We start from the raw sequence: 112,547 nt of genomic DNA on the forward strand, positions 1-112,547 counted from the left end.
GAGGTTTTTGGTATTTCTGCGGCTGATATTCAGGGTATTCCCGGCGTATCCCAAAGTGCAGAGGCTGTCGGAGATTTAAACCGGTTCGAAGAGGGGCTGGCGATTGGGTCCGGGGTTGCGCGTGAACTTGGCGTTCGTGTTGGGGATCGGATCAAGCTGATCTCTCCCAATGGGGTTAAAACACCTTTTGGCACCAGCCCGCGTGTCAATGCCTATGAGGTGGTCTATATTTTCACGGCAGGCCGCTATGATATCGACCGCACCCGTATCTATATGCCCTTTGTCGAGGCGCAGAGCTATTTCAATCGAGAAGGCGTGGCAGACCAGATTGAAATCATGGTGGAAGACCCGGAAAATGTAGACACAGTCGCGCTTGATCTGTTGCGCGCAGGCACTGGCAATACAGGTGTTTGGACATGGCGGGATGCCTCGGGGGGATTTCTGCGTGCGCTTGAGGTGGAAGACAATGTGATGTTCATCATCCTGTCTATCCTTGTTTTGATTGCTGCTATGAACATTGTTTCGGGCTTGATCATGCTGGTCAAAAACAAGGGGCGCGATATTGGGATCTTGCGTACAATCGGGCTGAGTGAAGGCTCTGTGATGCGGGTGTTTTTTATCTGCGGTGCCTTTACCGGTATTATCGGCACGGGCATGGGCGTGATTTTGGGATGCCTGTTTGCGCTTTATATTGATCCGATCTTTTCCTTTGTGAATTTTGCCATGGGGGGTGGTGTCTGGGATCCGTCTATTCGCGGGATCTACGCGTTGCCTGCTGAATTGCACTTGGCGGATGTCTTGAAAGCTGTAGGGCTGTCGCTTGGTCTTTCTTTTGTTGTGACCTTATTTCCGGCACGACGTGCCGCGCGTATGAACCCTGTGGAGGCGCTGCGCTATGAATGATATCGTGTTGTCTCTTGGGGATATTTGCAAATCCTACAACCGGGGAAAGCCCAACGCGGTTGAGGTTCTGCGCGGCGTTGATTTATCCGTGCAGGCGGGGGAGCTGGTGGCGCTGGTTGCGCCATCGGGGGCGGGAAAATCGACGCTGCTGCATATTGCGGGACTGTTGGATACGGCCGACACGGGAACTGTGACCCTTGCGGGCGAGGATATTGCCAAACAGAGTGAGCGCAGGCGGACAGCGCTGCGGCGGCGGGACGTTGGGTTTATTTATCAGTTCCACCATCTGCTGCCAGAGTTTTCGGCAGCGGAAAATATTGTCTTGCCACAACTTGCAAATGGAGTGCCTGATCAGGGCGCAGGCACGCGCGCTGCTCATCTGTTGGATCTTGTGGGCCTGTCACATCGCAGCGCGCATCGTCCGGCAGAGCTTTCTGGCGGGGAGCAGCAGCGTGTTGCGTTTTGTCGGGCCTTGGCCAATGATCCTAAGATCTTATTGGCGGATGAACCAACGGGCAATCTGGATCCCAGCACCTCGGATCAGGTGTTTGATGCATTGATGACTTTGGTCCGCGATGGCAGGCTCGCCGGGGTGATCGCCACCCATAACCTTGAACTGGCGGCGCGTATGGATCGGATTGTGCGGCTGGAAGAGGGGCGATTGATTGAGGTCACTGCGCCATAGGTCTTAGCTCGCACATGCAGCCTCAAGACGAAAATTGCGTGAGACCAACCCCAGCTGTCATCAAGGCGATACCTGCGCCGCGTGTCATTGTGAGAGGCGAGACGGGCGCGCCAAACAGGCCAAAATGATCAATAGCGGTTGCCGAAATCAACTGCCCCAGCAAGACGAAGAACACCGCATTTCCGATGCCAAATCGTGGCCCCACGTAGGTGATCGATAAAACATAGAATGCGATTAGCACACCTGCGAGCATGAGATAGCGCGGGGCGGTGGAAACGGTCTGCAGGGAGAGGGCCTCTCTTTGGGTGAGGAGTACGATCAAGCTTGTGAGAAATGCGACCGTAAATAAGATAACGGATGCCAGCACCGGCGAGGCGATAACCCGCCCAAGTGCGCCATTGAGTGCAGCAAGCACGGGAATGCCGATCCCGGCGGCCAACATAAGCATTGCGTAGTGTATCATAGCGCCTCTGCATGGAATTTGCCTTTTCAAGGCCTCTATCGCGTGATCCTGACGGGCGAGGCCTGCATTGGCAAGATTGCCCGTCAGGCGCAAACACTGCTGAGTTCCGCACCGCGCCATGGCAGCAACACGTCATATTCGCGTGCCTTTGGCAGGGCAGACACGGGCATCACCGCAGACAGAAGATCCTGCAATCGTTTTGTGCGCGCGGCCTGCGGAGCCAGAGCACGACAGCAGACATATTCTTCGACAATGGTACCTTGTTGTTCAAACCCATAGTCGAGAAACTGAGCGGTGTTCTTGAGATCAAAGAGATAAGGATCGTCAGATCGCGTGTGTTCGGCTGCGGCGCGCAGAGGGTGATAGCCTGTGATGTCACGGTTTTGCCATTGCCATACATGCGTGGCCTCATGGGCCAGTAGCATTGCGTTTACCAGATCAATTTGTCCAGGAAAGAGCGGGGTATAATCTTCACTGTACCAGTCTTTGGCAAAGAAGATGTGATTGAACAGGGCAACAGCGGCAGGTGAGGCGGTGACGATTTTCTCTGTGATCGGGGGCAGGATGCGTTCGCGGCAGGTGACACGTGGGCGCGCTTTGCGTTTGAAGGTAACAGCTGCAACGGGTGCGCCATTGATCAGCCTGACGCGATTGGTGTTGAGCGCGTCACCGTGGATCTGATGGAGAAAGGCGCGTTCGGATTCTGTCAGGCTCCGCCCACAGCCTGCGCATAAAATCAGAGTGAGACATAAGAGGGCACAACGCATCATCAAACGCTCAGCGCCAGAACGCGGCTGATCTCAGAAAGTGAACGCCCGGATTGCGTGCTCCAAGTATTGAAGGCCTCTTGAACATTGCGCAATGCAGATTTGGAGGTCGCGGGTTTGTCGATAACCCCTTCAGCAATCAGGCGTGCGGTGACGTCTTGGGTGAGGATAAATGCATCGCGTCCAGCAAAGCGCATTGCATATTGTGCGCTTGCGCCACCCAACCTGCTGCCCCGTTTCTTTAACATCTCAAGCAGTCCGATATAATCAGATGCTGGCCAACCTCCGAGGATTTCGCCAACGCCGCCTTCGGCGCGAAGTTCCAGAAGGAAGGCAGCATTGTCCCGCACTGTCAGGATTTTGGCAGCGTTGCGAACGATACGCGTGTCGCGTAGGAGCGCGTCAAAGGTTTCATCATCCATGAACGCATTGCGGCCCAGATCAAACCCGTGAAAAGCGTCTTCGAAACCATCCCATTTCTGTTCAATCACACGCCAGCTGAACCCCGCCTGAAAGATACATTTCGTGAGAGTTGCGAGCCAAAAGGAATCTGGTTGAGATGAGACATTTGGATCTGGTTTTGTCAGCTGGTGTTCGACCGCCGATATGCCTCCGTGACGCTCTGCTGCGATTGCAAAAATCTCATCAAAATGTCTCATTTGGCGCTAAACTTTCCGGGGCGCAATTCAACGATGGATTTGCCAAGCCTGAAAGGGGCTGCGAAGCTGACAAGGCATATTGCGATAATTTGAAACAGGAGGATGTGCGCATTGTCCTGTAAGACATCCCATTCACGTTTGAGTTGCTGCACTTGCGCGATCAGATCATCATAGGCGCGTGCAATGATCAGGTAGTCAGCGGCAATTGTGGGGACTTTGCGCTGCATATTCTGGACAGCCGCGCGTGTGCTGTCATCTAATGTGGTGAAAATCAAAAATGGCGCAGGGTCAAATTCGTCTGCTTTGGAGCGCTTGTCGTGCATGGCTTGCATGTCATCGGGCATGTCCTCGGCCTTTGCGCGCCCCCAGAAACTGAGACTTTGTAACGGGGCAACATCACGTGTGACTGCAAGAAACAGGGGCAGATCTGCGTTCCCCGCAGTGGAGGCTGACAGGAATTCGACCTTTTCGCATAAGGTCGCAATGTCGCGATCATAGGCAGGATCACAGAACCGAAGACGGAATCGTGCGGCATCGCGATCAAACGCGGTGGTGGCTGCAAAGGCGATATCAATCTGGCGATCAATGCGGGAACTGTCTGCGCTATAGATCCCTGCAATCATGGCTGTGATGGCGCCAAATCCCCCCAATAAGACCCAAGTCAAATCGGCAACTTTCCAGGCTGTATGCCCTGCGGGTTTGCGAAACAGAAATGCGGTTGCACCGCAGCCTGTCAGAAAAAATGCGATGAGCAGCAGGAGCTGATTGTCAGCTATGAAGATCATGAGAGCAGAGATCCTTGTCTGAACCTATGAGCGTAAGCCTTTTATCAGGACTGATCAAAGGCTTGCTACACCAAGGCATATGGTGTCGAAGTTGCTTAACACTAGGGGCAGCATTGGGGGCGGATCAACCGTCGTTTGCAGCGCTCACATCGCTTTGAGGTTTATTTGTCTTGATGTGTGTATGATGCGCAAGATCACAGCGCGCGAAACAGGATTTGTAATGCGATTGTGGCCACAAGCAGTCCGGCAAACACCTCTAGGCTGGCCGCAAGGCGTTGAGCCAGAGTGCTTTCCAGATGTTGCAATGTGGTCTTGCGCAATGTTGTCGCTGCCAGAGCAACGGCCAGCGTTACGGTTGCGGTTCCAAGGCCCATAGCAATGACACCCGCGATACCTGCAGCCACAAGATCCATCCGCCATGTCAACAAAAGCAGGAAAATCGCGCCGGTACAGGGGCGGATTGCAACGGATGCCACAATTGCAAGCCCATCCCGCAGCGAGGTCGCATTTGCAGCTTCCTCCAAGGTTGGCCCGTGTTTGTGGCCACAGCTTGGGCAGGCGCCATGTGCATGGTCATGTCCGTGATGATGATAATGGTCGTGGGAGTGCGCGGTCTGGCTGCTGGAGCGGTGGAGAAACTTGCGCCCGCCTCTGATTATAAGCCAGACCCCAAGCGCGGCGATCAACCCATAAGACAGAGGCGCAAGCACATCTTCTGCCAGATCCGTCAGCTGGGTGCGTCCCCAATTGAGCACTGAAAGCCCGCCTAAGACCAAGACAATGGCCGTGCCGGATTGTGCCAGTGATGATGACACCGCTAAAAGAGACAACCGCCGCAAAGGCACCCGCTGTGACAATCCATATCCGCCAAGGATAACCTTACCATGACCAGGGCCTGCGGCGTGGAAAAACCCGTAGGCAAAACACAGAGACAAGAGTGCCATAAAGGCACCTGCATCGCCCTGTTTCAGAGCGCGCAACCCTTGGGCAAGTGCGTTTTGCACATATTGTTGCTCTTGTGCAGCCCAACGCGCCAGTTGCGTGTCGCCTCCCAAGCCCCACAGCCAAATTGCTGTGCCGCCAAGGGTTAGAAATACAATTGCCGTGAGCGCCAAAGCGACATGTCGGCTCTCAAAATGGGTTCGGATCATGTTGCGGGGCATGTGATTTTAATCGTGTCTGCAAAGGATTGACCAACCTCGGGGTAGGCCTCTTCCGCTTGATCTGTTGGAAGGGAATACAAAAGCTCTTCGACGAGGGTGTAGGCCTGATCCAGATTGGGCGGCGTTACAGAGGCCGCACAACTGCCGCCTACGAATTTCACGCCAAGGCTGGTGGTGTAAGCTGTATAGTACGTCGGATCATAAGCCTGAAGTTTAGCGTTAGCAGCAGGCATTGGCGCAGACAGAGCCCGGTAGTGGCGCGTTGCGATCCGGCCATCCTTGACCACCGTTGCGCGATGTTCTGGCCTGCCCAGAGCGATAGGTGTTTCCTGATCTGACAGGTAGACGTCTCCAAGGAAATCCTCATCCCAATTCAGATCAAACCCTTGCAGCTGGTTCAACTCTGCATCTGTGAGCGCGCCATCAAAATCACTATCCAGCAGCATGTCTTCAAAGATGAGCAGGGAATAGAAATCATCATAGGCCCAAGTCACCTCGATCCCGGTGATCTGGTTTGCCTCATCCAGATGAAGAATGAACCCGGTGTCTACAAAGACATGCGGATGAGCCTGCGCCAGCCCCGTGATACAGGCAAAGGGCAGGGCGGTGAATAAGGCTGAAAAAGCGCGTTTCATAATCTGAGTCTAGTGCCGCCTTGTCCCTTGCTCAAGAGGGGTGTGTCTCGCTGCAGATTGCATTTATGTGATCAGCAGACTTTTGCCCATCAGGGGCACAGGTCTGCAACCGCATCAAGTGCGGCACGGATATCGCTGGCTTGGGTGCGGTGATTGACGATGGCTGCGCGCAGCATGACGATCCCATCCACGCGTGTGGTTGAAAAAACGGCGGTGCCGTTTTGCTGCAAGGTCAGCGCAATCTCGGCGTTCAGCTCGGATTGTTGCGCAGGAGGCAGTGTGTCATTTGCGGTAAAGGTACAGACGTTTGACACAACAGCATGTCCCAATCGCATCCGGGGGCGTTTTTCGACGTCCTCAGCCATCAGGGCTGCCATGCGGCAATTGTCCGTGATGGCGTCTGCAAAAGCCTGTTCGCCAAACATTTCCAGTGCGCACCAGACTTTGATGGCGCGGTTGCCGCGACTAAGATCTATGCCATAATCGCAAAACCAGGGTTCGTTGCCGGCAATACCCTGCGCGGTGCCTTCAAGGTAAGCCGGACGGGCGGCAAAGGCTGCGCGATGTTCGTCTTCATCCCGAATAAGGACCATGCCGCAATCATAGCCCACATACATCCATTTGTGGAAATCTAGCGCGATACTATCGGCGCGTTCTATCCCGTCCGTAAGGCCGTGCCACGGCGCATCCGCAAGCCGTGTCCATGCTCCAAAAGCGCCATCCACATGAAGCCAGAGCTCGTGTTCATCCGCCAGATCAGCCAGTTGGTTCAGATCATCAAAAAGGCCAAGGTCCACAGAACCAGCATTGCCCACCAACAGGAAGGGCAGAGCACCGTCAGCGCGATCAGCCGCTAAAGTTTCCCGCAGAATCTCTGCGTTCAGTTTCCCATCCTGAAGCGGGATCTGGCGGAGATTGTCACTGCCAATTCCCAAAAGTTGCAGTGCTTTGACGGTGGCATTGTGAACACCAACAGGCGCATAAGCTGTCAGGCGTATGTCGCCTTGTCCTGTTGCGCGCAGATTTTTCAGCACACGCAGGCGGGCGGCCTGAAAGGCGATGACTGTTGCTTGTGATGTGCCAGTGACGCAGATGCCGCTGGCACTTTCTGGAAACCCCATCTTTTTTCGGGTCCAGTCGATGACGGCGCGTTCCATGTAAATGCCGCCATGATCACGTCCGCCCATGTTTTCATTTGTCGCGGCCGCAGCCATCGCTGCGATGAGGTCCGAGGCAAGGCCAGTGCCCTGCACCCAACCCCAAAATCGTGGATGGATATTGCCACCGTGGTAAGGCAGAACATCTGTTTGAATGCGATCCAGTAGATCTGTGCTGGCAGGTCGTGCACCAATTTTATAGCGATCTTGCAGGTCAGTTGGTGCGGGTTGCCAAGGGCGATCCGCTGCGTTTTCCATCTGATCGATGGCGGCATCCAGCATCTTGTGAGCTTGGCCGCGAAAGGTGTTCCAATCAAGAGGGTCGAGCCCGGTTTTATGGTTCATGGCTGGTCACTCCCTTTCCTGCACGGATTTGGCCTCTTGTGCCAGAGAATGCGCCAAAGGGGAATGCATTATCCACACTCCCTTGGGGCCCCCCTTTTCGTCGGCCACAACACCTGCCATAATGGTGCGAACCTAACACAACCTATCATGAGCAGATCATATCCATGGCAGACGACCTTCTCTCTACGTCCCAGGACGAGACCTATGACGCATCCTCAATCGAGGTTCTGGAAGGTCTGGAACCGGTGCGCCAGCGCCCGGGCATGTATATCGGGGGCACAGATGAGCGTGCGCTGCATCATATGGTGGCAGAGATCCTTGATAACTCGATGGATGAGGCGGTCGCCGGCCATGCCAACCGGATCGAGGTTGAACTGCATGCGGATTACACCGTTACCATTCGTGACAATGGGCGCGGCATTCCAATTGATCCCCATCCCAAGTTTCCCGAAAAGTCCGCGCTTGAAGTGATCCTGTGTACGCTGCACGCGGGGGGGAAATTCTCGGGCAAGGCCTATCAGACCTCGGGTGGTTTGCACGGTGTGGGCTCATCCGTGGTGAACGCGCTGTCAGATCTGATGGTGGTACAAGTTGCCAAAAACAAAGAGCTGTTTGAACAGCGCTTTTCGCGTGGTCTGCCACAAGGCCCGGTGGAAAAAATCGGCGCGGCCCCAAATCGGCGCGGCACGATGGTCACCTTTCATGCGGATGAACAAATCTTTGGCTCGCACCGGTTCAAGCCGAAACGCCTGTTCACGCTTGTGCGCTCCAAGGCCTATCTGTTTTCAGGTGTGGAAATCCGCTGGAAATCTGAAATTGATGATGGGGAAACCCCGACCGAGGCGACGTTCCATTTCCCCGGCGGCTTGCGCGATTATCTGAGCGAAGTTCTCGGCAAATCAACCACCTATGCGGATGCGCCTTTTGGCGGCAAGGTGGAGTTTCGCGAGAAATTTGATGCCCCCGGCTATGTGGAATGGGCGATCAATTGGACACCGTCGCGCGATGGCTTCACGCAGTCCTACTGTAACACGGTTCCCACGCCTGAAGGCGGCACCCATGTCACCGGGTTCTGGGCTGCGATTCTAAAAGGGATCAAGGCTTATGGCGAGCTGGTTGGCAACAAAAAGGCGGGGCAAATCACTCGGGATGATCTGATGGCGGGGGGCTGCGCGCTGGTCAGCTGTTTCATCGCCGACCCTGCCTTTGTGGGCCAGACCAAGGACCGTTTGTCGACCGAGGCCGCCAGTAAAATGGTGGAAAACTCGGTGCGCGACCATTTTGACAACTGGTTGGCCGCGGATACCAAATCCGCCGGTGCCATCCTTGATTTCCTGATCCTGCGCGCCGAAGAACGGCTGCGGCGCAAACAGGAAAAGGAAACCGCACGCAAATCAGCAACCAAGAAATTGCGCCTGCCGGGCAAACTGACGGATTGTACTGCGAAAAACCGCTCTGGCACCGAATTGTTTATCGTTGAGGGGGATTCAGCTGGCGGATCAGGCAAAGGGGCGCGCAACCGTGAAAATCAGGCGCTGTTGCCCTTGAAGGGTAAAATCCTGAACGTTCTGGGCGCGGCCTCCAACAAGCTGGGATCAAACGCCGAAATCCGCGACCTGTGCGAGGCGCTGGGCGTGGGTCTTGGCACCAAATTCAATCTGGATGATCTGCGCTATGACAAGATCATCATCATGACCGATGCGGATGTGGACGGCGCGCATATTGCGTCTTTGTTGATGACCTTCTTCTTTACCCAGATGCGCCCGCTGATTGATGGCGGCCACCTCTATCTGGCCTGCCCGCCGCTGTTCCGCCTGACCCAAGGGGCCAAGCGCGTTTACTGTCTGGACGAGGCCGAGCGGGATACGTGGATGGAGAAAGGACTGGGCGGCAAAGGAAAAATCGACGTCAGCCGCTTTAAGGGTCTGGGTGAAATGGACGCCAAAGACCTGAAAGAGACCACAATGGACCCAAAGACCCGGAAATTGATCCGGGTGACAATTGACGAGGACGAACCGGGCGAAACCGGCGATCTTGTCGAACGTCTGATGGGCAAAAAGCCCGAGCTGCGGTTCCAGTATATTCAGGAGAACGCGAAGTTCGTGGAGGAGCTGGATGTTTGAGGGCTATGACTAGTGTAGAAGGTGCCCAAAACCATCGTTCTTACCGTATGGTTTTAATTCACCTAATATTGCTCTCAGTCCATTCTCATCGATGGGCTGAGCAATCTCCATTCCTTCAAACTTCAGAACTCTAAGTACTTTGGTTTCCTTAACTCGGCCATCGAGAAATCGACTCGCCACTTGCACCACAAGTTCAGTGTTTTCTGAGAAGCTGATTTCCTTGCGATGGAGCATGTTCCAAAACTCTTTGTCCTCAACCGTAAAGAGTCTGATCTTGTCAGCGGAGTTTTTTCCTTTCCACTTCCGAATATGCTGATCGAGTTCTTCCAAGTTAGGTGAGGTAACGAGAAAGGTGTCGAGGGAAACTACCCATTCATCTTCATCCTCTTTTTCTTCGGTTGGCCGCCTTGGGCGTAAAGCTCTTTGTGGGAATTCATTTCGTGGAATTGGTGGAAGATCCTTTTCTTCGAAATCTATTGATGCGATTGAAGTGTCGTCGATGCACTTTTCGAACAGCTCCGCTTGAGCGTCTGTGAATGCAAACTTGGCACTTTCTGAAATCTCGAGTTGCTCTAGTTTTTCGCGTGGAGCTGCAAGAATAGATGAAGAGGCTTCAGACAGTACTGTAGCAACATGTTGGCAGGCGATTTCAACAGCTTTTTTTTCCAGTTCCTGCTGTTCCGCAGCTCCATTTGCGTGCTCTGATCTTTCTTTATATTCTCTAGCAAATTCGACAGCAATTTGAGCTGGGGCTTTGCCCGTGAGTTCCTTTATAACATCCTTTGCGATATCCGTTTCGAGTAGTTCAACAGCGGACCAAAAGGTGCCGTAAATACCAATTGCACTTACGCCAATAAATTTCGCACCTTTCACCACGACTCGTAGGACTTGACGTACACTGCCACTTTCTGGTGCGCAGACCACCAGTTCCAGATCTAGCTGCCCGTCAAAGAGCTCAGCGTTGAGTGCATCAAGAGTCCTTTGAGTTGACTGTGCTGATGCAATAAAAGCGTTTACGTTCATGTAGTGGTTCGGGACATCGAACCGAATGCGGATATGACTCAAAAAACTCTTCCTCTAGCTTAACTGCAACCTTTCCAAGAAAGTTCACGCAGTCAATCCTCAAAGAGGGTATTGTTCCGCTTCTTTGTGCGATTGCTAACGCCAAGGTCAGGCGCGGGCCGTGCCACTGCGTGCCACGGCCCAATTTGGCATACCCGCAAACATCGCATATTAGGCAAGCAGATCAGTGCGGGACGACGCTCGTCCACGCCACAAGCCTCCTCCATTGGCCATCGTGGCTTTCGTTGCATCCCCAGCGCACGCCCCTCTTGCCTTGCCTTAACGCTCATCCCTTATACTCTCACCGTCGCGACAAGATGATCAGGAGAGACCGGACACCCCAAACCACCCCCAGCGCTGAGGCGCAGAGGCAGGGTGCAGGATGGGTCCGTCAGGAGACGTTTCACCGGACGCGGGTGTTTTTCCCCGCCCAACCCTCCGCCCTTTATCGGCGGCCGCTGATTTTTACCGGACCAACACAGCCGCGCGTGCCGACGCGCTGATATGGATGACACCGGGAGCTCTCCCGAAACGCGACCCTGACCGAACCGGGGCTCGCGCCCGTTTGCACGTCTGACGGGAAATATCTCTCACCCAAAACACGCTCTTGTTTGCCCGCGTCTAAGGGCCTAAGCAATTGTCATGACACAGACGCTCTTCCAGCCTCCACAGATGACAGCCGCCGGACATGTCCGGGCCATTGCTATTTTGGGCCTGCCGCTGATCGGTGGGCATTTGGCGCAATTTGCGATTGGTCTGACGGATACCATCATGCTGGGCTGGTACGGAGTTGAAGCACTGGCGGCGGTGACGCTGGCCTCCAGCTATTTTATGGCGGTGTTTCTGTTTGGCAGCGGGTTTGCCAATGCGGTGATGCCGATTGTAGCGGCGGCAGTCGGGTCTGGAGACACGCGGCAGGTGCGGCGCGCCACCCGGATGGGGCTTTGGCTGTCGCTGGTGTTTTGCGCGCTGGCGATGCCGTTGTTTATCTGGGCCGAGCCGATTTTCCTGCTGATCGGTCAAAAGCCTGAGGTTGCAGCCCTTGCGGATGATTACCTTGCGATTGCGGGCTGGGGGTTGTTCCCCGCGTTGATGGTGGTGGTGTTAAAAGCGTATCTGGCGGCGCTTGAACGCACACAGGTGGTCTTGTGGATCACACTGCTGGCGGCTGCGGTGAATGCGCTGGCCAATTACATGTTGATCTTTGGTCATTGGGGCGCGCCGGAGTTGGGGCTGGCGGGGGCTGCACTTGCCTCTGTTGCGACCCAGATGGCAAGCCTTGTTGCGGTTTTTCTGTATTGTCGGCGCGCGTTGGTAGAGCATGCGTTGTTTGATAACTTGCACAGGGGCGACCCTGAAATGTTGCTGCAGGTGCTGCGTATTGGCCTGCCGATTGGATTGACAACCCTGTTTGAAGCCAGCCTGTTTACAGCATCTGCCGTGATGATGGGCTGGCTGGGCGCTGTGCCTCTGGCGGCCCATGGCATCGCGGTGAGCCTTGCCGGTGTGACCTTCATGGTTCACGTGGGATTGAGCAATGCAGCAACAATTCGCGCTGGAAATGCATTTGGACGCCGGGATCGCCCGCATCTGGAGCGGGGGGCTTTTGTTGTAACGTGCCTGTCGTTGATGGTTTCAGCGGTGGCCGTGAGTTTGTTTGTTTTTATTCCAGAGACGCTGATCTCGATCTTTCTCGATCAGAATGAACCCAGCCGGGTTGAAATTTTACAGGTTGGGATAGGTCTGCTGCTGGTGGCGGCGTTTTTCCAGCTGACGGATGGCTTTCAGGTCATTGCGCTCGGCCTGTTGCGTGGATTGCAAGACACAGGCTCCCCAATGATGATTGCCGTGTTTAGCTATTGGGGGGTTGGTTTGCCCGCCTCATATATCATGGGGTTTGTGTTTGACTGGGGCGGTATCGGGATTTGGATCGGGTTGGTTGCAGGGCTGACAACCGCAGGCATTTTGCTGACATGGCGCTTTTGGCGCTACAGCATCCGTCAGGTCTAGTCGTGCTCCGGGTTGGCTAGACGTTCCGATTTTTTACGGACCAGAACGGTTCGCAAATCATGCATGGCCATTAAAAGATCATCGGTCACAGCCTCTAGCTGCGTGTCAGACGCCCGCGATTGCGCCCAATGGGCGGCAAGGTTTAGGTGCTCTATCGTGCGATAGATATCATCCATGTCGCGTTTCTGGAGGAGCGTATTGCGCTCCTCCATCCAGGTGTTGATGGCCTGCAGATCATCTGGCGTCAGATCACGATCGCCGTGGGGTTTTATGTCGCCATTGCGAATATTGACCACGGCGATCTGGTCCATTTCGATCCGGCGATGACGGTTGGCGGCATCAATGCGAAACACAAAGGCTCCGTTTTCGCGGGTTCGGAAAAAATACTCTGATTTATCAACCGCCATAGTCACCTTACCTGTGTTATGTAAGCGCTGCGCAGAAGCGCTGAATACGCGTGCAGGCCTCATGCAGTGCTTCGTCTGATGTCGCATAGCTTACCCGGAAATTTGGGGAGAGACCAAAGGCTGCACCAAAAACAACGGCAACCTTTTCATCTTCTAACAATGCGGCGGCAAAGGTTTCATCGTCCTTGATGACTGTGCCGTTTGGCGTTGTTTTTCCGATCAGGCCAGCAATTGATGGGTAAACATAGAATGCGCCTTCTGGCGTAGGGCAAACGATGCCGTCGATTTCGCTGAGCATCGAGATGACCAGATTGCGGCGACGCACAAAGGTTTCGTTGTTGTGAGCAAGGTAATCCTGAGGACCATTTAAGGCTTCGACGGCAGCCCATTGGCTGACTGTGCACGGATTGGATGTGGATTGGGATTGCACTTTGCGCATAGCGGCGATCAGAGGTTGTGGACCTGCTGCGTAACCAATGCGCCAACCCGTCATTGCGTAGGCTTTGGAGACACCATTGCAGGTGAGCGTGCGGTCATAAAGGCCGGGTTCAACCTGTGCAGGGGTACAGAATTTAAAATCATCATAGGCCAGATGTTCATACATATCATCGGTCATCACCCAGACATGAGGGTGCCGTAGCAGAACATCGGTCAATGCTTTTAGCTCATCCCATGTGTAACCTGCACCTGTCGGGTTTGACGGGGAGTTGAAGATAAACCACTTGGTTTTAGGGGTAATGGCGGCCTCAAGCTGCGCAGCGGTGAGCTTGAAATTGGCTTCCAGTGTGGTTTCAACGGTGACCGGTGTGCCTCCGGCAAGCAGAACCATATCGGGATAGCTGACCCAGAAGGGTGCAGGGATGATGACCTCATCTCCGGGGTTTATTGTTGCCATCAAGGCATTGTAAAGCGTGTGTTTCCCACCGCTGTTCACCGACACTTGTGCTGGCGTGTAGCTCAGATCATTGTCGCGCTTGAACTTGGCACAGATCGCAGCCTTCAGTTCGGGGATACCATCGACGGCGGTATATTTGGTCTTGCCAGCATTGATCGCCTCAATTGCTGCGGCTTTGATGTTGTCAGGTGTTGTGAAATCGGGCTCCCCTGCGCCAAGACCGATCACATCTTCTCCGGCTGCTTTTAGGTCTGCTGCTTTCGCCGTCACTGCCATCGTTGGGGACGGTTTTACGCGGGACAGGGTTTCAGACAGGAAGGATTGGGGCAGGTCGGACATCGGGCGCCTCGATTTGTAAGTTGAATACATCTGTCTTAGGGTGCCACTAGCATGCGATCAAGGCGGCAGTCTGGATACGTACAATGCGCCCAAAAGCAAGTACAATGCGGCCGAAGGAGCAGCAGAATGAGCGAGACTGAGATTGATTGGTATGGGCCTGACACTGCTACGTTAGGGGATCGTATTTTAGCAGCGCGTGAAGCGGCTGGTATGACGCAAGCACAGCTGGCGCGTCGGATTGGGATAAAGAAAACCACGCTTGTGGGCTGGGAGGCAGATCTGTCTGAACCTCGGGCCAATCGTATGTCGATGATGGCGGGCGTTTTGAATGTTTCGATTATGTGGTTGATGACCGGCGAAGGAGACGGCATGGATGCGCCTCAGGCGAATACAGCGCCTGAGAACCTGAGTGAAGTCCTGCGGGAATTGCGTTTGTTGCGTGGTGAAATCCGTGCAAGTTCTGATCGTGCGGCCCGTCTGGAAAAACGTTTGGTAGCCCTAATGAACGAGCCCGTTACATGACGACCGAAGTACAAGAGCCCCATGAGATCCGTTTGAAGCGCCTTTATATGCGGTCAATCCGGCGTGGGATCAAAGAAATGGATATCCTTCTGCAAGGCTATGCTGATGCCAACCTTTCGCGTCTGAGTGCTGCGGATCTGGACCTTTATGAAGCTTTGCTGAATGAAAATGATCAAGACCTTTATCAATGGGTTACGGGCCAGGCAGAAGGGCCAGAACACCTGCAGACCCTGCTCAAAGAGATCTCGCAAACTTATGGAAAATAAAAGCAAACGGTCTTAACGTATTTTTCGGGAATTTTCTGCATTCTCAGTCTCAGCAAATTCGAGTCGGAGATGCGAATGAGTATGGAAATGCCAATTGGCCAGAAGGACACTAAGGGGTTCATGACTGGCTACCTTGAAGCACTAGCATTGGTGGAGCGTCTGCACCGCCTCTTGTTGGATGTGATCAAGGATGAATTTGAACGCGTCGGCGTTCTTGAAATCAACGCAGTTCAGGCTCTCTTGTTGTTCAACATTGGAGACAATGAGGTGACAGCGGGTGAATTGAAGACCCGTGGCTACTATCAAGGTAGCAATGTCAGCTATAACCTGAAGAAGCTTGTGGAAATGGGCTATATGCACCATCAGCGATGCGAAATTGATCGTCGCTCTGTGCGTGTGCGCCTGACAGCTAAAGGCCGTGAAATCCGTGATGTCGTGAACGAGTTGTTCTTGCGTCACGCCGAAGGTCTGGAAGCACGTGATGTCATCGGAAGCGAAGGCATTGCAGATATTACAGCGTCGCTAAAGCGCGTTGAGCGGTACTGGACAGATCAGATCCGCTATATCTACTAAATGTAGACGAATTGGGGAATTCCCTCTTCACTTGGGAGCGGCCAGAAAGGCCCGGACGACCCATTTGAAGAATGTTGCAGAAAGCAGCTGAGCGTAAAGATTACCGAAGGGCGATCTCCCGAAGTGGAGATCGCTCTTTTGTTTTATCGCGTATTGCACGCAATGCTGCGCGATATTGGCCGCGGAACACATGTATCTAGTCCCGGCTGTGACCGCCTTACCAATGACCGGTGTTTTCCATACTGGCCCAGGGTTCGGCGGCAGCAAGTGATTCCCCGTTTTGTAGCAATTCAATCGAAACGTTATCCGGTGAACGTACAAAGGCCATATGCCCGTCGCGGGGGGGGCGATTGATCGTGTACCCATTATCCTGAAGACGTTGGCAGGTTTCATAAATATTATCGACGCCGTAAGCGAGATGGCCGAAATGGCGGCTATCAGAGGGAAGACCTTCATCGCCGTCCCAGTTGTAGGTCAGCTCGACAGGGGCCTCCTCTTGGCCGGGGGGCGCAAGAAAGACAAGGGTGAAGCGCCCTGTTTCGCTCTCTTTACGTTTTGTCTCTTTCAATCCTAGCAATTCATAAAATGCGATAGATTTCTGCAAGTCTTTCACACGTACCATTGTGTGGAGATAGGTTAGGGGCATCTTATTCTCCTTTAGGTCTTGGGGTCATGATACGATCAGACCGCGACATCTGCTTTGATCGCGGGGTGTGGGTCGTATCCTTCGATCGCAAAATCTTCGATCTTGTAATCGTCAATGCTTGTGGCACGCTGTGCCAGAGCCATTTTCGGCAATGGGCGGGGCGTACGTGCCAGTTGCGCGCGTGCTTGATCAATGTGGTTGAGGTAAAGATGTGTATCTCCACCAAACCAGACGAATTCACCGGGGGTGAGGCCAGCCTGCTGCGCCAACATCAATTGCAGCGCTGTCGCACCAACAAAGTTAAAGGGCGCGCCCAGCAACAGATCAACAGAACGCTGGTACATGAGCGAATTTAGTCGGCCATCTGATGTCACATGATATTGATACACCATATGGCAGGGTGGCAGCGCCATCTGTCCCAACTCGGGCACATTCCAGCCGTGAAATAGCATACGGCGACTGCTTGGGTTTTCGCGCAAGGTTTTCACCAGAGTGCTGATCTGGTCATGCTCTTGCCCGTCTGCGCCCATCCATCGCCGCCACTGTTTCCCATAGACCGGGCCAAGCTCACCCCATTTGGCAGCAAAAGAATCGTCTTCAAGAATGCGCTGTTCAAAAGCCTCTTGCGAGATATCCTCGCCCGTTTTTCTGCGGTAACTGTCCAGCGGCCAGTCGCTCCAGATGCGGACATTTTCCTGTAACAGTGGCTGGATATTGGTGCCACCGGTCAAAAACCACAGCATCTCTTTTACCGCAGTTTTCCAATAGACCTTTTTGGTGGTCAAGATGGGAACGGTGCCATCTGACAGGTCGAAGCGCAGCATGGATCCAAAAATAGACCGGGTGCCCACGCCCGTACGATCAACGCGCTCGTCCCCGTGTGTTAAAACCCGCTCCATCAGGTCAAGGTATTGCGTTTCCGGATGTTGCATGCGCCTGTCTCCCGCTGCACGGATGAAATTCTTGCTCGGCGCCACCCTATGAGATGCAATCTCAGCCATCCAGTGGGATTGAGGGGAAAACGCGTAAACTGTTGAGATAAGGGCTGCGTTACATATAAAGTATCGCCCTCTTTGAATGTAAAATTAGGCGGTGGTAAGGGCTGCTTGGTTTGCTTTGTCCCAGCCAAGATACAATGTGTCGTCTATGACGATAAGGGGGCGTTTCATAAGTGTTGGATGTTCCATCAGTAGGTCCAGCCCAGGGCGTGCCCGCTGTTCTTCGCTCAGCTCGCGCCATGTGGTTGACCTGTTATTGACCAGTTTGCTGCCGAATTGATCATAGGCTTTTTCCAAAAGGTCGCGCGGCACGCCATCCACTCTTACGTCCAGAAACTCTGCCTCAGTTAGCGTTTTCAAGGCTTTACGGCAGGTGTCGCAGTTTTTTAAGCCAAATAGTTTCATTTTCGTTTCCTCTAAATTGCCGCGCCTGAGTACAATTTATGGTAGTGGCGCACTGTTTTTCTTGATTTTTACATTGACCGTGCAAAACTCGATTGTGGCGCACGATATAAGTCGGTGAAGGTGCTGTAATTTCTGCGGTCGCCTCGTTTCGCCGGTGTGTGTCGAACCTGTCGTGTTTTACGGCAGCAAGGAGCAAGGTAGAAGGAGACACGGGAAATGCCAACTGGCACCGTGAAATGGTTTAACACCACCAAAGGCTATGGCTTTATTGAACCTGAGGGCGGCGGCAAGGATGTGTTTGTGCACATTTCAGCGGTTGAGCGCTCGGGCCTGACTGGGCTATCCGATAATATGAAGATTGATTATGAGCTGACCGAAGGTCGCGATGGCCGCCAGATGGCGGGTGATCTAAAGCCGCTGTGATAGCATAGTCGATTGTTGCGATAGTCGCTGCGCCTTTGTGGGGGCGCAGCGAATTTATGTTTTCTGATCGAAGTCTACTGGACGATGCGTTTGTATTCGATCAGTTCGCATTGCGGTGCATCTTTCCGCAGTGTCAGGGTGTTTGTAATGCTCCAGTTGTCTGCTGAGAAGTCGGGGAAAAAGGTATCGGGGTGTTCGACTTCGATTTTGACTTCTGTGACCATGAGGCGGTCTGCGATGGGGAGACATGCGCGATAGATACCTGCGCCGCCGATTGCGTAGATACGAAAATATCCCTGACTGCGCGCTGCTTCTAATGCGTCTTCCAGAGTTGCACACACGAGATCTGCGCAAGTCGGGTCAGATGATACCACGATATTTAAACGGTTTTTCAGCGGTTTGATCGGCAGACTTTCCCAGGTGTTGCGGCCCATAATAATAGCGCCGCCCAAGGTTTCGCGTTGAAAGGCCTTTAGGTCTTCTGGCGCGTGCCACGGGATCGTGTTGTCTTTGCCAATTGCGCCATTCTTGTCTCGTGCAGCAATCAATGTCAGCATATATGCGCTTTCCCAATTTATTCTGTTGGTGATCTCTTTTTATCCCAACATCTGCTGTATGAATTTTACTGGGTGAAGTCAAAGTCAGGGATGGCATGTTGGTTGAGTTCGGATCTGAACTTTTCTTTACTTTGTGCATAAAAAACGCCTGCCTGAGAATCCCCAAGCAGGCGTTGATAGATCAATAAGGCTGATTTGTTAGGCGGTTACATCGCCTGCAACGCGTTTGCGCAACACTGTGTCAAGTGACACTGCACCACCGCCTTTGATTACAAGATACACAAGCACAAAGACCCAGAAGAGACGTTGGTCAAGAATAACTGCATCGGGCAAACGGTCAAACATAACGCCAAGAGTTTTGGCATCCGTTGCATGGTGGCCGTAGACATCCGTTAGAGATTGTACAACCACGAAACCGATCATACCTAGGGCGGAAATCCGTGTGGCCAGGCCTAGAACAAGCAGCAGAGGCAGAATAAATTCTGCATAGGTGCCAGCCATTACGACGGCCCAGTGGAACATGCCAAACTGGGACACGTCATAGCCTACGGCTTCCAGTTGCTTTGGGAAGATCTGGCTGTATGCGCCGATCGAGGGAGAGAAGAGCCCAAGAATACCATCTCCAAGTTTGGTGAGGCCTGAGTTCCAGTAATACAGCAGTAGCGTTGAGGCAAAAACAAAGCGTGCCAAAAGAGGCATAACCCAATCGCCAGCTTTTTCAATCAGCCGAAATACTGCATCGTGAAGGGAGACAAGTGCGTTCATGGTCTCATCCTTTCCTGTCAAATTCAATAAATGCACCGCCTTGGAGGAGCATCGTGAGTGGAGTTGTGAGGTCGAAAGAAGGGGTGCTTTGTAGGGCTACCTCGAAGGCCGTGCCAAAGCTAGCGCCATTTTGCAGCGCGATAATCCAATCAGCAGCGCCTTGAGGGAGCAATTGCACAACAGGATCAAATTCCGGGCGCGTGATGAGCACATCTTGCGCGCCTGACGCAGGCTTGGGTGCGTCGTCTTCAGTGTTAAACCGCCAGATATCATAAATGGGCCAAGAGGATTTTATGACTGTGACGGCAGGAGCAATGCGTGCATGCAGCGCCATCAGATCTTCTGGTGCCAAGTCTGACAAAAATGCAGCATCAGCCATAGCTGTGTCCGCAGCGTGGTAGGCGCGGCGCATCTGCAATTCGAGCCGCGCAATATCGGGAAGGTATCCAAGATGTGCAAGCTGCGGCATTTGTGCAAGGAACGCTGGAAACTCTGCTCCATAGAACATCATCAACGGTGATGTGGGTGGATGTGCACGCAGGAAAAGCCCTGCAAGACCATCCATATTCTGCGTGCCAAGCAATTTGGTAATGACTGGAAATGCTTGGTGCATTGCCTCTGTCAGGGATACGGCGACGTTATTGCGATAGACATTAAACCGACGACCGGCAGGGCGTTTGTTCCCATCAATCAGCCCCTCTGGAACGGGCTGTGCCGCATCCATCATTGCCCCGGTGAATAGGTTTTGCGGGACAGTCATGCGATCACCCGTTGCAAAGCATCATGAGCCCGTGCGGCTTCTGCTTCCAGAATGCTCCATTCTGGCACGTCTGTATCCCATTCAACCAGTGTAGGTTTGGGGCCTGAACGTTCCAGTGTGTGATCAAGTAAAGACCAAACCGGGTCTACGACCTCACGGCCGTGGCTGTCGATGAGAAGAGGCGCACCATGATCATCAGTATCTTCATCGTGCCCGCCAAGATGAATTTCGCCGACTTTTTCAAGAGCAAAGGCATCGATATATTGTTGAGGTGAAAAACCAAGATTCGTTGCCGACACAAATACATTGTTCACATCAAGCAAAAGGCCGCAGCCTGTGCGCTTGCTGACTTCTGCTAGAAACGCGGGTTCTTCCCAAGTGCTTTCTTCAAAAGCAAGATAGCTGGATGGGTTTTCGAGCAACATCGCGCGGCCAAGCGTATCTTGCACCTGATTGATATGATCGCAAATCCGAGCAAGCGTTGCATCGGTATAGGGCAAAGGCAGAAGGTCGTTGTAGAAATGGCTTTCGTGGGTCGACCATGCCAGATGTTCAGAAAAGCTTGCAGGATTGAGCCAGCTTACCAGATGTTTCAGTCGGGCCAGATGGTCTGCATCCAGCGGCGTTTCACCTCCAATGGAGAGGCCAACACCATGCACAGAAATAGGAAAACGTTCTGCTAGATGGCGGAGCTGTGCCAGCGGACGGCCACCATCCCCCATATAGTTTTCAGCATGGATTTCGAGCCAGCGTACAGACCCTGAATTTTCGATAATATCCTGAAAATGTTGCGGCTTATAGCCGACGCCAGGAGAAGGTGGAAGGTGGTTGAAGTTTGTTTGGTCCAACATCGGTGCCTCCGATCCAGTCTCTGTGGCAAGCAATGGGGCGGACTGTTTAGATCCGCCCCAGCGCGAAAGTCTTTGATGCAGGCTTATGCAGGCAGGTCGCGTGTCTGCTCTTCCAGAGAGCCTTCACGTGGTGTGCCGTCTGCCATTGCAGGCAGTTCGATTGATGTGCAGGTGCCCGCGTCAACCAGTGTCCAGGCGTTGCCTTGGTAATCAACGGTTGAGGTGCCCGCGCAGGTGGTGCCGGGGCCGGCTGCGCAATCGTTCTGACCTGCCAGAGAAATGCCGTAGCATTTTTCTTTGGACTGTGCAGAAGCTGCACCGGTCAAAGTTGCGGTCATTGCGGCTGCGACTGCGCCAGCAACGGCGATAGATTTTGCTGTGTTCGACATCTCAATGGTCCTTTCGGTAATACATGCGGTGTCGTGATGACATGGAAACACTAACCCGAAGTTTCACAGCATTGAAATCACGAGCTTGTGTGTCACGTCCGCGTCAACACCTGTGACGCATAATAGCTGCAAAGCCTGCGTGACGTTAGGAAAATTTCATGTCTCTACCAAAAAAACGGCCCCCGAAGGAGCCGTTTGAAACAGTTGATTACGAATTGTTACAAAAGATCTGGAGGTGTTGCCTCTACGGCAAGGGCTTTTGTTACATCTTCCAACGCCTGTACGCTGGTTTTCTTCTCGCCCAAGCGCCGCACTGATACGGTACGCTCTTCGACTTCCCGATGTCCGACAGCCAGAATGACCGGAACTTTGCCCAAGGAATGCTCTCGCACCTTGTAGTTGATCTTTTCGTTGCGGGTGTCGGCTTCGACACGAATGCCTGTAGCGCGTAGGGTGTTGACCACCTCATTCACATATTCATCTGCATCCGACGTGATCGAAGCCACAACCACCTGACGCGGTGCCAGCCAGAACGGGAGCTTACCTGCATGTTCTTCGATCAAAATGCCGATGAAACGCTCAAACGAGCCTAGAACCGCGCGGTGCAACATCACGGGGCGGTGTTTGTTGCCGTCTTGTCCGATATAGCTGGCATCCAAGCGTTCGGGCAGGTTTGCGTCCACCTGAATGGTACCACACTGCCAGGTTCGGCCGATCGCGTCGGTTAGGGTGAATTCAAGTTTGGGGCCATAAAAAGCGCCTTCGCCCTCGAGGATCTCATACTCATGACCGGCAGCCTTACAGGCTTCACCCAGTGCTTTTTCCATGTGATCCCAGGTTTCATCCGTGCCGATGCGCTTTTCAGGGCGGGTCGAGAGTTTGATCGTCCAGTCGTTAAAGCCCAGATCACCGTAGATCTTTGACAGGAAGTCAATGAACTGGGCGGTCTCGGCTTCGATCTGCTCATCGGCGCAAAAGATGTGACCATCGTCCTGCGTAAAGCCGCGCACGCGCATAATACCGTGCAGAGCGCCAGAGGGTTCATAGCGGGCGCAGGACCCAAATTCTGCCATGCGCAGCGGCAGATCGCGGTAGGATTTCAGGCCTTGATTGAACACTTGCACGTGGCAGGGGCAGTTCATGGGTTTCAGCGCGTTTACGGCTTTTTCTCGGGCATGGTCTTCGTCCACTTCGACGATGAACATGTTTTCCTGATACTTGTCCCAGTGGCCGGATTTTTCCCAAAGTTTGCGATCCACCACCTGCGGTGTATTTACCTCAACATAGCCGCCTTTGTCTTGTTGACGGCGGATGTAGTCTTGTAGGGTGGTGTAAATGCGCCAGCCGTTTGGGTGCCAGAATATCTGACCTGGGGCTTCTTCCTGCATGTGGAAAAGACCCATTTCCTTGCCGAGTTTGCGGTGATCCCGCTTTGCGGCTTCTTCCAGCATGTTGAGGTGCTGTTTCAGCTTTTCTTTGCCGCTGAAGGCCACGCCATAGATCCGTTGAAGCATGGCACGATCACTGTCACCGCGCCAATAGGCACCGGCGATGGACATCAGTTTAAAGGCATCGCCCGGAACCTGGCCAGTGTGCTGCAAATGCGGACCGCGGCACAGGTCCTGCCAATCGCCGTGCCAATACATGCGCAAAGGTTCATCGCCGGGAATGCTCTCGATCAGCTCAACCTTATAAGGTTCGTTGTTATCCGTGTAATACTGAACAGCGCGATCCCGATCCCAGATTTCGGTGGTGACCGCGTCACGCTTGTTGATGATCTCGCGCATCTTTTTTTCGATGGTGGCTAGATCTTCAGGAGTAAAAGGTTCGGCGCGGTCAAAATCATAATACCATCCGTCTTTGATGACAGGACCGATGGTGACTTTGGTATCGGGCCAGATCTCTTGCACGGCGCGGGCCATGATATGCGCAAGGTCGTGGCGGATCAGCTCATTTGCTTGATCTTCGTCCTTGAGCGTGTGAATGGCAACTGTGCTGTCCGCCTCAATTGGCCATTGCAGGTCCCAGTGCGCACCATTTACGGTGGCTGAGATCGCTTTCTTTGCAAGAGATGTGGAAATATCTGCGGCCACTTGCGCGGCTGTTACACCTGCGTCAAAGCTGCGCGCGTTGCCATCGGGAAATGTGAGGGAAATCTGGGCCATGTGCCTGGCTGCTCCTCGTCGTTTTGGCGCCTACAAAGCGCCCGGTTGCGGGTATGGTTCGCGGCCTTGATGACCAAATGCGCTGACAAGGTCAAGACGATAGAGCGCGTATGGTCTTTTTGGTGACGGTTTGATGTGCCCACAAATGGAAAACAGGAGCGCGCGCTGGTTTTTCTGATCACTGCGATTTGAGGCAAAGGTGATTGGATTACCGCAACGTAAAACGTGATGCTGAGACATCGCTTGCTGTTGCAATGTGGCAGATCGCCTCTGTCTGTAGCGGTAAGTCAACATATGGTTTGGCGAAAGGACCCTTTGATGTTGCACCGTTTGAAATTGACCCGTTCTCTTTTGCTGGCCACGGTTGCTGCCATGCCATTGCTGATTGGCACACCAACATTTGCCCAAGAGGCGGGGGCTTTGCCGGATTACATTGTGAAAGAATTTGGTAAACCGCCTGCAATTCCGACGGGCGGGTATTCACCAGAGCTAGAAGAAGCCTTTCAGGTGGCATTTGTCGACAGTGTTGCGCAGTCTTCTTGGGGACGTGATCAGACGGTTGCTTTAGAGCAGGTTGCGGCCTCGGGTGATCCCCGTCTGGCCTGGGTGATTGCGGACCTGATGCGGTTCGTTTCTGGTCCTGATCTGTCGCGGCAATTGTCGGATGCGGCGGCAACCTTGCTGGACGTGAGATCCCCGCGCCGCAATCAGTGGGGCGTGATCACGGACCATCTCATTGCTTGGGATATTCCAGAGCCTCCCGGATATCTTGCCCTGAAGCGGGCTATTTTCACTCAAACTGTGCCGGGGTGGGATAAAATTTTTGTCGAAGGTGAAATCGACTGGCGATTGGTCTCATGGGGGGGCGTTTTGATTGATGATCGTGCCTATGACACTACGGATGAGCGTTGCAATTGTATTCCAGCGGCTGACAACCCCGAAGTCACCAGCGCAGAAGAGGCAACCTGGCTTGATGATGACGATGTGGTGTTCGGGGTCGAGGTCAACGGAGAGTACCGTGCCTATCCCCGCCAGATCATGGAAGTCCGCGAGATGGTGAATGACACGCTGGGCGGACGTGATCTGGGTATTCCTTACTGTACGCTGTGCGGTGCGGCACAAGCCTATTTTACCGATGATGTCCCACGGGGGGTGAAACGGCCTGTTTTGCGCACATCGGGGCTGCTGATCCGGTCCAATAAGGTGATGTATGATATCACCAGTCATTCTGTTTTTGATACGTTTTTGGGTAAGGCTGTGACTGGGCCTCTGGCGAAGAAAGGGGTGACGCTGAAACAGGCAAGTGTTGTCACCACGACCTGGGCCGATTGGAAAGAGGCGCACCCTGAGACGACGGTGCTTGCGGAAGAGCTGGCCTTGGGGCGGGATTTTGATTTCCGCAATGGTCGCGACGCCAATGGACCGATTTTCCCGGTGGGAGATGTCGACCCGCGATTGTCTGTACATGAAGACGTGATTGGGGTGGTCACGGCATCTGGGCGTCCGGTTGCATTTCAGCGCAGCAAAGCGGTCGCGGCGCTGTCACGCGGGAAAGACATCACATTTGAAAATGTGCGCCTTGTTCTGGATGGCGGTGGCGTAAAAGCTGTGAGCACGGATGGTGCAAGTGTCGGAAGCCATCAGGCCTTTTGGTTCGCCTGGTCACAGTTCCATCCCAACACAGAACTGTGGTCCGGATGATCGCGGCATCATTTGAATGACATTTGGCGCAGGTCTTTGGACCTGCGTTTTCTATTGGGAAAGGGCTTTGGCGAATCTTTGCCCCCGTGTCATATCCAGTAAAAAGGGAGCGCTGATATGGGCATTCAATTTCTGGAAACCAATGAAGGGCGGCGCATCGCCTTTCACAAACATGCAGGGCAGGGCCCTTGTATTTTGTTTTTGGGCGGCCTGAAATCAGATATGGAGGGCACCAAAGCGGTGCATCTTGAGGCCTGGGCCAAAGCGCAGGGACGTGCCTTTGTGAGGTTTGATTACTCCGGTCATGGGCAAAGCTCTAACACTTTTGAAGAAGGCGCGATTGGTGATTGGCATGAGGACACGCTGGCGGTTGTCGACCAATTGATTGAGGGGCCGATTGTTGCGGTTGGCTCATCCATGGGCGGTTGGCAGGCGCTGTTGCTGTCAAAAGCGCGGCCTCAGCGCTTGAAGGCGCTGGTGACAATTGCCGCTGCGCCTGATTTCACCGAGGATGGCTGGTGGCAGAACTTTGACGATGATCAAAAAACGGCCTTGGATCAGCAAGGTTATGTTGATTTGCCCAGCGATTATATGGAACCGTTTCGTGTGTCCAAACGGATGATTGAAGATGGGCGCGCGCATCTGGTGCTGCGTTCTCCTTTAAATCTGCCATTTCCCGTGCGGTGTTTGCAGGGCACGGCAGACACTGCCGTGTCTACGGAAACGGCCTTGACCCTTTTGGAACACGCCAATTGCGAAGACATGCGCTTGCACTTGGTGAAGGATGCGGATCATCGGTTTTCGGATGAAACATGCCTTGATCTGATCGAATCCGCTGTCAAAGAGGTGCTTTGATGCGGCGTTTGCTGTTCATCACACATGCAGATGTGTTGATCGACCCAAACGTTCCGGTTGAACGATGGCCACTGAATGACAAAGGGCGTGCGCGTCATGAAGCGTTTTCAAATGCGCCCTGTCTTGATGGTGTCTTGACTGTTTATTCCAGTGCGGAGCAAAAAGCGCTGGATGGTGCTGAGATTTTGTCAAAAGCACGCGGCATTCCACATCGTATTGAAACCTTGCTTCACGAAAATGATCGCACCGCGACTGGTTTTTTGCCGCCTGAAGACTTTGAACAGGCTGCAGATGCTTTTTTTGCGCACCCAACTGAAAGCATGCGGGGGTGGGAGCGTGCTTGCGATGCACAGGCGCGTGTTGTCTCTGTCTGTCAGCAGATCGCGCGCACCGAGACTGAAGGTGATATTGCGATTGTTGGCCATGGCGGCGTCGGGGCGTTGTTGCTGTGTTATGCGGCAGGTGTCGAGATATCGCGCAGCTATGACCAGCCGGGACGTGGTGGCGGGAATGTTATTATTTTAAGCCTGCCGACGCTCTCGGTGATAGAAAGCTGGCAGTCGCTTGAGACGTTAAGCGAGAAAACTTCGTAAAATACGCTGCATTTGCTTGTGGTTGTGTATTTAAATTCTCTTCTTTTAGGGCACAGTTTGAGAGACAGTTAAACCTAACGCGATCGCTCGGCTCTTTGTTGGGGCTGAGCAAACACAAATATCAAGAGAGATGAATATGCAGCCAGTGCCAGATGCGATTGATCCTCTTGTCTTTATACCGGGCATGATGATGGATGGGCGATTGTTTCGTCATCAAAATCTGGCGCTTAACCCTGAGCGTGCGACGATCAGCTTTCTACCGATAGGAGAAGATCGCATCGAAGCTTTGGCTGAGCGTGCTCTGGCGCAACTGCCAGAACGGTTTGCGCTTGTTGGCCATGGGCTGGGGGGGATTGTTGCAATGGAAGTGGTGCGCCGCGCACCTGCGCGTGTGTTGCGGTTGTGTTTGATGTCGACCTCACCGTTGCCGGAAAGCCCGACGCAAGCCTCTGAACGAGAGCCATTGATTATCGGAGCGCGCACGGGGCGTCTGCTTGAAGCTGTGAAAGCCAACCTGTGTGCTGATTGGATGGCACCGGGTGCGGGGCGACTGACATTATCTGAAGAGATTTTACAGATAGGCCTAGAGCTTGGTGCAGATGTATTTGTTCAACAATCTCGCGCGTTACAGCGACGCGCGGATCTGCAAAGTGCTTTGCGACGTTTTAAGGGGCCATCACTGGTGCTGTGCGGAGAGCATGATCAATTGTTCCCGCTAAAGCGCCAAAAGCTTTTGGCTGATCTATTGCCGCATTCGCAACTACAGATTATTCCGCACGCCGCGCATATGGCGCCTCTTGAAAATCCTGTTTTGGTGACACAGGCGCTGGCAAACTGGTTGTCCTGGCCCGCTGAAGAAACCGGTCTTGCGCGGGATGCTTAGCGATCCAATGCGGCGCGCTCTTTCTGGCTGAGTACGAAAGGTTCACTGACCGGTGTTTTGGTTTCCATGTTGAAAAACGGGTTTTCTTTCCAGCGGCCAGACAGGCGCGCGCTCACAATTCGGTTTACCAGCGCCATGCCAAATTGCATCACGCCCTCGGTTCGTGGTGGGCCATTTTTTTGAGGCACAAAGGCTTTTACGCGGGCAGGGCCCAATGTCTCGGGGTGTTTGCAGAACCGCAATTGGAGCGCACAAAGCGGGATATCCGGTTTGGGCAGTGTTGTGGCTATGGGGGTGTTGCAGCACGTCGTATGCCAACGCAGTGGTCCCCGCTTTGACAGCCGAAAGACACGTATATGTTCTATGCCGTTGGTAAACAAAAGACCGTCTGGCGACATGTGTAACAGTTCAATACCGGATGCCTTTGGCGTGATTTGCGCTTCAGACTCGCGGCGCAAATAGGTGTCAGCCGCACGACAATCTCCACAAAAACAGGTTACACGGGTGGCAGCTTTTACGGCTTCAAGAGACGCAACAGCTGTCACCTTGCCACAGTCGCAAGAAAGCTCCTGAGTCTGCGGCGGGAATTTCTGACGCCCAAACATCAAAATCCTCGAAGTTGGTGCGTGCTATTCTGCAGCTGTTTTCTGATTTGGAGCTGTGGTTCGGCTGTTGGAGTTCATGAAATCGATCACCAATGGGCGAATGTTGTTGCGCCAGCTGCGGCCCGCAAAGATACCATAGTGACCTGCATTGGGTTCGACATGGCTCGCCTTTTTACTGTCATCCAATCCAGTACACAGATCAAGCGCTGCAATGCATTGACCGGGGGCGGAAATGTCGTCTTTAGCACCTTCAACGGTTTTAATCGCCACATCCGTGATCTTGCTTAGATCGACCTTATGGCCATTCACCACAAATGCGTTCTTTGCGATTTCGCGGTTTTTAAAGATGCGTTCAACGGTCGAAAGATAGAATTCGGCGGGCATGTCCATCACCGCAAGATATTCGTCATAGAACCGGTTGTGCGGATCGTGGTCTGAGGCGTCTCCCTGTGCGACGCGCCCAATCTGGTCTGCAAAGGCTTTTGAATGACGTTCCATGTTCATCGACATGAACGACGAAAGTTGCAGTAGGCCTGGGTAAACTTTACGTCCAACGCCTTTGTATTTAAAACCAACACGTTGGATTGCTGTTTCTTCCAGCTGGCCCATGGTGACACGGCGCCCAAAATCAGTCACATCAGTTGGGGTTGCGTCCGGGTCAACTGGACCGCCGATCAGGGTGAGGGAGCTGGGCTGTGCCTTTGGGTCTTGCTCTGCAAGGTAGGCCGTTGCGGCAAGGGTCAAAGGCACGGGCTGACAGACCGCGACGACATGAATATCGTTGCCAAGTTCGCGCATGAAATCGACAAGATACTGTGTGTAATCTTCCACATCAAATTTGCCCGCTGAGACGGGGATGTCGCGCGCGTTATGCCAATCCGTGACATAGACTTCGCAGTTTTCCATCAGGCTTTTCACGGTTGAGCGCAGCAGCGTAGCATAATGCCCGGACATTGGTGCGACAAGCAGGACGCGGCGGGGTTGTGGTTTGCGGCCAGCAACATGGAAGTGGATCAGATCTCCGAAAGGACGCTCTACCACAGTGTCCACTTCTACAAGATGATCTTTCCCATCTTCGCAAGTTACGGTATGAATACCCCAGTCTGGTTTTACGATCATACGCTGAAAAGTTCGCTCGGTCACTTCGCCCCAAGCAGCCATCCAGCTCAGCGCTGGGTTCGGGATCGCCGAGAAGCACGGAGAAGAGGCAAAGGATAACGCGGAAGCCCCCAGCCATTGGTTGGTGTTTCGCATCGTTTCCATCAGGTCATATGCTACCATGTACCGCATCTGGCTCTCCTCAATGTGCCACACCTTGCAGGAATTTTTCGATAAGAAGGATCACCCTCTCGGAGTTCGCTCTCTTTGTCGTAAAATACCCAGGCCGCTATTCTGCATAGCAGAAAGACTAGGAGGGATTATTTAAGATGACAACAAGTGAAGACGTTTCAAAAGTGGGTTCGCCAGAACATGTTGATCTTCTTAAGGAAAACATGTCTCGTGTCGATGAGCTATCCAAGCGATTGGCACAAGCAGTGGCACTTAAAGAACCACATAACCCGGGATTGGATGGTCCGAATCAAGAATTGTTTGCGCGTGCGGCGACGGCATATTGGGCTGAGATGTGGCAGAACCCGGCGCGTTTGATGGAACAGCAAGCCGCCTATTGGGGGCAAACGATGGCAAATTTTGCTGAGGCGCAGAATGCGGCCAAAGCAGAAGACGAGATTTCAGAGTCAGCAATCTCGGATCGGCGTTTTTCCCACGGTATGTGGGAGAGCAATCCTTATTTTAGATATATCAAGCAACAGTATTTAACCAACGCCAATGCCATTCATGAGGCGGTTGAAGAGGTCGACGAGCTTGAACCGATCGATAAAAAACGCTTGCGGTATTTTGCGGATCAGATTGTCCAGATGATGGCTCCGACGAATTTTCTGGCGACAAACCCAGAAGCGCTTGAACGGGCCCTGGAAACAGATGGTCAATCGCTTGTTGATGGGTTGGAGAACCTGGTTGCGGATCTTGAAGCCAACAATGGCGAAATGATCGTTCGCCTGGTGGATGAAAACGCCTTTGAGGTGGGCCGCAACCTTGCGACGACACCGGGGGATGTGGTTTTTCGCAATAAAATGCTGGAACTGATCCAGTATCGTCCAACGACTGAGACAGTTCATCAGACACCGATCGTGATGTTTCCACCTTGGATCAACAAATATTATATCCTCGATCTGAAAGAGAAAAATAGTTTTGTGAAATGGGTGACAGATCAGGGCTACACATTGTTTGTGGTCTCATGGGTCAACCCGGATGAGAGCTATGCCGATGTTGGCATGGAGGAATATATCCAAGATGGATATTTGAAAGTCATCGACGTTGTAAAAGAAATCTGTGACGTGCCACAGATCAATGCGATCGGATATTGTATTGCTGGAACAACGCTGAGCCTGACCTTGGCCTTGCTGAAGGCGCGGGGCGACAAATCTATAAAGTCAGCCACTTTTTTCACTACGCTGACTGATTTTTCAGATCAGGGAGAGTTCACACCCTTTCTGCAGAATGATTTCATTGACGGGATCGAAGAACAGGTGAGCCATGACGGGATTTTAAAGTCTTGGATTATGGCGCGTACCTTTTCGTTCCTGCGTTCGAATGATTTGATCTATCGGCCGGCCATACGCAGTTACATGATGGGAGAGGCGCCGCCTGCTTTTGATCTTTTGTTCTGGAATGGGGATGGATCCAATCTGCCGGGCAAAATGGCGATGCAATATCTGCGTGGTCTGTGCCAGCGCAATGAATTTGCGGAAGAGGGGTTTGAACTTCTTGGTGAGACGCTCAAACTGAAGGATGTGGATGTACCACTTATGGCGATCAGCTGTGAGACAGATCATATTGCGCAATGGACGGAATGTTTGCGCGGCGTGCAGCAGATGGGATCTCGCAGCAAGACCTTTGTCGTTTCCCAATCAGGGCATATCGCAGGGATTGTGAACCCGCCCAACCGGAACAAGTATGGCCACTATACCAATACCAAACTCAAGGGGAGTGCTGCTGAATGGATGGAAGGTGCCACCTTTAACGAGGGATCGTGGTGGCCGCTGTGGTCAAATTGGTTGAAAAAACGGTCCGGCAAGCAGGTTCCAGCGCGAAAACCGGGCAGTGAGTCGTCTCCAGCGCTACAGGATGCGCCCGGAAGTTATATTTTGATCAAGGCAACTGATTGATTTTGCGGGTTTTGCGATAATTTTTCTGCGATGCAGCATAAAAAACTTGATTTGCTGCATCGCAGCATTCATATTGTCATCATCAAACAACGCGGTACGAAATCCGCTGCTTTTCAAGGATTACTAAGATGGCTAAGACCCAAGACTTCACCGCACTTATGAAAGACATGATGGGCTCTTTCCCTGTAGACACATCTGCAATGGAAGACGCATTCAAAAATACCGCCGCTTTGAACGAGAAGCTGGCTTCTGTAGCATTGGAAGCGGCAGAGAAATCTGCTGAGATTTCAAACGTCTGGACCAAAGACGCGATTGCAAAGCTGGGCACCATTTCCAAAGCGCAAGCAGAGCCTGCGGATTATGCAAAAGTCGCAACTGATTATGCATCTGCGTCTGCCGAAGTTGCTGCCGAAAACATGGCGGCCTTTGCTGAAGTTGCCAAGAAAGTTCAAATGGAGACAGTTGAACTGCTGATGGCCGCTGGGAAAGACATCAGCGAAGAAGCCACAGCTGCTGTAAAAAAAGCCACCGATGAGGTGACCACAGCAGCAAAGAAAGCAACTGCTGCGAAGTAATTTAAATCGACATATTGTATCTGTTCCCTCCTCCCTAGAGGTACAGTGTGTTGGTGATAGGCAGACCTTTGGGTCTGCCTTTTTTTGTTTGATATATGGACAGGATGCGGTTGCTGAAGGCGACCCAATCTTTTGTGGTGTTCGCAAGGCTTTTCTTTTGTTTTGCACTCGCATAGGATTTGCTGCAGCGCATCAAGGTTCTGAGAGGATTGATATGGCGGAACAGGTCAGCCCCTTACTTATCAAACGATATGCAAGTCGACGGCTCTATAATACAGAAACCAGTGACTATGTGACGCTGGAGGATATCGCAGGCTTTATCCGCGAAGGGCGCGAAGTTCAGATCGTTGATTTGAAATCTGGCGATGACCTCACGCGCCAATATTTGCTGCAAATTATTGCGGAACATGAAAGCCGCGGTGAAAATGTGCTGCCAATCAACGTGCTAAGTGATCTGGTGCGCAGCTACATGGTTCCAGGTGGTGGTGTGATGCCGCAATTCCTGCAAAGCTCGTTTGATATGTTGCGGGAAAGCCAGTCTAAGATGATGGAAAACATGACTTCAATGAATCCCATGGCGCAAATACCGGGATTTGAGGCGATGAAAAGCCAGCAGGAAGCGTTTCTTAAGGCGATGACGGGCGGTTTTGGGACGGGATGGCCTGGCGCTGGAGAGGCAAGAGACGGCGAAGCATCAGACGGGGAGGAAGACCTGAGTGATATCAAACGCCAGCTTGCTGAATTACAGGATAAGCTTTCTAAAATGAAATAAAGCGCGTTTGGAGCTTTGCTTAGAAAAGGGGGGCTCTCCCGCCCGAACTTTAGCCCCATTCGGGACTGCGTTCCGTTGGGCCAAGCGTCGCGCTGATGCGCGACGCTGTATCATCAAGGATCAGGCGGCAGCGCGGTTTGTTGCTGTTGCTGCAGCCTTTAGTAGGATGTCACAGATTACATCCAGTTCTTCGCGAGACAAACGCACAGGAAGTCTGACGTCACAGGCCTGCATCAACATCTTTCGGGTTTGTGGAAGATTTGGCGTGTCGCCTAAAAACTGCCAGTTCCAAAATGCACGGGCATTGTCTTGTGAACGGCCAAAAATCTGAACTTTTATACCGTTTTCTGCAGCTGTTGCTGCAAAGAGATCAATCTGTGCTTCGCTTAAACCGACAAGATTGAATTGGATCGAATCCGGCGCACGTTCTTCGGGCGGCAGCGGATCTGGCACGCGTAAAACATCTGAGCTGTGCAAGCGATCCGCGACATAATTATGATTGGCCAGACCATCGCGCACGCGACGGGCAAGTTCAGGCAGTTGAGGGCGGATCACCACAGCTGACAGATTGGACATACGCAGGTTGTACAGCGGCAGTTTGTTCTGCCAGCGGTCAAATGCATTCTGAAGCTCGGGGTCGTTTTGACCTTCTGGCCCTTTGTGCTTTTTCCAATTGTGCTCATAGGCGCCAGACATAATCACGGTACGCGCGATAAGGTCTGCATCGTTGGAAACAAGGATGCCACCTTCACCTGCGTTGATCATCTTGTAGGACTGAAAGGAGAAACAACCGATTTTCCCCAAGGTTCCTATGTTCTGACCGTGCCAAGTGGTGCCAAGGGAATGGGCGGCGTCTTCGATCACTGGGATATTACGTGCATTGCACAGCGCCATTATGGCGTCCATGTCAGAGGTGTGACCTCGCATATGGCTGATGATGACGGCTTTGATGTCTTGGTCCAGCTTGGCCTCAAAATCTGCCATATTGATACGATAGTTGTCTGCAACTTCGCACAGTACGGGCACGCAATCCGCATGTACAACGGACGAGGGCACGGCTGCAAATGTAAAGGCAGGGATCAGAACACGCGCGTCACGCGGCAGTTCAAGGGCTTTGAGAGAGAGAAACAAAGCTGCTGAGCAGGAAGAGACAGCCAGCGCATATTTTGTGCCAAGCAACGCCGCAAATTCCTGTTCCAAGAGTGTCACAGGCGCATTTTCTGCGGCCGTGTAACGGAAAAGATCACCACTTTGCAATAAGGCGTCGATGGCTGCGCGTGCATCCTGGGGAATGGCTTCAGCGGTGTGAACGTCGGGCACTTGTACCATATTTCAAAATCCTGAATTTACTCTTTGGATAATCTAAATGAAGACGTGAGCTATGCCAACCTGTGTCGCTGTGTTGCGCAAAGATTTCACAGAACTGTTGCGTGAGAGCGATTTTATCGGCTGAAGATTGCCAGTCTCAAACGTTCATAAGCAGATGTTCGCGTTCCCAAGGGGAAATGACCTGTAAAAACTCGTCGTATTCGGCACGTTTCACGATGGAATACACGCGGGCGAATTCAGGTCCCAGGATTTCATGCAATGCGTTGGATTGGTCAAATAGATCAAGTGCATCGCCCATCACCCGCGGGATATCCCCATCGCCTTCATAGGCGTCGCCTTTGGATTGGCGCCGCGGCCGCTTCTGCTCCATCAACCCCAAGTAACCACAGGCAAGCGAGAGAGCGATGCCAAGGTAAGGGTTACAATCCATGCCAGCGATACGGTTTTCGACGCGCCGGGCACTGGGGTCAGAGAGGGGAACGCGAATGCCGGTGGTGCGGTTGTCACGCGCCCATTCCAGGTTGATGGGGGCTGCGTGGTCTTTCACATAGCGCCGATATGAATTTACATAAGGTGCCATCACTGCAAGACCTGCAGGCAGGTGGTTCTGGAGCCCTGCGATAAAGTGATAAAAGGCGTCGGTCTCGCCACCTTGGGCACCAGAGAAAATGTTGTTTCCGCTTTCCATATCAATAATGGAATGGTGAATATGCATCGCGCTTCCCGGCTCATGCGCGATGGGTTTCGCCATAAAGGTTGCAAAGCAATTGTGGCGCAGGGCTGCTTCGCGGATCAGACGTTTGAAAAAGAAAACCTCATCGGCCAATTTGACGGGGTTTCCGTGGCGCAGATTGATTTCTAACTGACCAGCACCGCCTTCCTGCGTGATGCCATCAATCTCAAATCCTTGAGCTTCGGCAAAATCATAGATGTCATCGATGACGGGACCAAATTCATCAACAGCAGTCATCGAATAGGCCTGCCGCGCCGCTGCGGGTCGTCCTGAGCGGCCCATCATGGGTTCGATTTCACGCGCCGGGTCTGTGTTGCGTGCAACCAGGTAGAATTCCATCTCAGGTGCGACGACAGGTTTCCACCCTTGATCATGGTAGAGCTGTACAACGCGTTTCAGAACATTGCGCGGACTGTAAGGAATGGGATTGTGATCCCGATCATAAGCGTCATGGATGACCTGTAGCGTCCAGTCGCCGGTCCAAGGGGCCGCGGTTGTGGTTGTGAAGTCCGGTTTCAGGATCATGTCTTTTTCGATGAAGCCATCTTCATCGGCGGCTTCACCCCAGCCGCCTGTGATCGTCTGGAAAAAGATGCTGTCAGGTAGGTGAAAATAGTCTTGGCGTGCAAACTTTGACGCTGGCACCGCTTTGCCGCGGGCAATACCGGGGAGATCAGAGATGATACATTCCACCTCGTCCAGTCGGTGACCTTCCAGATAGAGCTGGGCGGCTGTGGGCCAAGAGGTGGTCCAATCTGACATTAGGGCCTCGCTGATTGAAAGAAAGACGCAATTTCCTTGGCGAAACGAGCATTGTCGGTGGGCTTATTCAAGCGATCCTGTGCGCGTGCCAACAAGGGATCGGGCACAACACCTTTGCCGCGATTTTGAATCAGGCCATCGATAAATGCGCTGTCGAATTCTGGGTGCGCTTGTATCGTCCAAGCATTGCCTTCGTAAGATAGAATTGCATTCTCGCAAAAGGTGTTTCCAGCAATTGCGCGGGCTGCTTTGGGCCGTTCAACCACTTGATCCTGATGCCAAGCATTGAGGGCGATCGTCTCACCATTCATTTCATATTCAGTGCGTCCGACGCTCCACCCTTTGTCAAATTTTTCGACACGTCCGCCAAGGGCCTGCGCAATAATTTGATGTCCAAAGCACACGCCAACGAGGGGGCGCTTTGCGGCATAGATCTCGCGGATCAATGCTTCGAGGGGGGGGATCCATGAATGGGATTCGTAAGCGCCGTGTTTGGACCCCGTGACCAGCCAGCCGTCGGCAGCTTCGATGGTATCTGGAAAGACGCCGTCAACCACGGCAAAGGTATCGAATGTAAACCCGTACCCAGAAAGCATCTTGTGAAACAGCTGGTCGTAATTGCCAAGATTTTGGAACAGCGCCTCTGGCGAGTGTCCGGTCTGAAGGATGCCGATTTTCATAGGTCACCAATTTGATCAAGTTCTGTAGAATGCCAGATATCTCTGACTGATACAGTCATACGAGGTCCAGCCAAGTGCGCCAATGGTTCTGGGCTGGTAATGCCGCAAATGTTTTAATTTCTTGACGTTTCATCATGACCAGATTTTGAATGATCTGAGCCGGGAAAATACGCGCAATAAGCGGATCGCATTCAAAAAGATCTACGGCGTTTTGCCAGGTTGCGGCGAGACGTGGCAGTCCTTTTTCTTCATAGGTGTTGCCGCCAATGGCGGGCGGTGGGATCATCTTGTCCTCAATCCCGATCAAAGCGGCGCCCAGGATCGCAGTTAAAAGCAGGTAGGGGTTTATATCTCCACCGGCGACCCGGTGTTCGATCCGTCGGGCCGCAGGGTTTCCACCGGGAATGCGGATGGCTGCCGTGCGGTTTTCATACCCCCAGGCGGCTTTGGTGGGCGCATGTGCACCCGGAGTAAAGCGTTCATACGAGTTGCCGTGTGGCGCAAAGATCAATGTGCTGGCTGGCATCGCCGCCACACACCCCCCAACCGCATGTCGCAAGAGCGACGTTCCGGCCTCACCGCCATCATCGAAAACATTCCGGCCGTCTTTGTCCACAATTGAGAAATGCACATGCATTCCGTTTCCGGCTTCCTCCCCATAGGGTTTGGCCATAAAGGTCGCCGCAAAACCATGTTTGCGCGCAAGGCCGCGTACTAACCCTTTGAATAAAAGCGCATCGTCCGCGGCGCGCAAAGCGAGTTGGTGATTGAGGTTAATTTCAAATTGCCCCAGTCCCCCCTCAGAGATCGCGGATTGCGCGGGGATACCCATTTCTTCGGCTGCTGCGTAGAGATCAGAGAAAAATGCGTCAAATGCGTCTAGTTCTTCCAAGGACAGGACAGCCTGTTGATCAAGCCGTTGTCCTGTGGTCGGATTGATCGGCGGTGCGAGATGATCTGAGCTGTCGTCAACCAGATAAAACTCCATTTCGGTGGCAGCCCAGACCTGCCAGCCGCGGTGCGTAAACTGTTGCAGTGTGTGGATCAAAGCATGGCGTGGGTCTCCGTCAAAGGCAGATCCATCTTCGTTGTACATCATCATTGGAAAGAGAGCGGATGGGGTGTCTAGCCATGGCATAGGAAGGGGTCCACGCTCTGTTGGCTTTAACACACCATCTGCGTCGCCTGTTTTAAAGACAAGCTCGCTCTCCTCTACATCCCTGCCAAATAGATCCACGTTCAGCGTGGACAGGGGCATTCTTGCGGTACCGTCAGATAGCTTTTCGGCAAGATCAGATGGCATACGTTTGCCCCTCAGAATCCCATTCATATCTGCTGCTGCAATGCGAATTGAGGACAAATCTGACAGATCCATACCAACCTCCTTGTGCCTTTTTTCAACCGTAACGAAGCCGTGCGCAGACGCAAAGAAAATTTGATCAAAATATTCTGGTTGATGAAACGCTGGCCACAAAAATAAAAAAGGCCCCCAATTGGGAGCCTTTGGTCTTAACGGATCAGGTTGAGTTTGAGTTTTATCTTTTGTCTTTTGGGACGTGGAAGATGTCTGTTCAAACGGGTGTTTATACGTCCAAACAAAAAGATCACCAGCAGTGTCAGTAAGATGAAATAAGCCGCTAGGATAGGGTAGGGGACAAATGGATTGAACGTCTTATCCGCAAAGTAATTCGCATAATAAAGCGCATCCCCCTGCTGTCGTTTTGCAGGAAAGCCTGAGAAGAACACAAGGGTTGTCGCGTGAAACAGAAAGATCGCTTCGTTTGTGTAGGCAGGCCATGCAAGGCGCATTGAGGTCGGCCATAAAACGCGGCGAAATTTATTCCATCCGGTCAATCCGTATGCATCTGCGGCTTCGACATCTCCTTTTGGCACAGATCGCAAGGCGCCGTAAAAGATTTCAGCGGTATAGGCCGAGGTGTTCAGGAACAAAACGACCAATGCCCCCAGCCAGGCTGATGAAAAGGGATCAAAAAACGAAGAGACCGATTTGAGGTTCAAGAACAGGAAATACGCAAAGAAGAACTGAATAAACAGCGGAGAGCCCCGAAACAGGAAAACAAAGATCTCTGCTGGTTTGCGCAACACGGGAGATTGCGCCATTTTGGCCACTGCAAGTGCATTGGCGAGGAAAAACCCCAAGAGCACAGCGATGCTTCCAAAGTAAATATTCCAAAGCATGCCTGACCCAATCAGGGTAAATTGCTCGCATAGGGTGAAATCACTGCGGGGTAACAGGCGTTCCCCATAGCCGATCGCACGCAGGCCATAGTCTTGTATGGTTTGCAGACAGCTCATGCGGCTTTCCTTTGGGCTTCTCCAGCGATTGTCGCTTGCCCACGTGAGAGGCGGAGGTGGATGCGATCCAGTATTTTTTCAGAAATTTTGGTGAAGCAGAGATAGAATATCAACAAAGCAAGAAAATACCACATACGCCAATCACCGTGCGGGTAATCTGTGAAACGGGCAGATTTGATTCCACCAAGGTCTCGTGCCCAGTAGACGATGTCTTCCACTCCCAAGAGGAACAGAAGCGGTGTTGCTTTGATCAGAACCATCGAGAGGTTTGACAGACCGGGCAGTGCGTAGACCCACATCTGTGGAACCAGAATGCGCCAAAAGGCCTGATTGGGGGTCATGCCATAGGCTTCCGCAGTTTCCATCTGACCATGGGGCACGGACTGCATCGCGCCATATAAGATGTTACCAGCAAAAGCACCAAAGACGATGGCAAAGGTGATCACGGCCAGCGCAAAGCCATAGGTTTCATGCACCCATTGTGGTGCGTCGCCCAAAGGCATTTTTGCCGTTTGGCAGACAATAAAATCGGCACCCTGACGAATAGGGTCGTCCCAGTCGGGACATTTTACTTTGTGGCGCAGATATTCGATGCCCTGATCAAGGGCGATCACAAAGAATAGGAAAAACGCAACATCGGGTACACCACGCACAATGGCAATGTAGCCTTTGCCAAACCAACGAAATGGCGCGATGCGGGATCTTGCTGCTATCGCACCGCCAAACCCGAAGCTGAGCGCAACAGGGGCCGTGACAGCAAGAAGAATAAGCACGGTGAAAACCGCACTATAAAGTGACATATGCTTTCCCGTGGTCAGATAGCAGGAGAGCCAGGTCAAACCAGAGAGAGATTGAGGGTCAGCGCAGTAAGAAAACATCAGGCCTTCGTAAATAAAAGACGCGACAAGCAGGCCTGAGGGGCCACGCCTGTCGCGGTACTGTTAGTGCAATCAGAAGGTCTGAGCACCCTCGCCAAACCACTTGGAGATCAGTGTATTCAGGCTGCCATCTGCTTTCATCGTTTCGATTGCAGCGTCAAATTTGGCTTTGAGCTCGGCATCAGACTCGCGGATGCCCATGGCAACGCCGCCACCAAGAGGAACCGGTTCGCCAACCCAAACAATATCTGCATTCTCTTCGACGATGGGTTCAAGGAATGATCCCTGGAAGAAGACGCTGTCAGCTTCGCCACTGCGTAGGGCGGCAATCAGTTCATCGCCCGTTGCATATTCCAGCAGGGTAGCACCGCTTTCAGCCACATAGGCGGATTGGATGGTTGAGGTTTGTGATGCAACGACGCCATCAATGTCTGCATCTTCTGACAGACCGATATAGCGGGAGGCTTCTGGTGGAATGTAAGCTTGGGTAAAGTCGATGACCTCATCACGTTCATCGGTGATCGACATGCCAGCGATGATAGTATCATAGTTGCCAGAAACGAGATTCGGGATGATTGAATCCCATTCGTTTGTGACCCATTCACACTTCAGCTCAGCTGCCTCACACAGGGCGTCACCCAGTTCGCGCTCAAAACCATCAACCTCACCATCGTCATTGATAAAGTTATAAGGTGCATATGCGCCTTCGGTGCCCATACGTACAGTGGTATCCGCGAATGCGACACCCGCGCTCAATACAAGAGCTGTGGTGCTTAGGATAATGGACTTCATTTAGATTCATCTCCCCTTTTTGGATCGTTATTACTTGTTTTATCTGAGGTTAACCGTGGCGCGTGGATTTGAGAAACCCCTTGAGCCGTTCGGATTGCGTATTGGCGAAGACTTGATCAGGTGACCCTTGTTCTTCGACCAAACCTTGATGCAGAAAGACCACCTGGGTTGAGACATCTGCCGCCATATCCATGTCATGCGTCACAATAATCATTGTACGGCCTTCTTTCGCCAGATCTTTGATGACTTTGATAACTTCCTGTTCCAACTCTGGGTCCAGCGCAGATGTTGGTTCATCAAAGAGCAGGGCTTCCGGCTCCATACACAAGGCGCGTGCGATAGCTGCGCGTTGCTGCTGGCCGCCTGAAAGCTGGGCTGGATACATATTGCCTTTGTCGCCAATACCAACCTGGTTTAGGTAGTGTCTGGCTTTTTCTTCGACTTCGCCTTTGTCACGCCCAAGCACGGTAATGGGTGCTTCCATAACATTCTGCAGAATGGTCATATGCTGCCAGAGATTAAATTGCTGGAACACCATGCTGAGGTTCGTGCGGACGCGGATGACTTGTTTTGCATCACCAGGGCGACGGTTTGGCCCGCTCCCTGCCCAAGAAATAGGTTCGCCCTGAAAGAGGATTTCCCCGTTCTGGCTGTCCTCAAGCAAGTTGCAACAGCGCAGCAAGGTTGATTTCCCCGACCCCGACGATCCAATCAGTGAAACCACGTCTCCCCGATGTGCGGTGATACTGACGCCTTTTATGACGTCTAAATCGCCATAAGATTTGTGTAGATCACGAATTTCGAGAACGGGTGTTTGTTCAGTCAAGGGAATTTGGTCCGTTGTCTTTAGATTTATTCTCTATTGGACCTATTTTTTTGACGATTGCAATCCGCAAACATGGGCGCATATGCGCATATTGCTACAATTTGGGCAGAAGATCGGGCGCGACCGGGAATGTTTGATCAAATATTGAGAGTTTTAGTCACGAGTGTGAACGGTCTGTTTCGACTTTTTGGCGGATGCGCGCGCTGTCGACATCATTTACCCCAAGGAGGTTGGTTGCCAAACGCAACAGCGCATCTTCTTCGGGATCGCGGTCTCCGTCTGCAAGGACCACTTGCCACATGGCTTCAACGATGGCGATACGCTCTTCGTAAACCACAGCTTCTTTGATCGCGCGGGTAAAGCGCACGGTGTCTGGCGCTTCGGCTTCCATTTCTTCAGCTTGTTCGCGCAAGAGTGTCGCTTCACCCAGCTCTAAGTCGAAACGAGTGCCAATAATTCGGTCGATCCGGTCTTTTTCAATCTCTGCATAATCGTGATCAGACCGGGCGATACGCACCAAAAGGGCGCTTAAGGCCAGCCGCGCATCGGTGTCCTGTAGGGGTTCATTGATGGGGGCAAGCAGGAGATTGAGAATATCTTTAAACATGTCACTCGGTCTTTGCACTTGGGTAAAGCTTTGCATGCGCTTTTGCGCGTGCTTTTTTGTTGTCGATGACAGAAAGGCCCATCGCTTTGCAGGCGTCATCTACAATCTGAACTTCGCCTTCACGTTCGATGTTGTCCGCTAAAACCACCTCCCACAGCGCATCAAGCGCAGCTAGGCGCTCTTCCAGCCCCGTGGTTTCGCGGATCAACCGTCCAAAAGTATCGGTTTCGGGTGCTGCGGCGTGCAGTTTTTCACAGGTGGCGCGGACTTTGGCTGCTTCTAATGCATTGTGCTGATAAAGCCGTGCCAGAATGCGATCGATCAGGCTGATTTCCTCAACTTGGTAATCACGATCAGATTGTGCCACACGAACCAAAAGAGCCCCCAACGCCAGTTCAGCGTCTGGATCGGGCAAAGGTGAGGATGTCTTGGGGCGAAACGCCTGAAAAAGTTTTTTCAACATATGTAGATCCCCCGGTGTCGCTGTTGTCTGAGCGTCTGCTTTGCTCCAACAGTCTTATGGTTGTGCGCCATCATAGCCCTCGATGATAATCAGATCCGCCTGTGCCACCGGATCACGCAGGGCTTTTGCGCGTTGATAAGCAGGTGAAGCATAACAGGCCCGTGCCGTTTCGATATCTTTAAATTCAATCACAACGGTACGCGCGCGCAATTTACCTTCTTGCGGCTCTTGGCTGCCACCACGCACAAGGAAACGGGCTCCAAACTCAGCAAAGGGAGAGGCGTTGGCTTCTACATAAGATTGATATTGCGCTATGTCCTCAATATCGACGTGTCCGATCCAGTATCCCTTTGCCATTGGCGCCTGCCTCCCTTTTCCCGAATAAGGCTAAGCTGACGCAGATTGGCGGCAAAGGCAATGAGCCGATTGCGCTGACATTCCCCATGGAAAATTCTGTGCGATAGATATGCAAAGTGGATCCGCCTGCCACGACATTTATGGCAGGCGGTTATGTCAGTTCAAATCACGCGATTTCAGCAAGACGCTCAAAGGCTTCTTTGATCTTTGCTTCTTCTTCTTCACGTGCCGCAAGGTTGGCGCGGGTTTCCGCGATGACCTCAGCCGGGGCGCTGTCGGCGAATTTGGGGTTGTTCAAACGCCCGCGCAGTCCGCCCAATTCTTTGGCCAGTTTGCCAAGCGTCTTTTCCAGACGTGCCTTTTCTTTCGCCACATCAATGATCTCTGCCAGGGGGAGGCCAAAGCTTGCCCCCGGAGCGGCGATGGCAATGCTGCCCTTGGGCGCTTCATCCATTTCGGTCAGGCTGTCGATACGGGCAAAGCGTTTGATCAGCGCTTCATTGCGATCCCAATAGGCTTTGCCTGCGGCATCAATCTGGGTGACAACCATAGGCACTTGGGCACCAGCAGGCACGTTCACCTGCGCCCGGGCTGAACGGACATTATCGATCACGGCAATGACCCAATTCATTTCTGCCTCGGCCTCTGCATCGACCAGATCTGCAGCCTTGTAGGTTGGCCAGTCTGCGTGGATCAGCATTTTTGAGGCATCGCCAGTTTCAATGCCGCGCCCGTCGGTGACGTTCCAGATTTCTTCGGTCACAAAGGGCATGATCGGATGCATCAGGATCAGGGATTGATCAATCGCCCAAGCATAGACCGCCTGTGTTTCGTCCTTGGCCGCCTGATCGTCGCCGTGGAAGATCGGTTTGGTGAACTCCAGATAGCGGGCGCAGAAGGTGTTCCAGAAGAAGGCATAAAGCGCGTTGGCCGCGTCATTGAACCGGAAGGCGTCAAAGGCGCTGTCCACCTCTTCGCGCAGTTTGGCGATTTCACCGATGATCCAGCGGTTGAGGGGCAGGGTGGCTTTGGGCGCATCCGCATCACGTTCCGCCGAGAAGGCATCAATGACATTGTCGCCATAGGATGAGGCCTGCCACAGTTTGGTGACAAAGTTCCGGTAGCCCTCAATGCGTTTCATATCAAGCTTCAGAACGCCACCAAGGCTGGCCATCGCGGCATTGGTAAAGCGCAGCGCGTCTGCGCCGTATTCATCCACGATATCCAGCGGGTCCACCACGTTGCCGGTGGATTTTGACATCTTCTTACCCTTGGCATCGCGCACAAGGCCATGCAGATACACGGTGTCAAACGGCACCTGATCCACAACGGCCAGCTGCATCATCATCATGCGCGCCACCCAGAAGAACAGAATGTCTTGGCCCGTAATCAGGGTTGAGGTGGGGAAATACGTCGCCATCTCCTGCGTGTCATTCGGCCAGCCCAGCGTGCCGATGGGCCAGAGGCCGGAGGAGAACCAAGTGTCCAGAACGTCGGGGTCGCGGAAGCCAACCAATGACGAATAGTCTTCATTTGTGCCAAGGAGGCTATTCGTCATGAATGCATCCATTGGGTTGTTGTCTGGCGCTGAAAAGTCAGAAGAGATTTCTGTAAAGATAGCGCCGTTAAAGCGCTCTTTTACGATCGCCGCGAGTTCTTTGGTGTCTGATGCACAGATTGCAAGTGGGCCGTCGTAGGCACCGTCTGGGTCGCCGACCGATCCATCTTTATTCCGGCCAGGGAAATACCATACCGGGATCTGATGGCCCCACCACAGTTGGCGCGAGATGCACCAGGGCTCGATGTTTTCCAGCCAGTGGTAATAGGTCTTCTCACCGCTTTCAGGCAGGATCTTGACGGTGCCGTCTTTTACGGCATCCAGCGCCGGGCCAACAACCTTTTCAGCGTCGACAAACCACTGGTCGGTCAGCATGGGTTCAATGACAACTTTGGAGCGGTCGCCAAAGGGCTGCATGATCGGTTTGTTCTCGACAAAGGGAACGATCTGGGAAACCTCAGTCTCGTTGCCGTCATCATCCTTTACCGTCTGCGTTTCGGTGATCATCACCGCCAGACCTTCGGATGTGATCTGCTCCACAACCGCTTTACGCGCTTCAAAGCGATCAAGGCCGCGCAGCTCTTCTGGCACGAGGTTGATCGCGTCAATCTCGTTTTCGGTGAATTCTGCACCCTTCGCATGCGCCTGCGCTTTGGCGGCTTCTTCCGCGTATGGCGCACCATCCGCGCGCATTGCGCCTTTGGTATCCATCAGGCGATACATCGGAATGCCGCCGCGCTTGGCAACCTGATAGTCGTTGAAATCATGCGCGCCGGTGATCTTTACCGCACCCGAGCCAAAGTCTTTGTCGGGGTACTCATCCGTGATGATTGGGATCAGGCGACGGTGCTCTTTTGGCCCTACTGGGATTTCCACGAGCTTGCCCACGATGGGCGCGTAGCGTTCATCCGACGGGTGCACGGCAACTGCGCCATCGCCCAGCATGGTTTCAGGACGCGTGGTCGCGATTGAGATATAATCGCGGGTTTCTTCCAGCGTGACATTGCCGTCTTCGTCTTTTTCCACGTAGGTGTAGGTCGCCCCACCTGCGAGCGGATATTTGAAGTGCCACATATGGCCGGGGGTCTCGATGTTTTCGACCTCAAGATCGGAAATCGCGGTTTCAAAATGGGGATCCCAGTTCACCAGACGCTTGCCGCGATAGATCAGACCTTTGTTGTACATCTCAACAAAGACTTTGATGACGGCGTCGTGGAAATTGCCGTCGGCCTCATCCGCAGGCGCGCCCGGCGCGCCAGACATGGTGAAGGCGGTACGTGAGAAATCAGCGGAAGCCCCAAGGCGTTTGAGCTGATTGATAATGGTGCCGCCGGATTTGCCTTTCCAGTCCCAGACTTTTTCAAGGAAAGCCTCGCGCCCCATTTCAGCGCGGCTGGGCTGTTGGGTGTTGGCCAGTTCGCGTTCAACCACCATCTGGGTTGCGATGCCTGCGTGATCACAGCCCGGCTGCCAGAGGGTGTCAAAGCCCTGCATGCGTTTCCAGCGGATCAGGATATCCTGCAGCGTGTTGTTAAACGCATGCCCCATGTGCAAAACGCCTGTGACGTTGGGGGGCGGGATCATGATGCAATAGCTGGAAGCCTCTGGTTTTGCATTGGCCCCAGCGGTAAAGCAGCCTGCTTGCTCCCAGGCGTTAAACAGGCGGCTTTCTGCGGTTGCCGCGTCGAATGTCTTTTCCATCGCCATTGATCTAGTCCTGCGTGCATCTGTGTTCGAGTTGCACGATGACATATCGAATGGGAACGCGAAGGGAAAGACGCCTTTATCGCCAAGATAGGGGAAGGGCTGGGATTAACGCCCGCTGCGCGCTATTGGATTGAGGTTGCCGCAGAATGCCGGATCCGGTGAGTATGTTCTGGTCTATGCGAGGGTATAACCGTCGCGACACTGTATGAGGCGCGCGCTTGTGTTACGATATTGAAAGCATTTTACGACAGGCTGAACGAAAGCGTGCGATTGTAACGTGCCTCACGCTATCGTTCGACTGCTGTGTGTTGTGGACAAGGGTGTCGATACACATGTTGAATACAGAAGGTGGCTCTCATCTTAGCATCTTGCCATAAGAGAGTTCGCTGATTGAACGGAGGTTGTTACAGTTCGTATGTCTTGTACAGACTAACCTGTCGCGTCCGATCTTGATGGACCTGCAGCCGAATTGAGAAAGACAAAAAGGATGATCCTGAAGCAGCTCAGCACAACTGTTCTTGAATGGCTGGGACGCCCTTTGCGTTCTGAACATTCTGCAGAGAGCAAGCTTCGTGGGCCGCAAACCCATGTGATTATCTTAGATGGCACCATGTCGACCCTTGATGCAGGACAGGAAACCCATGCGGGACGGCTATATCATATGTGTACCGAAATGGGGGCGTCGATTTCCGTCTTTTACGAAGCTGGGGTTCAGTGGCGTGGCTGGAAAAGCGCACCAGATGTGATGATGGGGCGTGGGATCAATCGTCAGATCCGACGTGGATATGGCTACCTCGCATCACGCTATCGTCCGGGGGATCGGATCTTTTTGTTTGGCTATTCACGCGGGGCCTATGCTGTGCGTTCTTTGGCCGGGGTAATCGACCAGATCGGCTTGTTGCGGGCCGAAGAGGCGACCGTGCGCAATATCCGCACAGCGTACAGACATTATCAAAGAGAGTCAGCGCCTGATATGATTACGCGTTTTCGCGATAACCATTGCCATCAGAACGTGGATATTGAAATGGTCGGCGTCTGGGACACGGTAAAGGCGTTGGGTCTGCGTCTTCCATTGTTGTGGCGCTGGGCGGAAAACCAGCATGCCTTTCACAACCATCAGCTGGGGCGACATATCAAAAACGGCTATCAGGCGCTTGCAATGGAAGAGACGCGGCAGGTGTTTGAACCTGTGTTGTGGGAGTGCCCTGAAGGATGGCAGGGCCATGTTGAACAAGTCTGGTTTCGCGGCAGCCATGGCGACATCGGCGGCCAGTTAGGGGGCTTCGAAGAGGCGCGTCCCCTCGCAAACCTCTCGATGGTCTGGATGTTGGAAAAGGCCGAAGATTGCGGCCTTTCTTTGCCTCAAGACTGGCGCATGCGGTTCCCGGTTGATCCAAATGCGCCCTCTGTTGGCACTTGGCGCGGATGGGGAAAGATCTTTCTGTTACGTGGTCGGCGCAGACAGGGGCGTGACCGTACAGAACGACTGCACAGCAGTGTGCGTCATCTGAATGGTCAACATGATATATCAACTTTGAACACAACAGCACGCCGATCTGCAAGATAGCGCGCTGTGGGTAAAAGAGGCGCAGCCCTGCTTAGGCGACATGTTCCAGTGCAACTTTTGGTGAAATGCCAAGTGCAAAGCAGACATCACGGGTCAGCTCTGGGCGGTTCAGGGTGTAAAAATGCAAACGCTCCACGCCACCATCAACCAGTTCTGAGCACAGCTCCGTACAGATCGCTGTTGCCAAAAGGTCTTCTCTGTCATCGCGGGTCGCTTTTTCAAAAGCTTCATCAACCCATGCGGGAATATATGTGCCGCAGCGTTTTGCAAAGTTGCGCGCACCTTTCCAGTTTTCGATGGGGAGAATGCCCGGCGTGATCTTGTCGCCATCGATCCCGGCCTTTTCACAGGCGTCCCGGAATCTAAAGAAAGTTTCGGCCTCAAAGAAAAACTGTGTCAGCGCTTCATCGGCGCCTGCGTCAATCTTGCGTTTTAGCCAATCCACGTCCGCCTGCGCATTTGGGGCTTCGGGATGTGGATCAGGATAGGCACCAACACGCAGTTTGAATTTTCCGGTCTCTGCGAGCGCTTCGATCAGTTCAACAGAATTTGCAAACCCTTCGGGGTGAGGCGTAAAGCTGCCTTCCCCTTTTGGCGGGTCACCACGCAGGGCGACGATCTCATTTACACCAGCAGCCGCAAACTGATCGGCAATTTCCAGCGTTTCAGCGCGAGAGGCATTCACGCAGGTCAAATGAGCGGCCACATTCAGACCAGAAGTTTTGTGCAAGGTTGCAACAGATTCTCGTGTCAACTCGCGGGTGGTACCGCCCGCGCCGTAGGTGACAGAGACAAATCGCGGGGCCAGTGGCGCCAGCACCTGAACCGTGTCCCACAGGCGGAAAGAGGCTTCCAGGTTTTTCGGCGGGAAGAATTCAAATGAAATCTGGGGCGTCGACATGGATACGGTCCTCTGTTTGCTTTGACCCCTTGTTGCACGCGTAGAGATGTGAGACAAATTCAATATTCTCAAGAATAACATGAATGGATTGAGGGTTTGGCATTGGGGCGGTATTCGTTCATGGTACATTGGTTGAAAAAGCCAAGGTCAGGCAAACGCTTAGTCGCCCTGAGGCTCTGGCCAAGAAATTCAATGTTACGCCACATGAGTAAGATATCTTGCATTTGCTTAAAATGCGAACAACCAATAGCCCAAGGATCATAGACCGGTGCACATAGAATTTCGTCACCTCCGGACAATAAAAGCCATTCATGAATTGGGCGGGCTGGCCCGTGCGGCGGATCAGTTAAACATCACACAAAGTGCGCTGAGCCATCAGATTAAAGGTTTGGAAGATCAAACCGGTGTCGAACTTTTTGTACGTCGCTCTAAGCCGTTGAAACTGTCTGCGGCAGGCTTACGCCTGTTGCGGTTGGCCAATCAGATCTTGCCACAAGTGGAAGCTGCCCAAGCTGAGTTTTCGGCGTTGCGCAGCGGGAAAACCGGCCGAATGCACATTGCAATCGAATGCCATGCTTGTTTTGAATGGCTGTTTCCAGTGTTGGAAGGGTTTCGCAAAAACTGGGGGGATGTGGACGTGGACATCCGTCCGGGCCTTGCTTTTGATGCTTTGCCTGCATTGCAAAAAGAAGAAGTGGATCTGGTGGTCTCTTCTGACCCAGAAGATATTCCGGGCATTACCTTTCTTCACCTGTTTGATTACAAAGCTGTTTTTGTGGCCTCTGCACAGCATCCACTGGCAGAGAAATCCTGCATAGAGGCTGAGGATTTTCTAGGCCAGACGCTGATTACTTACCCAGTTGATAAAACACGGCTGGATATCTTTAGTCAGCTGTTGATCCCGGCAGGGGTGGAGCCAGCCCATGTCAGGCAGGTTGAATTGACTGCGGTGATCTTATTGTTGGTGGCCTCTAATCGTGGAATTTCGGTTTTGCCAGATTGGGTGGTGCGCGAAGTAAAATATAACTCTGATTATGTGACACGGCCTTTAACAGAAACCGGGGTGACGCGCGGCCTATATGCTGCGATCCGCAGTGAGGATGAAGAGAAACCCTTTGTGCAAGAACTGGTTCGCCTCGCAAAATCCGAGGCGCGCAAACTGCAAGTGTAGCACAGGTTAACTATCCGTTGATTTGCAGGGTGAATATAGGTGAAACCCTCTTGGCAAGGGGCGTGATGCGGCGTATAGGCACGGCTTGACCGACATCTCCTCCCTACCGATACAGGATTCCAATACTCATGATTGGCAGTGCAAACCTCAATGTGATGATCAAAGCGGCCCGTGCGGCAGGCCGCTCTTTGGTAAAGGACTTCCGCGAGGTTGAAAACCTTCAGGTCTCGATGAAAGGGGCAGGGGATTTTGTATCAAGGGCGGATATCGCTGCTGAAAAAATTCTCAAAGAGGAATTGCGCGGTGCGCGTCCGACGTATGGTTGGCTTGCGGAAGAAGGCGGCGAGGAAGCCGGTGAAGACCCAACCCGGCGCTGGATCGTTGATCCTTTGGATGGGACCACCAATTTTTTGCACGGTTTGCCGCATTGGGCGGTTTCGATAGCGCTTGAACACAAGGGCAAAATCGTTGCGGGTGTGGTCTATGACGCGGCCAAGGATGAGATGTATTTTGCAGAAAAAGGCGCTGGTGCTTGGATGAATGATACCCGTATCCGGGTTTCTGGGCGCAATCGTATGATTGAATCTATCTTTGCAACCGGTCTTCCTTTTGGCGGGCGTTCTGATCTGCCTGAAACCATTCAGGATCTTGCGCAGATTATGCCAGCCTGTGCTGGTGTGCGCCGTTGGGGTTCTGCTGCGTTGGATATGGCTTATGTGGCCGCTGGCCGCTATGAAGGCTACTGGGAGCGCCGCCTGAATGCTTGGGATATTGCAGCCGGTATCATCATCATCAAAGAGGCTGGTGGCTTTGTTCAGGCGATGGACCCCGAAGACAAAGTAATCGATTCCGGCACCGTGCTGTGTGGCAATGAAGTGATCTTTGACAACTTTGCAAAAGTCATTCGCCGCTAACTTTGACGCATCATGAAATTCAAAAAAACCCGCTCCTGTCGCGAAACAGGAGCGGGTTTTTTTATTGTGATCTTGTCACAGGATACTGAGAAAGTACCCTGTGACAGCGTTGGTCGGAGGGGAGGGCGCTAACCCTGTCCTCCTAATAGCGATGCGTTGCCGCCTGCAGCGGTGGTGTCGACGCAGACGTGGTGTTCAGCCATCACGCGTGCGCGGTCTGGCAATCCGGGGATCAACGGCAATATCGCGCCGTCGCGGGCGGCTAGATGTTGCTCGATCTCACGTGCGGTTTGTTCATCGCCCCACCAAAGGACACCTGCGATGGCATCCAGCGTGCGCAGCTGATCAAGATCCAGATTGTCGGCCATTTGTATGGCGAGACCGCCATGGGAATGCACGGCCTTGGCCTGTTCTGCAGCTGCTTTTTTGCCGGGTCCCATGCAAAGCAAGGGCAAGCGCGGCGCGGTGGTGAGGCGGTTTGACTCTCCAGTTGGTCCGGGCAAGGTCTGTGTTGTCGGTTGTGCGGCGGTGCCCGTAGGGGCCGGGACAACACGGGTGCTATTGTTAAAGGTCTCAGCTGATGTTTGCCGGTCGGGGGCACAGTAACGGCTGAGGTAAAGCGGCCCGCCAGCTTTGGGGCCGGTGCCGGAAAGGCCTTCACCCCCAAAAGGTTGACTGCCGACAATCGCGCCGATCTGGTTGCGGTTTACATAGATATTGCCCGCTTTGATGCGATCGCAGACGTGTTGGACGCGATCATCAATTCGGGTGTGAAGACCGAAGGTCAACCCATAGCCTGTGCCATTGATGGCCTCTATCACCTTGTCCAGATCCCGTGCTTTGAAACGGGCAACATGCAGGACCGGGCCAAAGATTTCTTCTTTTAACGCATCGATCCCGGACACTTCGATGAGGGTTGGGGCGACGAAGGTACCGCCTTGTGGCGGATGCAGTTCATGCATCACCCGACCTTCGCTGCGCGCCGTGCTGATATGGGCAAGGATCCCGGATTGTGCGCGGCTGTCGATAACTGGGCCGCTGTCGGTAGACAGGTTCCAAGGGTCGCCCAAGTGCAGGCAATCCATTGCACCTTTCAACATGTCAAGCACGGTGTCAGCGATGTCTTCCTGCAGGTACAGGCAGCGCAATGCTGAGCAGCGCTGCCCTGCGGATTGGAACGCGCTTTCGATAATGGCCTGCACGGCTTGCTCGGGCAGGGCGGTGGAATCCACGATCATTGCATTCAAACCACCGGTTTCGGCGATCAAAGGCGCACCCGGGCGCAGACCCTTTGCCATTTCGGTGCGGATATGCAGCGCTGTGGCTGTAGAACCGGTGAAAGCCACACCAGATACGCGCGGATCTCCGGTGAGAAGGGGACCAATTTCACGACCGCGGCCGGGGGTAAGCTGCAGCGCTGTGCGCGGCACGCCTGCTTCATGCAAAAGCTGCACTGCACGATGTGCAATAAGCGTGGTCGATTCCGCTGGTTTTGCGAGAACACCATTGCCAACAGCCAGCGCTGCCGCAATTTGACCGGTGAAAATCGCAAGCGGGAAATTCCAGGGCGAGATACAGGTAAAGATACCGGCAGGGTCTGCAGCGGGAATATTGGCCGCATAATAGCGCAGAAAATCGACGGCTTCGCGCAGTTCGGCAACGGCATCCATCAATGTTTTGCCAGCTTCACGATGCAAAAGTGCAAAGAGTTCCCCATAGTGCGCTTCGTAAAGATCAGCGGCCCGGTTCAAAATCTCTGCGCGTTCCTGTGCTGGCGCGGACCAGCGTGCGGCATCATTCAGTGCTTGTTCGACATCTTCCAAACGACATTCAGAGCTTTCTCCAACAAGTGCATGGTCGCTGGGGTTCATGACGTTCTGCGGGGCCGATCCGGTGGTATCGCTGGCCAGCAGAGGCCGCGCGACCCAATTATGGGCGCGCCACGGGGTTCGCGCGCTATCAATCGCGGTCAGAGTGGGGGCATGTGCCAGATCAAACCCTTTAGAATTGGGTCGCTCTGCTCCGTATAGTTCGGGTCCGGTTGGGATTTGACGTTTCAGGTCGCCGATTTGGTCAAACGGATCGGTGGCGACACGTTCGGGTGCGACGCTTTCATCAACGATCTGGTTCACGAACGAGGAGTTTGCGCCATTTTCCAGCAATCGCCGCACCAGATAGGCGAGCAGATCGCGGTGTGCGCCGACGGGGGCGTAGATCCGGCAGTTGGTTTTGTTTTGCTCCAGAACCAATTGGTGCAGGGTCTCCCCCATGCCGTGCAGGCGTTGGAATTCAAAAGCTTGGCCTTCTTGTGCCATATGCACGATTGCACTGACGGTATGTGCGTTGTGGGTGGCAAATTGCGGATAGATCCGATCGGTCATATTCAGCAGTTTGCGTGCATTGGCGATGTATGACACATCGGTCAACGCTTTGTTGGTGTAAACCGGAAACCCATCGATGCCTTCGACCTGCGCCAGTTTGACTTCGGTGTCCCAATAAGCCCCTTTGACAAGGCGGATCATAAACTTGCGATCGTAGCGGTCCGCCATTTCATAGAGCGCATCCAGTGCGACACCTGTACGTGGCCCATAGGCCTGTACCACGATGCCAAAACCATCCCATCCAGCCAGAGCTGGATCTGAGACAACGGCCTCGATCACTTCAAGTGACAAGGACAGGCGGTTGGCCTCTTCGGCATCGACATTCAGGCCCATTTTGGCAGCTTTAGCCAATAGAGCGAGCGCTTTTAGACGCGGCACCAACTCTTCCATGACAAGGGTTTCCTGCGCCAGTTCATAGCGAGGATGCAGCGCGGAAAGTTTGACCGAAATACCGGGGTTCTTGCGAATGTCATCTGATGTGCAAGCGTTTGCAATTGCCGAGATCGCTTTTGAATAAGACAGATGATAACGGGCTGCATCTGCTTCGGTTCGTGCGGCTTCCCCCAGCATATCGTAGGAGTAGGTATACCCCTTGTCTTCCATTCCGCGTGCCCGCGTCATTGCCGATTCGATGGTTTCACCCAAGACAAATTGGCGGCCCATTTCTTTCATGGCGCGCCCAACAGCCGTTCTGATCACGGGCTCGCCGAGGCGTTTGATGGCAGAGCGCAAGGCGCCAACTGGGCTGCGCCCTTCATCAAGCACTTTTCCTGTGAGCATCAAAGCCCAGGTTGACGCATTCACAAGAGAGGAAGAGGAATGACCAAGGTGTTTTCCCCAATCGGAAGGGGCAATTTTGTCTTCGATCAGCGCATCAATTGTTTCCGCATCGGGGACCCGCAAAAGGGCCTCGGCCAGACACATGAGGGCAACACCTTCATCTGTCGATAATCCATATTCCGCCAGAAACACTTCCATCAGGCCAGGGGCGCTGTGGCCACGTATATCACGCACCAATCCAGCTGCTTGGCCGCAGATCGCTTTGCGATCCTCAGCCGAGAGTGCGGCGGTCGCAATCAGCTCGTCTCGCTTTTGTTCCGGATCTGCATAGGTTTGCAGATCAATGCGGTCACGTAATCTGGGTAACACAGTCATATCAAAGCCTCCTCAATAGTCTTTGAGGGTAGTATGGCGCTTTTTTCATGGGTTTTTCGCCTGAATTATTGTTAATATAAATCAATCGTACCTAAGTTTTGGAGATTTTTGGTGCAAATGAACTATCCTGCACTTGATGGGTTTGATCGTAAGATTTTGGCTGTTCTGGGAGAAGATGGCCGTATTTCGATTGCCGATCTGGCACGTAAAATCGGATTGACCAAAACGCCGACACAAGCGCGCCTGAAGCGGTTGGAGGCGGAAGGTATTATAACAGGATATCGTGCGATGGTTGATCCAATCCGGCTTGGCCTGGATCACGTGGCCTTTGTCGAAGTGAAACTGGATGACACGCGCGAAGCTGCCTTGCGCAAATTCAATGCGGCGATTGCCCGTATTCCTGAGATCGAGCAGGCCCATATGATGGCCTCACATTTTGATTATCTGCTGAAGGTGCGCACACAGTCGATGTCGGCCTATCGCGCTGTTCTGGGAGAGAAGATCTCTTCGCTCCCGCATGTCGCCTCCACCTCGACCTATGTGGCGATGCAGGCGGTGAAAGAAGATGCAGCGCTTGCCGCTCTTTAGGGGTGGTTTTGAAATTAATACGGGGTGAGGTGCAAAATGATATTGTACCTCCCGACGGGTATGGGTATCTCCAATCTCAGCAAATGTATCATTTGATGTGTTTGCGACGCTCGGTGCGGGCGTGATGGAATGGTAGACATACCAGACTTAAAATCTGAGGGGCGTATGCCCGTGCGGGTTCGAGTCCCGCCGCCCGTACCAAATTTGCATAATTTAATCGAAGTTGGCGTTGAAAAACGCACGAGCCGCCGCTTCAAACTCGCGTGGTTTTTCCGCATGCAACCAATGTCCGGCACCCGGTATTTTTGCAAAGCGTGCGGCAGGGAATAGGGATTTAATCTGCGGGCGATATTCGGCTTTGACGTAATCAGACTGAGCCCCTGAAAGAAAAAGCGCGGGCTTTGTCCAATTTTCCGTAAGCCCTTCTGGAAAAGAAAGGATCAAAGACATTTGATCGGCAAGCACGTCCAGATTCAATCGCCATCGTTTGTTTGGGATATCCAGAGACTGGGTGAAAAAGCTTTGCAATGCTGGATCAACGCCGGCTGCGGCCAATTGCGTTTCAGCGTCTGACCGGCGTGAGAGAGCCATCAGATCAACTTTGCGCATTGCTTCGATGAATTGGATTTGGCTGTGCGTGTAAGAAACGGGCGCAATGTCAGCGACCAGCAATCTACCAACGTGCTCAGGGTGAAGTAGCGCCAGCATCATGGCCGCTTTTCCTCCCATTGAATGGCCGATCACATCCACAGGGCCATTGAGCGTTTCAATCACATCTGCAAGGTCTGCGGCAAGTTCGGGATAGCTGTGGCTGTCTTTCCAAGGGCTGTGGCCATGGTTGCGAAGGTCTACTGCGATCACCTGGCGTTCGTCTGACAGCCGCTTTGCAATTACGCCCCAGTTGCGCGCAGAGCCATAAAGGCCGTGGACAATGATAAGTGGAGGGCGGTCGGTTTCAGCACCGTGGGTAATCATATTCAGCATAAAGATTAGATAACGATGGAAGACGTGCGGCGCCAGCCCCATTGAGAAGACACTAATAACGATTTAAAAGTTGGCGTAGATGAGAAGACCTATGGAGCGTGTAATCCGCATGTCAGAAGCATTGATTGAAGAAATCGAAGAGATGCATGTGTTGTTACGACAGCAAGATGGTGTTCGTGGAGATCTGCCGCGCGCCCTTGCCGCCTCACGTCGTCGTCTGCCCCGTGATATCTATCAAAAAGGGCTGTTGGTCGCGCAGGCGCTGCCTTTGTTGAAACATCCCAAATTGCGGATGTTGCAAGACGAGGAGATGTTGCGGGCGGCAGTGCAAGATGTCTCGCGCCATCTTTCTGAGATCAACGTGAGCGAACGGCGTAAAGGTTTGGTGTTGGATGTGCTTGGAGCGACCGTCTTTGCTCTGCTTGTCGTGGTCTGTGCGATGTTCTTCGTCTTACGCTGGCGCGGTTTTCTATAGGACTACGGATTTCTCTTGTATCGATGCAGGGGGGCCGCCTCAGGTTGAACCTGTCAGAGGTAGGCGCACATGCGTTGGGGCAAACGTTGGGTAATTGCGCAGCGCGGATTGTTCTGCGGTGCAGCCCTGTGGCTCAGATTTGAGCCACAGGGCTAGGCCCAAGGCCTGGAGCCTGCGCATGTAATGCGCCGAGAGGGGGCGGGAGCCCTCTGTGAAAAAGCCACCGCAGATGAGATCTGCGGTGGCTCCGTTTTCAGGCCAAATCAGCTGTGCCGGTTTTTAGTGGTCTGGGTAAAGAGGGAAACGTGCACAAAGTGCTGCAACCTTAGTGCGTACAGCGGCTTCCACATCTCCGTTATCATCCGCGCCATTTGCCGCCAGACCATCGACCACTTCGACGATCATCTGTGCGATTTCGCGGAACTCGTCTTCTCCAAAGCCGCGCGTGGTGCCCGCTGGAGTGCCAAGGCGAATGCCTGAAGTTACGGTTGGTTTTTCTGGATCAAAGGGAATGCCGTTTTTATTGGTGGTGATATGGGCACGTCCCAGTGCTTTGTCGACGATATTGCCTGTGACACCTTTGGGGCGCAGATCGACCAGCATCACATGGGTGTCTGTCCCACCTGTTACGATGTCCAGCCCGCCCTTCATCAATTCATCTGCCAGTGCGACTGCGTTGGCGCGAACTTGTTTCTGGTAGGTTTTGAATTCGGGGCGCAGGGCTTCACCAAATGCGGCAGCTTTGCCTGCGATCACATGCATCAGGGGTCCGCCCTGAATGCCGGGGAAGATTGCAGAATTAACCTTTTTCGCGATTGCTTCATCGTTGGTAAGGATCATCCCACCGCGTGGGCCGCGCAGGGTTTTGTGCGTGGTTGTGGTTGCTACATGCGCATGGGGGAAGGGGGAGGGGTGCTCTCCTGCCGCAACCAGACCCGCAAAATGCGCCATGTCGACATGCAGATATGCACCAACCTTATCGGCGATCTCACGAAAACGCGCGAAATCGATTTGGCGCGGGATGGCTGAGCCACCTGCAATGATCATTTTTGGTTGATGTTCAACGGCCAGTGCTTCGACCTCGTCATAGTCGATCAGGCAATCCTGTTGGCGTACGCCATATTGAACGGCGTTGAACCATTTGCCGGATTGGTTGGGGGCAGCACCATGGGTCAGGTGGCCGCCGGAGGCCAGATTCATGCCCAGAATTGTGTCACCGGGCTGTAGCAAGGCTTGAAACACACCTTGGTTTGCTTGAGAGCCGGAATTTGGCTGCACATTTGCAAAGCCGCAATCAAACAGTTGCTTGGCACGGTCAATGGCGAGGTTCTCTGCTACATCGACATGCTGGCAACCGCCATAATAGCGACGGCCGGGGTAGCCTTCGGCGTATTTGTTGGTCAGCACAGAGCCCTGTGCTTCCATAACTGCTGCAGAAACGATGTTTTCCGAAGCGATCAGTTCGATTTCGTCGCGTTGACGTGTCAGCTCATCGGTGATCGAGCCATAAAGCTCAGGATCGCGCTCGGCCAAGGATTGGGTAAAGAAACCGGGGTCACGTGTTGTAGTGCTCATCTGGGCTCCGTCAGGCTTGAGGGTGGTTAGATAATTTCCTATCGGAAACTCCACATATTCCCACAGATGTAAAGCGACAATTCATAGGATATCTGCGGCATCTGCATCCAAAGGCTGGTCATCTGCGAAAAGCTGTGCTTGTTTTGGAACGAAATGCGCAACACCGGAAACAGAGGGTACGTTGTTGAAAATTGCCTTTTTGGCCAGCCGCGCGCCTGTCGCGCAAACTGCGCGGGCCGCATTGATCGGACGGTATGGCGATGCACGGCCAGAAGATGCGGATGTTGTTGTCGCCCTTGGCGGTGATGGATTTATGCTGCATTCTTTGCACGAACTCGTCGATTTAGACATCCCGGTTTATGGAATGAATCGGGGCACAATCGGTTTTTTGATGAATGATTATGGCGAAAGTGAATTGATTGAACGGCTTGAAGCAGCCGAGCAAGAGGTCATTCACCCGTTGTCTATGCATGCGCAATGCCGCGACGGGCAGAGCTATCATGCGCTGGCGATCAATGAAATTTCGCTTTTGCGCTCAGGGCCTCAGGCTGCAAAATTGCGCATTAAGGTTGATGATCGGCAACGCTTAGAGGAATTGGTGTGCGATGGTGCATTGGTTGCAACGCCTGCAGGATCGACGGCCTATAACTATTCTGCTCATGGTCCCATTTTGCCGATTGGGGCAGATGTTCTGGCCTTGACGCCGATTGCGGCTTTTCGCCCCCGGCGCTGGCGTGGCGCTTTGCTGCCAAGCGACGCAAGGGTGCGATTTGAAGTACAGGATCCAGAAAAGCGACCAGTTATGGCACATGCTGATTCTGACTCATTTGCTGATATCGATTGGGTCGAAATCCAGATCGAGCGTAAAATCAGTCATAAGATTCTGTTTGATCCCGGACATGGTTTGGAAGAGCGACTGATCTCAGAGCAGTTTGCCTAAAGAACCTTGTCTGATTGCGCCTTACGAATCTGTGCAAGGCCTATGCTGTGCAGGGCGCTCTCAATTTCATCCAGGATTGCCGGATCATCAATTGTTGCAGGTGATTTGTAAGGAACGCAATCTGCGATCTTGACCATTGTACCTCGCAATACTTTTCCCGACCTTGTTTTGGGCAGCCGGTTGACCACGAGCGCCTCTTTAAAGGCTGCAACAGGGCCTATCTTTTCGCGCACCCGCTGTACGACTTCAGCTACAATAACATCATTGGGGCGGGTGCATCCGGCCTTTAGGCAGAGAAATCCAAGAGGCCTTTGTCCTTTCAGACTGTCAGAGATGCCAATGACCGCACATTCCGCCACATCTGGGTGGTCCAGTAAAACCTCTTCCATTGCGCCGGTTGACAGGCGATGGCCTGCAACATTGATCACATCATCGGTGCGTGACATGATGTAAAGATACCCATCTTCGTCTATCATACCCGCGTCACCCGTTGCATAGTAGCCGGGATAGGTGCTCAGATAACTTGTCTGAAAACGTTCATCGGCCTGCCACAAGCCGGGTAAACTGCCGGGCGGGAGCGGCAGTTTGATCGCAATCACGCCCAGCTCGTTTTCGGCAACAGGTGTGCCTGCTTCGTTCAGAATTTCAACCTGATAGCCGGGCATGGGAACCGTAGGTGAGCCAAGTTTTGTTGGCAACTCTTCAAGGCCAAGCGGGTTTGCAGCAATGGCCCAACCGGTTTCTGTTTGCCACCAATGGTCTACAACAGGAACGTTTAACTTGGATTGCGCCCATGTGATGGTGTCGGGATCTGCGCGCTCTCCAGCAAGGAAGATTTGTTTTAGACAGCTCAGATTATAGCGGGAGACGCAAGCGCCTTCAGGATCTTCCCGTTTTATGGCGCGCAATGCGGTGGGGGCCGTGAAAAAACTGGTGACATTATGTTCACTGATCACCCGCCAAAATGCACCTGCATCGGGCGTGCCAACAGGTTTTCCCTCATAGATTACCGTGGTGTTGCCATGGATCAGGGGGCCGTAACAAATATAGGAATGCCCAACCACCCAACCCACATCAGAGGCGGCCCAGAAGACATCCCCGGGCGCAACATTGTAGATATGTTTCATGGACCAGTTCAGAGCCACAAGCTGGCCTCCAGTGTGTCGCAAGACCCCTTTGGGCTGTCCCGTTGTGCCGGATGTGTAAAGGATATAGGAAGGGTGATCGCCTTCAACAGGCAGGCAATCTGCGGGTTCTACCTGCTCTTGAAAGGCCAGCCAATCCAGATCCCGCCCTTCCGTGAGCGTGGCGGACTGTTCTGGACGCTGCAGGATGGCACAAAAGTCTGGCTGATGTTCTGCCTGTTCAAGTGCGGCGTTCAGCAGGGGCATATAAGCAATGATACGCCCTGGCTCGATACCACAGGAGGCGGCCAAAATGGCTTTGGGGCGCGCGTCCTCAATACGAACAGCAAGTTCTGGTGCGGCAAAGCCGCCAAAGACCACAGAATGTATGGCACCGATGCGCCCGCAGGCCAGCATTGCTTCGATCGTTTCTGGCACCATGGGCATATAGATTAACACCCGATCCCCCTTTTCGATGCCTTGGGCCCGCAACGCACCGGCCAATTGCGCGACGCGCGTTTGCAGTTCGGCGTAAGTTATCTTGCGTTTGTCACCTGTGACGGGACTGTCGTAGATCAGCGCGTTTTGGCCTCCGCGACCGGCGGCAACATGACGATCGACGGCATTCCAGCAGGTGTTCGTCAGCCCATTCGCAAACCAGCTTGCTCCCCCGCTCTCAAGCATTGTGAGCGCCTCAGTCGGAGTGCGTGTCCAGTCTATGTCACGGGCAGCTTCCATCCAAAATGTTTCGGGGTTGTCCTGCCAGCGGGCGTAGGTGTCGCGATATCCCATTTGAATTTGTCCTCCACATCTTACTGGCTAAGCGACAACAGCCTGTATCGACAGGGAGGACGTGGAAAAACAGATAATCTTGTAAAATAGTTTTCACAAATGGCGTGCCATTTTCACATGTATTTTACACGGCGCGATGAGAATTCGCCGGTATCCGTCTCGGTTCACGCTACCTTTTTAAAGAGCGAATAATTGACCGTGCTCACGTGTTGTCAAAGCAGATCGCAACCATCGTCAAAGGTGGAATGTTATTGATGAGAGAGGGATCACAATGATCATCCAACGATTTTATCTTACGTTTCTCGCACCGGCGCTTTTGTGGTTTGTTTCGATGACGCTAGCAGTGCAGGCGGCCCCCTTGAGTTACACATTGGATGACGCAAAGAGCGAGGTGGGGTTCACCTATTCCCTTGGCGGGAGCGCAACCGGAGGCATGATGCCTGTTGAAACCGCGCAGTTGCAAATCGATGTACGTGATATTCGTAACAGTGATATAGATGTGACCCTTAATGCGCGCCGGGCCAAAGCTGGCTTGTTTGTGGCAACAGAAGCCATGCGGGGGCCGCAAGTGTTGCATGCAAAACAGTTCCCGACCATCCGTTTTCAAACCCGTAAGATCACCGGAGACTTGCAGAATGCACAGGTTGCAGGAGATTTGACCATTCGCAATGTGACGCGGCCAGTGACACTTCAGGCACGCCTGTTTCGCAAACGTGAGGCAGACCTTGGTGATCTGTCTGAACTTGAGGTTTTGCTAACGGGGGATATTGATCGACGCGAATTTGGTGCATCAGGATTTCCTGATCTGGTTGGTCCGGTGATTTCGCTTCGTATCCGGGCGCGGATGACGCGATCTGAATAAGCCAGCCTCGCATTGGAGGCTGGCACAGGTTTGATATCTTAACCGTAGGTCTTGACCGGTGTTCCTGCGATTGCGGCCATATTTAGCAAGCCACGTGCGGTGACAGAAGGCGTTGTGATATGCACGCGATTGCCCATACCCATCAGGATTGGGCCGACCGCCAGAGCATTGCCTTTGGTTTTCAAAATATTGCGTACGCCAGAGGCGGCGTCGGCATGACCAAAAACCAGAACGTTGGCCGCGCCATTCAAACGGTTTCCGGGCAACAAGCGCTCGCGCAGATCTGCATCCAGCGCGGCATCAATGTTCATTTCACCCTCGTATTCGAAATCGGTGTCCAAAGTGTCTAAAATCGCGATGGCTTCGCGTAGGCGTTGACCAGACCCGTAGCTCTGATTGCCAAATTGCGATTGGGAGCAAAACGCAACACGTGGCTCAACTCCAAAACGCCGGGCATGACGTGCCGCTCCAAGGGCTGCTTTGGCAAGCTGTTCCGGCGTAGGTTGGGACCAGACGTGTGTATCTGTCAAAAACAGTGGACCATCTTCGAGGATCATCAACGATAGTGCGCCATCCGGGCTGTAGGTGTCATTCCCCAGAACCTGTTGAACATAATTCAAGTGCCATCTGTATTCTCCAAAGGTGCCACAGATCATACTGTCTGCGTCTCCGCGGTGCACCATGACGGCGCCAATGGCTGTTGTATTTGTCCGCATGATCGCGCGGGCCAAATCTGGCGCGACGCCTTTACGGGCCATCAGGGCATGATAGCTTTGCCAATAGTCCCGGTAACGGCTGTCGCTTTCAGGGTTCACCAGTTCAAAATCACGCTCGGGACGAATGGCAAGACCTAGGCGTTCGCAGCGTGTGTTGATCACATCTGGGCGCCCAATCAGGATGGGTTTTTCGGTGGTCTCTTCCAAAATCGCCTGCGCGGCACGCAGCACGCGTTCATCTTCGCCTTCCGTAAAGACGATGCGGCGCGAGGCCGTGGCGGCGGCCTGAAAGACCGGGCGCATCAGCATTGAAGATTTGAACACGCCAGCATTCAGTTGATCGCGATATGCGTCCAAATCAGTCGGCCGGGTTGCAACACCTGTTTCCATGGCAGCTTTTGCAACAGCGCGCGCGACGGTTTCAGACAGGCGCGGATCAAAAGGTTTGGGGATCAGATATTCCCGCCCAAAGGTCAATTGTTCTCCCTGATAAGCAGCGGCTGCTTCGGCAGAGGTCGTGGCACGAGCCAGCTCTGCAATACCTTCCACGCAGGCGACCTTCATTGCATCGTTAATTTCGGTCGCACCTACGTCCAAAGCCCCCCGGAATATAAAGGGAAAGCACAAGACATTGTTGACTTGATTTGGGAAATCGCTGCGGCCTGTGGCCATGATTACATCCGGCTTCACAGCGCGGGCTTCATCAGGCATGATTTCGGGCGTGGGATTGGCAAGGGCAAAGACAATTGGATTGTCTGCCATTTTTGCAACCATTTCAGGTTTCAGAACGCCGGGACCAGATAGGCCTAGGAACAGGTCAGCGCCTTCGATTACGTCATCCAAAGTGCGCAGGTCACTCTTTTGGGCATAGTCCGCTTTTTGTGGTGTCATATCTGCGGTGCGGCCTTCATAAACCAGCCCTTCAATGTCGCAGAGCCAGACATTTTCGCGCTTTACACCCAGCTGCAACAGCATGTTCAGACACGCGATGCCCGCGGCACCTCCACCCGTCGAGACAATTTTTATGTCTTCAAATTTCTTCCCGGCCACATGCAGGGCATTGGTTGCGGCCGCGCCAACGACAATTGCGGTGCCGTGCTGATCATCATGGAACACAGGAATATTCATGCGTTCACGGCACAGTTTTTCGACGATAAAACAATCTGGTGCTTTAATGTCTTCGAGATTGATCGCCCCAAAGGTAGGTTCCAGCGCACAGACAATATCAGCTAATTTCTCTGGGTCGCTTTCATTTACTTCAATATCAAAGCAATCAATACCTGCGAACTTTTTAAACAGGACGGCTTTGCCTTCCATAACAGGTTTTGACGCCAGTGCGCCGATATTGCCCAAGCCCAGCACTGCAGATCCATTAGAAACCACAGCGACGAGATTGCCCCGAGCGGTATAGCGAGAAGCTGTGGTGGGGTCTTTGCTGATCTCGATACAGGCCTCTGCCACACCAGGAGAATAGGCCAGTGCCAGATCTCGACCGGTTGCCATGGGTTTGGTTGCGCGGATCTCCAGCTTTCCCGGTTTTGGGAATTCGTGATACTTCAGCGCGTCCTCGCGCAGGGATTTGGTGTCAGACATCCAGCTCTCCAGAGGGGTCAGGGATTTTAGTTTAGTGTTAAACAAAAATGGTTCTCAGGGGAACCGAGAATAAATATCTGTTGATGTCTTGAGAGGTCAGAGCCGAAATTCTTAAGCGCTGAAACGCAAACGGGGCTTTTGTTTTCGCAAGAGATCGCGATATGTTTTACCTCTGACCAATTGATCAAAAATGGATCCATGACATGTGCTTGAAAGATGCTGCAACGGCTGTGCGTGAAAATGCGCACGCCCCGTATTCCAAATTTAAGGTTGGGGCGGCGGTCCGCTCTGCGTCTGGTGTGGTTTATGCGGGCTGCAATGTTGAAAATGCATCCTTTCCAGAAGGCACCTGTGCGGAAGCCGGCGCAATCGCGGCCATGGTCGCTGCAGGTGAAACAGAATTGACTGAGGTCTACGTCATTGCTGATTGCCCTGAACCGATCCCGCCCTGTGGCGGATGCCGCCAGCGATTAAAAGAATTCGGTGCAAGTGATGTTCCTGTCACAATGGCGACGATTGCAGGAAAAGAGCGGTCTTCTACAATTGGGGAATTGTTACCGGGCAGCTTTGACGCTGATTTTTTTGAGCAGGGTTAAGGTATGGACGCACGCGCCATTATTGCTGGGTTGCGTCAGGGGGAACAGCCTGATGCGGAGCAGTTGAACTGGTTTGCACAGGGGCTGGCAGATGGTCGTGTCAGTGATGCACAAGCCGGTGCATTTGCGATGGCGGTTTGCCTACAAGGGTTGAAGACTGACGCACGTAGCTTGCTGACACGTGCGATGCGGGACACAGGTGATGTGCTCACTTGGGGTGAGTTAGACGGCCCTGTGCTGGACAAACATTCAACCGGCGGTGTCGGGGATTGTGTTTCTTTGCTTCTTGCACCTGCCTTAGCGGAATGCGGGGCTTATGTGCCGATGATTTCTGGCCGTGGGCTTGGCCACACTGGCGGCACATTGGACAAACTGGAGGCCATTCCGGGGGTGTCCACACAAGTTGACGAAGCACGCTTGAGGCGCATTTTGCAGGATGTTGGCTGTGCTATCGTCGGTGCGACCTCACAGATTGCACCCGCCGACAAGCGGCTTTATGCGATCCGAGATGTGACGGGAACTGTCGAAAGCATTGATCTGATCACGGCTTCTATTTTGTCCAAGAAACTGGCGGCGAGCCCAGATGTTCTTGTGCTGGATGTCAAGGTTGGCTCGGGTGCGTTTATGAAATCCCTTTCAGATGCGCGTGCTCTTGCAAAATCATTGGCAGACACGGCGAATGCAGCTGGATGCAAAACATCTGCTTTCATTTCTGATATGTCGCAGCCTCTTGCTGCGTCCTTAGGCAATGCGTTGGAAGTGCGCGAAGTGATGCAGGCGCTTACATCAGGCCAAGACAACCGCCTGGTTGAGATCACATGTGCGCTTGGCGGCGCGCTGCTCGCAGATGGGGGGCTTGCAGAAAATTCAAATGCGGGTGCCGCTCAAATTGCGGCTGCCATTCGTGATGGACGGGCAGCGGAGCGGTTTGCACGTATGATCGCGGCTTTGGGTGGCCCTGCTGATTTTTTGCAGCGATGGGAAGGCATCTTGCCGGTCGCACCGGTGCAACAAGCTGTTTTCGCAGGTGAAACCGGGTATATCGCTTCGATTGATGGGGAGGCGCTTGGCCTTGCTGTGGTCAGCCTTGGCGGTGGACGACAGGTTGAAGAGGATCACATTGATCCAAGTGTTGGCCTATCTGGCCTTTTACCCCTTGGCGCTGTTGTTACACCAGAAGTGCCGCTTGCGGTGGTGCATGCTGCAGATACTGTGTCGGCAGAGGCTGCGGCACTGGCGGTTCGTCGCGCGTTGACGATCGGTGCGCAGCCACCGGTGCTCGCTCCTTTGGTACATGAAAGGATTGCCTGATGGCACGTGCGTTTCTGGTGGTGATGGATTCCGTTGGAATTGGGGGGGCGCGTGATGCGGCGTCTTATTTCAATGGGGACCTGCCAGATATCGGAGCCAATACTCTGGCCCATATCGCGCAGGCCTGTGCCGCGGGACAGGCCGAAGACGGGCGCAGTGGGCCGCTTTATCTGCCACATATGGAGCGTTTAGGCCTTGGCGCTGCGATGCGGCTGGCATCATCGGTTCCATTTCCAGGGTTTGTCGCCGAACCCGTCGGCCTGTGGGGCGCTGCAAACGAGGTCAGTCCGGGCAAGGACACGCCGACAGGGCATTGGGAACTGGCGGGCTTGCCAGTTCCTTGGCAGTGGCATTTTTTCCCAGAGACCGTGCCAGCATTCACAGCTGATCTTGTTGAATACGTAGCGACAATGGCTGGGGGGGATGGGATTCTTGGCAATTGTCATGCTTCGGGCACGGCCATTATTGCCAAACACGGTGCAGAGCATATGCGAACCGGAAAGCCAATTTGTTATACGTCTGCAGACAGTGTGTTTCAGATTGCGGCACATGAAGAAACCTTTGGCCTGGATCGCCTGTTAGCGCTCTGTGCGGCGGTTGCGCCGCGCTTGCATGACATGAAGGTCGGACGTGTTATTGCGCGGCCCTTTATTGGCAATGCCAACGCTGGTTTTACCCGCACCTCCAATCGTCGCGACTATGCGATCAAACCCCCGGCGCCAATCCTGACAAATTGGGTGCAGGACGCTGGGCAAAGGGTGCATGCTATTGGCAAAATTGGTGATATTTTCACTATGGAAGGCATCGATACTCTCGCCAAAGGACCAGATGCACAGTTGATGAAACACCTGCGTGAAAAGGTCGAAACGGCAGAAGATGGCAGCCTGACCTTTGCCAATTTTGTTGAATTTGACAGCCTTTATGGGCATCGCCGTGATGTGTCTGGCTATGCCCGCGCGCTAGAATGGTTTGATGTTGAGATCGGTAAGATCCTTACTGCGTTAAAGCCAGATGATGTGATGATTTTGACGGCAGACCATGGAAATGATCCAACTTGGCCGGGCACAGATCACACACGCGAACGCGTGCCTGTGCTGATTGCAGGTGCAGGTCAGGGGGGGATCGGGCAGGTGGCGTTTGCTGATGTTGCAGCCAGTATTGCGCAACATTTAGGCGTCAAAAATCAAGGTAGGGGGCGTAGTTTTCTTTGACCTGTTGATCAAATCCGGTTTGCCTCCTAAAGGAAGATTAATTTTCAGATATCCCGACAGACATGAGGCCCTTCATGAGCGACCATCTTACCGTAGTTGATCATCCGCTGGTTCAGCATAAATTGACCCTGATGCGGGACAAGGGGACGTCGACCTCTGAGTTTCGCCGACTTTTGCGTGAAATCACCCAGCTTCTGGCCTATGAAATCACCCGCGAGATGGAGCTGACAAGCACAACAATCGACACTCCGATGGAAGAGATGGAAGCGCCAATCCTTGCCGGGAAGAAACTGGCTCTTGTTTCGATCTTGCGTGCGGGCAACGGAATGCTGGACGGTGTGTTGGAACTGATCCCGTCCGCACGGGTTGGTTTTGTGGGACTTTATCGGGATGAAGAAACGCTCAAGCCGGTACAATATTACTTTAAGGCCCCTGAAGCGATGGAAGACCGTCTGGTGATCGCGGTTGATCCAATGCTTGCCACCGGAAACTCCTCTGCGGCGGCAATTGATCTGCTGAAAGAAGCTGGGGCGACAAATATTCGTTTTCTCTGTTTGTTGGCAGCGCCCGAAGGAGTGGCCAAGATGAAAGAAGCGCATCCTGATGTGCCGATTGTCACCGCCTCTTTGGATCGGCAGTTGAATGAAAAGGGCTATATCCTCCCCGGGCTTGGCGATGCCGGGGATCGGATGTTTGGTACCAAGTAACAAGGGGTTGGTTTCACCTTCAGATTTTAGGGCACATCCGCAACGGTTTGCCCTACTTTTGCCACAAATTACCTAGCGTTCCCTTTACTCATAACCACTATTAATGCATTCTTTGCCCATATTTTGTGGGGCACAGGCATGAAAATAACTAGAATTATTGCGCTTGGCATCGTTGCAGGAACTCTTGGGTGGACAGAAGGCACTGCTCAATCTCTGAGAAATTCGGGACCGCCGGCAGAAATTCCACCAAGCTCATATACAGGGCGCCAGTATGTAGACAGCCGTGGCTGTGTCTACATTCGTGCGGGAATAGATGGTGCGGTGAACTGGGTGCCGCGTGTTGCACGCAGTCGGCAACAGCTTTGCGGGTTTGAACCAACACAGATTTCAAGAGCGCAACGCGCCGCGGCGCCCAGTACGTCCAGCCAACCAGAGTTGATCACGCTTCCAGAGGCAGATCGTCCCGGTGGGCAGGCTGTTGCGGTTCAGTCACCGGCCCCAGCACAGCCAACACGCCGTGCAACAACTCCTGCGGTGCCGCGTCAGTCTGCACCAGTGGTGCGTCGTCCAGCTGCAACGGCTGTGCCGCAAAAACCACGCAGAACCGCGCCGGCACCTGTGGTGCGTCAGGCACGCCAGCCTCAGCGCAGGGTGCAGCAGCCAGCGCCGCAAGCCCAACGCCGTGTTCTTCAACCCGCACCGATTGCGCCACGGCCAAGCGCAGCTGCGCCCGCAGCTGGAACCTGCCCCGGTGCATCAGCAATCAGCCAGCAGTATATCAACAAAACCGGCGTGCGCTGTGGTCCACAGGCACAATCGCCCGTCAGCTATGGTGATGGATCTGGCATTGGACCGCAGTCTTCGCTGACACCAAATACCCGCGTTTTGCCAACGCATGTCTATCAACAACGGCGGCAGGCCGCTGATGTGACAGTGCCTGCAGGTTACAGAACTGTATGGCAAGATGATCGTTTGAATCCACGACGTGCTGAAGGCGCGTTTCAGCCAAGCCGCGCAATCGCTGGTCATAGCGCGGCCTATCAGAGCGCTTTTCAGGGACAAGATCGCTTTAATCCCCAGCGGGGGCGTGGTGGCGCAAATGGCGATTCCGCGATGGCGCGAGTTTGGAAGAGCACCGTTCCCCGCACACTGATACCTGCACCTGTTGACAAGCAGATCGTGCGCCGAGTCGTGCCACGAGGTGTGTTTGAGGCAACCCCTGAACCGCTCACTGCCACAAACAGTTTTCATATATCGACACGGTCCGCTTCAGAGGCCGTCAAAAGCACGCCCCGGTATATCCGGGCTGCGACCTTTGCGGACGCGCAGGCTGCGAGTGCCGCATTGCAGCGTGTACGCGGGGCAGGCCTGCCAGCGCGATTGGGGCGTGTGACACGGAATGGGCAGTCCTACAAAGTTGTGCTTGCAGGTCCGTTTCAAAGCAAGGATCGCGCGCAAGACGCGTTGAACCGTGTTCGGGGTGCAGGGTTTTCAGGCGCAAGAATGAGCAACTAAGCCGGTCTTACGCCGAATATTTCATCTATTAATAAGGTCGGCTGCGAGAGCACCGGCCTTATCTTATTGAGATATATATGCTTGTGTGGACTAACCGCAGATGTTTTGGAGCGCGACCCATTGTTGATCCGTGAGGACCGGCTGCGTCTCTTGATGGGTCATTGGGTCAAATTCGATCAGGCCAAGCGTGGTCTCGCCAGTTTTGTCAATTGCATAGGCATAGGGAGACGAGGCGATATTTGTTTCGACAAAGGCAGCCAATAGGCGGTCTTCGTCTACTGTTGGGCGGCGTTGCGCGACTTTGGCTTCGGCATAGGCGTCTAGCGTTGCCTCATTCAATGTGCCAGTTGTCAAAAGCTGTACAGACGCTTTCAGCCCACTTGCTTTTAGCAGGGCGTAAAGCGGGTCTTGTGCCTCAGCCCTGATCCGTTCCGCCAATATCGCGCCAGCGGCCACATCCGGATCTTCATGATCTTCGATGAAGCTGCGATTGAGCAGGATCAGACCGCCTGGCAGCGCAAGGCTTGTCGTGACGCCTTCCCGAACAATCAAAAGCTGCTCAACGCCAGTGCGTTGTGCGATCCTGGCGAGAAGGGGGGCAGATCCGCTGGCGCGACAGGTCTGTCCGCTTAACCGTTCTATACGTTTTAAAAGCGATTGCCCGATGGCCTTTCTGTTGACCTCTGGCACCACGCGCGTGGCGTGGGATTGCAACGCATTGGGCCCCCAAATTACCAATCCTGCAAGTGTTGCTGCAAGTGTCCCCCAGATGCCAAGGCTGCGAAGCCGCCCGGGGCGGGGGCGGGCACGATCCAGTGCGCCGCGTAGCTTGTCGATTGCTTCCAGCATGGTGGTTTCATTTGCGGCCAATTCAAGTGTTTCATCTTGATCGCCATCTGGGTAAAATACAGCAGGAACCGCGCCGGGGTTTTTTCGCACAATGGCCGCGAGTGACCAATGTGCCAAAGGACGATCCTGCAGATCCGTAATCGTCAGGGTCGCTTCCCCTAAGGAAACGATCACATCGCGGCGTTGCGCGTTTGCTCCATTGCGCCACAGGCCTGCAGCCTCAAGACGTTGGAATTCTTTTAGTGCGGTCATATGTGACGCCTGCTCAACCACATCGTTCTTTTTTGTAGAGTAGCGCTATTCAACCACCGCGGTAAACCTATTTGCGTCTTTGTACTTGAGTAGAAATGTTAAAAATAAGCCTGTCTGTCTAAACCGATGGCCACAACCTGCATTATTCCAGACTTTTGTTCATAGTCGGAAGAGCTTAGTCTGTGGTCATGATCCTGTCTACTGGCCGCTCTTATCTGTTTATCCATATTCCCAAAACCGGTGGGACAGCGATGTCTCTGGCTTTAGAGGCGCGGGCTATGGCGGATGACCTAATGCTGGGGGATACGCCAAAGGCGAAAAAGCGCCGCAGACGCTTACAGGATCGTAAAACTGCAGGACGTCTTTGGAAACATTCCGCTCTGACGGACCTTGAAGGTTTGCTACCACAAGACGTGATGCGGAGTTTGTTTACATTTACTATGGTGCGCAACCCGTGGGACCGAGCGCTAAGCTATTACAGTTGGCTGCGATCACAGCGATTTGATCATCCTGCTGTCGTCTTGGCGCAGGGATACAGCTTTGAAGATTTTATCTGTCACCCTCAAACAATGCAGAGCTTTCGACGCTCCCCGGCGCGCTCTTATGTTTTGAATACGGATGGTGAAGAGAGATGTAACTTGTTCATAAGGCTGGAGCATTTCAAAGAAGATGCGCAGCCTCTGTTCACGCATCTTGGATTTTCGTTTGATCTGCAAAAAGCCAATGAAAGTCAGCGTGAGCGGGACTGGCGTCTGTCTTACAGCGATAAATCTGCTGAAATAGTGGCCCAGTGCTGCGCAGAGGATATTGAGCGATTTGAATACTCTTTTAACGATTTCGACTTACCAAAGACCTAACAGACGGCATTCGGGCCGACGTGGTTTTAGTCTAGGAAGGACGACGCATGTTAGAGTGGCTGATTAAAGGAAATGCGCGCGGTGGGTTTAATTCACTGGGTGGCGCGTTGAATGCAGTTGCGACTGGACAGGGCGGTTTGGTGGCCGGAACACGTGTTGCCTCCAACTTGGGGTGGCGTTCAGTGGAAGCTCTGGAAGTGGGCGACGAGGTTTTGACGTTTGACAACGGCATGCAGCCCATTATCGAGATGCATCGCGAAACTTTTATCTGGGATGGTGGGGCTTTGTTGACCCAGCAGGTGCCAGTCTACGTGCCTGCGGATGCTTTGCACAATCGCGCGCCTGTCTGGATGATGCCGGATCAAGGGGTTCTGATTGAAAGCGATCTGATTGAAACGCTTTTTAATGATCCATTTGCAATTGTGCCTGCAAGCGCACTGGTGGGGTATCGCGGGATTGACCGGGTCAAGCCAGGTCATCGAATGGAAGTTATCTTACCACTCTTTGCTGAAGATCAGGCAATTTATCTTGAAGCGGGGACTCTCGGCTTTAGTCCGGCCAAACGGAATTTGCTGACCTATGGTCTTTCTGCACAGGATAGTTTGTATCGTGTTCTCTCGGTTGAAGATGCCCGGACTGTGGTGAAGGATCTCATCAGCAAGGATGAGATCACGGCTGCTGCATTGCTGTCGACTGGTGCCCAAACCAGCCCCTATACGCCAACAGAATTACGCTAAAACAGAAGCGGGTGTCATCAAAACGCCCGCAATGGCAAGACCCGAGCAGTCAGGTCAACGGGCAGGGATTACCCTGCCCGTAAGTTATTATGCGGCGGCCTGTTCTGGGGCAAAGCGCTTGTAAAATTGCTCTTGGTTCTCGGCCATTTCTTTTAATAGATCGGGGCACGTAAACCGAGGGCCAAATTCAGTGGCCAAGGCCTCTGCGCGTTCTGCAGCATAAGGCGCTCCCAGCATATCGAGCCAGCTGAGCGGGCCACCGGACCATGGCGCAAAGCCCCAGGCCAATATGGCGCCAACATCGCCTTCCCGAATATCGGTCAATACGCCTTCTTGCAAGGCGCGGACCGCTTCCAGGGCCTGCGCGAACATCAGCCTTTCCTGAACGTGTGCCAAAGCGGGTTGTTCCACTGCGAGAGGATATTTTTCCGCAAGGTCTGGCCAGTACTGGGTTCGCTTCCCGGTTGCATCATATTCAAAGAAACCTGCAGACGCTTTGCGCCCTAGACGTCCCTCTGCTTCCATCCAGAACAGCAGATCATCGGCAGGGCTGTCATCATAGGCATCACCCAGCGCCGCTTTGGTCGCGCGTGCGATTTTTGCGCCCAGCTCGATCGAGGTTTCATCAGCCAATTGGATCGGCCCCACAGGAAAACCCAATTGGCGTGCCGCATTGTCGATAAGCACCGGCGAAACGCCTTCGGTAACCATGCGCAGGGCTTCATTCATATAAGGAATGATGCAGCGGTTTGCGTAGAAGAAGCGTGCATCATTGACCACTATCGGTGTTTTACGGATCTGGCGCACAAAGTCCAAAGCCTTGGCGACAGCGCGATCACCTGTTTCTTTGCCGCGAATGATTTCGACCAGTAACATTTTTTCAACCGGTGAGAAGAAGTGAATGCCAATAAACTGATCGGGTCGTGTTGACGCTTTGGCAAGCTCTGAAATTGGCAAAGTTGAGGTATTTGAAGCAAAAATACAGGTCTCAGGAATGATCGCTTCAACCTTTTGGGTGATTTCAGCTTTGACCTTCGGGTCTTCAAACACCGCTTCGATGATAAGGTCGCAGTCTTTCAGCGTGTTCAGATCGGTGGTTGCGGTGATACGCTCTAGCAGCGCCTCTTTTTTTTCTGGGGTCGCTTTGCCGCGCTTGATACCTTTGTCCATGTAGGTGGAGCTATAGGCTTTTCCACGCTCTGCGGCCTCTTGCACTTGGTCGATCAAGACCACTTCCATACCGGCCTGAGCAGAGACAAGCGCAATGCCCGCTCCCATCATACCCGCGCCAAGGACGCCGATTTTTTGTACAGTCTGATCTGGGACATCAGCAGGGCGCACGGCCCCTTTTTCCAAGGCTTGTTTGTTCAAAAACAAGGATCGGATCATTGCCGAAGAAGACGGATTCATCAACACCTGCGTAAACCAGCGGGCCTCGATCTTCAGTGCAGTGTCGAAATCAACCATCGCCCCTTCATAGATCGCTGAGAGCAGCGCTTTGGCAGCGGGAAAAGCCCCTTGGGTCTTGCCATTGATCATGGCAGATGCGCCTACATAGGTCATGTATCCGGCGGGGTGGTAGGGCGCACCACCGGGAAATTTGAACCCTTTCTGATCCCAGGGTTTCACAATATCAGCTGGTTTGGCTGCCAGAACCCATGCGCGGGCGGCTTCCAATGGATCTTCGCTGATCGCATCAACCAGCTGTGCTGATTTTGCTTTTTGGGGTGACAGCATCTTGCCTTCCAACAGCACCGGTGCGGCTGCCATGGCGCCAACCATACGTGAATAGCGCGTGGTGCCACCGCCACCCGGAAAAATCCCGATCAAGATTTCGGGCAGGCCGATTTTTGCTTTCGGATCGTCCGAGATTACGCGGTGATGACAGGCCAGTGCGATTTCAGTGCCAATGCCTGCGCAAATCCCGGTCAACGCACAGGCGATAGGTTTGCCACCCTTGTTGGTTTTAGGCTTCATCCCAGCGCGTTCGAGTTTGCGCAGGATCCGGTGCCCGTTCATGGTGAAATCAAACAGGCCTTGTGCCGGGGCCTCTCCGCTTTCCTCGCGGATATTGGCAAGAACGTTCAGATCCATGCCTCCAGCAAAGTCTTTTTTGCCGCTGGTAATCACCAGACCTTTTACAGCGTCGTCTGCCAATGCCTGATCGACCATGCTTTCGACTTCAAGAAATGCCTCGCGGGTGAGAACGTTCATGCTTTTTCCGGCCGCGTCCCATGTCAGGATTGCGACGCCGTCATCATCAACCGTATAGTGAAAGTCGCTCATATCGTGCTCCTGTATTTGGTTACGGGGTATTTATGCCAGTAAGATCGGCGGGCAGGGGGCTGCCGTCTTTTTTGGTGAACGAGAAGGTTTGGCCTTCGATCTCAACTTTCATATCAAGGTCGCTGTAATAGGCGGTCTCTTGCTCTGTGTGGGTGCCAATTACCAGAAAACTCGCGTTTTTATCGCTTTTGTTCACGATGTGGTGGCCATTTGTATCGCTCGCAGGAAAACTTGCACACTCTCCCACCGACAATTGTGTTTCGCCATGATCATCGATCAATGTGCATTGGCCTGCAGTGACCATCACAAATTCATCCTGCTGCATATGGTAATGCCGCAGGGAAGACATTGCGCCTGGCGCAAGATGCACGAGGTTCGCGCCAAACTGGGTTAAGCCGCTGCTCGCACCGATACGCTGCGTGCTGCGCCCCTGCATTGTTTCTGACAGTTTGCCGGGATAGCCCGACCCTGACTTTGCAGGAATTTGGGTAAGATCGACTTTTGGCATCAGACGCGCTCAATAATGGTCGCAGCGCCCATGCCGGATGCGATGCAAAGTGTTGCAAGACCACATTCTTTGTCCTGACGCTCCAGCTCATCCAGAAGCGTGCCGATAATGATTGCCCCCGTTGCGCCCAAGGGGTGTCCCATTGCGATCGAACCACCGTTTACATTGACCAGATCCGGGTCGACATCAAAGGCCTGTTGGAACCGCAAAACCACGCTTGCAAAAGCTTCGTTGACCTCAAACAGATCAATGTCTCCTATTGTCATGCCATTGTCTTGCAGGATCTTTTGTGTGGCAGGGACGGGGCCAGTCAGCATGATCGTGGGATCTGTTCCGATCTTGGCCGTTGCTTTGATGCGCGCGCGCGGGCGCAGGCCGTGGGCCTCGCCAAAGGCTTTGTTGCCGATCAAAACGGCGGCTGCACCATCTACGATGCCAGAGGAGTTCCCCGCGTGATGGATGTGATGGATTTTCTCTAGATGGGGGTATTTCAGCAGCGCGACCTTATCAAAGCCGGGCATCTGTTCCCCCATCATCTGAAACGCTGGGTTCAGCGCACCAAGGGCCTGCATGTCCGTGCCCGGGCGCATATATTCATCACGATCCAGAATGGTAAGGCCGTTTTGATCCGTGACGGGGATAACGGATTTCGCAAATCTGCCTTCTTCCCAGGCTTGTGCCGCGCGCCGTTGGCTCTCTACGGCGAGGGCGTCGGCCTGATCCCGGTTAAACCCATATTCGGTCGCGATAATGTCTGCAGAAATGCCTTGTGGGACAAAATAGGTTTCCATCGCCACCGAAGGATCAACCGCAATTGCAGCACCATCTGATCCCATCGGGACACGCCCCATCATCTCAACACCGCCGGCGATATAAGCCTGACCTGCACCGCCTTTAACTTGGTTGGCGGCGATGTTGACCGCTTCCATGCCGGAGGCACAGAAACGGTTGATAGAGAGGCCCGGAATGCTTTCATCCAATTCAGAGGCCAGCACGGCAGAGCGCGCCAGGCAGCCGCCTTGTTCTTTGACTTGTGTCACATTTCCCCAGATCACATCCTCAATGGGGGCTCCGTCCAGCCCGTTGCGATCTTTCATTGCATTGAGCGTGAGGGCGGACAGGCGCAGGGCGGTTACCTCATGAAGGGATCCGTCTTTACGGCCTTTTCCGCGGGGGGTACGCAGGGCGTCGTAGATATAGGCGTCTTGCATGGCGCTCTCCTGTGTTGTCTTAAGATCAGTTGCGGTCGGATGGATTGCCGGGCATCAGATCATAGGGATGTTTCCAGCCGGGCAGATCGCTGATACGCGACAGCCAAGCATCAATATGGGGCCAGTCTGCCCGGTCAAATCCGAAAGATTCGGGATAGTAAAGATAGCTGCAGCAGCTGAAATCTGCGTTTGTGACGCTGTCGCCGACCAACCAGTCACGCCCTTCCAGATGTGTATTCAGCGTGCTCCAAGCGGTTTGTAAACGCCCCTGCATAAAGCCAATGACATCTGCTGGTCGCTTGTCTTCTGGCAGGAAATTCATCAAAAATCGGGTCATTCCGACTTGGCTGGAATGTTTGTGATTGTCCCATAAGACCCAGCGCAGGACTTCGTATTTATCCGCGCCCTCACCGCCAAACTTTCCCGTTTTATCTGTGATGTATTGTTGAATCACACCAGATTGGCTGAGTGTCACATCGCCATCAATCAGCAAGGGGGCTTCCCCTTGAACGTTCAGTTTACGGTAGTCTTCACTGCGAGTTTCTCCATTGAAGAAATCAACAAAGACTGGCTCCCAATCCAGACCAGAAAGTTCAAGCGCCAGTGCGGCTTTGTAAGCGTTCCCGCTTTCGCCAAAACAATAAAGTTTGAGTGTCATCTGAGGTTCCTAAATCTTATTGCAGATACGCAAGACACTCGCATGTGTTGCGCAGGTGTAAGATGGCGAGGGTTTAACCGAAAGAAAAGGTGCTTTGGATCACTAACGCTACGGCAGCACGTTCATCGTTTGCGATCTTCGAGTTCACTGTTGAATACCCGCAAGCGATGGCTCAGCGCGTCGTTATCTGTGACACTGTCAAAGTGTTCAAACAGAAAGGAGAGCGCCTCTCCTTCATCAAGCCCCGCCTCATGAGAGAATTGTTTCAGGCGGCGATAGCCGTCTTCGGTCATTGCAATTGGAAAGCGTCTTGTAAGGCGAAAGCGTTTGGGCATTTGTAGCGTCCTGATTTGAATGCTCTGCCCCTTCCTTTCGGTGATAGGAGCAGAGCAGCGCTGTCAGTTAGAATTGATCCGCGTCTAATGACATCACAGGATCTGCGCCGCTTTGGATACGCGATAGATGTAGAGCGGTGGCAGGCAGACGGCGGGCCATGTAAAACCGTCCGGTGGTCAGTTTCGCGTTGTAGAAGTCAGCATCTTCCTGCCCGGAGTCCAGTGCGGTTTGGGCGGTCTTTGCAATGTCAGCCCACATTAAGCCGAGGCAAACATGACCAAACAGGTGCATAAAGTCATAAGATCCAGCCAATGCATGATTGGGGTTTTTCATTCCATTCATCATGAAGAACTGTGCCGCAGCTTGCAGGTCTTTGGAGGCTGCTTTCAGGGGGTCGATAAACTGTGTCTTGTAGTCTTCGTTGAGATCTGCGTTTTCTTTGCAGAAGGTTTTGACGCGTTCAAAGAAACCAAGAAGGTGCTTTCCACCGTCCTGCGCAAGTTTGCGGCCCACAAGATCCAGTGCTTGAACACCATTGGCACCTTCATAAATCATTGCAATACGGGCATCACGGGTGAATTGCGACATGCCCCATTCTTCGATGTAGCCATGCCCGCCCAGAACTTGCTGCGCTTGCACCGTCATGTCGTAGCCCTGATCGGTCAGGAAGCCTTTTAGTACGGGTGTCAGGAGCGAGATGAGACCTTCGGCCTCAGCGTCGCCGGTAAGATGGGCCTGATCAATTAACTTAGCCCCCCATAGCAGGAAAGCACGGCCGCCTTCGATAAAGCTTTTCTGGTCTAACAAATTTCGCCGGATATCGGGGTGGACGATCAAAGGATCAGCTGGACCATCGGGGTTTTCGGCGCCAGTGACGGCGCGGCCCTGCAAACGGTCTTTGGCGTAAGCGAGCGAATTTTGATATGCCGCCTCAGCCTGCGCAAGACCTTGCATCGCGACACCAAGCCGTGCTTCGTTCATCATTGTGAACATCGCACGCATCCCCTTATGGGCTTCGCCAAGTAAATAGCCGGTTGAATCGTCATAGTTCATCACACAAGTGGCGTTGCCATGGATGCCCATTTTTTCTTCGATGCTTCCTACGCTGACACCATTGTGCGCGCCAAGGCTTCCATCATCGTTCACCATGAATTTCGGGACGATAAAGAGAGACACACCTTTGATGCCATCTGGGCCACCGGGAATTTTTGCGAGGACAAGATGGATTACATTTTCCGACAGGTTGTGATCACCCGCAGAGATAAAGATCTTCTGCCCACTGATTTTATAGCTGCCATCCTCTTGAGGGTCCGCTTTGGTGCGCATCAAACCAAGGTCCGTTCCGCAATGAGGTTCCGTGAGGTTCATTGTGCCCGTCCAGGTGCACTGGATCATGGGAGGCAGATAGGTTTGTTTCTGTTCTTCCGTTCCATGTGCAAGGATGGCAGAGGCGGCACCATGGGTCAGGCCCTGATACATCGTAAAAGATTGGTTGGCGGCCGAGAAATACTCTCCGACAGCGGTGCCAATAACATTTGGCATATTTTGACCACCATAGGCCTCTGGCATGTCCAGTCCCGGCCAGCCCCCGGCCTTCATTTCATCAAAAGCCTCTTTAAAGCCGTTAGGAGCGGTCACTTGTCCATCTTCAAAACCACAGCCCTCCTGATCACCTGACTGATTGAGAGGTTGCAGCAAACTGCTGGCGATTTTACCGGCTTCAGTCAGGATTGCATTGGTGAAATCACTCTCAAGCTCTGCATATCCGGGGATGTCAGCCTCGGTGAGCTTGAACACTTCGTGAAGCAGGAACTGTGTATCTTTTGTCGGTGCCGTATAGCTGGGCATGAGAGGCTCTCCCTGGGCAAAGTGAATGTGGTCAGTCTGGTTTTGGTCCGGTCGTTAAGTCATCAGTGTCAGAAACGCTTTTGTTCGCTTGTAATTCCGCAATCCGTCCGGCCCCCCAATCAAGTTGAGAGCGCAGATCTGTTATCGCATCGTCAAGTTCCGCGCGGCGACGTTCCATATCTGCAAGGCGCTCTTGTGCGAGTGCATAAACACGGGTCATCTGCAGCAGGTTTTTGCCGTCCGCATTATAGAGATCAAGCAGTTCGCGTAGCTCTTCCAAGCTGAACCCAAAGCGCTTTCCTCTCAAGATCAGTTTCAGGCGTGCGCGATCTCGTCGTGTATACAAGCGCCGCTGCCCTTCGCGGATCGGGAATAAAAGCTCTTTGGTTTCATAAAATCGCAAAGTGCGTGGCGTTACATCAAACAGTTCACACATCTGGCGAATGGTTAAGGTTTCATCTGGCCTTTCTGTCACTGGATCCTTCACTTTCGGTCTGGTTCAAACCTGAGCACGAGGTGGGTGCATTGCAAGCCAAATTGACGTTCACGTAAACTGAACGTGGCGTCACCACCTTGCATCGTCTTTGCTCAACGCTGGGTCGGGTGCAAAAAAAACGGGCACAGTGCCCGTTTCCTGTTTCTCGTTCTATTCTTTTTGTTTGGCGACCTCATCAAGAGTCGTCTGTCTTAATACTTCCAATTCTTCTAAAGCTTCGTTGATCTGTTCGCGTTGGTTGCGAAGCTCAACCAATTGGCGATCTGCCATCCCGACGAATGCCTGCATTTGAGCGTGGTTGCCTTTGTCTTCATAGATCAAAAGCCATTGGCGTATCTCTTCCAGTTGGAACCCAAATTTACGTCCCCGCAGGATGAGTTTCATACGTGCACATTCGCGCGCAGTATAAAACCGTGAACGCCCCTCACGTCGAGGCTGCAACAGCTCGATATACTCGTAATATCTGAGAGTGCGTGGGGTTACATCAAATTCCGCACACATCTCTTTGAATGACAATATTTGTTCATCCATTTTAGCTCCCCCTTAAATGCAGCCTAGGCATTGCGTTTTGAGAGTGCAACCATTGCTATTGTTCTTTACAATTTTGGCAAAGAAACATTTAGGATAAGCGGGATGAGTAAACTTTTAGAGCAAGCACAGGGCTTTATCCAGATGTTGCCCCATGCGCGTGCTTTGGGCATGGAGCTGATAGATCTTAAAGATGCTCAGGCCAAGATCATCATGCCATATGACGAAAAACTGATCGGTGATCCTGATACGCGGGTTATTCATGGAGGCGCGGTGTCAGCGCTTATGGACACCTGTTGCGGGGCAGCTGTGATGGCGCATCCGATGCGCCCTGTCAGTACGGCCACAATCGATCTGCGCATTGATTATATGCGCGCGGCCACCCCCGGCCAGACGATTACAACCACCGCAACCTGCCACCATGCAACGCGCTCTGTTGCGTTCGTGCGTGCTGTTGCAGTTGACGAAGATGCCGATCATCCAGTTGCAACTGCAACGGGTGCTTTTACCGTGGAGATCTCTGCATGAACCGTCCTCGGCCAGAGCCTATTCAACAGGTTAAAAAACGACGCGATGACGCATTGACTGCGCTGGTTCAATCCGTGCCTTATATTCAGTTCCTTGGCGTGACATTTGATCGGCGCGGGGATGAGCTGACCGCGCAGTTGAATTATTATGAGAATTTGATTGGGAACCCGCTGTTGCCAGCCTTGCACGGTGGCGCAACGGCGGCGTTTTTAGAAATCACCGCGATGGTGACACTCAATTGGTCGGTGTTGTGGCAACGGATCGAAAATGGAGAGCTGGATGCGCAGGATATGGCGCAAGGCAATTTGCCACGGCATCCTAAAACGATTGATTTCAGTGTTGATTATCTGCGCTCAGGACTGCCGCGGGATGCATATGCGCGGGCACGGGTCTGGCGTTCGGGACGTCGATACGCTTCGGTGCATGTTGAGGCTTGGCAGGATAACAAAGAGCGCCTGCTTGCGCAGGCTACGGGCCATTTCCTCATGCCGCAGTCGGGTGATGTGGGTCATAAATGACAATGGCAAACAGTGCATCCCAAGACCACAGGACAACGGAAATCACGCATCTTCGCGTTCTAAAAATCGCGGTGCCTGTGGTTCTGTCAAATGCAACTGTGCCACTCTTGGGGGTTGTTGACACTGCTGTTGTGGGCCAATTGGGGGCGGCTGCCCCCGTTGGCGCGGTGGCGGTTGGGGCTGTGATCCTGACCTCACTTTTTTGGGTGTTTGGTTTTTTGCGTATGGGCACAGTTGGCCTTGTGTCGCAGGCGATCGGGCGTTCAGAAGACGCTGAGGTCACGGCATTGTTGACCCGCTGTCTTTTGATCGGTGGCTTTGCTGGCTGTGTGTTGATTGCGTTGCAGGTTCCGTTGTTTTGGGCGGCCCTTGCGCTGGCGCAGCCTTCACCAGCTGTGCACACTCTTGCCAACGATTATCTGAGCATTCGCATTTGGTCGGCTCCGGCAGTTATTGCGCTTTATGGTATTTCGGGCTGGTTGATTGCACAGGAACGAACACGCGCTTTCTTTGTGATCCAACTGGTGACCAACGGGACCAATATTCTACTGGATTTCTGGTTTGTGCTTGGGCTTGGATTGGGCGTCAACGGTGTTGCCTTTGCGACGCTTATTGCCGAGTGGGGCGGCTTTGCGCTTGGGTTGTGGTTTTGCAGAGGCGCTTTTTACAGCTCAGCCTGGCGCAATTGGGCACAGGTCTTAAAAACCTCTGCATTGCGTAATATGGCGATTGTTAACACGGACATTCTTATCCGATCATTACTGCTGCAGCTGGTTTTTGTGTCATTTACGTTCTTGGCTGCACGACAGGATGATGTGACTTTGGCAGCCAATCAGATTTTGGTGCAGTTGATGTTTATTACGGCTTACGGAATGGACGGGTTTGCCTTTGCTGCAGAAACATTGGTGGGGCAAGCTGTAGGCGCGCGTGCGCGGGCTGCATTGCGACGTGCGGCCATAATAACCAGCATCTGGGGGGCTGTGGTTGTGCTGAGCATTGCCGTGGTTTTTGCGCTGTTTGGACCACTTTTGATTGATGCGATGACAACTGCTGTTCAGGTGCGTGAGATGGCGCGTGTCTTTCTGCCCTATATTGTGTTGGCGCCCTTGCTTGGTGGAGCCAGCTGGATGCTTGATGGGATTTTTATCGGAGCCACTGCAACGCGTGATATGCGGAATATGATGGGTGTCAGCGTTGTTATCTATGGTGCTTCGGCGGCGCTGTTGATACCGGTCTTTGGCAATCATGGACTATGGGCCGCATTGCTGATCTCATTTGTGGCCCGTGGGGTGACCCTGAGTATGAAATATCCGCAACTTGAACGACAGGCCGATAAGCTGGAAGGGGTATAAGGAGATCGGGGCGATACCTTGAGAATTTGGCGACACCGTCAGAATTTGAAGAGAGTGTTGGCAAGAGGTTTTGCGCTGCGCGTTGCGCATCGCCGGGAGGCAGGCCGCACCTATGGCGCGGCCTGCCTGGCCCAAGGGGCAAGGGTGTTTTCTAAAACACCTGTGACGCGCGGGAGCCCCCCTTTTTCGCCTTTGAATTATAATAAGGCTTTCAGGGCGTCGGTCGGGCGCCCAATTATGGCCTGCGTGTCAGTTATTGCAATCGGGCGCTCAATCAGGGCAGGATTTTGCGCCATGGCGTTCAGCAAAATCTCCTCAGAATCCTGAGGAGACAAACCGAGATCCTTAAACAGAGCGTCTTTGTGACGTATCATATCCGCCACTGGTCGCTGGAGTTTATCGAGCACGTCGCGCAGTTCATCTGCAGAAGGAGCATCTTCTTTGTAAAGCCGAAGGCTAACCTTTACGCCTTCTGCTTCGAACAGTGCCAGCCCGGCTCTTGATTTAGAACAACGTGGATTGTGCCAATAGGTGATCATAACCACTCCCCGCGTTTGTGTCCTACAGCTGCGGCGACAGTTTCAAACCCGTCTCGTTTCAGTCGCTGCTCCAGTCCTGTGACGATCTCTTGCACCAGTGAGAGCCCACCATAAACAAGGGCGGTGTAAAGCTGCAGTGCGCTCGCACCAGCGGCGATCTTGGCATAGGCTTGATCGGCTGAGCCGACACCTCCAACACCGATCAACGGCAGGGCACCATCCAGTCGTTGAGACAGCCCCGCAAGGACGTGCGTGGATTTTTCAAACAAAGGTGCTCCAGATAGCCCACCCTTTTCCTCTCGATGCGCGCTGCTCAACCCTGTGCGGTCCAATGTTGTATTGGTGGTAATGATGCCATCAATGCCTGTTTCCAAGGCCACGGCGGCTATGTCATCTAGTTCCGCTTCATTCAGATCAGGTGCAATTTTCAGAAAGACTGGAAGTGGGCGAGAAAGGTCGCTTCGTGTTTCCAAAACACCCTTTAGCAAAGCCGAAAGCGCGGCTTTTCCCTGAAGATCCCGCAGTTTCTCTGTGTTTGGCGACGACACATTTACGGTTGCGAAATCGATGCTCTCTCCGCACTGTTTTAGGACTGTTGCAAAGTCACGTGCCTTGTCTGTGCTGTCTTTGTTGGCGCCTAAGTTCAGGCCGACGACCCCGCTGCTGGACCGTTTGTTCAGTCGCGCGGCGATGACCTCCATCCCGTCATTGTTAAAGCCAAATCGGTTGATTGCTGCGCGGTCTTCGCTCAATCGAAAAAGGCGGGGTTTTGGGTTGCCGGGTTGCGGGCGCGGGGTTGCTGCGCCGACTTCGATAAATCCAAAACCCGCCTTTGACAGCGGAGAGAGCGCTTGGGCATTTTTATCAAAGCCTGCCGCCAGACCAACAGGATTGGGCAGATCCAATCCGGCCAAATTGGTTCTAAGTCGCGGTGAGGTAGTAGGCCCAGGCGCTGGTGTCAGCCCCAGCTGCAGCGCTTTGATGGACAGCCCATGTGCGGCTTCTGGATCCAGTTTGTGCAAGGCCTTTAGGCCGAGGTTTTCCAAAACATTCATGTCTAGACGTCTTTGCTGTTAGGCCATTTCCAAGGGGAATTGATGGGTTCCCTTTACCAGTGGCAGCGGTTTGGCCCAAAGGATGTCGGATAGATGCAACATTCGATAAAGATGCGGAAAGTCAGCGCCGCCACGTGAGACTTCCCATTTCAAGTCCTCGCCTAAGGTGTCCACGTCGACAGCCAACAACCACAGTCCTTCCGCCATTGCAAAGTGCTTTGCTGCGGTTTCTGGGGCTTGGTTTGCGGTTGAAAAGTGAATGTAACCATCTGCTAGGTCAATTGGCGCGCCTTTTGTTTGGCCTGCAGCCTGAAGCGCGTCCCATTCGTCGGTACGGAAAATTTTGTAGATCAGCATGGCATGGGTGATGCGCCGGATTGGCTGACCGGTCAAGGAAAGACTGACCACATATGATGCAATTTCAGGCGAAAATAATAAGTAATTTGGCGCGCGAGGTTCAATTTGTCATTTTCTTGTTACCCTGAACTAGATAGGTGCGGCATAGAGCTTTTGACACATAGCGATATTCATGCGCCTATGGGTCCAATTAAATGACAGGAGAGTAACATGTTTACACGTCTTCTTAGTGGCGCTGCTGCGGTGGCACTGACCGCAGGTATGGCTTCGGCAGAGTATAAGCTGACCATTTTACACACCAATGACATTCACAGCCGTGTCGAATCTATTAACAAATATGATTCAACCTGTGGCGCAGAAGATGAGGCTGCTGGAGAGTGTTTTGGTGGTGTTGCACGCATCAAAACTATCGTGGCTGAGAAACGCGCTGAATTGGCGGATCAGAATGTATTGGTGCTGGACGCAGGGGATCCGTTTCAAGGCTCTTTATTCTACACCACCTACAAGGGCGCAGCCGAAGCTGAATTTATGGAAGCGATCGGCTATGATGTTATGGCCGTCGGCAATCATGAATTTGATGATGGTCCCGCAGCACTGGAGAAATTTGTAGACGCAGTGTCTTTCCCTGTGATCTCTGGCAATCTGGATCTGTCAGCTGAACCTTTGCTGAAAGGCAAAGTTGGCAATCATGTTGTTCTAGAGGTTGGCGGTGAAAAGATTGGTATTATTTCTGCCCTTGCGACAGATACAGTTGATACGTCTTCACCCGGTGACAATGTTGTTTTTCAGGACGAAATCGAAAGCCTAAAGGCAGATGTTGCGGCGCTTGAAGCCGAAGGTGTCAATAAAATCATTGCATTGACACATGTTGGCCTGCCAAAAGATCTGGATATTGCTGCGCAGGTTCCTGGGATTGATGTTGTTGTTGGCGGGCACTCACACACGCTTTTGTCGAACACCTCTGATCGTGCTTCTGGTCCATACCCGACTATGGTTGGCGATGTGCCGGTTGTTCAAGCCTATGCCTATTCCAAATATCTTGGTGAGTTGGAGCTGACATTTGATGCCGCAGGTAAAGTGACTGCAGCAAATGGTGAGCCAATTTTGTTGGATGCTTCTATCACGCCGGATGCAGATGTTGCGGCACGCGTTGCGGAAATGGGCGCACCAATCGAAGAGATGAAGCAGCGGATCGTTGCGGAAACAGCTGAAGTTGTGGAAGGTTCCCGCGATATTTGTCGTGCCGAAGAGTGCGCGATGGGCAATCTTGTTGCGGATGCGATGCTGGATCGTGTCAAAGATCAAGGCATCACGATTGCGATCCAGAACGGTGGTGGATTGCGTGCCTCTATCGATGCGGGCGAAGTAACCATGGGCGAAGTCCTGACCGTTTTGCCTTTCCAAAACACGCTTTCAACTTTCTTCGTCTCTGGCCAAACTGTGGTTGATGCGTTGGAAAATGGTGTGAGCCAAGTCGAAGAAGGCAAAGGCCGGTTTCCTCAGGTTGCGGGGTTGAAGTATACCTTTGACATGTCAGTGGCGCCAAACGAAGGCCGTGTGTCTGATGTATTAGTGCACGACGGTGGCGAATGGATTGCAATTGATCCAGCCAAGACTTATGGCTTGGCGTCCAATAACTACGTGCGTGGCGGTGGCGACGGATACAAGATGTTCCGTGACGCTGAAAATGCTTATGATTTTGGCCCCGATCTTGCTGATGTCACCGCAGAGTTTTTGGCGAAAAATGGTGCATATAAGCCTTATACCGATGGCCGTATCACACGCAAATAAGCTGTATTAAAGCTGAATTCTAACCGCCGTATCCCAGCGATGCGGCGGTTTTCTATTGCTGGTATTTCCAGTTTTCGCCCTTCATAATACTGGTATGGATCACCCGCTTATCGACCTTATCAATCAACGTATCGCCGCCGCGGAAGCTGACGGTGCATTTGATAACTTGGAAGGTGCAGGGCGTCCGTTACCCGACTGTGATGATCCTGAAAATGCGTTGCTCAACCGTTTGGTACAGGAAAGCGGTGGCGTCCCTGAATTTGTGACACTGTCTCGTGAATTGTCCCGTCTGCGTGTAGAGCTGCAGGAAACCGGTGATCGCACGCGCCGCCGTGAGATTATGAAAGACATGTCGATGACAGAGGCACGCATCGATTTGGCCCGTAAAGCCTATTTGCGGTAGGGGGCTTTCCAGTCTGCAAGTATGATCAGATCTTTAGCTTATCTGACGGATTTTAACTCGCGAAACTGATCCATAAAAGACTGATCAATATAATCTTTCCAACGCCACATCAAAGCTCCGCTCATTGGTATATTAAATTTCTCAGCTAACGCAATTTTACCACCAAGCGATATGAGCTTTAAGTAATCACTTTGAGGGTTATATGGATTCATGGAACTATTAGATGTAAATGATCTTAAGTTACTATAAAGAACTTTTGATTGGCGAACCGCATATACGCCAGCTTTGGGCCGTGGTGCGTAGGCGAGGTGGGCACAGTCCCCAGTTGCAAAAATATTTGGTTGTGAACTCTGCAAGTTTTCATTCACCACCACGTAGCCATTATGAAGCTTCAATCCGGTCTGTTGTAGCCAGTCATAGGCCCGTGCACCTGCAGCCCCTGTGGTGAAATCTGATAGGATCTCGCGCCCGTTCTCTAAGATGATTCGATCTGACAGGATCTGTTTAATTTCAACATCTTCCAAAACTGTAACGCCAAGGGCAGTGAGCTGGTTGCGCAATTTTTGCGCGGCTGATGCGCCGATTGCTGTCAGCGCCTGCGCATTGTCAATCAAGGTGGCGCGCGCCAGTCTATTATGATGTCGCAGATCATAGGCCATCGCCATGATCAGCTCAGCGCCAGCGATGCCGCCGCCGATCACAGCCACATGAGCAGGCGTTGTTTCACTGCGAAACATTTCCCATTCTGCCGCAAAAGGGCCCAAAGGTTTGGCAGGCACCGCGTGGTGGCCAAATCCAGCCATCTGGGGCATATCTGAGGTGATCCCAATATCTATCGCAAGCGCATCATAGGGGATTGGAGCATGACCTTCGACGTCAACAGTTTGGTCTTTAATGTCGATATTACGTGCCGCGCCCAGAATAAGATTCGCGCCAGAAAACTCTGCGAGATCGACGAGATTGATATCCAGTTCTTCGCGTTTGTAGTGTCCTGCGACAAAGCCGGGTAGCATTCCCGAATAGGGTGCAGTAGGGCCGGGATTAATGAGCGTCAGCCGTACACCGGGCAGTGGATTTAATCCCCATTCGCGCAGGACCAACGCGTGTGAGTGGCCTCCTCCGATCAACACGATATCCTGAGTTTTGGAAGGTTGATCCATAGGCGGCCTCTGTTTGTGTTATGTCGTGCGTTACGCCTTTTCTTCTGCGGTCGCTTCGGGCGCAATGTTGTGGGTGGCCCAAAGTTTATCTTTACCTGCGTCAGGAAGGCTCTTGGGGGTTTCATGCCCGTGCATATGCACTTTCGCAATGAAATTTGCCGTGATGGGTGCTGTGAGGAAGATGAACAATGTGATCATAATTTCATGCACCGAAAGATGACCCTCTAGCCATACAGAGTGCAGAATAGAGGCCAGCAAGACACCCCCAACGCCCAAAGTTGAGGCTTTGGTCGGTGCATGCAGCCGTGACATGGCATCATTTAATTTGATCAAGCCGTAAGAGCCGACAAGACCAAACACACCGCCAATAATCAAGAAGGCACTGACTGCGATTTCGAGGATTAAATCCATGAGAGCGCTCCTTTATTCGATGATGTTGCCGCGCAGGATAAAGCGGGCATAGGCAACGGTTGAAACAAAACCAAGCATGGCAACAATCATAGAAGCCTCGAAATAAACTTCGGTGCCCAATGCGAGGCCGTAAAGGACCATCAGAACGATTGCGTTTATAAACATGGTATCGAGCGCTAGGATGCGATCTGCGACCTCAGCGGCATAGACCACCTTATACAGGTTCATCATGACGGCCAGAGAGAAGCAGGCAAAGGCAAATGTAACAGCAATGGTGATCATTCAAAGATCTCCTTTAGGCGGGCCTCATAGCGGGTCTTAATCTCGTCTCGCACTGCATTTGTGTCTTCTGCATCAAGGCAGTGCACCAATAGCGCATGGCCTTCAGCGGACACATCAGCAGATACAGTGCCGGGGGTCATGGTAATCGTCCCGGCGAGTACGGTAATGGCCTCTGGCGTACGTAGATCCAGTGGAATGGTGACCCATCCAGGCTTACGGTCTGCATTCGATTTGAACAAAACGATCAGTGCCACCTGAATATTTGCCACAACGATATCGTAGAATACGACAAAGACATATTCGATGATCTTTAAGGGGGCCCGCACTTTGGGTTGTTGGGGCCAATAGGCTCTGGTCACAAATGGAATGAGCCATCCCATCAAAAATCCAAACACCAATGAGTTCAATGACCAGCCATTTACCAGCAAAAGCCATGTCACCGTCAGCAGAAGTGTCAGGAAAGGATGAGGTAGAAGTTTGCGCAGAAATGTCATTTCGCAGCACCTCCCAGCACGGTTTCAAGATAAGCCGTAGGCGTGAACAATTGTTCTGCGGTTGCTTGCGCATATGAGCTCATAGGCCCAGCAAAGAGTGTGAGTGCTACGAGCCCCGCAATCAGTGCGAATGTTGCGACAAAAGGCAATGCAGCGGGCCGGCCTGCCTCGTCTGTGGTGTCAGAAGGTTTTGTATCAGCATCATAGGCTTTCCAGAAAATCAGAGTGCCAGCACGAGCAAGCCCCAGAATAGTTACGAGAGAGCCGCCAAGGATCACAGCCCATATGGTCCAGACCATATCGTGATCACGTGCCGCATCCATCACCAAAAGTTTGCCTAAGAAACCTGACAGCGGAGGCATCCCTGCCAGCGCAATGGCAGCGACAAAAAACATCGCCGAGATCAGCCCGTTTTGTGCCATGGGTGCTTTGGGGGATATTTCGACGCCGCGGCGCTCGATCACCAGATCAGAGATCAGGAACAACAAAGCTGCGGCCAGCGTGGAATGCACCGTGTAGTATAGTGCTGCTGCTGCAGCTTCTGGCGTGAACAGGGCCACAGCTGTGAGCAGCGTGCCCATTGATGTGATTGCACCATAGGCGATGAGGCGGCCAATATCACGCGCACCTAAAACACCCACAGCCCCTGCGCCAAGGGTAAGGAGGGCCGCAGGCAGCAACCAGTCTCCACCCAAACCTGCAGCGGCGTCCACCTCTGGACCAAAGACCAGAGTGTAAAACCGCAGGATGGCGTAGGCTCCGACTTTGGTCATGATGGCGAAAAGTGCAGCAACGGGCGCAGGCGCATAGGCATAAGAGGCGGGCAGCCAGAAATGCAAAGGCAGCAGTGCAGCTTTAATGGCGAACACCAGCAATAGCATGATGGCGCCGACCCGGATCAACGCGGTATTATCAGGTGATAGTTCCACAACCTTTACCGCAAGGTCTGCCATGTTCAACGTGCCTGTGACGGAGTAAATTGTACCCAAGGCAAAAAGAAACAGGGTAGATCCCAGAAGGTTATAAACCACGTATTGGACGCCAGCCTGAAAGCGCTTTGTGCCGCCGCCGTGGATCATCAGGCCATATGAGGCGATCAACAGGACTTCAAAGAAGACAAACAGATTGAAGGCATCGCCGGTTAAAAACGCGCCTTGAATGCCCATCAGCTGGAATTGGAATAAGGCATGGAAGTTTTTCCCACGCGCGTCCCAGCCCGATCCAATCGCATAAAGGTTTACAATCAGGCCCAGAACGGCTGTCAGCACAATCATCATCGCGGATAGGCGGTCCAGCACCAGAACGATTCCAAAGGGCGCTTGCCAGTCGCCCAATTCATATACCTGTACAGTGCCATCTGCAGCTTGCCAGCCTAAGGCGAGGGTGAAAATCACCATCAACACAGACGCTGCAACAGAGAATACACGGGTCAGGTCCATATGGTGCCGGGTCACCATCGTGATAAAGGGCGCCGCCAGTGCGGGAAGCACCACGGGCGCAATCAGCAGGTGGTTCATGCGTCGTCTCCTGCTGTTTGCTCTTCAGTCATATTGATCTTATCCGTTTTGGACGAGAGGTAAGAGGCGAGCGCGATCATCACCACAACCGCAGTCATGCCAAAGGAAATCACAATCGCTGTCAGAACCAGCGCCTGGGGCAGCGGATCCGTATAGGCAACCTCTTTGTATTTATTCAGAACCGGTGGTGCGCCAACAGCCAGACGACCAGTGGCGAACAGGAACACGTTTACCGCATAAGACAGCAGTGACAGTCCCAAAATAACCGGGAAGGTCCGCTGGCGTAGGATGAGATAGATACCTGCTGCGGTCAGGATGCCAACGGCAGATGCAACGAGAAGCTCCATCGATCAGGCCTCCTTTGTGGGTTCAGCGGCGTCATCGCGCGCGGGGTTTATATCCATCGGGTGTTCACTGGTGATTCCCGGTTGCCAGGCAAAACGCGCAAGGCTTTCCAGCGCCAGCAAAACCGCGCCGACCACAGCAAGGAAGACACCAAGATCAAACAGGGCTGCCGTGGCCCATTCAAACTCTTCAAGTGGGGCCCAGTGGATATACCCAAAGGCTGAGGTGAGGAACGGTTTGTCATTAAACCAAGCCCCCATACCTGTCGCTGCAGCGATCAAAACGCCTGATCCGATAATGGCATGGTACTGAATTTTTTGACGTTCAGTCGCCCAACCAAAGCCAGACGCCATATATTGCATGATGATTGCAATGGCTGCGATCAGGCCCGCGATAAAGCCACCTCCGGGCAGGTTGTGACCGCGGAAGAAGATATAGGCTGCAACCAAAAGTGCCACAGGCATCATTACACGGGTTGCCACTACCATCATCAAAGGATGTGCGTCACCATCCTGTGGAAGATCTGGTTTGCGCGTCAAAAGATAGCCACGAATGCGCGACCTGCTCAATACGGCTTCGGTCAGGGCAAAGATTACCATGGCTGCAATGCCCAGAACGATGATTTCACCAAAGGTGTCAAACCCGCGGAAATCGACCAAAATCACGTTTACCACATTGGTGCCGCCGCCGCCTTTGTACGAATTGGCGAGATGGAAGCCTGAAATGGTTTCCGCAGCGAAATCACGCGTCATGAGGGCATAGATCAACCCTCCGACACCCAGACCGGCGACGCTTGCGATGATACCATCGCGGATGCGTGTGCTTGCTGGGCTGTCTATTGGTGTGTCTTTTGGCATGAAGTTCAGTGACAGCAGCAACAGGATGATTGTCACCACTTCGACCGAGATTTGCGTAAGCGCCAGATCGGGTGCTGAGAAATAGTTGAAGCCGAGCGATACAATCAGACCCACAACGCCGATCAGGACCAGCGCAATCAGACGTTTGCGATGATGTTGCATGATAAAGACAACAGCAACGACCAGCGCAATCCAGCCTAGAACTGGTAGGATACCAACTGATTGCACCGAACGGGTTGCTTCAGACAAAGTACCGGTTGCAAAGGCCATATAGCTGATACCGACGGTAAACAGCACCATGATCAGCCCGTAACGGGTTATGGAACCGTTATGCAGGCCTGCTGTGATACGATCTGCGGTAACTGTTACGGCCGCGATTAGGCGATCGAACAGCACCTTGGCCTCAGGGCGGGGCAGAGCATTCCAGATTGCTTCAAGCTGACGATGGAAGGCCAAAAGGATCATCCCGCCGACCACTGCAATCATGGACATATACAATGCTGGGTTCAATCCATGCCACAATTTCAGATAGACTTTTGGATGGTCACCCGTCACTGCATCAGCGGCTGCCTGTACAACCGGGCCAACCAGTTTGCCCGAGAACAAACCGATCACGACCACCAGAATGACCAGAAACGCCGGTGCGGCCCACATGCCAAATCCAGGATCATGAGGTTTTGCAGGATAATCATCCCGTTTTGCACCGAAAAACACATGCGCAATGTACCGGAACGAGTACGCAGCAGAGAACAAAGCTGCGAGGGTTGCGAGAACTGGGATCACATAGGGGCTGTTCAACCAATAGGTATGCGTGGTCTCTTCCAGCATCATTTCTTTTGAAATGAAGCCATTAAGAGGAGGAATCCCGGCCATGGACAGTGATGCGACCAAGGCAATGGTAAAGGTCACAGGCATCAAATGACGTAAGCCGCCAAGACGTTTGATGTCGCGTGTGTGTGCCTCATGGTCAACAATACCCGCTGACATAAAGAGCGCGGCTTTAAACGTGGCATGGTTGATGATGTGAAAGACAGCACCGACGGCCGCAGCCTTGGTGCCAAATCCCAAAAGCATCGTGATCAGACCCAGATGCGACACCGTGGAAAAGGCCAAAAGCGCTTTTAGATCATCTTTGAACAGGGCAATCACCGCACCAATGACCATAGTGACAAGGCCTGCGGTGGTGACGATGTAAAACCATTCTGGTGTCCCTGCCAAAACAGGCCACATGCGCGCCATCAGAAAAATGCCCGCTTTTACCATTGTGGCTGAGTGTAGATAGGCAGAAACCGGCGTCGGAGCTGCCATCGCATGGGGAAGCCAGAAGTGGAATGGGAACTGTGCAGATTTGGTAAAGCAGCCCAACAGGATCAAAATAAGCGCGGGCAGATAAAGCGGTGAAGCTTGGATCAGCTCTTTATTCTGCAAGATGACTGTCAGATCATAAGAGCCTGCGATATTGCCAAGGATCAACATCCCCCCAATCATCGCCAGACCACCCATGCCTGTTACTGTCAGAGCCATACGAGCGCCTTGACGCCCGGCAGGCAGGTGTTTCCAATACCCAATCAGCAAGAAGGAGCTCAGCGAAGTGAGTTCCCAGAAAATCAATAGCAACAGGATATTGTCGGATGTGACGATGCCGACCATGGCACCTTGGAACAGCAATAGATAGGTGTAGAACTGCCCCATAGGGTCTTGCCGTGACAAGTAAAACCGGGCGTAGAGGATGATCAAAAGACCGATGCCAAGGATCAAGGTGGCAAAAAGAAAGCCTAAGCCATCCAGAAAGAAATTGGCATTCAAACCAAGTCCCGGCAGCCAATCAAAGCGCGCTTGAATGGTTTCGCCGCGCAGAATGGCTGGGGCGTGCAACATAAGGCCAATGAAGGCCAACAACGTGGTGAACCCGGCTGCCGAAGAGGACGCATTGCGTCCAGCTCGGATCAAAAGGGCAGGGAAAACGGCACCCAAAAAGGGTAAAGCCGCGATCAGGAACAGCGACACTTGCGGACATCTCCTGGTTGGCTAGTAAAATTTACAGATAACTAGTCTTTTTTCACAGCCTGTGCCAGTGTTTCAGATCTGCCAGAAAATAAAATTACCGTTTGATGCGCTGATTTGCCACGATATGAAAAACGAGCCTTGCTGCCTGACGGAAGTTAACGAGAACTTGATCAACCTAGAGCCTGAAACAGGCTGGCATAAGATGATCCATCGCACCAAATTGGCTACATGTAATCTGTTACATTTGTTGGAGCCAAATATGAGCACCTCTACTTTGCGCCGTCCTCATTTAAACAGACGTCGTTTACTGTTGGTCGGGCTTGGTATCGGCGGAGCCGTGGCGGTGGGGCGATGGCGGTATTTAACCGCGCCAGAGCACCTCAATGCTAAGCTTTCCGTTCAAGAAACCCATACGCGCCAAAAAACCGGTGAAATCACATTGGTTGATATACGAACACCCCGTGAATGGGCGGCGACAGGCATCGCAGAAGGGGCGCATCCGATCGATATGCGGCGCGATGATTTCGTTGAAGCGCTTCAGGGTGTTGTTGGTGAAAATCGCTCTGCACCGATTGCGCTTATTTGTGCACGCGGTGTCCGCTCTGCGCGTATGACGATACGTCTCTCTGAGGCAGGATTTAACAATATTATTGATGTGCCCGAAGGCATGTTGGGATCAAAGGCAGGACCAGGATGGATCAATTCAAATTTGCCAGTGGTGCGTTAACGTTCACCTCTGTTTTAGGGTTTTCAATTGCGTTCGGGGGGACTGCAGCTGATGCAGCCTGTGATGACGCAGGTATATGCACATTTGAGGATGGAGGAAGCTACCACATACGTACACCAGATACTGCAGAAGGTGAGACGATTCCCGCAGTGGTCTTTTTGCATGGATTTGGCAGTTCAGGCGAGGGCACCTTAAGAATGAGAGGGACCGTAAAAGCACTGCAAGACCGTGGTTATGCCGTGATTGCACCTGATGGAGCCCGCCGCGCAGATGGACGTCGCAGCTGGAACTTTTTCCCCGGGTGGGACGGGCGTGATGAGACCGCGTTTTTGCAATCTGTTGTTGATGATGCCAAAGAACGCTTTGATGTTGATCCAGAGCGTGTTGTTTTAGCTGGGTTTTCCGCAGGTGGCTTTATGGTCAATTATCTTGCCTGTGAAACACCGGATATGTTCGCGGCTTATGCCCCTGTGGCGGGTGGTTTTTGGCGGCCTCAGCCAAGTGAATGTAATGGACCGATTCGCCTGCATCATACACATGGTTGGAGCGATACCGTTGTCCCCCTAGAAGGACGCTACCTGCGCAATGGTACCTTTCAGCAAGGTGATATCTATGCAGGACTAGAAGTATGGCGTGACGCATTAGGATGCGAAACCCATGCGCCTTCTCGCGTGTGGTCTGAAGATAAAGATCATGTACGTCAATGGAGCTGCGGCGACAATTCAGAGATCCGGTTCACTCTGCATCCAGGTGGTCATGCAATTCCGCAGGGTTGGGCAGATAAAATGGTGGATTGGTTTGAATACGCGCAGCCATCACAATAGCTGCGCTCTCTTGATCTTGTCTTATTCAGCCGGTGTCTGAGCTTTTCCTTCCAGATACCGGCGCATCTGAAGGCGATAACTGCGGGCAGCCTGTGTGATCTGAGGCTCAACAAAGTGATCATGCGTGCCCATCCAGCGGTGAATACGATCGCGAATTGTCATACCGGATAGCGCAGAGAGTGGAACTGCAAGTAAGAGCGATACGGCAATTGGCACCAGCCAGATGGAAATTACGCCAGCGATAATTCCGACCCAAAGTGCAGCGCCGCTAAGTGTTTCCAAAATATGGACCTGTAAAATCGTGCGCAGGCTATAAGATCCACCATCGCGAGCCTGAGGAGACCATCCTTTTTGCAGTCCAAGCAAAGTCCGTAGCACGGCAATCATCTGTTGAACCATTAAGATGGGCGCATAGAGCACCGCGAGAATGACCTCTGACAGCATGGAAACTAGAAATTGCCCTGCGCCCCCGTATTCGCGGAACTGCCGTCCTGTCAGCGGAAGCGCCAGAACTGATAGCATTTTGGGTGCCAGAAGCATTGCATAAATCAGTAAGATAACCAGCACATGACGTGGTTCTGTCATGTCAGGCCAAGAGGGCATTGTCGGGTTTTTCTCTGAGAAATAGGTCAAGACAGAGGCGTCTTCACCGCGACCGATCAGGGCCCAGATCACCAAGAGTGCAAACCAGATCGGAGCCATCAGATAGCCAATTGCTCCATGGAGTAGATGAAAGCGAGAGATCGCACGAAAACCACGGGCATTTAGCAGCTTGATGTGTTGCAGGTTCCCCTGACACCAGCGACGATCCCTTTGGATGTGATCAATAAGCGTTTGCGGTGTCTCTTCATAAGACCCTTTGATCCGCGGCAGAAAACGCACGCTCCACCCAGCGCGACGCAACAGGCCCGCTTCGACGAAATCATGGCTCATGATCACTTGTTTCTTGCCGCGTAGATCGCGCAAATGTGGCAGGCCAGCACATGCGGCAAAAGCACGTGTGCGCATGATCGCATTGTGCCCCCAATAGTTCCCTTCATGGCCGGCCCATCTGGCCAGACCTTCGGCCAGTGCCAGACCATAAACAGTATTGGCGAATTGCTGCATGCGACCAAAAACAGACTGTGCACCGATAAGTTGCGGATAACTTTGGATTAGTCCCGCGGCAGGATCGCGTGCCAGTGCATCAGCTAGGCGGCCAATGGCCTGACCGGTCATCAAACTGTCTGCATCAAGGACCAGCATCGCATCGTATGCGCCCCCCCAGCGTGTGACCCAATCATGAATATTGCCAACCTTACGGTCAGTATTTTCAACGCGGCGGCGATAGTAGAGCGCGCTGCCCGCTGGCAACATCGCGCGCAAAGCGATTACGCTTTGTTCTTCTTGTACCGCAAGCTCTTCGTCACGGGTATCCGAGAGGATAAACATGTCGTAGCTATGCGCGCATTCGCGAGAGCTGAGCTCTTCTAGCATAGACTGCGCATTGCCAAGCACATACCAGGGCACTTCGTTATAAACGGGAACCAAAAGCGCCACGCGCATTGGCGCGCCTTCAATTTCGCCTGTGGTTTGTTCACGTCGTGATAGCGAATAAAGGCCTAGAAGCACGGTTGAAACGCTGAAGCAAATCCAAAAGAAATTGAAAATGATCAAGGCAAGCAGCACAGTCTCTAGCCAAGTTACCCCACCATCTGCAAACCATCCCTGCATAACCCAGCCCAAAGCGGCGGTTGCCAGCATTGCTGGAGAAAAGGTCACAATTCGCCAAAGCGCGGCATGGCGCGCTTCTTTGGTTTTGGGTGCGTCTTCGTCTTCAAAGGGCCGTGCAAAATCCTGTGCAGGCATGTCCAACGGAAACTGTGACGGCATCAAGGGAGATGGCTTGGCAACAGAGGTCATGTCGTCCACCGATACAACCAAACCTCTGATGCGGCGGCACCATCTTTGCGCAGCTGTGCACGCAATTCGATATGATCCTGTTCACCAGGATCAAATGAGAAGGCAAGACGCAAACCACCCGTTTCTGGGTTGCGCTGTAACACGCCATCCGTGGTTTCCACATGTGGAGAGGAGATATGGATATCGAGAATACCCTCTCCTTCTTCACCGTCGACGAAATCAGCAAAGAGCGGGCTTGCCTCAAAGTCGACAATCATTAAGCGCCCGGGATCACCGAAAATCTTTTCACCAGAGGCAGTGTTGAGCACCCGTGGCAGCACCATGTCTGGCTCTTCACCCCACGTCAGACGATAAGACAATTTGATTTCGCTTCCTGCTGCAAAAGGCTCTCGAGGACGCCAGTAGGCTACGATATTATCGTAGATTTCTTTGTCAGCGGGGATTTCTACCAATGTTACGGCACCTTTGCCCCAATCACCTAACGGTTCAACCCACAGGCTGGGGCGCCGGTGGTAATGGGCTTCAAGGTCTGCAAAGTCTGACAGATCGCGCGAGCGCTGCATGAGGCCAAACCCTTGTGGGTTTTCATCTACAAAAGATGATATTTGCAGATGTTTTGGATTTGCCAGAGGACGCCAGAGAATTTCACCATTGCCGTTTTTAACCAATAGCCCTTCGCTGTCGTGAACGGCAGGGCGGAAATCATCAAAAAGGTGGCGGTTGGTATCATCATAAAGGAACATGGATGTCAGCGGACCCAGCCCAACATGCGGCAATTCGGTACGGGCAAAAAGCGTGGCCTCCACATCCATTACACAGTTCGTTCCAGGGGTGATGTTAAATCTGTAAGCACCTGATAAGGAGGGAGAATCCATCAATGCATGGACTACCATGTTTTTCTGGTCGGGGGCCGGGGCTTCTAGCCAGAAATCCGTGAATTCTGGGAACTCCTCGCCTTCGGCGTCCCCTGTTTTGAGGGCAAGACCACGTGCTGACAAACCGTAAGCATGCTCTGCGCCGATTGCACGGAAATAGCTCGCGCCTTGAAAGACACAGAATTCGTTCTTTTTGTCTGGCGCGTTGAACTGTGTTCTGAGACGAATGCCGGAATAGCCCAGATTGCCCTCTGTGCTCAGATCTGGTGCCCGTTTGTGCGCTTCAAACAGGTTGATGTTAAAGGGCTGATGTTCAATGTGGCCATCCGTTACGCTGTAGACTTGAACTGCGCGTGGGAAGTAAAGGCCCGGCAAAAAGAAATCGATGTTGTAGCTACGGTCCGTATCGGCCCACAATGCGTCTGTTGTGCGGAACCAACGCGCCTTGTAATCATCATACGATTGATTCAGCCAATCTTCAGGTACGCTGGGACGATGTGAGAATGTTTTTGTGGCCAGGATGCGTGCACGCTCGATCACATCCGCATGGCGAAATGGTGTTGTCGAGGGGGCATTGGTAGACGCAGAGACGGGCAGCGCAATCAAGCTTGTCGTACCAAGCGCCATTGAGAGGAAAGAGCGGCGAGTGAGACGGCTCATTTCTTGCTTCTCCAAGGTTGGGATTTGAACCAGCCAGCGCCATAAGCGCAAGCAATAATCAGGGCAAAGCCCACAAGGTTTGCAAAAGCAACCGTCAGCACTGCGCGATCTGTGTGATCCAGTGCAAAACCGATCAGACGTGCTAAGGCCATAGAGAACACAAAGACCGCCAGAGACTGTTGGCCCACCTTTGTAAGGATCGCGAGAAGAACACCCCATATCCGCGCCAGGACGCCGGTTCCGTTGGCAATCAGGCGTTTTCCCCCTTCACCCGCGACAACCCAACCCAGATAGGCAAGTGCAAGGAAGTGAACATATCGCAACAAGCCAAAGTCTGTTTTCTCACGCCATTGAGATGTCATCTCGTAGGTCGGGCGAATGATCTCACCCAGATCCGGACTCGCAGCTTTGACCCAAAGGTAGACTTTCCACGATCCAAAGGGGGCGCCGATCACCAGGAATGCGACAGAGGCGGCGATCAACAGTTTTGAAACCGGAGGTTTGGGCAGCCAGCCTTTCATAAAGGCAAATCCGGTAAAGAAGAGCAGCTGCCAGCCGAAGGGGTTAAAGAACCACTCACGCTCTGACCAAGGTTCGGCGCCCAGGCTCACACCGTTTGGACCAAGGCCTATGATGTAAGGGTTCGCACTGAGCCAAACCGCAATCGAGAAAGCACCGACAGCCCAAAGGTTAATTTTCTCTAGTCCCATCATGATGGGCATCAGCGCGAGGACGACCAGATACATCGGCAAGATGTCGAAGTAATTCGGCACATAGCTAAGCGTGAACAGACCAACAAGTTGAGGAGCGGGATCGTTGAAGAAAGGTAGTAAGTTCAGCGAGCCGATATAGCTTTTTTCAAAGTTCCCATAGGTGTCCAATGCAGCCATGCAGACTGCGATAAACACAAAAAGACCGATATGTGCCCAGAAGACCTGCCAGCATCTAAATGCAACCCGTGCAGTGCCTAGCCACCAACCACGCCGGGCAAAAGAGCCACCAAATGCAATCGCAGAGGCCATGCCTGAGCAGAAAACAAAGATCTCAGTTGCGTCTGAAAATCCGAAACGTGCAGGAATCCAACCCGTCCAGCGATTGCCAGGAATATGGGCGATCAGGATGATGAACATCGCGATGCCACGGTAGAAATCCAGACGTGGGTCGCGCGGACGCGGTGTTGGCGCAGCCTGTTGGTTTGCAGGCTCGCTTGCATCAGGGGTGCGCGCAGTCGTAAGGGGCGTAATGGTTGCCATCGGTCGGTGTCAGTCTTCCTGTGTCGTCTTTATTATTCAGCTGGAACGCTTTGACCGTTCTCTGGATTGCGGGCTTCTGCGATCAGAGCGCGACGTGCAAGTGCATAATTGTCTTCACCGCCGTCACGTTTGGCGCGACGATCGTCCAAAATGGTTTCAACAGTGTCAAAATCACCAGCCCGAAGACCTGCATCGATTGTCATTCTTTCAAAAACATCGCGTTGGGCATGGCTGCCCCCTGCCAGCTGCATTGAACTGCGTGCGGCGTGCAGGCGTGAGAAAGCAGTCGCGTAATCACCATCACCAAAAGCTTCAAGGCCAAGCGCGGCATCACAACCTGGCGTGGCCATGCGATCGTGCGCTTCGTTTGACCGGTTTTTTGCATCTTGTTGAATGCGTGAAATCATTCGCTTTGTTGCGGTTTTCTGATCACGCCCTGCAAGCGCAAGAAGATAGTGCAAATCAGCAAAGATCAGGCAGCCATCTTCAGTACGATTGGCGCAAAGCTCTGACAATTCTTCCCAACGATTGCCAACCGATACACCTTCAAGTTCCAGACGCATCAAAAGAGAAGTTGCGTTTGAAATGTCGCGGTAATCATCTGTTTTATCTTTACGAACCTCGGTGTCATACAGTTCCATCACTTGATCAATTTGACCAAGATCCAGATGCATCAGGGCTTTGTGCCACCATACGTGATAACGGAAGTTGTTACAGTGCGCCCAAGCTTCCTCTCGCCCAGTCAACCATTCCAATCCGCCTTTGGCATTGCCTGTCATATCATGAACATGAGCAATCGCATGAAGGCCCCATGCATCGTTCGGCGCCATCCAGAGGGCCTGTTTTCCCGCGATTTCCGCCTTGTCATAGGATCCGGTTTCTTCCAGTGCAAAGGCATGGCAGCCTAAGAGATAGCCGCGTCCTGCATGATCCGGAGCATAGGCGGGCATTACGCGTTCAACAGAGGCACGCATACCGTGAGCATCCCCCATGATAAAGCGGATACCGTGGCTGAGTTTCATTGCCAGTGTATCGCAAGGGTCCACTGCAAGGATCTGCTCCATATGCATGATGGCCTCTGAGGGGCGCCCCTGCATCCATGATTCCAGCGCGTCCACATATTTACGTTCGCGTGGCAACGCAGCTTGATAGCCTGCTTTCGCAGCTTTTAACGCGTCTTGTGCCATGGGGAGCAACTCAGAGCGGCCCAACATTAAAAGTGACAGACCTTTAATGGCTTGTGCGTGGGCAAAATCTGGGGCTGCGGTCAGCACTGCTCCTAAGTGTTCTGCTGCACTTGCACCATGGGCGAGTACCGCCATCTGGACCGCGTTCCAGTCCGTCACGACGGAGGCAGACGTGAGGCTGGTTTCTTGTCCAAAGATGTCTTGGGTCATGTCGTGAAAATCCTTGCAGTCTGAAACATCAGTTACGTTCTATACCAGATTAGAGGAAGCCGGTTCATCGGGCGACGCCTGCTCTCGCTTTGGTGATGGCATGTGTGTGTTTTGGAGCCTATGTTGCCGAAAGGGTCAACCAAGCAGGTGTAAAAGTGCGAATTTGTACCGTTTTTTGCCTGATTTTCGTTCTAATCCAGCATCATCTAGCTTTTTTTGTAACAATGGTGGAATGGTGCTTAACGCCAAGTTTAAAATTTTGGCGTTTTTGTGCGCAATCGTTCAAGTATCTGAGCGGTATCCTGCCCGAAGTGTGGAGGTGCGCTACGATAAGTCACTGGTGTTCTGGAGAATTTCAACGGATTGCCAATGAGCTCTACAGCACCTGCTTTGCTGTCCATACTGATTTTCATCTCTCTGGCTTGCGCCTGATCTGAGCCAAAGACCTGATCCAAGGTTTGTACAGGGCCTGCGGGCACTTTGCGGGCTTCCAAGCCTGCGATTACATCCGCTGTTTGAAATCCTTTAACAACTGGAATCAAAATATCATCTAGCGCTGTGCGATGTTCCAGTCGGGCAGGGTTTGTCGCAAAACGTGGATCTTGTGCAAGACCTGTAAGCCCCACAAATTCTAAGAAACGCTGGAATTGGCTGTCATTCCCAACCGCAAGAATGACGTGGCCATCTGCAGTTTCATAGACACCATATGGCATGATATTGGGATGACCGTTGCCGCGTCGTGTTGGCAGAGTTTTTGAGGTAAGGTAATTGACACCTTCATTGATCAACCATGCGATTTGGCTGTCAACAAGTGCAAGTTCCACCCACTGGCCTTCACCAGTTTCATGACGATGATTTAGGGCGGCGAGAATCCCAACGCAGGCATACATGCCGCACATGACATCAGCGATGCCGACGCCCACCTTCATCGGTGCACCCTCAGGCTCGCCGGTCAGGGACATGATCCCGCCATAACCTTGCGCCATCAGATCATAGCCTGGTTTTGCCGCATTCGGGCCTGTTTGGCCGTATCCTGAAATCGAACAGTAAATCAGGGCAGGGGCGTCAGATTTAAGGCTTTCATAATCCAGACCATATTTAGCCAGACCACCGGGTTTGAAGTTTTCGATCAACACATCTGCCTGTGCAGCCAGGGCTTTGATCTGGGCTTGGCCCTCTTCGGTTGCAATATCGATGGCCACGGACAGCTTGTTGCGATTTGCACACATGAAATACGCGCTCAGATCGGTTGGGTTGCCATCTGCATCCGTCACATAAGGAGGCCCCCATTGGCGCGTGTCGTCACCGCCGGACTTTGGGTTTTCAATCTTGATGACTTCTGCGCCCAAATCACCAAGCAATTGCGTACAGGTCGGACCTGCGAGTATGCGTGAAAGATCAAGAACTTTGAGACCGGTGAGCGCGCCTTTTGGGAAAAGATTAGATGCGACCATCATAGCCCCCGCGTTCGATTTCAGCGGCGATGACTGTGAACCTGTCCGAGGCTTGTGCCTCTTCCAATGCTACGCGTAACTCTGCGCGGTTTTTTACGGTGAAGCCATTCCCACCAAAAGCGCGTCCCATGGCCGCAAAATCATGATGAGCAAAGTCAACACCAGCATTCGTTAATTGGCGTTGGCGTTGTTTGAGTTCGATCAATGCAAGCGAGGCATCGACAAAGACAAGAAAGATTGGTGCAATTTCAAGTTCGCGTGCAGTGGCAAGCTCACCTGCAACCATCAAAAAACCTGCATCGCCGGAAAAGCTTATCACCTGGCGATCAGGCTGCGCAAGTTTGCGCCCCATCGCCAGTGGGACAGCGCAGCCCATCGTGCACAGGCCTGAGGATTGGATCAATGCGCGCGGCTCTGAGCAAGACCACATCTGTGACAATAAAATGCGATGTGCACCGCTGTCTGCGCTCGCCAGTGTGGTCTCAGGCAACACGGCCCGTGCTTCGGCAATAACACCCGCAGGTCCCCATTCATCCGTGTCGGGGAAGGCCAGCTTCAGGGCGCTTTTTGTCTTTGCAATTTCGCCACCAGCCCATGTATCGCCTGCGGTTTGGTCTTCGCTGAGCGCTGTGAGACTGTGAGAAAGTGACGCAATAATATTGATACCTGCCTGATGCATGTAGTGCGTGTTGGCTTCAGGGGAGATGTCAATCACCCGCTGTTGTGTCACGTCCCATGCGTTGCGCCAACCTGTGCGCATTTCAATGGGATCATAGCCTAATGTCAAAATGAGATCCGAAGCTTCGATGAGAGGCAAAAGGTGACGATCAGCCAGAGGGGATAATCCTGCGCCACCAAGGCAAAGAGGATGGTCTTCTGGCAAAATTCCCTTGGCTTTGTAGGTTGTAACAAAGGGAATTTGAAAGGTTTCAAGAAAGCACGTTAACGCAGGGCCGGTGTTTTCCTGCAAAGCATCGAGACCGACCACGGCGATGGGGCGTTTGGATTCGGATAACCACAAACGCGCCTGCGCCAAAGCCTCGCCTGCAGGGGCTGTCGCACTTGCAGGCGCGCGGCGGATGTTGCGTTCTGTTGCAGGTGTCTCTGCTACCGAGATCGGTACGTCAATGTGAACGGGGCCCTGTCGCGCTTCGGATGCGATGGATACTGCTTTGTCCGCGATTACCTCTGCCGCACCGGCATCCAGCCTAAAGGACGCTTTGGTGATGGGCCGAAAGACCGCTTGTTGGTCCAAAACCTGATGCGTGTATGTCTCTGCTTCATCCGCATCAACACAGCCTGTAAGCACCAGCATTGGTACGCGATCTTGATGTGCATTGGCGACAACGTTGACACCATTCAATGCACCGGGCCCGAGTGTTGCGACAAGAATAGCTGGCGCGCCATCTGCGTGGTAAACGCCTTCACCCATGAAGCCTGCGCAGTTTTCGTGCTTGGCCAAATGGAATGTGATGCCTGCTTTTTCCAATGCATCGACAAGCGTTAGCACCTCCCCTCCAGGCATCCCAAAAGCGTGGCGACATCCTGCATCAAATAGGCGACGTGCCAAAACATCAGCGGCGCGTAGGGAAGTTGTCATGGGAAGGATCCATTCTGATAGTGAACTATGTGTTGCAGATTGCGCGCTGTCGCGCGCGACGCAAGAGGGGTCACACCTCTGTGAAAAGCATTACTGGCACAGGGAACTAAGTGAAGTACATTGAATGAAACTTAGTTCAAGCTCTCTGAAGCAATTGCGTCAAAGATTTGATCAAGTTCTGCAGCAATTTCCTGCAAGACCTCTCCCCCCTGACCAAAATAGGGCCCGAAAACATGGCTTGGTTGTTTGTAAGAGAGTGATGCTGTGCCATCTTTGTTTTCTGTGACGTAAAATCGAATGGGGGCCTCAATCATAGCTGCAGTTGATGTGTAAAGCACGCGTACAGCGAAGTCATTGTTAAATACACCAATTACACGATTGCCTGGAATAGTAATGCCGCGCGCAGCAGCTGCTTGGGTTGGGCCTGCCTGCGTCACAACGATCAGGCCATTTGATTTTACGGCCTTTTTTAGATCGTCAAGAAGCGCCTCATAGCTTTTTACCGTTCCATGACTGCGCCATCCTTCCCGCGCGGAGAGCGTATGATCAGCCTGTGCAAGGGGCGGCAATGAGAAGAACGTTAAAGAAGAGAGGAGTAGAATGACGAAACAGCGCATGAGATTTACCTTTGATGATACGCATCTTTTAGCGGCATCGGTTTGTAATTAATGTCACGTTGTTGTGGGGGCGAGCGTAAAATTGCATTTTACGTGTATTTCTGAACGCGGATTGCGCAAAAACAATCTCCACCTCTTGCAGCTCATTTTACCCGACACTAAGACTTGAGTAACTCTCACGCGTCTATACTGGCGATTACAAGTGATAAAAGGCAGGTCCAAATGATTGATCCCCGCGAAACCTATATGAACACCCTGGTGCCAATGGTTGTTGAGCAGACCAGCCGGGGCGAACGGGCTTATGATATCTTCTCGCGCTTGCTGAAAGAGCGCATCGTCTTTGTGAACGGGCCGATTCACAGTGGCATGAGCCAATTGGTCGTCGCACAGCTTTTGCATCTTGAAGCGGAAAACCCGACCAAAGAGATCAGCATGTATGTGAACTCACCCGGTGGTGAGGTGACGGCGGGTCTGTCGATCTACGATACAATGCAATATATCAAACCCAAAGTCTCCACGCTGATTTGCGGTATGGCGGCGTCGATGGGGTCAGTGATTGCCATCGGTGGCGAAAAGGGGATGCGTTTCTCGCTACCCAATTCTGAAGTCATGGTGCATCAGCCTTCTGGTGGAGCGCAAGGCATGGCTGCTGATATGTTGATTTCGGCGCGCCACATCGAACGCACACGCGAACGTATGTATCAGCTTTACATGCAGCATTCCGGGCAGGATTATGAAACGGTTCAAAAGGCGATGGATCGTGACACCTGGATGACCCCCGAAGAAGCAAAAGAATGGGGACATCTGGATGAGATTGTTGAAAACCGTGCAAAAGACGATGAAGAATAAAGCATAACTTTAAGTTTTGCTTCCGGTGTGTGCTGGCGGGTACAGCACACACTTTTGAGATTGTGGCGGCTGGCACACTGGCCTAAGCTGTTTTGAAGACCAAACGTCGTTTGACGTTTTGACTGTGTGGACTGAAAGGTAGACCATGGCATCGAATTCAGGTGGTGACAGCAAAAACACCCTCTATTGCAGCTTTTGCGGCAAGAGCCAGCATGAGGTGCGCAAGCTGATTGCTGGTCCAACCGTGTTCATCTGTGACGAATGCGTTGAACTGTGTATGGATATCATCCGGGAAGAGACGAAGGCCTCTGGTCTGAAATCCACGGATGGGGTTCCAACACCAAAAGACATTTGCGAAGTGCTGGATGACTATGTCATCGGTCAGGCAACCGCAAAACGTGTTTTGTCAGTTGCGGTCCACAATCACTACAAACGTCTTGATCACGCGCAAAAAGCAGGGACAGAGCTGGAGTTGGCTAAATCCAATATCCTGCTCATTGGCCCAACGGGTTGCGGTAAAACACTGCTTGCCCAGACACTTGCACGTATTCTGGATGTGCCATTTACCATGGCAGATGCAACGACGCTGACCGAAGCAGGTTATGTGGGCGAGGACGTTGAAAACATTATCCTCAAACTTCTACAGGCCTCTGAATATAACGTTGAACGGGCACAGCGCGGTATCGTTTATATCGACGAAGTTGATAAAATAACCCGGAAATCTGAAAACCCATCCATCACCCGCGATGTGTCGGGCGAAGGCGTGCAACAGGCGCTTTTGAAATTGATGGAGGGCACTGTAGCCTCGGTTCCTCCCCAAGGTGGTCGCAAGCATCCGCAGCAGGAATTCCTGCAGGTAGATACAACCAATATCTTGTTTATCTGTGGCGGCGCATTTGCCGGTCTCGATAAGATCATTGCACAACGTGGCAAAGGATCCGCGATGGGCTTTGGTGCAGATGTGCGCAACAATGATGACCGTGGCGTTGGTGATCTGTTTAAAGAGCTTGAACCTGAAGATCTGTTGAAGTTCGGTTTGATCCCGGAATTTGTTGGCCGTCTGCCTGTTTTGGCGACATTGGAAGATCTGGATGAAGATGCGCTGGTTATCATCCTGACACAACCAAAGAACGCGTTGATCAAACAATACCAACGCTTGTTTGAACTGGAAGACACCGAGCTGGATTTCACCCCTGAGGCCTTGCTGGCAATCGCCCAAAAAGCGATTGAACGCAAAACCGGTGCGCGTGGTCTACGCTCTATTCTTGAAGACATCCTGCTGGATACGATGTTTGATCTTCCAGGAATGGATAGCGTAACCAAAGTGGTGGTAAACGAGGAAGCCGTGAACTCTGACGCGCAGCCTTTGATGATCCATGCTGATGCGGAAAAAGAACCTGCCTCTGCGGGGTAAAATCTGAAAACTGGATTTTAAAAGGCCAAGGGAGTAAAATCTCTTGGCCTTTTTTGTATTCTCAATGCAGATTGAAAGGTGCACCCTAATTATTTGAGAAAGCTAAGGTATGACAATCAAGCGAATTAAGTCAGGGGGCGAATTCGAAGGGAAAATCGGGTATTGTCGTGCGGTCATTGCTGGTGGCTTTGTCCATGTCGCAGGCACGGTTGGGCAGGGGGACGATGTTGTGAGCCAATGTCGATCTGCGTTGGAGACCATTACAAGCGCATTGATCAAGGCTGGCAGTGACATGTCAAAAGTGGTTCGCGTGAATTACTATTTGCCGGATGCAACTGAATTTGAAGCTTGCTGGCCTATCCTGTCGGAAACCTTTGGGGCTAACCCTCCGGCTGCGACCATGATTGAATGTGGTTTGATCGATCCTAAGTATCGGATCGAGATCGAAGTCACCGCACTGGCTTAACTAATGGATGAAGGGATGGGGCGCTCAGTTTCTACGCCATTGTGATTTACGGCTCCATCTTGACGCCACCGCTCGTACAGGCGCACAAGATGTTCCAGCGTTTTGGGGTCATTCTGACGTAGTTGTGAAATCATAATACGCGCATCATCCACTAGATTGCACATGATCCCCCGGATTGATGCCTTCAACAGTTCTTCGTCCAAATCACCTTGGGCGATTCCAACAGCCAGGAATTCGTAGTAGTTCAAAAGTTGTTGTAAGGCGTCCGCACCAGTGTTCAGGATTTCTGCCCTTTCCGATGTCTCGGAAGATGCGATACGGGCGGCTTGCCATTGGTCTAGAGTAATGTCTTGATCAACGGGAAAGGCTATTTTTCGCGCTTTATTGGTCGTCTGGAAATATTCTGACAGCCGTGTTTCAAACAAGATTGTGATTGTGTGCTGTTTTTGCTGGGCTCGCCGATTTGCACGGTTGCTGAAGTAGAATGTAGCAATCGCTACAACCACGGCGAAGGCCGAAATTACTGTGCCAAACAAAGTAACTAGAATTTTGTAATCTTCGCTTGGCGCGTCGGGGATATGCTGCAATAGCGCCTGATATTCCCCTGTAATCACATGCAGGCTGAGAGCTGCAAATATTAGAATCACAAAAAGTGCCAGAAAAATACCAGCACCATACAGTGTTAAAATGAGTGTGTTTTCAAGAAATCTTTTCAAAACAGTTGGGTAGAGCCAAAATTATAATAGTTAGCCGTTTCCAAAACCTTCGAGTGCCATGCGAGAGATCTCCTTTTGTGTTGGAAGAAACCTACATCAGTTTTTCAGCTGTGGCAAATTTCTTCCTTCTGCTGTGCAGTTTGCTCTGCTGTTGTTAAGATGGGATTAAGCAACAGAACTGCAAGGTTTTGCTGGAATACAGGTCATATCATTTCTGTGTCTGGACCTTGCCGCAGAATTGGGTCATATCAAACATGAAATTTTCGGAGGAACCGATGGGCATCCTGAACACTCTTCTGCGCGCCGTGACTTGGTGGAACGGCTCAACCTTGAACACTGCTATCTTTACGTCTCGTCATGGCGAAAAAGTTGGTGAAGATGATCAGGGCAACCAGTTCTATCGCACTGCGGATGATAAAAAACGCTGGGTCATTTTTAACGGTGAAGCTGAGGCAAGCCGTGTGGGCCCTGAATGGCACGGCTGGTTACATCGGACTTTCGATGAACTGCCAACTGAAGCACCGCTCAAGCGCAAGGATTGGGAAAAGCCACATCAGGAAAACCTGACCGGTACAGCAATGGCCTATGCGCCTGCTGGCTCAATTCGCAGTGGTGGTGAACCCAAGGCACGCAGCGATTACGAAGCGTGGATGCCTGAATAATCCCAACCTTTATTGGCGGTAGAGATGTCTGAAAACACCACAGAAGTTCTTGTTGGTGGGGTTGTCCTTGCGGCAGCCCTTGGGTTTGCAATTTTTGCAGGGCAGGCTGCAGGCCTCTCTGGCAGCGGTGCAGACTATGATCTGAATGCATCCTTTCGCTCTATCGAAGGCATTGGTGTCGGTACTGATGTACGTTTGGCAGGTGTGAAAGTCGGTACTGTTTCGGAGGTTTCGCTCAACGCTGAAACGTTTAGAGCAGATGTTGAATTAAGCATGCAAAACGGGATCGAGATCCCTGACGACAGCGCGGCTGTGATCGCCTCCGAAGGCCTGTTGGGTGGAAATTTTGTTGAAATCGTCCCTGGGGGATCCCCTTACGCGCTGGCTGCTGGGGATGAGCTGCTGGATACACAAGGATCTGTAAGTCTGATCTCGTTGTTGCTGAAATTTGTCTCCGGTGGAGACGACGGGTGATCAAACGCAAGGTTTTAAGTTTTGCAGCAGCTTTGATTTCCAGTACGGTTTTCACCTCTTTTGCCACTGCACAAGAGAATGCGGCTCAGGGAAGCGCAGCTGTTTTGCGCGCATTAGATAAAGTCAGTGGCCGTGTAACGGACCTAGAGCTGCCTATTGGGGCCAGCGCACCGGTTTTAGGATTGCTGGTTACATTGGGAGATTGCCGCTATCCGGCAGATAACCCAACGGGCAATGCCTACGCTTATTTGGATATTCGCGATCCACAGGATGGGATACGGTATTTCGAAGGCTGGATGATTGCTACAAGTCCGGCACTGAATGCGCTCGATCACAACCGCTATGATATCTGGGTTCTGCGCTGTAGAACGTCCTGAGCGCGTGCCAGAGGTGGAGCGGTAAAGTCCGCCTGTCGTGAAAGTGCTTTACGTAACATATTCTTGTATTCGGCACGTGGGATTTCAACGCCTCCAAGACTTGCAAGATGTGTTGTGAGAAATTGTGTGTCGCACAAAAGAAAACCAGCACGATTGAGACGATCGATAAGATAGGCGAGCGCAATTTTTGAGGCGTTGCTGCGGCGCGAGAACATGCTTTCTCCAAAGAAGGCGCCGCCAAGTGACACCCCATATACACCGCCAATCAGCTGTTCATTATCCCAAACTTCAACAGAGTGGGCATAGCCAAGCTGAAAAAGATCATGATAGCGTGCGGTGATTTCCGCATTGATCCAAGTCTCGTCTCGGTCTGAGCAGCCCGCCACAACGCCAAGAAAATCCTGATTGATTGTGATTTGATAAGTCTCTTTGCGGATGATGCGCGCTAAGGATTTAGAGATGTGAAAACCATCCAGAGGCAAGATGCCCCGCAGTTTGGGATCAACCCAAAAAATTTCGGGATCATCACGACCTTCGGCCATTGGAAAAGCACCAATGGAATAAGCATGTAAAAGAAGGTCAGGCGTAAGCTGCATCTATGTCATCCAGCCAAAGAAAAGGCGCGCCTAGGCCAGGCGCGCCTCGGTCTATGCAGACTAACAGGTCTACATATTCTTTTCTAGCCAGCGCTCCAGCCAATGAATGTTGTAGTTACCAGAGTGAATATCAGGCTCTTGTAGCAGCGCGTCAAACAACGGCAGTGTCGTATCGATCCCATCCACGATCAACTCACCTAGGGCGCGATGCAGGCGCGAAAGCGCTTCTTTACGGTCGCGGCCGTGCACGATCAATTTACCGATCAGACTGTCATAGTACGGCGGGATCGAATAGCCATCATACAATGCAGAATCCATACGAACACCCAGACCACCTGGCGCATGGAAGGCAGTTACCTTTCCGGGGCAGGGGGCAAAGTTTGGCAGGCGCTCTGCATTGATACGGACTTCAATCGAATGTCCATTGATCTCTAACTCGTCTTGGGTAAAGGAGAGCGGCAAGCCTTCGGCCACGCGGATCTGCTCACGCACCAGATCAACACCAAAGATAGACTCTGTGACTGGATGCTCCACCTGCAGGCGGGTGTTCATTTCGATGAAATAGAATTCACCGTCTTCGTAGAGGAATTCGATTGTGCCTGCTCCGGCATACCCCATTTCCCCGATAGCATCGGCACAAATCTTACCGATTTTGGCACGTTCTTCAGGTGTGATGCAGGGGCCGGGAGCCTCTTCAAACACTTTTTGGTGGCGGCGTTGAAGCGAGCAATCGCGTTCACCCAGGTGCACGCCATTGCCTTGACCATCACCAAAAACCTGAATTTCGATATGACGGGGCTTCTGGAGGTATTTCTCCATATAGACTTCGTCATTGCCAAAAGCAGCTTTTGCTTCAGAGCGGGCAGTTGAAAAGGCAACTTCCAGATCGGCTTCGGTTTCGGCAACTTTCATGCCGCGACCACCGCCGCCAGCGGTCGCCTTGATGATCACGGGATAGCCCATGTCAGCGGCAACCTTCTTGGCCTCAGCAACAGTAGGAACGCCACCAGCCGAACCGGGCACGCAGGGAATGCCAAGTGCTTGAGCCGTGTCTTTTGCCGTGATCTTATCGCCCATCTGACTGATGTGCTTGGCGGAGGGGCCGATAAATTTTAGGCCGTGGTCTTCGACGATCTGAACGAATTTGGCATTTTCCGACAGAAAACCATATCCGGGGTGGATCGCTTGCGCACCAGTGATTTCACAGGCGGAAATAATCGCTGGGATCGACAGGTAACTTTGCGCACCAGAGGGAGGGCCAATGCAAATAGATTCATCCGCCATACGCACATGCATTGCGTCAGAATCAGCTGTTGAATGGACCGCAACCGATTTGATGCCCATCTCGCGGCAGGCCCGGATCACGCGCAGCGCGATCTCTCCCCGGTTGGCGATCAGAATTTTATCAAACATGCGTCAGCCTTACTCGATGATGGCCAGAGGCGACCCGAATTCCACAGCTGCACCGTCTTCAACGAGGATACGTTTTACGGTTCCTGCCTTTGGCGCTGGGATGTGGTTCATGGTCTTCATAGCTTCGACAATGAGAAGGGTATCGCCTTCGGATACCTTGTCACCCACTTTGATAAAGGCAGGTGAGCCGGGTTCGGCCTGCAGATACACAGTGCCGACCATTGGTGATGTGACAGCGCCGGGATGGTTGGCAGGATCATCAGACACAGCACTTGCGGCAGGTGCTTCAACAGAAGGCGCAGCCGCTGCAACAGGTGCAGGCGCGGCAGTGACGGCAGGAACCTGAACGGGAGCGGCTGCAATAGCCATTTGGCGGGAGACACGTACATTCAGCGCATCATCTTCGCCATATTCGCGATTTACTTCTAGCTCTGTCAGGTCGTTTTCGCGCAGCAGTTCAGCCAGCGCTTTGATAAATGCCACGTCTGCGTCGTGATTTTTGTTCGACATTTTTATTCCCAGCGGTTCACGAGAAAGCCCGCAACACCAGCGGGCAAAAGATTAGATGCGCTTATAAGGTAAGGGCGCGCGCAAGAAAAGCGCTATCCCAGTCATTTCCGGCGCGAGATGTGGGAATATAAAAGATGACAGAGCGGTTAGAACAAGGGGGAATTCTAAAGCTTTTGCGCGTTTTGGTGGATTTTCTGTGAAGAGTTTGGGCTTGAGCGCGCTACAATGGCATTCCTGTAAGTTTGGCGACCAGTTCGGGTAATTTTCTTGCTTCGAACTTTACCAAAAGATTGGCGCGATGCGTTTCGACCGTTCTGTAAGACAGTCCCAACTCTTTACCAATTTCTTTTGCAGACAACCCACGACAGGTTAAAATTGCCACTTCACGCTCTCGTGGGGAAAGTGAGACAATAGGCCGATCTTCTGAGATATCTGCAAAGGACCAAACCCCGGTTGCAAAGGGAACGTCCGAACTGGTGGAACGACCGCGCACGCGACACCAAAACAGATCCCCCGTGAGCCTGCGCATGATACGTTCATCGTTATAGGTACCATGGCGCACAT

The 112,547-nt window shown here is 52.8% G+C and carries 112 protein-coding genes and 1 tRNA gene (2 of these 113 only partly in view); 43 read left to right on the top strand and 70 right to left on the bottom strand.

Translation table 11 applies throughout. The features are described 5' to 3' along the window. Positions 1-903 carry the 3' portion of a lipoprotein-releasing ABC transporter permease subunit gene (locus BLP79_RS03860; protein ID WP_090216532.1) on the top strand. 384 nt of this gene lie to the left of the window's left edge, so only the last 903 of its 1,287 coding nucleotides appear in the window; its start codon lies off the left edge, out of view; the stop codon is at positions 901-903. Beyond that, positions 896-1,588 (top strand): ABC transporter ATP-binding protein, encoded by a 693-nt coding sequence (locus tag BLP79_RS03865; RefSeq protein ID WP_090216534.1) that lies wholly within the window; start codon positions 896-898, stop codon positions 1,586-1,588. Before BLP79_RS03860 ends, BLP79_RS03865 begins: the two co-directional genes overlap by 8 nt. Before the next feature lie 22 nt (positions 1,589-1,610). Here the strand turns inward: BLP79_RS03865 and BLP79_RS03870 are convergent, their stop codons facing one another. The 7 genes from BLP79_RS03870 to BLP79_RS03900 form a co-directional block, all read right to left on the bottom strand. Next, complete coding sequence (locus tag BLP79_RS03870) at positions 1,611-2,051, bottom strand: DMT family transporter (protein WP_090216535.1); 441 nt, start codon at positions 2,049-2,051, stop codon at positions 1,611-1,613. Positions 2,052-2,134: 83 nt separating this feature from the next. Continuing rightward, positions 2,135-2,821: an eCIS core domain-containing protein gene (locus tag BLP79_RS03875; protein ID WP_090216537.1), complete on the bottom strand. Its 687-nt coding sequence runs from the start codon at positions 2,819-2,821 to the stop codon at positions 2,135-2,137. Next, positions 2,821-3,477, bottom strand: coding sequence for a DNA-3-methyladenine glycosylase I (locus BLP79_RS03880; RefSeq protein WP_090216539.1), 657 nt, complete (start codon positions 3,475-3,477; stop codon positions 2,821-2,823). Before BLP79_RS03880 ends, BLP79_RS03875 begins: the two co-directional genes overlap by 1 nt. After that, positions 3,474-4,262 carry a hypothetical protein gene (locus tag BLP79_RS03885; RefSeq protein WP_090216541.1) on the bottom strand — a complete coding sequence of 263 codons (789 nt, stop codon included), beginning with the start codon at positions 4,260-4,262 and terminating at the stop codon, positions 3,474-3,476. The genes BLP79_RS03880 and BLP79_RS03885 overlap by 4 nt, the downstream gene beginning before the upstream one ends. A 194-nt stretch (positions 4,263-4,456) precedes the next feature. After that, the gene (locus tag BLP79_RS03890; protein ID WP_090216935.1) at positions 4,457-5,413 is read right to left on the bottom strand and encodes a nickel/cobalt transporter; all 957 of its coding nucleotides are present in this window, start codon (positions 5,411-5,413) and stop codon (positions 4,457-4,459) included. Further along, positions 5,410-6,060, bottom strand: a complete 651-nt coding sequence (locus tag BLP79_RS03895) for a DUF1007 family protein (protein ID WP_090216542.1) — start codon at positions 6,058-6,060, stop codon at positions 5,410-5,412. The genes BLP79_RS03890 and BLP79_RS03895 overlap by 4 nt, the downstream gene beginning before the upstream one ends. 89 nt (positions 6,061-6,149) lie before the next feature. Continuing rightward, entirely contained in the window at positions 6,150-7,562 is a 1,413-nt protein-coding gene (locus BLP79_RS03900) for a pyridoxal phosphate-dependent decarboxylase family protein (RefSeq protein WP_090216544.1), read from the bottom strand. A gap of 164 nt (positions 7,563-7,726) precedes the next feature. Here BLP79_RS03900 and parE point away from each other — a divergent pair, with 164 nt between their 5' ends. After that, positions 7,727-9,685, top strand: a complete 1,959-nt coding sequence (gene parE, locus BLP79_RS03905; RefSeq protein ID WP_090216546.1) for a DNA topoisomerase IV subunit B — start codon at positions 7,727-7,729, stop codon at positions 9,683-9,685. A gap of 9 nt (positions 9,686-9,694) precedes the next feature. On the opposite strand, the gene BLP79_RS03910 is transcribed toward parE, so the two are convergent. Further along, positions 9,695-10,750: a hypothetical protein gene (locus BLP79_RS03910; RefSeq protein WP_090216547.1), complete on the bottom strand. Its 1,056-nt coding sequence runs from the start codon at positions 10,748-10,750 to the stop codon at positions 9,695-9,697. 639 nt (positions 10,751-11,389) lie between these two features. On the opposite strand from BLP79_RS03910, the gene BLP79_RS03915 reads away from it, so the two are divergent. Next, a complete protein-coding gene (locus tag BLP79_RS03915; RefSeq protein WP_232716285.1) occupies positions 11,390-12,757 on the top strand; it encodes an MATE family efflux transporter in 1,368 nt (455 codons plus the stop codon). Here the strand turns inward: BLP79_RS03915 and BLP79_RS03920 are convergent. Together BLP79_RS03920 and BLP79_RS03925 are read right to left on the bottom strand one after the other, a co-directional pair. Continuing rightward, positions 12,754-13,164 carry a hypothetical protein gene (locus tag BLP79_RS03920; RefSeq protein WP_090216549.1) on the bottom strand — a complete coding sequence of 137 codons (411 nt, stop codon included), beginning with the start codon at positions 13,162-13,164 and terminating at the stop codon, positions 12,754-12,756. The genes BLP79_RS03915 and BLP79_RS03920 overlap by 4 nt on opposite strands. 16 nt (positions 13,165-13,180) lie before the next feature. Next, entirely contained in the window at positions 13,181-14,398 is a 1,218-nt protein-coding gene (locus BLP79_RS03925) for a pyridoxal phosphate-dependent aminotransferase (RefSeq protein WP_090216551.1), read from the bottom strand. Between the two features lie 126 nt (positions 14,399-14,524). Here BLP79_RS03925 and BLP79_RS03930 point away from each other — a divergent pair, with 126 nt between their 5' ends. The 3 genes from BLP79_RS03930 to BLP79_RS03940 all read left to right on the top strand — a co-directional run bounded on the left by BLP79_RS03930 (position 14,525) and on the right by BLP79_RS03940 (position 15,759). After that, positions 14,525-14,920, top strand: coding sequence for a helix-turn-helix domain-containing protein (locus BLP79_RS03930; RefSeq protein ID WP_090216552.1), 396 nt, complete (start codon positions 14,525-14,527; stop codon positions 14,918-14,920). Next, on the top strand, positions 14,917-15,186 hold the full coding sequence (locus BLP79_RS03935; protein ID WP_090216554.1) for an FAD assembly factor SdhE: 270 nt from the start codon (positions 14,917-14,919) through the stop codon (positions 15,184-15,186). Before BLP79_RS03930 ends, BLP79_RS03935 begins: the two co-directional genes overlap by 4 nt. A gap of 75 nt (positions 15,187-15,261) precedes the next feature. Next, entirely contained in the window at positions 15,262-15,759 is a 498-nt protein-coding gene (locus BLP79_RS03940) for a MarR family winged helix-turn-helix transcriptional regulator (RefSeq protein ID WP_170830449.1), read from the top strand. 217 nt (positions 15,760-15,976) lie between these two features. On the opposite strand, the gene BLP79_RS03945 is transcribed toward BLP79_RS03940, so the two are convergent. The 3 genes from BLP79_RS03945 to BLP79_RS03955 all read right to left on the bottom strand — a co-directional run bounded on the left by BLP79_RS03945 (position 15,977) and on the right by BLP79_RS03955 (position 17,808). Continuing rightward, positions 15,977-16,405, bottom strand: a complete 429-nt coding sequence (locus BLP79_RS03945; RefSeq protein ID WP_090216558.1) for a VOC family protein — start codon at positions 16,403-16,405, stop codon at positions 15,977-15,979. Between the two features lie 35 nt (positions 16,406-16,440). Beyond that, positions 16,441-17,337 (bottom strand): thymidylate synthase, encoded by an 897-nt coding sequence (gene thyA / locus BLP79_RS03950; protein ID WP_090216560.1) that lies wholly within the window; start codon positions 17,335-17,337, stop codon positions 16,441-16,443. A 153-nt stretch (positions 17,338-17,490) separates the two neighbouring features. Beyond that, positions 17,491-17,808: an ArsC/Spx/MgsR family protein gene (locus BLP79_RS03955; protein ID WP_090216562.1), complete on the bottom strand. Its 318-nt coding sequence runs from the start codon at positions 17,806-17,808 to the stop codon at positions 17,491-17,493. A gap of 216 nt (positions 17,809-18,024) precedes the next feature. On the opposite strand from BLP79_RS03955, the gene BLP79_RS03960 reads away from it, so the two are divergent. Then, entirely contained in the window at positions 18,025-18,231 is a 207-nt protein-coding gene (locus tag BLP79_RS03960) for a cold-shock protein (protein ID WP_090216564.1), read from the top strand. Positions 18,232-18,305: 74 nt separating this feature from the next. Here the strand turns inward: BLP79_RS03960 and BLP79_RS03965 are convergent, their stop codons facing one another. From BLP79_RS03965 to thrS, 6 genes are all read right to left on the bottom strand, one after another. Beyond that, positions 18,306-18,788, bottom strand: coding sequence for a dihydrofolate reductase (locus BLP79_RS03965; RefSeq protein ID WP_090216566.1), 483 nt, complete (start codon positions 18,786-18,788; stop codon positions 18,306-18,308). A gap of 198 nt (positions 18,789-18,986) precedes the next feature. Continuing rightward, a complete protein-coding gene (locus tag BLP79_RS03970; protein ID WP_090216568.1) occupies positions 18,987-19,553 on the bottom strand; it encodes a DoxX family membrane protein in 567 nt (188 codons plus the stop codon). Between the two features lie 4 nt (positions 19,554-19,557). Beyond that, positions 19,558-20,313, bottom strand: coding sequence for an HvfC/BufC N-terminal domain-containing protein (locus BLP79_RS03975; RefSeq protein WP_090216570.1), 756 nt, complete (start codon positions 20,311-20,313; stop codon positions 19,558-19,560). Further along, positions 20,310-21,164 carry an MNIO family bufferin maturase gene (gene bufB / locus BLP79_RS03980; protein ID WP_090216571.1) on the bottom strand — a complete coding sequence of 285 codons (855 nt, stop codon included), beginning with the start codon at positions 21,162-21,164 and terminating at the stop codon, positions 20,310-20,312. Before bufB ends, BLP79_RS03975 begins: the two co-directional genes overlap by 4 nt. Before the next feature lie 83 nt (positions 21,165-21,247). Then, on the bottom strand, positions 21,248-21,553 hold the full coding sequence (locus BLP79_RS03985) for a BufA1 family periplasmic bufferin-type metallophore (protein ID WP_090216572.1): 306 nt from the start codon (positions 21,551-21,553) through the stop codon (positions 21,248-21,250). A gap of 218 nt (positions 21,554-21,771) precedes the next feature. Further along, the gene (gene thrS / locus BLP79_RS03990; RefSeq protein ID WP_090216573.1) at positions 21,772-23,718 is read right to left on the bottom strand and encodes a threonine--tRNA ligase; all 1,947 of its coding nucleotides are present in this window, start codon (positions 23,716-23,718) and stop codon (positions 21,772-21,774) included. A 318-nt stretch (positions 23,719-24,036) separates the two neighbouring features. Here thrS and BLP79_RS04000 point away from each other — a divergent pair, with 318 nt between their 5' ends. From BLP79_RS04000 to BLP79_RS04015, 4 genes are all read left to right on the top strand, one after another. Next, positions 24,037-25,419, top strand: coding sequence for a DUF3179 domain-containing (seleno)protein (locus BLP79_RS04000; RefSeq protein ID WP_090216575.1), 1,383 nt, complete (start codon positions 24,037-24,039; stop codon positions 25,417-25,419). A 117-nt stretch (positions 25,420-25,536) separates the two neighbouring features. Then, complete coding sequence (locus BLP79_RS04005; protein WP_090216576.1) at positions 25,537-26,274, top strand: alpha/beta hydrolase; 738 nt, start codon at positions 25,537-25,539, stop codon at positions 26,272-26,274. After that, complete coding sequence (locus BLP79_RS04010; RefSeq protein ID WP_090216577.1) at positions 26,274-26,867, top strand: histidine phosphatase family protein; 594 nt, start codon at positions 26,274-26,276, stop codon at positions 26,865-26,867. The genes BLP79_RS04005 and BLP79_RS04010 overlap by 1 nt, the downstream gene beginning before the upstream one ends. Positions 26,868-27,003: 136 nt before the next feature. Continuing rightward, the gene (locus BLP79_RS04015) at positions 27,004-27,750 is read left to right on the top strand and encodes an alpha/beta fold hydrolase (RefSeq protein ID WP_090216578.1); all 747 of its coding nucleotides are present in this window, start codon (positions 27,004-27,006) and stop codon (positions 27,748-27,750) included. Here BLP79_RS04015 and BLP79_RS04020 read toward each other — a convergent pair. Both BLP79_RS04020 and phaZ read right to left on the bottom strand, forming a co-directional pair. Then, positions 27,747-28,355, bottom strand: a complete 609-nt coding sequence (locus tag BLP79_RS04020; protein ID WP_090216580.1) for a DUF6151 family protein — start codon at positions 28,353-28,355, stop codon at positions 27,747-27,749. The genes BLP79_RS04015 and BLP79_RS04020 overlap by 4 nt on opposite strands. 24 nt (positions 28,356-28,379) lie before the next feature. Further along, entirely contained in the window at positions 28,380-29,645 is a 1,266-nt protein-coding gene (gene phaZ, locus BLP79_RS04025; RefSeq protein WP_090216582.1) for a polyhydroxyalkanoate depolymerase, read from the bottom strand. A 137-nt stretch (positions 29,646-29,782) separates the two neighbouring features. Here phaZ and BLP79_RS04030 point away from each other — a divergent pair, with 137 nt between their 5' ends. The 3 genes from BLP79_RS04030 to phaR all read left to right on the top strand — a co-directional run bounded on the left by BLP79_RS04030 (position 29,783) and on the right by phaR (position 32,929). Continuing rightward, complete coding sequence (locus tag BLP79_RS04030; protein WP_090216583.1) at positions 29,783-31,582, top strand: PHA/PHB synthase family protein; 1,800 nt, start codon at positions 29,783-29,785, stop codon at positions 31,580-31,582. 128 nt (positions 31,583-31,710) lie between these two features. Next, positions 31,711-32,157: a phasin, PhaP gene (locus BLP79_RS04035; RefSeq protein ID WP_090216584.1), complete on the top strand. Its 447-nt coding sequence runs from the start codon at positions 31,711-31,713 to the stop codon at positions 32,155-32,157. Positions 32,158-32,371: 214 nt separating this feature from the next. Next, positions 32,372-32,929: a polyhydroxyalkanoate synthesis repressor PhaR gene (phaR, locus tag BLP79_RS04040; protein ID WP_090216586.1), complete on the top strand. Its 558-nt coding sequence runs from the start codon at positions 32,372-32,374 to the stop codon at positions 32,927-32,929. A 120-nt stretch (positions 32,930-33,049) separates the two neighbouring features. On the opposite strand, the gene BLP79_RS04045 is transcribed toward phaR, so the two are convergent. The 12 genes from BLP79_RS04045 to BLP79_RS04100 all read right to left on the bottom strand — a co-directional run bounded on the left by BLP79_RS04045 (position 33,050) and on the right by BLP79_RS04100 (position 45,937). Continuing rightward, on the bottom strand, positions 33,050-34,258 hold the full coding sequence (locus tag BLP79_RS04045) for a DegT/DnrJ/EryC1/StrS family aminotransferase (RefSeq protein ID WP_090216588.1): 1,209 nt from the start codon (positions 34,256-34,258) through the stop codon (positions 33,050-33,052). Between the two features lie 136 nt (positions 34,259-34,394). After that, positions 34,395-35,753 (bottom strand): glutamine synthetase family protein, encoded by a 1,359-nt coding sequence (locus tag BLP79_RS04050; protein ID WP_090216590.1) that lies wholly within the window; start codon positions 35,751-35,753, stop codon positions 34,395-34,397. Next, on the bottom strand, positions 35,753-36,433 hold the full coding sequence (locus BLP79_RS04055; protein WP_090216592.1) for a type 1 glutamine amidotransferase: 681 nt from the start codon (positions 36,431-36,433) through the stop codon (positions 35,753-35,755). Before BLP79_RS04055 ends, BLP79_RS04050 begins: the two co-directional genes overlap by 1 nt. A gap of 55 nt (positions 36,434-36,488) precedes the next feature. Further along, the gene (locus BLP79_RS04060; RefSeq protein ID WP_090216938.1) at positions 36,489-37,808 is read right to left on the bottom strand and encodes a glutamine synthetase family protein; all 1,320 of its coding nucleotides are present in this window, start codon (positions 37,806-37,808) and stop codon (positions 36,489-36,491) included. Between the two features lie 134 nt (positions 37,809-37,942). Continuing rightward, the gene (locus BLP79_RS04065) at positions 37,943-38,749 is read right to left on the bottom strand and encodes an ABC transporter permease (RefSeq protein ID WP_090216593.1); all 807 of its coding nucleotides are present in this window, start codon (positions 38,747-38,749) and stop codon (positions 37,943-37,945) included. Beyond that, positions 38,746-39,627, bottom strand: coding sequence for an ABC transporter permease (locus BLP79_RS04070; protein ID WP_090216595.1), 882 nt, complete (start codon positions 39,625-39,627; stop codon positions 38,746-38,748). The genes BLP79_RS04065 and BLP79_RS04070 overlap by 4 nt, the downstream gene beginning before the upstream one ends. A gap of 72 nt (positions 39,628-39,699) precedes the next feature. Further along, positions 39,700-40,419, bottom strand: coding sequence for a transporter substrate-binding domain-containing protein (locus BLP79_RS04075; protein WP_090216596.1), 720 nt, complete (start codon positions 40,417-40,419; stop codon positions 39,700-39,702). A gap of 49 nt (positions 40,420-40,468) precedes the next feature. Next, positions 40,469-41,245: an ABC transporter ATP-binding protein gene (locus BLP79_RS04080; RefSeq protein ID WP_090216598.1), complete on the bottom strand. Its 777-nt coding sequence runs from the start codon at positions 41,243-41,245 to the stop codon at positions 40,469-40,471. A gap of 157 nt (positions 41,246-41,402) precedes the next feature. Further along, positions 41,403-41,852, bottom strand: coding sequence for a tellurite resistance TerB family protein (locus BLP79_RS04085; protein ID WP_090216600.1), 450 nt, complete (start codon positions 41,850-41,852; stop codon positions 41,403-41,405). A gap of 1 nt (position 41,853) precedes the next feature. Beyond that, positions 41,854-42,315 (bottom strand): tellurite resistance TerB family protein, encoded by a 462-nt coding sequence (locus BLP79_RS04090; RefSeq protein WP_090216602.1) that lies wholly within the window; start codon positions 42,313-42,315, stop codon positions 41,854-41,856. Positions 42,316-42,369: 54 nt separating this feature from the next. After that, positions 42,370-42,672, bottom strand: coding sequence for a DUF1330 domain-containing protein (locus BLP79_RS04095; RefSeq protein WP_090216604.1), 303 nt, complete (start codon positions 42,670-42,672; stop codon positions 42,370-42,372). Between the two features lie 166 nt (positions 42,673-42,838). Then, positions 42,839-45,937, bottom strand: coding sequence for a valine--tRNA ligase (locus tag BLP79_RS04100; protein ID WP_090216606.1), 3,099 nt, complete (start codon positions 45,935-45,937; stop codon positions 42,839-42,841). Positions 45,938-46,424: 487 nt separating this feature from the next. Here BLP79_RS04100 and BLP79_RS04105 point away from each other — a divergent pair, with 487 nt between their 5' ends. Beyond that, positions 46,425-47,504 carry a DUF2235 domain-containing protein gene (locus BLP79_RS04105; RefSeq protein ID WP_090216608.1) on the top strand — a complete coding sequence of 360 codons (1,080 nt, stop codon included), beginning with the start codon at positions 46,425-46,427 and terminating at the stop codon, positions 47,502-47,504. Positions 47,505-47,535: 31 nt separating this feature from the next. Here BLP79_RS04105 and metF read toward each other — a convergent pair whose 3' ends face one another. Beyond that, on the bottom strand, positions 47,536-48,405 hold the full coding sequence (metF, locus tag BLP79_RS04110) for a methylenetetrahydrofolate reductase [NAD(P)H] (RefSeq protein ID WP_090216610.1): 870 nt from the start codon (positions 48,403-48,405) through the stop codon (positions 47,536-47,538). Between the two features lie 268 nt (positions 48,406-48,673). Here metF and BLP79_RS04115 point away from each other — a divergent pair, with 268 nt between their 5' ends. Both BLP79_RS04115 and BLP79_RS04120 read left to right on the top strand, forming a co-directional pair. Continuing rightward, the gene (locus BLP79_RS04115; protein ID WP_090216612.1) at positions 48,674-49,576 is read left to right on the top strand and encodes a LysR family transcriptional regulator; all 903 of its coding nucleotides are present in this window, start codon (positions 48,674-48,676) and stop codon (positions 49,574-49,576) included. A gap of 128 nt (positions 49,577-49,704) precedes the next feature. Then, complete coding sequence (locus tag BLP79_RS04120) at positions 49,705-50,490, top strand: inositol monophosphatase family protein (RefSeq protein ID WP_090216614.1); 786 nt, start codon at positions 49,705-49,707, stop codon at positions 50,488-50,490. Between the two features lie 128 nt (positions 50,491-50,618). Here BLP79_RS04120 and putA read toward each other — a convergent pair whose 3' ends face one another. Further along, entirely contained in the window at positions 50,619-54,026 is a 3,408-nt protein-coding gene (gene putA, locus BLP79_RS04125; protein ID WP_090216616.1) for a bifunctional proline dehydrogenase/L-glutamate gamma-semialdehyde dehydrogenase PutA, read from the bottom strand. Positions 54,027-54,143: 117 nt separating this feature from the next. On the opposite strand from putA, the gene BLP79_RS04130 reads away from it, so the two are divergent. Both BLP79_RS04130 and BLP79_RS04135 read left to right on the top strand, forming a co-directional pair. Further along, on the top strand, positions 54,144-54,614 hold the full coding sequence (locus tag BLP79_RS04130; protein ID WP_090216617.1) for an Lrp/AsnC family transcriptional regulator: 471 nt from the start codon (positions 54,144-54,146) through the stop codon (positions 54,612-54,614). A gap of 115 nt (positions 54,615-54,729) precedes the next feature. Continuing rightward, positions 54,730-54,815, top strand: a tRNA-Leu gene (locus BLP79_RS04135). 12 nt (positions 54,816-54,827) lie between these two features. Here the strand turns inward: BLP79_RS04135 and BLP79_RS04140 are convergent. Then, positions 54,828-55,598, bottom strand: coding sequence for an alpha/beta fold hydrolase (locus BLP79_RS04140; protein ID WP_090216619.1), 771 nt, complete (start codon positions 55,596-55,598; stop codon positions 54,828-54,830). Positions 55,599-55,689: 91 nt separating this feature from the next. Here BLP79_RS04140 and BLP79_RS04145 point away from each other — a divergent pair, with 91 nt between their 5' ends. Beyond that, positions 55,690-56,073 (top strand): hypothetical protein, encoded by a 384-nt coding sequence (locus tag BLP79_RS04145; RefSeq protein WP_090216621.1) that lies wholly within the window; start codon positions 55,690-55,692, stop codon positions 56,071-56,073. Between the two features lie 279 nt (positions 56,074-56,352). Here the strand turns inward: BLP79_RS04145 and glyA are convergent, their stop codons facing one another. Continuing rightward, positions 56,353-57,648 carry a serine hydroxymethyltransferase gene (gene glyA, locus BLP79_RS04150; protein WP_090216623.1) on the bottom strand — a complete coding sequence of 432 codons (1,296 nt, stop codon included), beginning with the start codon at positions 57,646-57,648 and terminating at the stop codon, positions 56,353-56,355. Positions 57,649-57,832: 184 nt separating this feature from the next. Here glyA and BLP79_RS04155 point away from each other — a divergent pair, with 184 nt between their 5' ends. After that, positions 57,833-58,588, top strand: coding sequence for an NAD kinase (locus BLP79_RS04155; protein WP_090216625.1), 756 nt, complete (start codon positions 57,833-57,835; stop codon positions 58,586-58,588). On the opposite strand, the gene BLP79_RS04160 is transcribed toward BLP79_RS04155, so the two are convergent. Beyond that, entirely contained in the window at positions 58,585-60,504 is a 1,920-nt protein-coding gene (locus BLP79_RS04160; RefSeq protein WP_090216627.1) for a propionyl-CoA synthetase, read from the bottom strand. The two genes, BLP79_RS04155 and BLP79_RS04160, sit on opposite strands and share 4 nt — an antisense overlap. A 271-nt stretch (positions 60,505-60,775) precedes the next feature. Here BLP79_RS04160 and BLP79_RS04165 point away from each other — a divergent pair, with 271 nt between their 5' ends. Beyond that, positions 60,776-61,366, top strand: a complete 591-nt coding sequence (locus BLP79_RS04165) for a YceI family protein (protein ID WP_232716282.1) — start codon at positions 60,776-60,778, stop codon at positions 61,364-61,366. 38 nt (positions 61,367-61,404) lie between these two features. Here BLP79_RS04165 and BLP79_RS04170 read toward each other — a convergent pair whose 3' ends face one another. Further along, positions 61,405-63,675, bottom strand: coding sequence for an NADP-dependent malic enzyme (locus tag BLP79_RS04170; RefSeq protein ID WP_090216629.1), 2,271 nt, complete (start codon positions 63,673-63,675; stop codon positions 61,405-61,407). Between the two features lie 203 nt (positions 63,676-63,878). Here BLP79_RS04170 and BLP79_RS04175 point away from each other — a divergent pair, with 203 nt between their 5' ends. The 5 genes from BLP79_RS04175 to BLP79_RS04195 all read left to right on the top strand — a co-directional run bounded on the left by BLP79_RS04175 (position 63,879) and on the right by BLP79_RS04195 (position 69,015). Further along, complete coding sequence (locus BLP79_RS04175) at positions 63,879-64,271, top strand: cytidine deaminase (RefSeq protein WP_090216630.1); 393 nt, start codon at positions 63,879-63,881, stop codon at positions 64,269-64,271. 3 nt (positions 64,272-64,274) lie between these two features. After that, entirely contained in the window at positions 64,275-65,582 is a 1,308-nt protein-coding gene (locus BLP79_RS04180; RefSeq protein WP_090216632.1) for a thymidine phosphorylase, read from the top strand. Beyond that, a complete protein-coding gene (locus BLP79_RS04185) occupies positions 65,582-66,793 on the top strand; it encodes a phosphopentomutase (protein WP_090216634.1) in 1,212 nt (403 codons plus the stop codon). The genes BLP79_RS04180 and BLP79_RS04185 overlap by 1 nt, the downstream gene beginning before the upstream one ends. A 74-nt stretch (positions 66,794-66,867) precedes the next feature. Continuing rightward, positions 66,868-67,500: a uracil phosphoribosyltransferase gene (gene upp, locus BLP79_RS04190; RefSeq protein WP_090216636.1), complete on the top strand. Its 633-nt coding sequence runs from the start codon at positions 66,868-66,870 to the stop codon at positions 67,498-67,500. Positions 67,501-67,638: 138 nt separating this feature from the next. Next, entirely contained in the window at positions 67,639-69,015 is a 1,377-nt protein-coding gene (locus BLP79_RS04195) for an SPOR domain-containing protein (RefSeq protein ID WP_090216637.1), read from the top strand. Between the two features lie 90 nt (positions 69,016-69,105). Here the strand turns inward: BLP79_RS04195 and BLP79_RS04200 are convergent, their stop codons facing one another. After that, positions 69,106-70,116: a hypothetical protein gene (locus tag BLP79_RS04200; protein WP_090216639.1), complete on the bottom strand. Its 1,011-nt coding sequence runs from the start codon at positions 70,114-70,116 to the stop codon at positions 69,106-69,108. Between the two features lie 188 nt (positions 70,117-70,304). Between BLP79_RS04200 and BLP79_RS04205 the strand changes: the two genes are divergently transcribed. Together BLP79_RS04205 and BLP79_RS04210 are read left to right on the top strand one after the other, a co-directional pair. Next, positions 70,305-70,973 carry a sulfotransferase family 2 domain-containing protein gene (locus tag BLP79_RS04205; RefSeq protein ID WP_090216641.1) on the top strand — a complete coding sequence of 223 codons (669 nt, stop codon included), beginning with the start codon at positions 70,305-70,307 and terminating at the stop codon, positions 70,971-70,973. 47 nt (positions 70,974-71,020) lie between these two features. Continuing rightward, on the top strand, positions 71,021-71,710 hold the full coding sequence (locus tag BLP79_RS04210; protein ID WP_090216643.1) for a Hint domain-containing protein: 690 nt from the start codon (positions 71,021-71,023) through the stop codon (positions 71,708-71,710). An 87-nt stretch (positions 71,711-71,797) separates the two neighbouring features. Here BLP79_RS04210 and BLP79_RS04215 read toward each other — a convergent pair whose 3' ends face one another. The 8 genes from BLP79_RS04215 to BLP79_RS04250 form a co-directional block, all read right to left on the bottom strand. Further along, entirely contained in the window at positions 71,798-73,996 is a 2,199-nt protein-coding gene (locus tag BLP79_RS04215; RefSeq protein ID WP_090216645.1) for a 3-hydroxyacyl-CoA dehydrogenase NAD-binding domain-containing protein, read from the bottom strand. Positions 73,997-74,015: 19 nt separating this feature from the next. Beyond that, positions 74,016-74,504 (bottom strand): cupin domain-containing protein, encoded by a 489-nt coding sequence (locus BLP79_RS04220; RefSeq protein ID WP_090216647.1) that lies wholly within the window; start codon positions 74,502-74,504, stop codon positions 74,016-74,018. Continuing rightward, positions 74,504-75,715, bottom strand: a complete 1,212-nt coding sequence (locus BLP79_RS04225) for an acetyl-CoA C-acetyltransferase (protein WP_090216648.1) — start codon at positions 75,713-75,715, stop codon at positions 74,504-74,506. Before BLP79_RS04225 ends, BLP79_RS04220 begins: the two co-directional genes overlap by 1 nt. A 25-nt stretch (positions 75,716-75,740) precedes the next feature. Beyond that, a complete protein-coding gene (locus BLP79_RS04230) occupies positions 75,741-76,373 on the bottom strand; it encodes a glutathione S-transferase family protein (protein WP_090216650.1) in 633 nt (210 codons plus the stop codon). Between the two features lie 122 nt (positions 76,374-76,495). Beyond that, positions 76,496-76,708, bottom strand: a complete 213-nt coding sequence (locus BLP79_RS04235) for a hypothetical protein (RefSeq protein ID WP_090216652.1) — start codon at positions 76,706-76,708, stop codon at positions 76,496-76,498. A gap of 67 nt (positions 76,709-76,775) precedes the next feature. After that, the gene (locus BLP79_RS04240; RefSeq protein WP_090216653.1) at positions 76,776-78,557 is read right to left on the bottom strand and encodes an acyl-CoA dehydrogenase C-terminal domain-containing protein; all 1,782 of its coding nucleotides are present in this window, start codon (positions 78,555-78,557) and stop codon (positions 76,776-76,778) included. 31 nt (positions 78,558-78,588) lie between these two features. After that, positions 78,589-78,993 (bottom strand): MerR family transcriptional regulator, encoded by a 405-nt coding sequence (locus BLP79_RS04245; protein WP_090216941.1) that lies wholly within the window; start codon positions 78,991-78,993, stop codon positions 78,589-78,591. A 210-nt stretch (positions 78,994-79,203) separates the two neighbouring features. After that, positions 79,204-79,584, bottom strand: a complete 381-nt coding sequence (locus BLP79_RS04250; protein ID WP_090216655.1) for a MerR family transcriptional regulator — start codon at positions 79,582-79,584, stop codon at positions 79,204-79,206. 102 nt (positions 79,585-79,686) lie between these two features. Between BLP79_RS04250 and BLP79_RS04255 the strand changes: the two genes are divergently transcribed. From BLP79_RS04255 to BLP79_RS04265, 3 genes are read left to right on the top strand one after another with little or no spacing between them, the layout of a single operon-like run. Further along, positions 79,687-80,109, top strand: coding sequence for a PaaI family thioesterase (locus BLP79_RS04255; protein ID WP_090216656.1), 423 nt, complete (start codon positions 79,687-79,689; stop codon positions 80,107-80,109). Beyond that, positions 80,106-80,627: a PaaI family thioesterase gene (locus BLP79_RS04260; protein WP_090216658.1), complete on the top strand. Its 522-nt coding sequence runs from the start codon at positions 80,106-80,108 to the stop codon at positions 80,625-80,627. Before BLP79_RS04255 ends, BLP79_RS04260 begins: the two co-directional genes overlap by 4 nt. Further along, the gene (locus BLP79_RS04265) at positions 80,624-81,979 is read left to right on the top strand and encodes an MATE family efflux transporter (RefSeq protein ID WP_408607929.1); all 1,356 of its coding nucleotides are present in this window, start codon (positions 80,624-80,626) and stop codon (positions 81,977-81,979) included. Before BLP79_RS04260 ends, BLP79_RS04265 begins: the two co-directional genes overlap by 4 nt. A 197-nt stretch (positions 81,980-82,176) precedes the next feature. On the opposite strand, the gene arsC is transcribed toward BLP79_RS04265, so the two are convergent. From arsC to BLP79_RS04280, 3 genes are read right to left on the bottom strand one after another with little or no spacing between them, the layout of a single operon-like run. Beyond that, positions 82,177-82,518 carry an arsenate reductase (glutaredoxin) gene (gene arsC / locus BLP79_RS04270; protein ID WP_090216660.1) on the bottom strand — a complete coding sequence of 114 codons (342 nt, stop codon included), beginning with the start codon at positions 82,516-82,518 and terminating at the stop codon, positions 82,177-82,179. Next, positions 82,515-83,573: a quinone-dependent dihydroorotate dehydrogenase gene (locus BLP79_RS04275; protein ID WP_090216662.1), complete on the bottom strand. Its 1,059-nt coding sequence runs from the start codon at positions 83,571-83,573 to the stop codon at positions 82,515-82,517. Before BLP79_RS04275 ends, arsC begins: the two co-directional genes overlap by 4 nt. A gap of 18 nt (positions 83,574-83,591) precedes the next feature. Then, a complete protein-coding gene (locus BLP79_RS04280) occupies positions 83,592-83,930 on the bottom strand; it encodes a DUF952 domain-containing protein (RefSeq protein WP_090216945.1) in 339 nt (112 codons plus the stop codon). 210 nt (positions 83,931-84,140) lie between these two features. Between BLP79_RS04280 and BLP79_RS04285 the strand changes: the two genes are divergently transcribed. Next, positions 84,141-85,721 carry a bifunctional metallophosphatase/5'-nucleotidase gene (locus BLP79_RS04285; protein ID WP_090216664.1) on the top strand — a complete coding sequence of 527 codons (1,581 nt, stop codon included), beginning with the start codon at positions 84,141-84,143 and terminating at the stop codon, positions 85,719-85,721. A gap of 94 nt (positions 85,722-85,815) precedes the next feature. Next, complete coding sequence (locus BLP79_RS04290) at positions 85,816-86,124, top strand: DnaJ family domain-containing protein (protein WP_090216666.1); 309 nt, start codon at positions 85,816-85,818, stop codon at positions 86,122-86,124. A gap of 38 nt (positions 86,125-86,162) precedes the next feature. On the opposite strand, the gene BLP79_RS04295 is transcribed toward BLP79_RS04290, so the two are convergent. Genes BLP79_RS04295 through BLP79_RS04325 form a run of 7 tightly spaced genes read right to left on the bottom strand, consistent with a single transcriptional unit; the run spans position 86,163 to position 93,197 of the window. Beyond that, a complete protein-coding gene (locus BLP79_RS04295) occupies positions 86,163-87,284 on the bottom strand; it encodes an FAD-dependent oxidoreductase (protein WP_090216668.1) in 1,122 nt (373 codons plus the stop codon). Between the two features lie 30 nt (positions 87,285-87,314). After that, entirely contained in the window at positions 87,315-87,695 is a 381-nt protein-coding gene (locus BLP79_RS04300) for a Na+/H+ antiporter subunit G (protein WP_090216669.1), read from the bottom strand. A 12-nt stretch (positions 87,696-87,707) separates the two neighbouring features. Then, the gene (locus BLP79_RS04305; protein ID WP_090216671.1) at positions 87,708-87,977 is read right to left on the bottom strand and encodes a K+/H+ antiporter subunit F; all 270 of its coding nucleotides are present in this window, start codon (positions 87,975-87,977) and stop codon (positions 87,708-87,710) included. Beyond that, the gene (locus BLP79_RS04310) at positions 87,974-88,471 is read right to left on the bottom strand and encodes a Na+/H+ antiporter subunit E (RefSeq protein ID WP_090216674.1); all 498 of its coding nucleotides are present in this window, start codon (positions 88,469-88,471) and stop codon (positions 87,974-87,976) included. The genes BLP79_RS04305 and BLP79_RS04310 overlap by 4 nt, the downstream gene beginning before the upstream one ends. Beyond that, positions 88,468-89,988 (bottom strand): monovalent cation/H+ antiporter subunit D, encoded by a 1,521-nt coding sequence (locus BLP79_RS04315; RefSeq protein WP_090216676.1) that lies wholly within the window; start codon positions 89,986-89,988, stop codon positions 88,468-88,470. Before BLP79_RS04315 ends, BLP79_RS04310 begins: the two co-directional genes overlap by 4 nt. Further along, positions 89,985-90,335, bottom strand: a complete 351-nt coding sequence (locus BLP79_RS04320; protein WP_090216678.1) for a Na+/H+ antiporter subunit C — start codon at positions 90,333-90,335, stop codon at positions 89,985-89,987. The genes BLP79_RS04315 and BLP79_RS04320 overlap by 4 nt, the downstream gene beginning before the upstream one ends. Before the next feature lie 3 nt (positions 90,336-90,338). After that, positions 90,339-93,197, bottom strand: a complete 2,859-nt coding sequence (locus tag BLP79_RS04325; protein WP_090216680.1) for a monovalent cation/H+ antiporter subunit A — start codon at positions 93,195-93,197, stop codon at positions 90,339-90,341. Between the two features lie 259 nt (positions 93,198-93,456). Here BLP79_RS04325 and BLP79_RS04330 point away from each other — a divergent pair, with 259 nt between their 5' ends. Both BLP79_RS04330 and BLP79_RS04335 read left to right on the top strand, forming a co-directional pair. Next, positions 93,457-93,924 carry a rhodanese-like domain-containing protein gene (locus BLP79_RS04330; RefSeq protein ID WP_090216946.1) on the top strand — a complete coding sequence of 156 codons (468 nt, stop codon included), beginning with the start codon at positions 93,457-93,459 and terminating at the stop codon, positions 93,922-93,924. Next, on the top strand, positions 93,891-94,748 hold the full coding sequence (locus BLP79_RS04335) for a CE1 family esterase (protein WP_090216682.1): 858 nt from the start codon (positions 93,891-93,893) through the stop codon (positions 94,746-94,748). Before BLP79_RS04330 ends, BLP79_RS04335 begins: the two co-directional genes overlap by 34 nt. 21 nt (positions 94,749-94,769) lie before the next feature. Here the strand turns inward: BLP79_RS04335 and mdoH are convergent, their stop codons facing one another. The 7 genes from mdoH to BLP79_RS04370 form a co-directional block, all read right to left on the bottom strand. Next, the gene (gene mdoH / locus BLP79_RS04340; protein WP_090216685.1) at positions 94,770-96,650 is read right to left on the bottom strand and encodes a glucans biosynthesis glucosyltransferase MdoH; all 1,881 of its coding nucleotides are present in this window, start codon (positions 96,648-96,650) and stop codon (positions 94,770-94,772) included. Next, the gene (locus tag BLP79_RS04345) at positions 96,647-98,185 is read right to left on the bottom strand and encodes an OpgD/OpgG family glucan biosynthesis protein (protein ID WP_090216687.1); all 1,539 of its coding nucleotides are present in this window, start codon (positions 98,183-98,185) and stop codon (positions 96,647-96,649) included. Before BLP79_RS04345 ends, mdoH begins: the two co-directional genes overlap by 4 nt. Beyond that, positions 98,182-99,438, bottom strand: coding sequence for an OpgC family protein (locus tag BLP79_RS04350; protein ID WP_090216688.1), 1,257 nt, complete (start codon positions 99,436-99,438; stop codon positions 98,182-98,184). The genes BLP79_RS04345 and BLP79_RS04350 overlap by 4 nt, the downstream gene beginning before the upstream one ends. Positions 99,439-99,470: 32 nt before the next feature. Continuing rightward, positions 99,471-100,835 carry a tetratricopeptide repeat protein gene (locus BLP79_RS04355; RefSeq protein WP_090216690.1) on the bottom strand — a complete coding sequence of 455 codons (1,365 nt, stop codon included), beginning with the start codon at positions 100,833-100,835 and terminating at the stop codon, positions 99,471-99,473. Positions 100,836-101,086: 251 nt separating this feature from the next. Further along, complete coding sequence (locus tag BLP79_RS04360) at positions 101,087-102,292, bottom strand: CaiB/BaiF CoA transferase family protein (RefSeq protein ID WP_408607928.1); 1,206 nt, start codon at positions 102,290-102,292, stop codon at positions 101,087-101,089. Next, positions 102,276-103,889: a thiamine pyrophosphate-binding protein gene (locus tag BLP79_RS04365; RefSeq protein ID WP_090216694.1), complete on the bottom strand. Its 1,614-nt coding sequence runs from the start codon at positions 103,887-103,889 to the stop codon at positions 102,276-102,278. The genes BLP79_RS04360 and BLP79_RS04365 overlap by 17 nt, the downstream gene beginning before the upstream one ends. A 131-nt stretch (positions 103,890-104,020) precedes the next feature. Beyond that, positions 104,021-104,506, bottom strand: a complete 486-nt coding sequence (locus tag BLP79_RS04370; protein WP_090216695.1) for a DUF302 domain-containing protein — start codon at positions 104,504-104,506, stop codon at positions 104,021-104,023. Between the two features lie 222 nt (positions 104,507-104,728). Here BLP79_RS04370 and BLP79_RS04375 point away from each other — a divergent pair, with 222 nt between their 5' ends. The 3 genes from BLP79_RS04375 (at position 104,729) to BLP79_RS04385 (ending at position 107,235) form a co-directional block, all read left to right on the top strand. Further along, positions 104,729-105,355: an ATP-dependent Clp protease proteolytic subunit gene (locus BLP79_RS04375; protein WP_090216697.1), complete on the top strand. Its 627-nt coding sequence runs from the start codon at positions 104,729-104,731 to the stop codon at positions 105,353-105,355. A gap of 145 nt (positions 105,356-105,500) precedes the next feature. Next, a complete protein-coding gene (gene clpX / locus BLP79_RS04380) occupies positions 105,501-106,769 on the top strand; it encodes an ATP-dependent Clp protease ATP-binding subunit ClpX (RefSeq protein WP_090216699.1) in 1,269 nt (422 codons plus the stop codon). A gap of 109 nt (positions 106,770-106,878) precedes the next feature. After that, the gene (locus BLP79_RS04385; RefSeq protein WP_090216701.1) at positions 106,879-107,235 is read left to right on the top strand and encodes a RidA family protein; all 357 of its coding nucleotides are present in this window, start codon (positions 106,879-106,881) and stop codon (positions 107,233-107,235) included. On the opposite strand, the gene BLP79_RS04390 is transcribed toward BLP79_RS04385, so the two are convergent. After that, positions 107,232-107,882: a DUF4760 domain-containing protein gene (locus BLP79_RS04390; protein ID WP_157843950.1), complete on the bottom strand. Its 651-nt coding sequence runs from the start codon at positions 107,880-107,882 to the stop codon at positions 107,232-107,234. The genes BLP79_RS04385 and BLP79_RS04390 overlap by 4 nt on opposite strands. A gap of 344 nt (positions 107,883-108,226) precedes the next feature. On the opposite strand from BLP79_RS04390, the gene BLP79_RS04395 reads away from it, so the two are divergent. From BLP79_RS04395 to BLP79_RS04405, 3 genes are read left to right on the top strand one after another with little or no spacing between them, the layout of a single operon-like run. After that, a complete protein-coding gene (locus BLP79_RS04395; RefSeq protein WP_090216948.1) occupies positions 108,227-108,613 on the top strand; it encodes an NADH:ubiquinone oxidoreductase subunit NDUFA12 in 387 nt (128 codons plus the stop codon). Between the two features lie 24 nt (positions 108,614-108,637). After that, positions 108,638-109,087 carry an outer membrane lipid asymmetry maintenance protein MlaD gene (gene mlaD, locus BLP79_RS04400; protein ID WP_090216704.1) on the top strand — a complete coding sequence of 150 codons (450 nt, stop codon included), beginning with the start codon at positions 108,638-108,640 and terminating at the stop codon, positions 109,085-109,087. Next, a complete protein-coding gene (locus tag BLP79_RS04405; protein WP_090216950.1) occupies positions 109,087-109,464 on the top strand; it encodes a DUF2155 domain-containing protein in 378 nt (125 codons plus the stop codon). Before mlaD ends, BLP79_RS04405 begins: the two co-directional genes overlap by 1 nt. Here the strand turns inward: BLP79_RS04405 and aat are convergent. From aat to BLP79_RS04425, 4 genes are all read right to left on the bottom strand, one after another. After that, a complete protein-coding gene (gene aat / locus BLP79_RS04410) occupies positions 109,428-110,060 on the bottom strand; it encodes a leucyl/phenylalanyl-tRNA--protein transferase (protein ID WP_090216706.1) in 633 nt (210 codons plus the stop codon). The two genes, BLP79_RS04405 and aat, sit on opposite strands and share 37 nt — an antisense overlap. A gap of 69 nt (positions 110,061-110,129) precedes the next feature. After that, on the bottom strand, positions 110,130-111,473 hold the full coding sequence (gene accC / locus BLP79_RS04415; protein WP_090216707.1) for an acetyl-CoA carboxylase biotin carboxylase subunit: 1,344 nt from the start codon (positions 111,471-111,473) through the stop codon (positions 110,130-110,132). A gap of 9 nt (positions 111,474-111,482) precedes the next feature. Next, a complete protein-coding gene (accB, locus tag BLP79_RS04420; RefSeq protein ID WP_090216710.1) occupies positions 111,483-111,983 on the bottom strand; it encodes an acetyl-CoA carboxylase biotin carboxyl carrier protein in 501 nt (166 codons plus the stop codon). Positions 111,984-112,203: 220 nt separating this feature from the next. Further along, on the bottom strand, positions 112,204-112,547 hold the 3' portion of the coding sequence (locus BLP79_RS04425; RefSeq protein ID WP_090216711.1) for a PAS and helix-turn-helix domain-containing protein. The gene runs 193 nt beyond the window's last position; only the last 344 of its 537 coding nucleotides appear in the window; its start codon lies beyond the right edge, outside the window — the gene reads right to left on this strand; the stop codon is at positions 112,204-112,206.

Source organism: Epibacterium ulvae (assembly GCF_900102795.1).
In the GTDB taxonomy this organism is placed as follows: Bacteria; Pseudomonadota; Alphaproteobacteria; order Rhodobacterales; family Rhodobacteraceae; genus Epibacterium; species Epibacterium ulvae.

Excerpts from the sequence above, each read along its gene's own strand:
- BLP79_RS03865 (WP_090216534.1), top strand. The coding sequence starts at position 896 with ATGAATGATATCGTGTTGTCTCTTGGGGATATTTGCAAATCCTACAAC.
- BLP79_RS03870 (WP_090216535.1), bottom strand. The coding sequence starts at position 2,051 with ATGATACACTACGCAATGCTTATGTTGGCCGCCGGGATCGGCATTCCC.
- BLP79_RS03875 (WP_090216537.1), bottom strand. The coding sequence starts at position 2,821 with ATGATGCGTTGTGCCCTCTTATGTCTCACTCTGATTTTATGCGCAGGC.
- BLP79_RS03880 (WP_090216539.1), bottom strand. The coding sequence starts at position 3,477 with ATGAGACATTTTGATGAGATTTTTGCAATCGCAGCAGAGCGTCACGGA.
- BLP79_RS03885 (WP_090216541.1), bottom strand. The coding sequence starts at position 4,262 with ATGATCTTCATAGCTGACAATCAGCTCCTGCTGCTCATCGCATTTTTT.
- BLP79_RS03890 (WP_090216935.1), bottom strand. The coding sequence starts at position 5,413 with ATGATCCGAACCCATTTTGAGAGCCGACATGTCGCTTTGGCGCTCACG.
- BLP79_RS03895 (WP_090216542.1), bottom strand. The coding sequence starts at position 6,060 with ATGAAACGCGCTTTTTCAGCCTTATTCACCGCCCTGCCCTTTGCCTGT.
- BLP79_RS03900 (WP_090216544.1), bottom strand. The coding sequence starts at position 7,562 with ATGAACCATAAAACCGGGCTCGACCCTCTTGATTGGAACACCTTTCGC.
- parE (WP_090216546.1), top strand. The coding sequence starts at position 7,727 with ATGGCAGACGACCTTCTCTCTACGTCCCAGGACGAGACCTATGACGCA.
- BLP79_RS03915 (WP_232716285.1), top strand. The coding sequence starts at position 11,390 with ATGACACAGACGCTCTTCCAGCCTCCACAGATGACAGCCGCCGGACAT.
- BLP79_RS03920 (WP_090216549.1), bottom strand. The coding sequence starts at position 13,164 with ATGGCGGTTGATAAATCAGAGTATTTTTTCCGAACCCGCGAAAACGGA.
- BLP79_RS03925 (WP_090216551.1), bottom strand. The coding sequence starts at position 14,398 with ATGTCCGACCTGCCCCAATCCTTCCTGTCTGAAACCCTGTCCCGCGTA.
- BLP79_RS03930 (WP_090216552.1), top strand. The coding sequence starts at position 14,525 with ATGAGCGAGACTGAGATTGATTGGTATGGGCCTGACACTGCTACGTTA.
- BLP79_RS03935 (WP_090216554.1), top strand. The coding sequence starts at position 14,917 with ATGACGACCGAAGTACAAGAGCCCCATGAGATCCGTTTGAAGCGCCTT.
- BLP79_RS03940 (WP_170830449.1), top strand. The coding sequence starts at position 15,262 with ATGAGTATGGAAATGCCAATTGGCCAGAAGGACACTAAGGGGTTCATG.
- BLP79_RS03945 (WP_090216558.1), bottom strand. The coding sequence starts at position 16,405 with ATGCCCCTAACCTATCTCCACACAATGGTACGTGTGAAAGACTTGCAG.
- thyA (WP_090216560.1), bottom strand. The coding sequence starts at position 17,337 with ATGCAACATCCGGAAACGCAATACCTTGACCTGATGGAGCGGGTTTTA.
- BLP79_RS03955 (WP_090216562.1), bottom strand. The coding sequence starts at position 17,808 with ATGAAACTATTTGGCTTAAAAAACTGCGACACCTGCCGTAAAGCCTTG.
- BLP79_RS03960 (WP_090216564.1), top strand. The coding sequence starts at position 18,025 with ATGCCAACTGGCACCGTGAAATGGTTTAACACCACCAAAGGCTATGGC.
- BLP79_RS03965 (WP_090216566.1), bottom strand. The coding sequence starts at position 18,788 with ATGCTGACATTGATTGCTGCACGAGACAAGAATGGCGCAATTGGCAAA.
- BLP79_RS03970 (WP_090216568.1), bottom strand. The coding sequence starts at position 19,553 with ATGAACGCACTTGTCTCCCTTCACGATGCAGTATTTCGGCTGATTGAA.
- BLP79_RS03975 (WP_090216570.1), bottom strand. The coding sequence starts at position 20,313 with ATGACTGTCCCGCAAAACCTATTCACCGGGGCAATGATGGATGCGGCA.
- bufB (WP_090216571.1), bottom strand. The coding sequence starts at position 21,164 with ATGTTGGACCAAACAAACTTCAACCACCTTCCACCTTCTCCTGGCGTC.
- BLP79_RS03985 (WP_090216572.1), bottom strand. The coding sequence starts at position 21,553 with ATGTCGAACACAGCAAAATCTATCGCCGTTGCTGGCGCAGTCGCAGCC.
- thrS (WP_090216573.1), bottom strand. The coding sequence starts at position 23,718 with ATGGCCCAGATTTCCCTCACATTTCCCGATGGCAACGCGCGCAGCTTT.
- BLP79_RS04000 (WP_090216575.1), top strand. The coding sequence starts at position 24,037 with ATGTTGCACCGTTTGAAATTGACCCGTTCTCTTTTGCTGGCCACGGTT.
- BLP79_RS04005 (WP_090216576.1), top strand. The coding sequence starts at position 25,537 with ATGGGCATTCAATTTCTGGAAACCAATGAAGGGCGGCGCATCGCCTTT.
- BLP79_RS04010 (WP_090216577.1), top strand. The coding sequence starts at position 26,274 with ATGCGGCGTTTGCTGTTCATCACACATGCAGATGTGTTGATCGACCCA.
- BLP79_RS04015 (WP_090216578.1), top strand. The coding sequence starts at position 27,004 with ATGCAGCCAGTGCCAGATGCGATTGATCCTCTTGTCTTTATACCGGGC.
- BLP79_RS04020 (WP_090216580.1), bottom strand. The coding sequence starts at position 28,355 with ATGTTTGGGCGTCAGAAATTCCCGCCGCAGACTCAGGAGCTTTCTTGC.
- phaZ (WP_090216582.1), bottom strand. The coding sequence starts at position 29,645 with ATGCGGTACATGGTAGCATATGACCTGATGGAAACGATGCGAAACACC.
- BLP79_RS04030 (WP_090216583.1), top strand. The coding sequence starts at position 29,783 with ATGACAACAAGTGAAGACGTTTCAAAAGTGGGTTCGCCAGAACATGTT.
- BLP79_RS04035 (WP_090216584.1), top strand. The coding sequence starts at position 31,711 with ATGGCTAAGACCCAAGACTTCACCGCACTTATGAAAGACATGATGGGC.
- phaR (WP_090216586.1), top strand. The coding sequence starts at position 32,372 with ATGGCGGAACAGGTCAGCCCCTTACTTATCAAACGATATGCAAGTCGA.
- BLP79_RS04045 (WP_090216588.1), bottom strand. The coding sequence starts at position 34,258 with ATGGTACAAGTGCCCGACGTTCACACCGCTGAAGCCATTCCCCAGGAT.
- BLP79_RS04050 (WP_090216590.1), bottom strand. The coding sequence starts at position 35,753 with ATGTCAGATTGGACCACCTCTTGGCCCACAGCCGCCCAGCTCTATCTG.
- BLP79_RS04055 (WP_090216592.1), bottom strand. The coding sequence starts at position 36,433 with ATGAAAATCGGCATCCTTCAGACCGGACACTCGCCAGAGGCGCTGTTC.
- BLP79_RS04060 (WP_090216938.1), bottom strand. The coding sequence starts at position 37,808 with ATGGATCTGTCAGATTTGTCCTCAATTCGCATTGCAGCAGCAGATATG.
- BLP79_RS04065 (WP_090216593.1), bottom strand. The coding sequence starts at position 38,749 with ATGAGCTGTCTGCAAACCATACAAGACTATGGCCTGCGTGCGATCGGC.
- BLP79_RS04070 (WP_090216595.1), bottom strand. The coding sequence starts at position 39,627 with ATGTTTTCTTACTGCGCTGACCCTCAATCTCTCTCTGGTTTGACCTGG.
- BLP79_RS04075 (WP_090216596.1), bottom strand. The coding sequence starts at position 40,419 with ATGAAGTCCATTATCCTAAGCACCACAGCTCTTGTATTGAGCGCGGGT.
- BLP79_RS04085 (WP_090216600.1), bottom strand. The coding sequence starts at position 41,852 with ATGTTTAAAGATATTCTCAATCTCCTGCTTGCCCCCATCAATGAACCC.
- BLP79_RS04090 (WP_090216602.1), bottom strand. The coding sequence starts at position 42,315 with ATGTTGAAAAAACTTTTTCAGGCGTTTCGCCCCAAGACATCCTCACCT.
- BLP79_RS04095 (WP_090216604.1), bottom strand. The coding sequence starts at position 42,672 with ATGGCAAAGGGATACTGGATCGGACACGTCGATATTGAGGACATAGCG.
- BLP79_RS04100 (WP_090216606.1), bottom strand. The coding sequence starts at position 45,937 with ATGGCGATGGAAAAGACATTCGACGCGGCAACCGCAGAAAGCCGCCTG.
- BLP79_RS04105 (WP_090216608.1), top strand. The coding sequence starts at position 46,425 with ATGATCCTGAAGCAGCTCAGCACAACTGTTCTTGAATGGCTGGGACGC.
- metF (WP_090216610.1), bottom strand. The coding sequence starts at position 48,405 with ATGTCGACGCCCCAGATTTCATTTGAATTCTTCCCGCCGAAAAACCTG.
- BLP79_RS04120 (WP_090216614.1), top strand. The coding sequence starts at position 49,705 with ATGATTGGCAGTGCAAACCTCAATGTGATGATCAAAGCGGCCCGTGCG.
- putA (WP_090216616.1), bottom strand. The coding sequence starts at position 54,026 with ATGACTGTGTTACCCAGATTACGTGACCGCATTGATCTGCAAACCTAT.
- BLP79_RS04130 (WP_090216617.1), top strand. The coding sequence starts at position 54,144 with ATGAACTATCCTGCACTTGATGGGTTTGATCGTAAGATTTTGGCTGTT.
- BLP79_RS04140 (WP_090216619.1), bottom strand. The coding sequence starts at position 55,598 with ATGCTGAATATGATTACCCACGGTGCTGAAACCGACCGCCCTCCACTT.
- BLP79_RS04145 (WP_090216621.1), top strand. The coding sequence starts at position 55,690 with ATGGAGCGTGTAATCCGCATGTCAGAAGCATTGATTGAAGAAATCGAA.
- glyA (WP_090216623.1), bottom strand. The coding sequence starts at position 57,648 with ATGAGCACTACAACACGTGACCCCGGTTTCTTTACCCAATCCTTGGCC.
- BLP79_RS04160 (WP_090216627.1), bottom strand. The coding sequence starts at position 60,504 with ATGGGATATCGCGACACCTACGCCCGCTGGCAGGACAACCCCGAAACA.
- BLP79_RS04165 (WP_232716282.1), top strand. The coding sequence starts at position 60,776 with ATGATCATCCAACGATTTTATCTTACGTTTCTCGCACCGGCGCTTTTG.
- BLP79_RS04170 (WP_090216629.1), bottom strand. The coding sequence starts at position 63,675 with ATGTCTGACACCAAATCCCTGCGCGAGGACGCGCTGAAGTATCACGAA.
- BLP79_RS04175 (WP_090216630.1), top strand. The coding sequence starts at position 63,879 with ATGTGCTTGAAAGATGCTGCAACGGCTGTGCGTGAAAATGCGCACGCC.
- BLP79_RS04180 (WP_090216632.1), top strand. The coding sequence starts at position 64,275 with ATGGACGCACGCGCCATTATTGCTGGGTTGCGTCAGGGGGAACAGCCT.
- BLP79_RS04185 (WP_090216634.1), top strand. The coding sequence starts at position 65,582 with ATGGCACGTGCGTTTCTGGTGGTGATGGATTCCGTTGGAATTGGGGGG.
- upp (WP_090216636.1), top strand. The coding sequence starts at position 66,868 with ATGAGCGACCATCTTACCGTAGTTGATCATCCGCTGGTTCAGCATAAA.
- BLP79_RS04195 (WP_090216637.1), top strand. The coding sequence starts at position 67,639 with ATGAAAATAACTAGAATTATTGCGCTTGGCATCGTTGCAGGAACTCTT.
- BLP79_RS04200 (WP_090216639.1), bottom strand. The coding sequence starts at position 70,116 with ATGACCGCACTAAAAGAATTCCAACGTCTTGAGGCTGCAGGCCTGTGG.
- BLP79_RS04205 (WP_090216641.1), top strand. The coding sequence starts at position 70,305 with ATGATCCTGTCTACTGGCCGCTCTTATCTGTTTATCCATATTCCCAAA.
- BLP79_RS04210 (WP_090216643.1), top strand. The coding sequence starts at position 71,021 with ATGTTAGAGTGGCTGATTAAAGGAAATGCGCGCGGTGGGTTTAATTCA.
- BLP79_RS04215 (WP_090216645.1), bottom strand. The coding sequence starts at position 73,996 with ATGAGCGACTTTCACTATACGGTTGATGATGACGGCGTCGCAATCCTG.
- BLP79_RS04220 (WP_090216647.1), bottom strand. The coding sequence starts at position 74,504 with ATGCCAAAAGTCGATCTTACCCAAATTCCTGCAAAGTCAGGGTCGGGC.
- BLP79_RS04225 (WP_090216648.1), bottom strand. The coding sequence starts at position 75,715 with ATGCAAGACGCCTATATCTACGACGCCCTGCGTACCCCCCGCGGAAAA.
- BLP79_RS04230 (WP_090216650.1), bottom strand. The coding sequence starts at position 76,373 with ATGACACTCAAACTTTATTGTTTTGGCGAAAGCGGGAACGCTTACAAA.
- BLP79_RS04235 (WP_090216652.1), bottom strand. The coding sequence starts at position 76,708 with ATGCCCAAACGCTTTCGCCTTACAAGACGCTTTCCAATTGCAATGACC.
- BLP79_RS04240 (WP_090216653.1), bottom strand. The coding sequence starts at position 78,557 with ATGCCCAGCTATACGGCACCGACAAAAGATACACAGTTCCTGCTTCAC.
- BLP79_RS04245 (WP_090216941.1), bottom strand. The coding sequence starts at position 78,993 with ATGTGTGAACTGTTTGATGTAACGCCACGCACTTTGCGATTTTATGAA.
- BLP79_RS04250 (WP_090216655.1), bottom strand. The coding sequence starts at position 79,584 with ATGGATGAACAAATATTGTCATTCAAAGAGATGTGTGCGGAATTTGAT.
- BLP79_RS04255 (WP_090216656.1), top strand. The coding sequence starts at position 79,687 with ATGAGTAAACTTTTAGAGCAAGCACAGGGCTTTATCCAGATGTTGCCC.
- BLP79_RS04260 (WP_090216658.1), top strand. The coding sequence starts at position 80,106 with ATGAACCGTCCTCGGCCAGAGCCTATTCAACAGGTTAAAAAACGACGC.
- BLP79_RS04265 (WP_408607929.1), top strand. The coding sequence starts at position 80,624 with ATGACAATGGCAAACAGTGCATCCCAAGACCACAGGACAACGGAAATC.
- arsC (WP_090216660.1), bottom strand. The coding sequence starts at position 82,518 with ATGATCACCTATTGGCACAATCCACGTTGTTCTAAATCAAGAGCCGGG.
- BLP79_RS04275 (WP_090216662.1), bottom strand. The coding sequence starts at position 83,573 with ATGAATGTTTTGGAAAACCTCGGCCTAAAGGCCTTGCACAAACTGGAT.
- BLP79_RS04280 (WP_090216945.1), bottom strand. The coding sequence starts at position 83,930 with ATGCTGATCTACAAAATTTTCCGTACCGACGAATGGGACGCGCTTCAG.
- BLP79_RS04285 (WP_090216664.1), top strand. The coding sequence starts at position 84,141 with ATGTTTACACGTCTTCTTAGTGGCGCTGCTGCGGTGGCACTGACCGCA.
- BLP79_RS04290 (WP_090216666.1), top strand. The coding sequence starts at position 85,816 with ATGGATCACCCGCTTATCGACCTTATCAATCAACGTATCGCCGCCGCG.
- BLP79_RS04295 (WP_090216668.1), bottom strand. The coding sequence starts at position 87,284 with ATGGATCAACCTTCCAAAACTCAGGATATCGTGTTGATCGGAGGAGGC.
- BLP79_RS04300 (WP_090216669.1), bottom strand. The coding sequence starts at position 87,695 with ATGGATTTAATCCTCGAAATCGCAGTCAGTGCCTTCTTGATTATTGGC.
- BLP79_RS04305 (WP_090216671.1), bottom strand. The coding sequence starts at position 87,977 with ATGATCACCATTGCTGTTACATTTGCCTTTGCCTGCTTCTCTCTGGCC.
- BLP79_RS04310 (WP_090216674.1), bottom strand. The coding sequence starts at position 88,471 with ATGACATTTCTGCGCAAACTTCTACCTCATCCTTTCCTGACACTTCTG.
- BLP79_RS04315 (WP_090216676.1), bottom strand. The coding sequence starts at position 89,988 with ATGAACCACCTGCTGATTGCGCCCGTGGTGCTTCCCGCACTGGCGGCG.
- BLP79_RS04320 (WP_090216678.1), bottom strand. The coding sequence starts at position 90,335 with ATGGAGCTTCTCGTTGCATCTGCCGTTGGCATCCTGACCGCAGCAGGT.
- BLP79_RS04330 (WP_090216946.1), top strand. The coding sequence starts at position 93,457 with ATGAGCACCTCTACTTTGCGCCGTCCTCATTTAAACAGACGTCGTTTA.
- BLP79_RS04335 (WP_090216682.1), top strand. The coding sequence starts at position 93,891 with ATGGATCAATTCAAATTTGCCAGTGGTGCGTTAACGTTCACCTCTGTT.
- mdoH (WP_090216685.1), bottom strand. The coding sequence starts at position 96,650 with ATGACCTCTGTTGCCAAGCCATCTCCCTTGATGCCGTCACAGTTTCCG.
- BLP79_RS04345 (WP_090216687.1), bottom strand. The coding sequence starts at position 98,185 with ATGAGCCGTCTCACTCGCCGCTCTTTCCTCTCAATGGCGCTTGGTACG.
- BLP79_RS04350 (WP_090216688.1), bottom strand. The coding sequence starts at position 99,438 with ATGGCAACCATTACGCCCCTTACGACTGCGCGCACCCCTGATGCAAGC.
- BLP79_RS04355 (WP_090216690.1), bottom strand. The coding sequence starts at position 100,835 with ATGACCCAAGACATCTTTGGACAAGAAACCAGCCTCACGTCTGCCTCC.
- BLP79_RS04360 (WP_408607928.1), bottom strand. The coding sequence starts at position 102,292 with ATGATGGTCGCATCTAATCTTTTCCCAAAAGGCGCGCTCACCGGTCTC.
- BLP79_RS04365 (WP_090216694.1), bottom strand. The coding sequence starts at position 103,889 with ATGACAACTTCCCTACGCGCCGCTGATGTTTTGGCACGTCGCCTATTT.
- BLP79_RS04370 (WP_090216695.1), bottom strand. The coding sequence starts at position 104,506 with ATGCGCTGTTTCGTCATTCTACTCCTCTCTTCTTTAACGTTCTTCTCA.
- BLP79_RS04375 (WP_090216697.1), top strand. The coding sequence starts at position 104,729 with ATGATTGATCCCCGCGAAACCTATATGAACACCCTGGTGCCAATGGTT.
- clpX (WP_090216699.1), top strand. The coding sequence starts at position 105,501 with ATGGCATCGAATTCAGGTGGTGACAGCAAAAACACCCTCTATTGCAGC.
- BLP79_RS04385 (WP_090216701.1), top strand. The coding sequence starts at position 106,879 with ATGACAATCAAGCGAATTAAGTCAGGGGGCGAATTCGAAGGGAAAATC.
- BLP79_RS04395 (WP_090216948.1), top strand. The coding sequence starts at position 108,227 with ATGGGCATCCTGAACACTCTTCTGCGCGCCGTGACTTGGTGGAACGGC.
- mlaD (WP_090216704.1), top strand. The coding sequence starts at position 108,638 with ATGTCTGAAAACACCACAGAAGTTCTTGTTGGTGGGGTTGTCCTTGCG.
- aat (WP_090216706.1), bottom strand. The coding sequence starts at position 110,060 with ATGCAGCTTACGCCTGACCTTCTTTTACATGCTTATTCCATTGGTGCT.
- accC (WP_090216707.1), bottom strand. The coding sequence starts at position 111,473 with ATGTTTGATAAAATTCTGATCGCCAACCGGGGAGAGATCGCGCTGCGC.
- accB (WP_090216710.1), bottom strand. The coding sequence starts at position 111,983 with ATGTCGAACAAAAATCACGACGCAGACGTGGCATTTATCAAAGCGCTG.